Source organism: Candidatus Chloroploca mongolica (genome assembly GCF_004762035.2).
GTDB classification, from domain to species: domain Bacteria; phylum Chloroflexota; class Chloroflexia; order Chloroflexales; family Chloroflexaceae; genus Chloroploca; species Chloroploca mongolica.
Window position 1 is genome coordinate 1 of sequence record NZ_SIJK02000005.1, and the last position, 115343, is coordinate 115343.

The window sequence follows — 115343 nt, forward strand, 5'->3', positions numbered from 1 at the left end:
TGCTCGTTGCCGTCGGTACGATGGTGCTGGTATTGGTGGGAAGAGCGGTAGTGGTTGGCGCGGCGGTGCTCGTCGCCGTTGGCACAGCGGTGCTGGTACTCGTGGGCACGGTGGTGGTGGTGCCGGTGCTGGTTGGGGCGGCGGTGTTCGTCGCCGTCGGTACGATGGTGCTGGTATTGGTGGGCAGGGCGGTGGTGGTGCCGGTGCTGGTTGGCGTGGTGGTACTCGTCGCCGTTGGTACGATGGTGCTGGTATTCGTCGGTACGGCGGTGCTGGTACTCGTGGGCACGGTGGTGGTGGTGCCGGTGCTGGTTGGGGCGGCGGTATTCGTCGCCGTTGGTACGGCGGTGTTGGTTGGCGCGGCGGTGCTGGTATTCGTCGGTACGATGGTGCTGGTATTGGTGGGAAGAGCGGTAGTGGTTGGCGCGGCGGTGCTGGTTGGGTCGGCGGTGCTCGTTGCCGTCGGTACGATGGTGGTGGTGCCGGTGCTGGTAGGCGTGGCGGTGCTGGTATTGGTCGGGGCGGCGGTACTCGTCGCCGTTGGTACGGCGGTGGTGGTAGGCGCGGCGGTGTTCGTCGCCGTCGGTACGATGGTGCTGGTATTGGTGGGCAGGGCGGTGGTGGTGCCGGTGCTGGTTGGCGTGGTGGTACTCGTCGCCGTTGGTACAGCGGTGGTGGTGGGCACGGCGGTGTTCGTGGTAGTTGGCGCGGCGGTGGTGGTTGGGGCGGCGGTGCTCGTTGCCGTCGGTACGATGGTGCTGGTATTGGTGGGAAGAGCGGTAGTGGTGGGCACGGCGGTGCTCGTCGCCGTTGGTACAGTGGTGCTGGTGTTGGTCGGCACAGCGGTGTTGGTGCTGGTTGGGACCGGTGTGTTTGTGGTGGTTGGGGCGGCGGTATTCGTCGCCGTTGGTACAGTGGTGCTGGTGTTGGTCGGCACAGCGGTGTTGGTGCTGGTTGGGACCGGTGTGTTTGTGGTGGTTGGGGCGGCGGTATTCGTCGCCGTTGGTACAGTGGTGCTGGTGTTGGTGTTGGTCGGCACAGCGGTGTTGGTGCTGGTGGCTGTGGGTGGTGCGGTGGGAAGGGCGGTGCTCGTTGCCGTCGGTACGACGGTGCTGGTATGCGTGGGAAGGGCGGTACTCGTCGCCGTCGGTAGGGCGGTGCTGGTGCTGGTGGCTGTGGGTGGTGCGGTGGGAAGGGCGGTGCTCGTTGCCGTCGGTACGACGGTGCTGGTGTTGGTTGGTAGGGCGGTACTCGTCGCCGTCGGTAGGGCGGTGCTGGTGCTGGTGGGCACAGTCGTATTAGTGGCTGGAGGTACCGGTGTGTGCGATGGTTCCGGGATCGTCACGAAAGGCGTGTCGCTTGACCAGTGCTGGGCTGCACCCCCGCTGCGAGGGCGCAAGATGCCAGGGCTGGCATTACCTGTCGCGGTATCGTTGATCGTCGTGCCAGCGCCTTCATCGAAGCGGTAGAGGGCCACCGTCTGCGTATCGACCGGGTGTGGTTCAATCGGACGAATGAACGTTGCGGTGTAGCGCACGCTGTTCGAGATGCGCACATCGTCAAGCAACCCGTTGTAGTGGAGGCTCCCAGGGTAGTCGTGTTTTTCGGCCCCAAAGACCAAGTAGGGGTCGCTGTTGGGCCAGGCTGTTGCGCGGTTCAGAGGGTAGGCAAGTGATCCAGTTGGTCCATCCATCGTGGCATCAAGTTGCCCATCAACAAAGATCGCCATGCTCCCCGTGGCTGCGTTGCGCGTCACGGCGAGATGCCGCCATTCATTGGTGGCGACAAGGGTGTTCCCCACGAGCAAGCGATCATTGTTGCCGGTATTCACGCCAAAAACAAGCCGCCCGGCACAGAGCGCAAGGCCGTAATCAGGCAGATCCGCCCCAAAAACATCCCGGTCAATGATGATGTTGCCATAGTACCAGCCCTGACCAGTACAGTCTGCGGCGGTATTATTGCTTGCTTCTGCTTTGACCCAAAATTCAATGGTAAAATCGTTATCGAGATTCACTGGAAATGATGTCGTCATGCGTCCCTCGTTGTCAAGCAGACCAAGAGGGATCTTGACGCGATCAAGATCAGTGGTGCTGCTGCCGTAGAGGCGTAACGCAGAGTTGCTTTGTGCATAGGTTGACGCCGAAGTGAGTCGCCAATAGCTCGCCATGGTCAGGCCTATCAAGAGCACGGCACCAGTCACGATCAGTCGGTGCAGACGGGTTGCGAACCACCTCGGAGCTGTCATGTACTCTCCTGCATAGTCTCGCTACCAGGTTTGCGCAGGAATAGTTGTAGGTTGACCTTAGCAGACCTGTGTAACATCGGGCTAAATGCCCTAGCGGTCTGGATGTCATGTCGTTTAGGATCACGCTGAGGTGTGGTCAAACCAGGCGAACCCAGTCCGCCTGGTTTGACCGCACCAGCGTTTTCTGGAGGTTACGCCGCCAAACATGCTTACCGCGCAGCAAAGGGAAGCCATACGATGTTGCGTTGGCGGGTTGGGGTTGGCGTCACCGTGGGTTGTGTCGTTCGGGTGGCGGTCGGCGTTGGTGAACTGGTGCTGGTGGGCGTGATTGTGCCGGTACTGGTGGGGGCGCTGGTGGTGGTGGCCGTCGGTGTGGGTGGGACGCTGGTGTTGGTGGGGGTAGGCGGGACGCTGGTATTGCTGGCGGTTGGTGTGGGTGAGACAGTGCCGGTACTGGTGGGGGCACTGGTGTTGGTGGTTGTTGGGGTTGGTGAGTTGGTGCTGGTGGCTGTGGGTGTCCTGGTGTTGGTGGCTGTGGGTGTGGGTGAGACAGTGCCGGTACTGGTGGGGGCGCTGGTGTTGGTGGCTGTGGGTGTGGGTGTCCTGGTGCTGGTGGCTGTGGGTGGCGCGGTGGTGTTGGTGGGCAGGGCGGTGCTCGTTGCCGTCGGTACGGCGGTACTCGTCGCCGTTGGGAGGACGGTGCTGGTGCTGGTGGGCACAGTCGTATTAGTGGCTGGAGGTACCGGTGTTTGCGATGGTTCCGGGATCGTCACGAAAGGCGTGTCGCTTGACCAGTGCTGGGCTACACCCCCACTGCGGGGGCGCAAGACGCCAGGGCTGGCATTACCTGTCGCGGTATCGTTGATCGTCGTGCCAGCGCCTTCATCGAAGCGGTAGAGGGCCACCGTCTGCGTATCGACCGGGTGTGGTTCAATCGGACGAATGAACGTTGCGGTGTAGCGCACGCTGTTCGAGATGCGCACATCGTCAAGCAACCCGTTGTAGTGGAGGCTCCCAGGGTAGTCGTGTTTTTCGGCCCCAAAGACCAAGTAGGGGTCGCTGTTGGGCCAGGCTGTTGCGCGGTTCAGAGGGTAGGCAAGTGATCCAGTTGGTCCATCCATCGTGGCATCAAGTTGCCCATCAACAAAGATCGCCATGCTCCCCGTGGCTGCGTTGCGCGTCACGGCGAGATGCCGCCATTCATTGGTGGCGACAAGGGTGTTCCCCACGAGCAAGCGATCATTGTTGCCGGTATTCACGCCAAAAACAAGCCGCCCGGCACAGAGCGCAAGGCCGTAATCAGGCAGATCCGCCCCAAAAACATCCCGGTCAATGATGATGTTGCCATAGTACCAGCCCTGACCAGTACAGTCTGCGGCGGTATTATTGCTTGCTTCTGCTTTGACCCAAAATTCAATGGTAAAATCGTTATCGAGATTCACTGGAAATGATGTCGTCATGCGTCCCTCGTTGTCAAGCAGACCAAGAGGGATCTTGACGCGATCAAGATCAGTGGTGCTGCTGCCGTAGAGGCGTAACGCAGAGTTGCTTTGTGCATAGGTTGACGCCGAAGTGAGTCGCCAATAGCTCGCCATGGTCAGGCCTATCAAGAGCACGGCACCAGTCACGATCAGTCGGTGCAGACGGGTTGCGAACCACCTCGGAGCTGTCATGTACTCTCCTGCAGAGTCTCGCTACCAGGTTTGCGAAACATAGAGTTGCAGGTTGATCCGTGGTGAGCGCTGTTGCTGTCCCCACCATCACACAACATCAGGATTGAGGTGGCATCTGGATACTGGTGTTGTCCGTGACGATACCACCAGTGGCGCAGAATATCACAGGCGAATTTACTGGTGTCGTGATTAGAACCCAAATTGATACACGTCGTGTTTACCTCCACATCATAGATGAAATAAAGAACGACTTTCTTTGTGTAAAAGATGTTGAATTCTTCATCAAAAATCTCAATCGCTTCCTTGGCAGAGAGAAAGCCAGCCTGGGAGAAGTCACCGATGACCACTTTTTCTTGGTGTTGATGATCAGGATCAGATTATCCTAATCGCTTAAAGGAAGGGCATATTAAGGATCAGCCTTGTAGCTCTTTATCACATATAGATTGCTTATGGGCTGCGCTATTATTGGGTGTAAAGCTAGTTAATTGTTGCAAGCGATCCTTTAGCTTCAGGCAGGGAAGTTCTACTATGTGCCAACTTAGAAAAGCAAGTGCCAGAGTTGGTGGAAGGGCCAGCAAGCTGATTGACAAAGGTGAAAGACTGGTTCCTAGGAACAACACTATCAATTGTTGAATTGGAAATGCGTAGAGATAGATACCGTATGAAAAATCACCTTTTGAAGCAAAGCGGCTTAAGCGCTTTGTTGGAAAGAAACCTAGATAAAAGACAACATAGGCTCCAAATGTCATAAGACCGAATATAAGACCTATTCCTAAGGCAGAGAGAGCAATAAGAACTAAAATTGATAGTATAAACAGCTTTGCTGAAAACAGAATTTTATCTCGGTATAAAAAAAACATTGATCCAGCTAGAAAGAAGCCAATAAATTCAATGTGGTGATTTAGTTCGCCAAATATCATCTTAGCATAATTATTTTCAAATAGTTCAATACTAACTCCGCCAGTCGCTGACCAACCCGCCAGCATAAAAAGCCAAAACACGAACAAACCCAGCATCAAGAGTCGCTGTTTTAAGAGCCCGATAATACCTAGTGCTGCAAGAAATATGTAGCACCAGAATTCATAGCGAATTGTCCAGGCAGATCCATTTATGGCACCTGGAATCGGATTTGTGGCAAACACATACTGATTCCCGGGAAAATATAGAAGAGCTTGGTGGACAATAAATTGAAATGGATTGATCTCAGCGAGCCATTGATTGCGATCTCCTGTTGCTATTGGGGATACAATCACTAAGCAGAAAATAGACATAGCAATGAAGCCAGGATAGATTCGTAAAAATCGTCGTATAATATAATTATCTAATCGCTTATTTTTAAGCCAGCTTTGTGTAATTAAAAATCCACTAATAATAAAAAAATATGCAACAGCAATTTTTCCTCCTGTAATTTGACCATTTGTTAATACTGAGAACGGTTCAATTGCATTGCCTATTTCTTCACCATACCGTAATGGATAACTATGTGAAAAAATTACGAGTGTGGCAAAAATAAAACGTAAAAAATCTAAATTGTTTTCTCGATTAAGATCATTGATCGAAAATTTAGTATATTTTGAATTCATTTTACACCAATAAATTTAAGATTAAATTACATCCAGATAAATCTATCCACAACCTCAAAAATCAGCTCTAGGCAGTTTTTTGAGGTTCGATATGTGAAATAAGTCTATCTCGGTGCTATAAAAGTACAATAAAGATCGCCGTGTGACTGAGTGAAGGACTTGTTAATTCTTGAATCTATTCTCGTGTTCGTTACCAGATGGAACTCAAGAAATTACAGAACACAAGGATTTGTGATCCTGTCACTAACTTGACCAAAAAACTGCACAATAGTAGAGCCTGCGCATCATTCGCTTCTGAATAGATCGCTGCTCTACAGGATCTTCCGGACTAAAATATTTGTGCTATGACGCGCATGGATCCCTAATGCGATAAAGGAGCAGGTATTTCACACGGTTTCGTGTTAGAGCCGTGTGAAATACCGGTAGATCCTAGCTAGAGATCCTAGATCGCTTCTGGATCCTTGGCTTCTGGATGGACTGTCATGGCTGTGCTCCTCCTGAATCACACTTGGCAGTTTACTTGCGTGGCATTACATCCTTTGCCCAGATACCGCAAATCCGCTGAACTCCACCACTATCTCAATAAGTTATTTGATCGCCATTCCTTAGCGCATAGCGAAGGGGATCCATACGATGTTGCGATTGTTGGTTGGGGTAGGCGTCACCGTGGGTTGTGTCGTTCGGGTTGCGGTGGGCGTTGGTGAACTGGTGCTGGTGGGCGTGATCGTGCCGGTACTGGTGGGGGCGCTGGTGTTGGTGGCCGTCGGTGTAGGTGGGACGCTGGTGGGGGTAGGCGGGACGCTGGTATTGCTGGCGGTCGGTGTGGGTGAGACAGTGCCGGTACTGGTGGGGGCGCTAGTGTTGGTGTTGGTTGGTGTTGGTGAGTTGGTACTGGTGGCTGTGGGTGGCGCGGTGGTGTTGGTTGGGGTGGGTGAGCCGGTTGGGGTGGGTGTCGCCGGCTCGGTTCCTACGGGTGCCAGCGCGATAATGGCACCATCGACGCTCTTCCAATAGAGCACGCCGTTGTCAAAAGCGGGTCCCCGTGCCGAAGGGGCGAAATACTGATCGTAGACTTTTTGACTGCTGTAATAGAGGTAGAAGCCACGATCAAGTTGATACCCTTCGCCATCACCTGGTGTGTGCTCCTCGGGACAAAAGCGTCGTGCCGAGTCACGTGAGGCACATTGTCCCGCTCCGATCGTATTGCTCACCGAAAGATACTCGACACTCGGGATTGGATCGCCGAAACTGCCGCCGCCAGTGGTGCGATTGGTGATCCGGATCGCCCCCATCGACATCCAGTGCGAGTGAAAGAGCACATCGCCGACCATTGAGAGTGAACCTTGTTCGTCCGTGGGAACCCTGATGGTTCCCTGGTTTTTGTGGTCATTGACAAAGCGTATCGTGCCGGTAGCAAGATCCATCTCGCCAATCGTTGTATCTTCACGCCCATCACAGAACGAGACCCGGCATGCATTGCGGTTGCGCCAGAAGAGATAGGCGACGTCGGTACCGTCACCCAGGCGTTTGACCACTGCCTGTGGTGGTGAAGAGTAATAGTAATTGCCGTTGCCAATGGCACCCCCAAAGACTGGAGCGGGCAGATCAAAGCGACTCGTGCCATCGCTGAGGTTGAGCACAAACAACGATTGATGGCTCGGGTTGTTCTGGAGATACTGGCGCGTTTCGTTTTGGTTGACTGGTGCGCCGGCACTCAAGGCCCAGGTGTTATTCCAGTCATAGTACGAGCGGATGATGACGACATTGGCTGCTTCGGCAACGACCGGGTAGGTGTCGGGAAAGTAGCGTGCTGGCCGTGGATGACTAGAGGTCAGGTTGCGCGGCGGGCGGGCGAAGGCCGTGACGGGTGTGCGCCATGCCCGTGCCCCTGTAGCGACGCGGATGGCATGGACGGCCTGGTCTTCGGCAGGCACAATAATTAACCCATTGCCATTGGCACTGTAGGCTGGCGAGGCGGCAATGCCTGCCCCCGCGTTGTAGACCCACGTCTGTTGCATCGTTGCCGTGTTGATCCGGTAGAGATTGCCGCCCATTGTGCCAACATAGACGCTGTCGTTGACCAGCAACACTGCCCCTTCAATCGCGGCACCGGCGTTAAATTCGCCCAGGATGGTACCGTCGGTGGCGCGCAGCTTGTAGAGGTTGCCGTTGGTTGAGCCAAAGAAGACTGCCCCGGTTAGCGCGTCATACGCGCCCGTGTTGAAGATGCTGCCCCCCAGGTTGCGTGTCCACGCGACGCTGCCATTGGCTGTATTGATCGCCCGCACGGCCCCGTCGTTGTGCCCAATATAGAGCCGTCCGTCACCGAGAATGGGCGCGGCGCTATCAGGGAGATGCAGGTGCCCTGCCGCCGGGCCGCTATCGCCATTTGCGCCGTTCCAGACCCAGAGCACGCGCCAGCTTGTGTTGAGCTGGCTGCCGCTGGTATTGGTTGGTAGCGCTGCGTCAACATAGTGGGTGCGTTGCGCGTTGCCGCCGAGTTGATGCCACCCGGCGCTGTTAGCTAGGGACGCGTCAGGGAGCGTTGCTACCTGTTCATCACTTTCAGCAGGACGGGCCTGGGCAGGTGCCGGTGTTTGAACGCTGGTCTGATTCGCTTCGGTGGTGCTACGGAAGAGGCCCGCGAGCATGAACGCGAGCAGGATAACGCTCAGGATAATCAAAGGCCATGAGATCAGGTGTCCCTTACGACTCATCACTACTGCTCCTTTCCATGCCAGCTTGGCATGCTATAGCAGTCCTAGACGATGTGTGTCTGAGGAGTGCCGGCTTTAGCCGACTAAAGCCGGCACTCCTGTGTATAACCCAGATAGGACTGCTATATGGATGATCGGTTACAGACTATGCTCGGAGGGGGACGCGTTGCTGATCAAGCCAAGCAAGCAGGCTTGCCATGGCACCACGATGGTACCGCTCGGCCCATCCCGGATCTTCCCAATCAAGCGGGCCAGTTGTGATGTCGAACAGCGTGTGTTCAGCACCTTCCGCAACATAGAGGCTGGCACCGTAGGGCAAGGCTGCCTGGTGGGCGGCAACGGCTTCGGGGCCGATCCGGTTCAATTCGGCTTCGCTATCGGCAACAATAACATGGATCGGAGCCTCGATGGCAACGATCATGGCTTGATCAAGGAGATTGGAGAGCAGAGCAACGCCACGTGGGGGAGCGATAGTATGGTACGCGGCGAATTGCTCAGCTACATTGTACGTGCCAATGCTCTGGGCGGCAATGAATATATAGTCCTGGTTTATTTCGGATGCACTGGTAGCCGCTTGATAGGCCGCCAGGGCATCGTCGCTCTCGCAGCAGCCATAGGTTCCTGCGCTTGCGCCGGTGCCGCGTTTGTCAAAGCGGAAGACGGCATAGCCCCTGGCAAGCAAGAGTGGTTCCATATAGGCATAGGCTGTGCGGTCTACTGGACCTGAGTGGTGAATAATAACCACCAGTGGATACGGCGGCAATCCTGCCGGCATAGCGAGTTCGCCCGCCAGCAGGGTGCCGTCGGCAGCCGGGAAGCTGATCTCGCGCCGTGCCTGGGCGCTTGCGGTCGGCAGAGGGGTCGGCAGAAGCGTTGGTGCAGGGGCCTGCTCGCTCTGTTGTGCTGGTGCTGTGCAGCCGACCAGCATAACAACCAGGAGAAGTAGACCGAGCCATCTTGGTACCTGTTCATAGGTGACGTGGCAGGCAGCCCTGGGAGCGAGGGCGTCCCGCCCTCGAAGGCACCCCGAGGGCGGGACGCCCTCGCTCCCAGGAAAAGGACAACTCCTCATGGTTGCCGTTCCAGCACCACACGGTAGACGCTCACCTCGTTTTGGGCAAAGACCAGTTCGAGCTCGGGGGCGGCGTCAAGCAAGGCCTCGCGGGGCACATCCTGCTCACGCGCAATGACATAGCTTACCGCAAACTGGTTCAGGATCGCCTCGCGCTCGGCAGGTTGCGCCGTCGGATCGAGCACCACCTCGGCCATGCGCACTTTTTCAAAGTAGTCGAGGGTGCCGGCCCAATGCGCCAGAAACGCTCGCGCATCAGTCCAGACGGGTACGTGCTGGTTGATCATCAACGTGCCGAGCACGACATCATCACGCGTAGTGGCGGCTTCGAGCCAGCGCAAAGCTGCGACTTCGCTCTGTGCGAGATAGTATGGTTCGCTGTAGCGCGTCAGATCATAGAGCCGCCAGGTCCAGATATAGACATTGGTCGCCACACTCAACCCCAGGATCGCTGCAAGCAAGAAGGGGGCCGTGCGCGGGGTGCGCTGCTGTAACCAGGGCCAGACATGCGTATAGATCGCCGTAGCCGCCAGAATCGCGATCGGCATCTGCCAGCCAAGCAATAGATGGATCTGAAATTTGAGTGGCAAATAGATCAAAACAAAATGCACCAGGAACCAGATCGCGACGAGGAGCTCGGTATCGTTGCGGCTCTGCAGCATCCGTGGGCGAAAGGCGATCAGTGCGAGCAGCAGCGGCACGCCCATCAGGATCGGCAGATGCAAGAGATTCGGCGTCCAGGCACCGGCGTTATCAAACTGGGCAAGTTTGCCGCCCCAGGTCGCATCATTCAGCACCAGGTACGCCAGGTAGCCTGCCGGAGGAATCGTACAGACCGCAATAATCGCGGCACTCTTGCCGAGAAAAACGGGAAAACGGCGATCGCGCCACCAGATCAAGATCCCCCACAGGCCAAGCACGCTGTAGATGGTCAGCAGATCATAGGCATGTTGCAGCCCGATCAGCGTGCCAACCAGCCCGGCGGCAACGGCATAACGCAACTGTTGCCGCTGCTGCGCATAGAGCGTCAACCCGATCATGCCGATGAGTAGGGCAAGGGCAATGGCAAAGTGGGGAAAGGCCATGATCTGAAAGAAGCTATTCGCCTCTGACGTATAAATATCAAACGGAAAAGGCGCATCGGGGAGATCCTGGGCATACTTGACGATGATCCAGACAAACCCGACGCCACCTGAAAAACAGAAGAAGAGGAACGCGAGCCAGCGTTGTTTCACGTCGGGTACGGCAATGCGCAAGAAGGCATATGCGACGCTTACCAGCAAGACCGTTGCAACGACGCGCAAGAGCGTGAAGATGACATAATATTCAACCCCAAAAAAATCCCCGATCCGTCCCGCGCTCCACCAGAGCAGGTGAAACAACGCCGGATCATTTGGCTCGGCGGTCAACCGATTAGGGGCCAGATGCTCGTGCCGCAGATCGCGCATCCAGGCGAAGTACTGATTATGATCGGGAATATTAAAGATAACCCCGGTAAAAAACCGATCTTCTGGCGCAGTCACATTCGCATAAATTGTCGGAATAAGGCTGAGTATCACCATCAAGAGGGTGATCAGCGCAACAAGACGCCATTCCCAGCCATAGCGCTTGGCTTGCACCTTTGCCGGGTTGGTGCTTGATATCGTCAAAGGGCGCTCATTGATTGACATCTGTGCCTCCGTTATCTTCTGCGCCGCAGCATCCACACCCGCATCGCAATCACCGAGCCAAAGACCAACACCACCGGGAGCAGCGCCAGGCCAATCGCCTCGTAGCCTGTTGTCTCCCAACGTGGCCGTTCGCCCAGGGGTGGTGTTTGCTGGATGCCTGCCGGCAAGGGCGTCGGGGTCGGGGTTGTCTCGCTCACGGCTGCTTCGACGACGGGTATCGCCGTTGGCACCGGTGTAAAGAACGGCAAGGGCGTCGTTGCCGGTGCGCCAAGGGGCCGACTGCTATGCCACACCCGATAGCGTGCCCGTTCGCTATCAAAAAGATCGTCCCGATTGCGCGTAAACCAGACCGCGTGCAATTCGTTGCCATTGAGCACGGCCAGCTTTGGATATTCGGGATAGAGGTCGTTGCGCACGATTTCGGTTGGCTGCCCCCAGCGCCCGTTGCTATAGGTCAGATGCCAGAGCCCGGGTGGGGTAAAGACATCCGTGAGATCATCAAAGGGGCGAAAGGCGACGAGCAACAGATGGACATTGCCTGCCCCGTCGGTTGCCATATGGTAAATATCAAGATCGGAAGGCCGCGCACGCAGGTTGGGCAATTCGACCGCCTGCGTCCACGTATTGCCGCCATCAGGCGAAGATTGGGCATAGATGCGGTTGACAGCGACGCCACGAAAGACGATCACCGGATTGCCACTGCCATCGAGCCCGAGCGTGGTCTGTTGCACGGCATCAAGCGGGGCCGCTGAGGCTGTGGCCGGTTCCGGCGTGAGTGAACGCTCGGCTGGTTGGCGGGCGGCCTGCTCATACGCGGCCAGGGCGACGCCACTGTCCGGCAAGCGAACATAGGTTGGCGTGGTCCAGTTCTTCCCCCCATCATCCGACCGCCGATAGACCCCTGCGCGTGCCAACCCTGCCCCTGCGAACCAGTCAATGCCCTCATCCCACACCACGTGAATGCGATCAAATTGGTCAATCTGAACATGCGGCCGATTCTCGCCGTCGTTGGGCGTGTCCGACAAATTCATCGGACTGCTCCAGGTGACTCCGCCATCGTGCGAATTGCGATAGAAGAGGTCGGCACAATTAGGACAGACCAGATTGGGCGGTTGACCTGGTTCATCGCTGATCGCTTCTGACCAGAAGGCGTGCAGGACACCGTGGCTATCGCTGGCTATTTCGACATAATAGGCTGCGCCAAAACCACTGATGCGTACCGGATCACTCCATACTAGTGCATTACGTGCTTCTGCGATGGGGGCACTGGTATGCAAAATACTTGTTGTACTTCGATAGATTGCATGCAAGCGTCCATCACGGGCCACCGTCAGCCGGTTACGTACCGTAAAACCACCTGTCCCGGGGGCCAGTACTTCGCTGATTGACGACCAGACGCCATCACGTCGTTCGCGGTACATCAGCAGATCGAGGCTGCCGCCGTCGCGCTCACTCAGGCCAATGCCGCTGTACCAGGTAACATGCACGGTTTCCGGTGGGCTCACCGCGATATCAGGGAACCACGACGAGCCATAGCGGCGTGCGTTGGGATCATCCTCGGCTGGACGTGGCGGCGACAGTTCGAACGGCGTTGACCAGGCACTCCGCTGGGCCGCGACCGGACTCAGCATGACCGCAACAAGACTCAGGGCTATAAGTGCAACAAAGAATGTTTTCATCCTTGTCTGACTATTTCGCTATGTTGCTGTGCAACGGGCTTGGCGTGCTGACTCACGCGATCAACACTAATGATCAAACCAAGGAAGATCCAGTTATAAACGATATAACTGAAGCCTGTAATGCCCTGATTATAGGCAAACGGTAACATCCAATCACCAAAGATCATTGAAAACTGCGCAGCGATCCATCCACTAAGTGAAGTCATCGCCGTGATACGCAGTAGCCCTTCTGGGGCATTGCTCATCACTCGCCACCCATAGCGCACACTTGCCACGGTAAACCAGATCCAGACAGCCATCCCGACAAAGCCAAACTGCGCCAGGATATCCATATGATTATTGTGGGTTGAGCGGGCATCCCATGGAAAATAGGTCATATTGTAGGGCGAGTAGCCAGCTGGTCCAGTGCCGAGGAACCAGTGATCAAAAATTACACCAAAGTTTCGTTCCCAAATCGCGAACCGTTCTAGCCCACCCTCATCAATTTCTTCAGCGATCATTTGTTCAATCTGAGGGCGAATTGATCCAAAAAAGGTAAAGCTAATAGTCACTGCGATCAGAATAGTAAATATTAAGCGTGAACGCATCCAGAGAATGATCGCTATGGCTAGAATAGTTGGAACCCAACCCGAGAGCCAGCTTGAGTTGAGGATCATCATAACGTAGAGATGCCATACGATTAGTGTGATAATCAGCAAGCGCCAGTACCAACGCAGTTGTTGTGTCGTAAGTATGACAAAAAGTGAGACTACAGACCATAGACCGCAACTACCACGGTCATTGAGGATGTTCTGGCGTATGCTGAAAAATTGTGTAACCGTCATTAATATGCCACAAACAATGAAACAGACTAGATAGAATTTAATCTTCCAAGCTTGATCAATAAACCGTCCGACCAAAAAGGGAATACACATCAGGCTGATCATCGTCACGAGTGACCCGATCTGGGTGAAGATGAAGTTCCCTCCCATCACGCGCATATTGAGGATCGGATCGCGCCAGAGGATGCCCCAGGGCAATGAGATGATGCAGATCAGCATAAAGATCAGCAACGGCCAGGTAAAGGGCGACGCTGGCACTTGCCATTCACGCCGGACGATCATTGTTAGCCCCCAGATGGCAACGAGTCCGAGGGTCAGCACAAGACTGGCTGGCAGCGTGCTCTCGGTTCCGGTTGGCAATTCGATGAACCGGAGCAGCAGCGCGGTCAGGGGCAAGACCAAGACCAGGGTATCAAAGTAGCGCACCGAGGCACCAAAGCTTACGGCCATGAACGGCAAAGCTACCAGCGCCAGCATCGGGAGGATGCGCCCCGAGCCGCCAAGCAGTCCTATGAGCACGGTGAGGCCGAGCAACCCGAGCAGCACGCCCCCGATCTTTACCGTTCGGGGAAGCTGATGCAGCAGGTAGCCCAGGTAGCCAATGGTATCGCCACGGATCAGTTGCATTGTTTATGCGATCTCTTCGGTGACAGGACGACGCCAGGTGTGACGTTTCACTGCCATCAATAGAAGTGCGCCATCGCGGGCGAAGGCGTGCCCGGTTGGATGTTTTGCTGCGGTTGCCAGGAGGATGACCCCCCCAAGCGTCGCTTTGCCCAGAAAAATGGTCTGCAAGCCGACCCCAAGCGTTGTGCGGGCCAGGTCGCCATAGTGCTTGCCAAAAAAGCGTAGTTTGCTCAGGTAGAGTTCCGCTTTCATCCGGGTCGCCGAGCGCTTGCTGCTCTGCCCGCCAAAATGGATCACTTCAGACGCGGGGAGGTAGCAGACCTTCCAGCCAGCCTGACGGGTGCGGTAACACCAGTCAACCTCTTCCGTATACATAAAGTAGCGCTCGTCCATCAGCCCGACCTGGCCGAGGATGCTGCGCCGGATCATCAAGACCGCCCCGTCAATCCAATCAGTGCTATACACGATCGTACCATTTTTGGTCGGGTAGCGCCAGCGCAAGCGTACTTTTTTGCCGACCAGTTCGGTTAGCAGATTGGGAAAGAGCGCCCATGAACGCTGCAATGTTCCGTCGGCATTGAGCAGGCGCGACCCGACGATGCCAACATCCGGGTGGGCATCAAGAAAGTGGACGAGGCGAGTGATCGAGGCGGGTTGGGCAATGGTGTCGCTGTTGAGCAGCAAGACATGGCGCCCGTCACTCGCCCGGATGGCCTGGTTGTTGGCGGTGGCAAAGCCCCGATTGTCGCGGTTGGCGATGATCTGGACTTCGGGGAACGCCGCCCGCACGTCGGCGACGCTGCCATCAACCGAGCCATTGTCGACTACCCAGGTCTCGGCTTTGATGCCCTCGGTTGCCGCCGGTAGTGCCGCAAGACAGTCGAGCAGCAGTTGGCGGGTGTTCCAGTTGACAATAACAATCGTGACATCAGCCTGTGGTGATGGCATGGCGGTAGCTCCCCCTGGTTGCAATCGTCTGTAACAGATCTTCGAGTCGTTGCGCAAGAACCTGCCAATCATAGTGTGTGGCGACAGCCCGTCGCCCGGCCTGGCTGAGGCGTACGCGTGCCGATGCATCTTCGAGCAGCTGCAAGGTCGCTCGCGCAAAAGCGTCGGTACTATCGGCGATGAGCAGGTGCTCGCCGTCAACGAGGGCTAGCCCTTCACTGCCCTTGCTGGTGCTCACCACCGGTGTCCCCACGGCGAGCGCCTCAAGGATCTTGAGGCGTGTCCCGCCTCCTTCCCGTAACGGCACAACCTCGATACTGCTCTGGGCAATGAGGGCGCGAATATCTTCGACATATCCGGTCAGCACTACGCCGTCGAGGTTGGGCAACGCGGCTCGCTGTTCGGGGGTCGTGCGCCCGGTGATGCGCAGGAGCGTCTGCGGGCGTTCCTGGCGGATCTTTGGGAAGATCGCCTCGAGAAAATAGCGCATTGCATCGAGGTTGGCACTGTACGAGAGCGCCCCCGGATAGATGAGCGTATCGGGATCGGGGTGGTAGGTATAGTCACGGCAGCCTGTCACATCGGCCCCATTGGGAATAACCGCAAGCTCGAGTGGATGTTTGCCGGCAAGCTGGCGTACGGTCTTGGCTTCGCCCTCTGAGACGACGGTGACTGCCGCAAGTTGGCGCAGCAAACCCGCCACATAGCGGCGGTGTTTGATGGCGGTCAGCACATAGCGTAGCCGCCGTTGTACATCCTGGTAGCTGCGAAACTGTTCCAGCATATAGCCGAGTTCGAGTTGTTCGAGCACCACTGGCAGGCCGCGTACCTGCAGGGCATAGGGTGCGACATCAATCTCGAAGGCGAGCACGATGTCAGGTCGGATGCGGTCTGCCGTGGTATGCACCGCCCTGGCAAACGCTTGACTCCATGTTGCCCGTACCGAGGCTGGCTCGGTGACGACCAGGCTCTGCACACGATCGGTCAGGGTCAGCGGGCGTCCGGGTCGCGGCATTGCCTGAAACGACGCGCAGATGGCCGCAATCTCGTCGGCACACACCTCGGTCGTGTCGCCCTGGGTAAAGGCGAGCAGATGCACCTCGTGCGTGCGGGCAAGGTGGCGCAGCAGGTGCATAATGCGCATCCGCGAGCCATTATCCGCAGGTTCGGGCCACCAGGTTGAGAGTGCTAGTATACGCATGATTCAGCCTGTTCGCTCCCCTTCAATAGTCTGGAACATAAGTGTTCTGCCCCACCTCTGGCACAGCCACCCATCGTACGCCTGGCGTCCAGATACGTTCCTCAACACCCTTTGCGCCTTTGCGCCTTTGCGTCAAATCGTCGGAAAACTTAATTCACAAACTAATCAATCACGGTGTGGCACCGCAAGGTCTGCCGCTGCACCCGGACGGTGCTGTCCAGTTGCGGCAACAAAACGCTGATAACTCACCAGCGTCTGTTCGGCGGTCTTCGCCCACGAGAAGGCTTGCATGCGCTGGTAGCCGCGCTCGCGCAACCGGTCGGCTTCGGCTGGTTCAGTGAGCACAGCCTCGATATGGCGGGCAAACGCATGCTCATCTTCGGCGTCGGCGATCAAGGCGGCGTCGCCGGCGACTTCGGGGATCGAGCCGCGATCCGAGGCGATCACTGGTGCGCCGCAGGTCATTGCTTCGAGCAGCGGAATGCCGAAGCCTTCGATCCACGAGGGAAAGAGAAAGGCCGAGGCGCCGCTAAAGAGGGCGATCAGGTCTTCACGGGATGGGCGTAGCAAGAGCCGCGCAAACCCGGCCTCAACCGCTTCCTGCACGACCGGCAGGGGTTGTTGGCGTGCAAAAAAGACGATTTCGTAGCGCTCACGCAGTGCGGCAGGCAGCAAACGCCACGCGCGTACCAGCACCGCCGGATTCTTCAGGCCATCAGCAAGCAGATAGGGCCGCGTGATGCCGTGACGCGCCTGCACCTCGGCGAGCACGGCCTGGTCAGTGATGCGCCGGAGATCGGGCGTTGGGGCGTGGTGGATGGCAACCACCCGGGCAGGCGCAAGCCTCGTATAGTGCAGAATCGCACGCCGCGCATGCTCCGAGACGGTCAGGATGCCGTGTGCGCCCCGTACCGCCTGGCTGCTCATCAGGTGCAGGTAGGTCATCATGGCGATCGTACGCGGGTTCTTGGCGTGACCGGCGATGATCTCGCGCAGGGGCATCACATTGATCGCATCGTGCAACGTGATGACGCTTGCCACACCGGCTGGCCCAAACCCATAGTTCGTCGGGAAATGCGCCACGTCCAGGGCATCCTGGGCCATCGCTCGCCGCAGCTTGACGAGATCGTTGACGAGACTCGAGTGCGGCCCGCGATACGGCAGATAGCGCACCGTCACATGGTCGGGCAAATGCTGCAACTCAAACGGAGCCTTGGTATCCGCATAGAGCACAAAATGATGCGTACGCCCTGCTTCGATCAGCGCAGGAACCAGGTGTTTGAGATAGGTATGCACGCCGCCCACAAGCCTATGGGAAAGATAGCGTACATCAAGGCCAATCCGCATAACCAGTCTCCTCAGAGTGCATGCTCAAGCCGCCCAAAACGCCCCCGCCAGAAGTCCAGCCAACCCAGGCCCATGCCGATCCGTCCGCGGCGCGTGCGCCACTTCGGGCGCAGCCAAAGGCTGGCGTAGGTACGCAGATCCTGCAGCACCAGCGCGTGCAGCCAGGTGTCTGGTCTTGCCCCAATGGCCTGGAGAAAGAGCAGCCGATTGCGCGTCATATAGTAGGCCAGGTACTCCTGGTCAAAGCGGGCATCGAGCGGGATTTTGTGCCAGACCTGCGCCGCTGGTACGTGCAGGATGCCATAGCCCGCCCGGGCCACCCGCACGGACCATTCAGTCTCCTCGTAGTACATAAAGAAGCGTTCGTCCAATAGCCCGGCCTGCTCAAGCACCCTGCGCTTGACCAGCAACGCACAGCCAGTGACGAAGTCCACCGGGCGCAATCCGGGATACTGGCCTGTGTCGCGCTGTCCGGTACCGTCCATCAGGCCGATCCCACGCTGCCAGTCAATCCATCCACCCGCCGACCAGATCAGGTCTGGGTCGACGTGGTAATAGATGGTCGGCCCCACCACCCCGGCCCGTGGACTTGCCTCAGCCGCCGCAACCAGAATACTCAGGAAGTCAGGGGCGACCTCTGTATCGTTGTTGAGCAGCAGCGCATAGTCATAGCCATGATCCAGGGCATAGCGCAGACCGACATTATTGCCTGCGGCAAAGCCCAGATTCGCCCCGTTCTCGATCACGGTGACGTCAGGAAACGCCGCCTGCACGCGCTCGGGCGTACCATCCTGCGACGCATTGTCGAGCACCACGATCGTATAGCGCTCACAGGGATACGTAAGCTGTTGCAACGACTCCAGGCACGCCAGCGTATCTTCGATGCCGTTATAGCAGAGCACAAGAAGCGCAACCCTTGGTTTCATCATGCAGCCTCCGGGAACAAATTTGGCTGGTGCTGAGCGATGATGCGTGTGTAGGTTGCCAGCAGACAATCCAGTTCTTCATCAATGCTTGTGGGCGTGCGCACCCCCGCCACGAGCCGGGCGAGCAGCCCTGGCTCATCACGGAGCCGCTTGATCTGGCGAGCCAGATCTTTCGCCTCACCGGGGCGGAAGTGCAAGCCGTCGACCTCATCCTGGACAAGTTCGGCCATGCCGCCAAAAGCCGAGGCGAGCACAGGCCGTCCGGCACTCTGGGCTTCCAGGATGGTCAGCGGGCTATTTTCGTACCAGATCGAGGGCACAATGAGGGCATCAACCGTCGCCAGTACCTCGGCGATCCGTCCGTTCGCAAAACGCCCGGCAAGGGTGATCCGAGGATCTTTGGCCATCAGATTGCGCAGGCGCTGCGTATAGGTTGGATGCTGGTCAAGATCGCCATACACCTGCAACTGAACCGTGCGCTCACCTTGAGGCAGCAGGCGCAACGCCTCGATGATCAGATGTACGCCTTTGTGTTGCGCAATCTGTCCGATATAGGCGAGTTGCAAAGGATTGCCCTGTGGTGGTGGTGGGGAGTCCAGGTCTTTGGTATTGATCCCAAGGCGTACAACCTGAAGCCGCGAGGGCTCAACCAGGTCACGAAACATCCCGGCGAGAAATTGTGAAGGAGCGATCACCAGGTTCGCCAGACCGAGGGCCTTGCGTAGATAGGCGCGTCGTGCCGCCTGTTCGTGGCGGCCCGCCTCGCCATTCAAGGCAATCCAGGTACGTCCGGCGGCACCACCACTCAGTTGTTCCGTCAGGCGATAGCGCCGTTGATCCTGTTGCAAGCACCACGCACACTCAGCCGGGTCGGTTGGTGGCGTCGTGCAGACCTTGCCATCGCTGCGCAGCAGCGTAATGCGTGGACAGAGGAACCAGTAGTCATGCAGCGTCACAATGCTCGGCACCCCGAGTTGATGGGCCACCTCAAGCACACCTGCACCAATCAAATAGCCGCTCTGCAGGTGCAGTAGATCAGGCCGTGCGGCGCGCATATAGTCTGCAACCCACGCTGCCACCATCGGGTTTGCGTAGCTCCAGTTGCTCGGTGCATTGCGCAGCCCGAGGTGCAAACGCCAGACCGAAACACCTTCATAGGTATCCTGAATTGCCTCCACCCCGACGGGCCGCTCTTCATCAAGCGTCTCGATACAGACAACCTCGGCCTCGTGGCCCTGCTCAAGCAGCCAGCGGGCCAGCCGAAAGGTGTAGAGCTCGGCCCCGGCACTGTAGCGCGGCGGAAAGTGGTGAACCGCAAGCAAGACCTTCATAGTGCCCCCTGCTGTGGTTCCGCCGCTGCACGACGTGCGGCGAGCAAGCCACGCACAAAGATCGCTTCTTCACGCCCTACGACCCGCAATGCAAGGAGCAGCCCACTATAGACGAGGGCGCCCAACGAAATCGTTACGACGACCGGCCACTCACGTCCAACATAGACGAGCAATCCCATCACACCGACAGCGGCAACCGTACGCACCAGTTCACGCCACTGCATCTGCCCAAGCATATCGCGCAACAGCCAGAGATACTGGCTCACCAGGACAACCTCGGTGACAACGGTAATGATCGCCGCAGCGGCGACACCATAGAACGGGATCAGGGCCAGGTTTGCGACAATATTGATGCTGCTACTGATCATAATTGCCCGCGCCACCTTGACTTCGCGCCCGGCAATAACGACCACATACCCCAGAAACTCGGATAAAAACATCAGCGGCACCGCCCAGATCAGCACCGCCAGCAACGGGGCCGCCGGTGCATACGCCGGCCCAAAGAGCAGCGCCACAATGGGATCTGCCAACAGATAACCACCAACCGCAATTGGCAAGGCCACCAGCATCAAATAGCGCAACATCCGCTCGTAGATCTGCGGCAACGTCTCGGGGGCCGTCGTCGCCTGCCGCGAGAGCGACGGATAGAGCGCGGTATTGAGTACATTCGAGAGCGTGACGAGGGCAAAGATCAGATTGTAGGCGGCATTGTAATGGCCGGTAGGCGTATCGCCGCTAAAGATATTGAGCAACACCGTATCAAAACGGTACGAAATGCCGAGTGTCAGGCCAATCACGCCAAAAGGGAATGCCGCCCGCAACAACGAAAGCCAGCGCGCGCGACTGATCCGCCCGAGCCTGATCCCAAGCGGCTTCAAGGCCCGGACAACCAAGAGCGTCATCACGAAGACCCCGGCCATCGTTGCGAAAATCAGGCCATAGTAGCCGAAACCAAGCCAGAGGGCAAAGCCCCCAAGCACCACAAAAATCAACTGATTGACCACCTGCACGCCAGCGGTCAGATCAAGCCGCTCGTAGCCGGCAAGAATGGCGCTGCTACTGCCATGCACCGCATAGATAAGCACCGTGACCGAATTGAGCGCAATAGCGCCAATCATCAGGCCAGGGCGCCCGGTCAACACGGCCGCAGTCACCACACAGATCCCGGCCACAACCGCCAGCATCAGGCGCAGCACAAGCACATCGGCATAGAGATCCCTGATGCGCTCGGGACCATCGGGAGCATCGCGCAGCCGGGCCACCTCGCGCACTGTATACGGAGCCAGCCCGAGATCGGCGATGAAGAGAAAGACCGTGCCAAAACCGATCACCGCAGCATACTGACCAAAATCGGTCGCCCCCAAATTGCGAATGATCAGCACCGTGAAGGCAAACGACAAAAACTTGATCGCAAGTTGTGCGATCAAGCCCACGGCGGAATTACGCAAAATAGTTCGCGAAAGTTGCTGCATCAGTTCCCGTACGTCGACGAACGACGCCTTCTTCTTGGTAGTCTATAAGGTACGTTTCCCGCGGTATTGTCACCCTGAGCGCAAGCGAAGGGTCTCAGGCGTCCCAATGGCAGAGATGCTTCGCTACTCCGTTCGGGGTGACAAGGGCGGGCCTGGGCAACACCCTGGTTGCTCACGGCATCACTGGCCCGCGGGCCACTTGGTGCTCAACATGACACGTTCCTTCGCAAGGCCTTGTGCCTGTTCCCTGGGGACGACTACAGCATACGCGAGTGAGGTAACTTCCCGCTAAATTCAGGCGAAACAGAAGTGACAGTTTTGTATAGTTGCGGCTGGGAGCGCGGGCCACTGGCCCGTGCTCCCAGCCGCAGGGTGACACGTATGCATCTCAGGCTTCCTGTCTACCGGGGCGTATGACACGGTGTGGCAGTATCGCCCCAGTTTCGTTCGTGGGCGCTGGTTCGTTCGTTGTTGCTGGCGGGTGTTTGTTGCCGGGTAAGCTGTTGATAGAGTCCTTCAAGCCGATCCATAGCTGCTTGGTGCGAGAAGAAGGGCATTGCGTTGGCCCGCAGGTGCGGCAGCAGCTCTGGCTCATCCAGCAAGCGTTGTAGATTCTGCGCCAATTCGTTGGGGTCATCCACAGCAAAAAGAAGACCGTTGCGGTTGTGCTCAACGAGTTCGGCAATGCCGCCAAGCTTTGTGCCCACAATTGGTACACCTACAGCCTGGGCCTCGAGAATGCTGTTGGGGCTGTTCTCAACCCAGCGCGACGGTACCACGACAACATCAAGCTGTGCCAGCACTTCCCACACCCCACTGCCCTGATAGGTGCCGTGCCAGGTAGCATCGGGGAGTTGCGCGAGCTCCTGACGAAGCTGCTGCTCGTAGTCTGGTTCACCTGCTGCCGAGCCATAGATCTCAAGACGGCGCGGTTGCGTTCCACGCAGCTTCTTCCACGCTTCAATCAGGAGATCCACGCCTTTGTGGGGCTTGACCTGGCCGAGATAGCCAACGCGCAAGGTGGCTTCGTTGGTACGCAGAGGGCATTGTGTCAACTCGACCCCCTGCCGCCAGACGCACATTCGTTTCTCATTTGTCCCGTGGCGCTGATAAAAATTAGCCAGGAATTGCGACGGAGCCAGCAAGACATCGGCTTTGGCGAGCGCCGCTTGCAGCCGTGCTGCGCGCGACGCCTGGGCCGGCAAGCCGAGCATGGGGCCGAGCAGATTGTCGGGTTGCACGAGTGACCAGGCCATATCAGCATTATTGGGTGATAGCTGCGCCGGCAGGCGAAAACGACGATGCTGTTCGGCATGGCAACGCGCACAGCCAACCTGACTCGGCTCGTCACACCGTTTGCCCAGCGGGGTCAGCAGATTGATGCGATGACAGTGCCACCAGTAGTCGGTGAGATCAATCACCACGCGTACCCGGCGCGCGACTGCCGCATCAACGGTAGACGCCCCAAGCAGATACCCGCTGAAGAGATGCAGCAACTCGGGATGCCAGTCGTCAATCACCCGACCAACGGCGGCCCCAAGCTCGGGATGGTCATAACTCCAACGAAAGGGATCGGGGTTCGCACCACCACTGAAGGCCATGCGCCATACATCAATCCCATCCTGCGCACGATGCGTCATCCGCAGATCCGTGTGTTCGGCGTTATCGGTGTGAATACAGACGACGGCCACGTCATGACCGCGTTCAGCCATCGCACGGGCGGTACGCTCGGCTCGTCGTTCGGCACCTCCATTATGTTCGGGTGGATACCCATGCACTGCGATGAGAATACGCATCCATATGTCTTTCTTTTTTCATCGTTGATTTTGCCACATATGCAATTCGCGTTTCACATCACGTTCCCAGTGAATGCCCCGGTCGGCCACCTGGCGCTCGATAATTTCATAGCTGCCAAAGTGTTGCTCAATAACCTCTTCGGCTAAGATTGGATCAAATGGCTTGCACGAAAACACATCTAAAAAAGCTTGGCCGAGGTGTGGGTAGGTGTGGATCGCAGCGTGTGATTCGTACAGGATCACCACACCTGAACATCCCGCATGATCGGGTGGGCCATCTTCACGCCCGGCGAGCGGCCCCGCCAGGATGCGCATATCGAGCCGCCTGACCAGATCGATCAGAAACCCGTTCACTGCCGCTTCATTATCCAAGGCTTCCTGATTGGCAATGGCCCCGAGCCGCATGGTAAGGTGTACGCCGTAGATATCACGTGACATAGTCTTCCTCCTTGTTAGTAATGAGCTCTCTTCCGTCTGGTGATGCGACATCAAACAGCCGCCGCATCACCATCTCCAGGGTCAGCAGTGGTGCGATTTTGCCAATCGTCCAGAGTTGCTCGCCGGCAAGATGCTGCTGCCACAGCGAACGTACCGCTGCTTGGTCAAACAGGCCGCGCTCGAGGGTGCGCTGATCAAAGAGGACGCTCTCGGCCCAGTTCCGTAGATCAGTGCGGAGATACGCTTCGTAATCAGCATAGAGACGCGGTCGTTGGGGAAAGAGCCCCCCAACACGTCGGTTGATCCAGGCCTTGCCTCGGCGCAAGAACCCGTCACCGTTGCGGAACAACTGGCTGCTATGGGGCAACCGGTCGTCTTTTTCGTAGGGCACTAGGGCGAGTTCCGGTTTGCGTTTGGTGAGAATAGCCCGCCGGAACTCCGGTTGCGTGCGGATCGTGTCGGGCAAACAATACATAAAGTCAACAAAGCTGTAGTCGAAATAGGGACAACGTACCTCAAGCATTGAGCGTTGCGTGACGATCTGATTTTGTAGGCTGCGCCGAATCAGATTCTGGATAATAAAGTAGTCGGTGCGATGCGCGGGGCGGTAGTGACGTGTACGGGCGAGTTCTTGTCGCATCGATTCAAAGGCTCGATCCCGCAGATGAGTGCGGCCTGCTCCACTCAGCAGACTCGCCGCCTCACCTTCGCTCATGCCAGGCCAGGTGACATCTTGGCAAAAGGCGCGAAACATGCGTTCATAAAAGGCTGTCTCGTCGGGTGGATGCCGATAATAGCGGTCAGCCTGATGCTCTTCGAGCACGGCAAACCCGCCCATCGTCGTGCCACCATCCCAGCCGCTCAGGTTCACATCCATATGCTGGCGTGCCGTGGCGAGCATGCTAATCCCGTGGGCGTGCATCCAGCTATGCATGCCTTCGGTCAGGGCTAGGTGCAGGTCGTGATAGGTCAGCACCCACCGTCCATCTTCCAGGGGTACCCAATGATGTTCAGCCCCGGCGCGGCGGGCGAGCCGTGCGGCATAGACGACATCACGACTGCCCGGTGCACCAAAGGTGAAGGTCGGCGGTGGCGTGGGCTGATCGGCAAAGGCGAGAATGATACGCCCATCCAGCCCACCACTCAAGAAAATCCCCGGGCGTAACGGCGGCGCCGTCATCGCCTGAATTGCCCGTTGAAAGAGGCGACTCGCTTCCTCAACCGCTTCGTCAAAGGTCAGACCGGTGATTTCGCCTATCTGATCCCAGTCCCAATACTGCTCAAGGCTTAGTTGATTATGCTCCAGGTCGTAGCGCAGCAGCGAGGCGGGTGGCAAAAGCTGCACATCCGCAAACCAGGTTTTGTTGCCGAGCAGTTGCTGAAAACGTAGATACTCGGCCAGCGCCGTTTCGTTGAGCCGCTGCGGTACCTCGGGCGCACTGATCACCCCTTTGAGCTCGGGCGCAAAGGCGAAGGCACCCCGGGCATAGGCATAGTAGTGTGGGTAGAGCCCGTAGCGATCGTTGATGAGCCAGAGGATCTGTGTCCGGCCATCCCAGATGCTGCAGGTGAAGGCCCCATCAAGCTTGGTCAGCCCACTGGCCCCGTCGCGCAGAAAGAGGGCCAGCGCAAACTCGGCCGCACTTGCCTTGCTGTCTAGCCATCCTTCCCGTTCAAGCTGGTGGCGCTGCGCCTCCTGGAAGTAAAACTCACCGGCTAGGCAGAGCGCCACCTTGCCATCAGCGCTTTGCGCCGGTTGGGGTTGCTGATTGAGCAAACCAATATGCCGTCGCCCGAGGGCTACCTGCGGGCTGATCACCGTCTGTTCAAGCTGCTGGGTGAAGACATGGCGCATTCGTGCGCCCATCGTCTGGATCACCTGGGCAACGGGTTGGGCTGTTGTGCGGCCAAGATAACCAAAAACTCCACTCACGGCGCTTGCTCCATTCTTCTTCTAGGGTGTCGTTGTCCGCAATCGTCGTAGTCGTTCGAGGCCCTGATTGATCAAGGCTTGATCAACGAGCCGCAGCCCGAGGGCCATGACTCCATAACTTGTTATGCCAATGATCACCGCCACAGGCAGGGGCAAATCTCGTCCCAACGCAACAGCCACGCCCATCACGACCGAGGCAAGCACAATGCGAAACATACGCGAACCGAGGGCCTCAAGCCGCATGCGTTTGCCGAGCAGGCCAAGAAAGAGCAGGGCACAGATGCCGTCGGTGATCACGGTGATCGCAGCTGCCGCGATGATGCCATAGGCGGGAATGAAGATGAGGTTCAACCCGATATTCAAGATGGTGCCGAGCAGGTAGATGCGTGCCGCCGGCCATTCCAGGCCCATCGCGACCGCTGCACTCCCGCAAAAGGCGGTGAAGAGCAATAAGGGGATATCCCAGGCGAGGATGGCGAGGGCCGGCCCGCCGGGGGCAAAGGCCGTGCCAAAGAGGGTCGTCGTGACTGGTGTGGCGAGCAGGCTTAGCCCAACTGCCGCCGGCAGACCAAAAAACGCGAGCCAGCCTACGGTCGTACTTGTCCAGGCCTGTACCTGTTCGGGGTCATTGACGTGTTCGCGCGCCAGCGAGGGCGTCATTGTCAATAACAATCCATCGGCAACGGCCACGAGCTTGAAGACGAGGCCATAGACCGCGCTGTACCATCCCACTTCGCTATCGCTGCGCAGACTACTCAAGATAACGGCATCGGCATTGAAGTTGAAGGTGAGCGCGAGCGACGTCAGGCCAAAGGGAATGCCTGCAACGAGCAGGGTCGGCCAGCGGGTCAGATGGATGATCGGACGCAATGATCCGAGGCCGAGCCGTCGAATAAGCCGAATTGCCATCAGGATCTGGACCGGCAAAATCAGGTAGCCAATGCTCAGCAAGCCCAGCACCCCGCCACCGAGCCACAGAACAACCAGACTGATCCCGATGCTCATCAATTGTGTGCGCACCTGGATCGCCGCGACTGCATCGAAACGCTCGGCCGCATTGAGCACCGAGAGCAACGGCATAAAGAGCGCCGCCAGCACAAAGGTGCCCGCATAGAGTACCACGCCCATCACGAGATCCGGGTGATACCCAAAGCTCCAGGCAATGATCGGCAGCACCACAATCGCCGCAACTGCGAGGATGATGCGGAGCGCCATCAGATCGCCGAGCACCTCTTGAATCTTGCCGCCGTCGCGAGCCAGATTGCGCTCGACATACTGGGTCATGCCGAGTTCAAAGAAGACCCCGAACATCCCGACGAACGCGATCACCGCTGCATACTGACCATACCCACTCGCGCCGAGCAGGCGCACAACTGCAATCAGATAGAAAAAGTTTGCAGCTTTAAGGCCCCAACTCGCCACCGTGATGACAAGCGTATTCCGCAAAATAATCTGAGCAAGATCACGTTGTTCTGAAGACTGATTGTTTTGTTGCTTTTGTTGCTCTGTCATTATCCATACATAGAACGTTTCCAGATCGTTTGACGTAATGCAGTTACTCTGGAAATGCCCGTAGAATGGGACACTACTCTGGTTTCATGTTTAGCTGGTACTACCCAGCATACCGTAGCCTGGTAACACTGTCCTAAATCTTGTGCTCTATGAGGTGACAGTTTTGTTTGGGCCGCACATTGCGCCCTTGCGCCTTTGCGTCAAAACAAATAAGCTCACGCGAAGGCGCGAAGGCGCGAAGGGGTAACGCACCTAGGCTAAAACCTTTGTGCCCTTGCGCCTTTGCGTCAAAACAAATAAGCTCACGCGAAGGCGCGAAGGGTTCTACAGATAGTTCAGCACCTTGGGATACCGCTTGCGCAAATCCCGATATGCGCCGCTGAGCGGCACCAGGATCAACAGCCCTGCGCTGAACGCAAGGCACCCCCAGATGACGGCTGGCCCCGGGGTGGGTAGCACCGCGAAGATCCGGGCAATGAAGTGATAGACCACAATGTGCGCGACGTAGAAGAAGAGGGCGACCTGTCCAATGGTCACCAGTGGTTGGAGTGGGCCGCGGGCAAGCAAGTTGGGTACGGTGAAGAGGCCCGCCAGGATGAGCGCTGCCAAGCCCAGGTTGAACGCAAAATAGGTGAGACTCGGCGGGGCTTTGCTCATAATCAAGAAGTGCGCCGGGGTTCCGCCAACCTGACCGACTGATCCGAGATCGCCATAGCCGCCGAGCAAGCGCAGCCCAAGCCAGAGCCCGAGCAGAGCGATGCCCGCAAGCAGCCATGTGCGCGGCTGGCGCATTGCTTCACGCCCTTGCAGCGCCCCAAGCGCATACCCTAGCCACATCAATGGCCCCCAGCCCAGGATTGGAAAGCCGACCGCCGGTACCGTGTCGTAGCTATAGGTGAGCCAGAACGCCTGCCAGAAACCCTGCGGGGTGTCGGCAGCGAGGGCAGGCGCCATGGCCCCGATGACCCACTGGTAGCCGAGCAAGACTGCCCCTGCAACAATGGCGAGCAGGTGCTTTGGCAGGAGACGGAGCAAACTTAACATAACCATGGCAACCGCAATCGCGGTGAGCACATGCACATAGGGTGCGTCGCCCATCCAGAAGAACCAGCAGATCGTCAGATCGAGCACCAGAATCACTGCCGCCCGGATCAGCATGTACCGACTCACCGCCCAGTTGCTCCAGCCTTTGCGCTGCCGACCTGCACTAAAGAGCGCCAGGCTGTAGCCACTCAAGAGCCAGAAGATTGGTGAGGCAAGATTCGTGACCAGCCCCAGCCCCCAGTACGCAATGCTCTGGAGGGTGACGAACTGGCCGCCATACGACTCGGCCTGTAACCCGGCCCCCACAAAGAAACTGGCGTGGTCGAGCGCCATAAAGAGCATCGCCAGCCCGCGCAAGGCATCGATGGCGAGAATGCGCGTGGTGCTGACCGCCTCTTCACGCGTCAGGACATCTGCTTTTTGAACGGTGCGTGCCTGGATCGCCATACGTCACCCTTTTCGATGAGTGGCCGAAGCATTGCCTTGGCTATGCCAAGGCAATGCTTCGGCCTTACTTAGTCAGCCGCCAGCCCTGGTATGGAGCCAGACTCGGCTGGCACGCGTCGTTCCATCGTCACTCGCCAGAGGGCCGGGGCAACGATGGCGGCGGCACCATAGCAGATCGCTCCACAGATCATCGCGACGGTAAACGAGCTTGCCATGCTGATGATGATTACCATCACTGACCCGAGTACCGAGAAGACCCCGTTGACCCCCCACGCCCACGGGGTCAACGCTGGGGCCTGAGCCCCCAGTTGGCGCAGTCCCGTCGGGAAGGGCATGCCCATCACCAGCGACAGCGGTGCAATGAGGATGACGCTCACGATGGCCCGCGTCAGGTCAGGCAGATAGAGCAGGGCGGCAAAGATCGTGGGTAGGGCGAGAATGTAGAGCCCAATCAGGCCGACAATCACGGCGAGCGCGATGCGTAGCTGCGCCGCTGTTTGCAAGATCTGTCGCCCGATCAGGCTGCCTAGGCCTGAAAAGACGAGCATGCTCGCAATCGTAATCGTGGTCGCATGAATAGGGTAGCCAATAAAGAGCGTAAAACGTTGAATGAGAATGATCTGGACAAAGATATAGCCCGCCCCCAACAGGCTAAAGTAGGTCAGCACTGGCATCGCGCCGGGCGTTCGTAGTCCGTCACGCTTGTACCGGATCAAGGGCAGCACAATAAAGAGTGCTGCCGTGATCAGGGCCATGCTAAACATCGTCAGGAGGATGAGATTGCCAATAGGGAAGCGGTTCAACCGGCCTTCATATGCGCTATTGAAGTGCAGGTTGCTCCATTTGAAATAGTTGTAGAAGAAGGGATTGTCGTCGGTGACCGGGTAGATATGGAACGTATAGGCTGCCTCATACGCGCGTGGATCGGGCGCGTAGAGGTAATCGGCAAAGGCCGTTGTCTGCCGCACAAACGGGTCGTGCAGCATGCCAAAGTTGTTGGCCTCGGCCCAGGTACGCAGTTCGGTGATGGCCTCTTGGGTAAAGGGCGACGGCGAGACGAGCAGCGTTGCATTGCCGCCCGCTTCGTTGGCGACAATGGCAATATGCGCGGCTGGCTCGGCCACGCCATTGCGCCGCAACGCTTCGGCGGCCAGCCCCGTCAAGCGTAGCATCTCGCGGGGTGGGCTATTGACATCACGGGTCCACGAAAAGACCCCGTTGGGCGTGAGTTGACCGAGGGCTTGCTCGACGGCATCCACGGTGTAGAGGTATGACTCGGCTAGTACGTAGGCACCACCCGAAAGTGCTGCCAGGTTATCAAGGCCAATGCCCTGAATGATGTCATACTTTTCGGTATTGCGCGTCAGGTAGCTCCGCCCTTCGGCAACAATCAATTCGGTACTCGGATGTTCGGCAATGCGCCCGGTGTAGTCGGCATATGGGCCTTTGAGCAACGATACGATCGTCGGGTTCAGTTCGATCGCGGTGATCTTCCGCGCATCATAGAGCCGCGCAAGCAGAATATCGAGACCGCCACCGACCCCGATCAGCAAGGCAGCTGGCTCTTCCAGGCCGATATAGTAGGGCGCACTGATGACGGCGTGATCGAGAAAGCGGAAGCGCTCGAGATCGGCATCGCTGCCGTCAAAGGCGTACATCCCTGTCATCGAAGTCCCGTCAATCGTCAGCAGTTTCAGCGGCAGATCCGGCTTGCGCTCGAGATCTTGCAGATAGACCGAGCCGACCGCGCCGACGATCATCGGTTCGCGAACGACAATTTCCGGCATGACATCAACGCGCCCTACAGGATCCCAGCGCGTGTATTCTGGCCCGGTCTCCTGCGCCTGCATTGCCCAGCCCAGTTCCTTCGAGCCGGGTACCGGCAACCGCAAGGGCGCGACGGTCGCAATGAGGGTTGTGATCACTAGGGCAACGACTAGTGCCGCCGGGGCAAGCCGTCGCCAGCGCGGGGCCGTTTCGCTCCCTAGGAATAACCCCGCCAGGGCGACAACGGCTGCCACCAGCGCAATGGTGCCAGGCCCGCTGAAGGTCTGGATCAGCACCAAAACGCCGATGGTGCTGATCCCTGCGCCAACCATATCGGCAAAGTAGAGCCGGTGCGCTTGCCCGACCCAGCGACTGAAAATTGCAGCAATCGTAAGTCCACCACTGAAAAAAGTTGCAAAAAGACAACTAAAATAAATACCGAGACCGACAATTGTCCAGGGCAACTGTCTTGCCCGCAGCGGATCAATGCCAACCAGGCTGATCGCAACAAGATTGACCAGGGTACACAGGCTAAAGATCACCGCAAGCAGACCAATGCGTCGTCCGATTGTGGCGTGATCCCACTGGCGCACGGCGAGAAACGTTCCGGCTGCGCCACCGCCAAGCATGGCGACACCAATGACTAGATAGGTGAAGTGGTGCCAGATCATCAATGAGAAGATGCGCGTAAACGTGATTTGCAAGGCCAGAACCGCGCCTGAAATAAGGGCCAGTCCGACGTAGCGCTGCCAGGCTGTAGATGAAGTACTCAACAGTGGTTCCCCCTCGGTATTTCACAGAGCTGATAGACTGTACCCTGCTTCAATGGTTGTGCGTCCATGGGGCACATAAAAACTGACATATTCGTGTCCGGCAAGGCGGCGACGATGCCACGGATGGGTCTCGCCATTGAGACGGATGCTGCTCAACTCGGCCCCGTTGTGTTGCTGGGGGAGCATCAGTTCAAGTGGGCCGGCTGGCTGGGGGGGAAGATCGAGGATCGCCTGCCAGCGGCCTGTTGCGGCTTGCCATTGCACCTGCTCGACCCTGGCCGCCATGCGTGCCTCGACAAAAGCCAGCCAGCGTTCTGCCGAAAGGGTTGCCACGCCAAGGTCGGTGGCAAAGTCAAGCGTCTCTTCAAACCATTGGCCCACATTCGCCGCCTTCTCACCACCAAGCAGGAAGGGGTCAATATGGCACTGTACCCCCAGGGCCGACGGGTACCGCCCGACACTCTCGGCGATCTGGTGCCGACTGAGGCTTGCGGCCATTGACCCATCAAGGCCCTGGTCGTAGCCAGTATCGAAGACATTCATCATGTGCTCGTCAACCAGGTGGGTGGCCTGTTGAAAGACATTGAGCAGCGTGCCATCCTGGTCAATAAAACGCATCGGCAGCCCGGTGCCGCCGAGGTAGCCTGAACGCCACGCGCCATCAGCGGTGCGGACGGTGCTCCCAATGTGGTAATGGTCGAGGTTCATGCGCAGCCCATACTGCGCCTGAACACGGGCATTCTCGACCCACCCGTGCCAGAGGATGCGATGGGTACGTACCGTCGGCGGGACTGGTCCATAGCCAAATTTCAGAAACTCATTCCAATAGGCGTTGTAGCCGTAGGCAAGGCCTTCTTCGACATACGGATGCATGCCAAATTCATGGCCCCGTTCGCGCCACGCCGCCAGGTGCCCTGGTGTGGGCAGAGGCTGATCGCGCTCGAGCAGCACCCCCATCACCGGCACATCGGCAGCCCACCACCGGGCCTTGCGGGTCATCCGTCCGAGCGTACTCGCCGGCGGGGGGGTGTAATAGACCGACATCGTGCCGCCCCGTTGCTCAACGCGGGCGAGCACTTCCTCGACATAATTGGCCGTACTGCCGTGGGCATCGCCTGTCGTCACCAGCACGCTCGGCGTTCCACCAGGAAAATACCAGAGCCTCGGCAGCGGCACGGTCGCACGGCTGAGTTCCAGCAGCATATTCGCGAGCAACCGCTGTTGTTCGTCAGCCTGCGGCACATGGATGCGCTCAACATCAATCCAATCCACAAACATATCAACGGCACGCACCCCTGGAATGTTATCCCGGTCGGTATCGGCCTCTTCGGGATTGCCCTGCCGTTGCAAGGCAATGCTGTGCGCCAGATCAAAGGCCCAGAGTGCCGCCCGGCCAGATCCAACATAATGCAGTGTGATCAGCGGTGCGCCTGTCTGACTACGGGCCAACTCTTGTGCCCCGGCCAGTTCGAGGCGATCGCTCGGGCTGTGGTACTGCAAGCGCCCAGTTTCAATCCCGGCGACGGCTGGTGCCCCGGGCACAACTTGGAGCGAGCCACGTGCTTCGACTGCGCCAAGGTGACGCACGCCAAAGACCTCGTCAAGCCGTGGATCAGGGCGCAAGGCCAGGAGCATGCCACCCTCAACGACATAGCGTCGCAGCAGCGCCGCTTCGTCAGTCGTGACCGGCCCGGCGCTCAAGACGACGAGCGCATATTGTTGCAATGCTGTGAGCGTAAGCTTTGTCACCTCAGCCTCTTGAAACGCAAACAATCCCTCGGCTCGTAGGATCTCGGCCAGATACCCAGCAAACGACGGCACGGCACGCGCGTTGCTAACCACCAACAGCGGGGCCGTCGCAGGCGCAGGCAGGGTGGTGGCCCCTGCGACAACGCCGTGTTCAGGCCCAAAGGGTGGCGGGGCCTGACGCGCCTCAAGCCCATAACCAATCCCGGCAGTACTCAGCCCAACGGCACCAGCGGCAAGCGTGCCAAGAAACTGGCGGCGTGTCAGAAGGGTGCGTTGCTTCACCTTAGCGGGCCTCAACATCGCCTGGTGGAGGCGTGACAATGACCCGATCATCATTGGCACGGGGTGGCTCAGCTTGAGTCTGCTCAATCTGGGCGTCAACCTGCCCGTCTTCCAACATTGGCGCGTTCTTGACCAAGGGCAGCCACGGGTACTGGGTCTGGGCCGGGTGGGCCAGCACCTCTTCGGTGAGCATCACGGCCCCGAGCAGCGTGGTCTGCCGCTTGCGCGTCAGGCGTGCTTTGCTCTCGGTAATGGCGCCACGATTGTCATAAGCAGGATTGAGGGTGAGTACCACCCCATCAACCAGCGGGGCAAGCAGGGCGGCATCAACGCTCGGCAAGGTTGATGGCCCATCAAAGATGACAATATCAGCGACTCGCTTCAAATGCTCGACCAGTTCGCTCCACGGCAGTGATGGTGTCAGGGCGACCCCATCTGGCCCCACATTGTGTGCCAGCAAGAGCACATTCTTGAGCATGGTTGGGTACATCCGCGACCAGATTTCGGGTTTGCCGTTGGTGTAGAGCGTGCCATTCGCTTCGGGATGATCACCAACGAGCATCCGGGTCAGGATGGGTTGTTCCATATCGGCATCAACGAGCAGGACACTATAGCCCGAGCGGGTAAAGAGTTGGGCCAGATCGATACTGAAGGCGCTTCGTGCGTCCGACGGAGTCGGGCTGGTGATCATCAAGCTACTGCTGCCCTGTTCCATCGCCGCGAGCACGATGTTGGTATGCGCTTCACGCATCGCGAGTTCACGTTGCCCGGCGCTGCCAGGCTTGAGCGTGATCAATGGGCGACGCCCTGGCACCAGACCAAGCGACGGCATCCCAAAGCGTGAACGTAGGTCACTCTTGCTGCGCCAGCGATCATCGAGCATATCGAGCAGCAAGGCCGCCAGAGCAGCCAGGATGAAACCACCCATACCAGCCATCGCGACTGTAAGCATGCGTTTATCGGGCAGCGGCTGGGTCGGTACACGCGCTTCTTCAAGCACCCTAAGCGTATTGGCGATACTCCCTTTTTCGATGAGGATCAGTTGATTGTAGGTATCCTGGGTACTCTCGCGGGTACGCTCCAACTCGTCGATACGATTACGCAACTCACGCAGATCAGCGGCCCCCGACGTGCGTGCCTGCATTGCCCGGGTCTCGTCGAGGGTCTCATCAATGCGTCCGAGATTCGCCTGCACCTGGGTGAGTTGTTCCTGGATCAACAGGCGCTGTGACGCCACTTTTTCGGGCGAGTTGGGACTGTACGCAATCAACTCATTTGCAACAGCCGTCGCCAGCGCTGCCGCCCGTTCCGGGCTGGTGTCGGTAATTGTAATGTTGAGCAAGCTTGCCCGATTATTCACCGAGGTCGTGAGCATATAGTTTGCGATGACCTGCCATTCAAAGGCGAGCCCCAGCTTTTCAGTGACCGGGCCGAGGATCGGTTCACGGCGGGCCATTTCGCTATAAAACATGGCCAGCGCGTTGCTCAACCCGATCAACTGGGCATCAGGCGTTGCCGAGGTCAGCGAGTCACCAATCATCAAGGTGGTCTGGGCGACATAATATTTCGGCTGGCGCGAGGCCATGACAAAGGCTACGCCCGCGGCAAGGACGGTCCCCAGCACGAGAACCCACCACCAGCGCAAAAGAACGCGTAGATATGTCCATAGATCATCGAACGTCAGCATTAAAATACGCCTTTTCTTTTTAAGAGGAGCCTGCTCCTAACCCCCAATGCGCTACCGTGATGAGGGGCGCAGCCCCTCATCACGGTAGCGCAACGGCCTCACCTTCACGTAGACCAGCACGTATTTCGATTCGTTCGTCGCTCACCGCACCGACCACAACATCAATGCGTTCTTCTGTCCCCGCGCCTACGCGGAGCACATAATCAGTTGCATCGCGGCGCAGCGCCTCGGGTGGCAACCAGAGCACATCCTGCTGCTCGCCGAAATCAAAAGTCACACTGGCGAGATCATCATTGCCAAGGTTGAGCTCGGGCGCGTTGTAGCTCACCGCTACCATTGAACCACCGCCAGCCATCGTCCCGGCTGAGGTCATCCGTACGGTGCCAGCAACCTGGCGTTCGGGATAGCGAGTAAACCTGATTTGCACGGGCATCCCCGAGGTGATCCGGTTCAGCGTGGCTTGATCAAGACTGCTGAGCGTCACTTCAAAGCCCGAGTTATCCATCAACCGGATGACCGGAATTTCAGCTTGTACCGGGAAACTTGCCATCGCTTCAACGGCCGTAATCGTGCCATCGAAAGGTGCATAGATGCGGCGGGTCTCAATGGCATTCTCAATCTCTTTCACCGCGAGTTGCGACGACGATAGCGCGACCACCAGGCGCGGGTCGGGGCGGGCATTCTGGCGTGCCGCATCAAGCTGAACGCCTGCCAGCCGGACGGCGCGCTCGGCCTCGGCTACTTGAAATGGATCAGGCCCGGCCACCAGTTGGTTCAGGGTGGCACGGGCGAGATCGACATCAGCCTGGGCCGACTGGAGCGCCGCAATTTCGTTGCCAAAGGCCGTGTCATAGTTGATTTGCGCCACCGCAACGGCACTCTCGGCGGCCCGCACACTTGCTTCGAGCTCACGCAGATCGGCCCCCGCAACGGTCGCGGGATTTTGTTCACTCTGGGCTACCAGTTCGGCATAGCGAACTTGCAGGCGCTCAAGCTCGGCCTTCGCATCGCTGAGTTCCCGCTCGGCGCGCGTCTTCTCGGCTGAGGCATCGTTGCGCGTGCGGGCGAGCGCCGCTTCGGCGCGTTCGACGCGCGCCCGGGCTTCACTTACCGCCTGGGCACTGGGTGGGGTTTGCAGTTCGCTCAGCGCAGCGCGGGCTTCTTCAAGCGCAAGTTCGGCCCGGCGCACTTCGATGCTCCCACCTTCATTGGCCCGGCTAATCGCCACGGCATCCTGCTCGGCCACGATCTGCGCCTGCCGCAACTGCTCTTGCAACGTGCCAAGGTCAAGCTCGGCGAGCAAAGTTCCTGCCGTGATACTCATCCCAGGATCGACATAAAGCCGACGAATCACCCCGCTTTGCCGAAACGCCAGTTCACGTTCCAGCACAGGGCTCACTTGCCCATTCAGTACGCGGATATCGCGGACGTTGCCGCGTTGCACGGCAACGGTACGTCCTTCATCCGTTGTCGTGACCACCGCTGTCGGTACAGGCGTGGTTGCCGTGATGTCAGTTGGCACAACGGTCGGCATGGTAAAAGGTTCCGGGGTAGGTGCGCCTACGATCTGTCCAATGCTACAGCCAGCCAGCGCTAGCCCCAGCAAGGGGATGCTCAACCCGCGGATCAGTTTCTGGCAAAACTCGTTCATCGCTCCACTCCGTCGAAGGTGTCAGGCCCTCGTTTTCAGGCACTTGACTATGTTTAGAGGCTTGGCTCGGTCTGGTTACGCCCAACCAGTGTAGGTACGTGCGCGTCGGTAGGACTCTGGAGCTGCGCTTGCTCGGCAATGATCCACCGGGCGGCAGCGAGGAGGTCGTCAACAACAAGATCCGGAAGGCAACGAGTATCCGGCTTCTCTGCAAGATCGACTGCCCCTCGTCCCGTTCGTACCATGATTGTTCGACATCCACAGGCTCGTGCCGCCGCGATATCGGTCAGCGCATCACCAATCATGATGGTCGTCTGCGGATCGATCTGATGGGCCTGAATCAGGCTCATGAGCATGCCAGGGGCCGGTTTGCGACAGGCGCACTCTTCGTCGGGACGGTGGGGGCAATAGCGAAGATCTTCTACTATGATGCCACATTTTTGCATGATCTGCCGCATACGTTGGTGAATCATCTCGACGGTTGCTGCGGTCACGATGCCACGATTGATGATGGCCTGGTTGGTCACCACAAAGAGCGTATACCCTGCGCGATTGAGCAAGTGCATCGCTTCAAGTGAACCTGGGAGAAACTGAAACTCGTCCCATGTCTTCACATGATCCGAACGGTTTTCGTTGATTACTCCATCCCGATCAAGGAAAATGGCACGCATCGCACTCCTCGCTAGGCTCATCGGCCTACTCAGGATAGTCGCCGCCTATAAAATGTGGCTAAATATCGTCTAAACACGGCTGACAATCTTGTCACAAGCGTGGGCAGAAGCTGTGCGCCCGCGTTTATCCTGATACAGTAGACTTGTATAGTGCGACGTTCGTTGTGGCCGGTGGCGTAAGCATGACAAAAGGAGCCGAATGATTATCTCGCGAACACCCTTGCGGATCAGTTTTGCCGGTGGTGGCAGTGACCTGGCGGCTTTTTATCGCCACGAGCCCGGGGCGGTGGTGAGCGTCAGTATCGACAAGTATATCTATATCAATGCGAATGCCAAGTTTGATCACCAGATCCGTGCTAGTTATTCCGTCACCGAAATTGTCAATTCGGTCGAAGAACTCCAACATGAGTTGATCCGTGAGGCTCTTAAGTTGACCGGTCGCGATCAGAGCATCGAGATAACCTCCATTTCCGATATCCCCTCGCAGGGCACGGGACTTGGCTCTTCCAGCACTTATACCGTTGGTCTGTTGAATGCCTTGCACGCCTTCTGCGGTCGTTTTGCGAGCGCCGAGCGTCTGGCGCGTGAAGCGTGTTATATTGAGATCGAACGTTGCGGTGCGCCTATCGGCAAGCAAGATCAGTATATTGCAGCCTATGGCGGTTTGCAATTTATTCAGTTCAATCCCGACGAGACGGTTTTTGTTGACCCTGTCATTTGTTCTGCAACAACCCGTGCGACGTTGCAAAACCGTCTGCTCATGCTCTATACTGGTCAGACCCGCCAGACGGCGACGGTGTTGACCGAGCAGCGCTCGAAGACCGAGCAGGATGCCCGCCAGCGCGAGAACCTTCGTCGCCTCGTCCGCCTGGCCCACGATCTGCGGGCGGTGCTGGTCGCAAATGATGTTGATGCCTTCGGTGAGATTCTGCACGAGGGCTGGATGCTGAAACGCCAACTGGCTTCGGGTATCTCGAATGACCGTATTGATGCCTGGTATGAACGTGGACGCGCTGCCGGGGCAATGGGAGGCAAGATCCTTGGCGCTGGCGGCGGTGGCTTTTTGCTCCTCTATGCCCCCGTTGAACGCCACGCGGCGATCCTTGCCGCCTTGCCCGAGTTACGGTGCGTGCCCATCCGTTTTGAACCACAGGGAAGCAAGATTATTTATGTGGAGGAGGAGTTGTAGCCGCAATGCATGCTGGTTGTGACGAAGCATGCCAGTTACGCTGGCATGCTTCGTCACAACCAGCATGTGGAGGAGGGAGCTTATGTTTCGTTCCCGGATCAGGGTGCTGTTGCTCATAGGCTGTTGTCTGAGTTTTAGTGCTGTGCTCGTCTTCGCGCAAGTCATTCCTTCCCACTTCCTCTTTTTACCCATTGTTGCTCAACCCGGCCCTTCACCCACAACCGTTGTCCCATCAAGAACCGCAACGTCAACGCCCGCTGCTACTGCGACGCCAACGCCTACCCGTGACCCGACAATGACGGTCACGGCGACTGGTACAGCAACGTCGACCGCAACGCCGACTACAACGAGCACGGCAACGTCGACGGCAACAAGCACGGCCACAAGTACCGCGACGGCCACAGCTACAAGCACGGCCACGCCCACCGCAACGAGCACAACGGTGCCGACCCCGCAACCTCGCTCGGCCTATCGCGTTCACGCGCCCTACCACGCCGTTCAGGATCTCAGTACCAAGTTTGGCGAAATGGCGCTCTTCTGGTTTGGGCAGGTGACGCCGTCGCAGAACTATACTGATGTGCGCATTAGCTCGAATGACCAGGAACTCTATGTCTATCTGGCGATCTTTGACCGCCGCCTTTGGTATAATCTCAATCCTTCCGTCGCCACATTGACTGATTGGGACGCGGCGACGCTCTATCTCGATCCTGGTACCGGCACTGGCTTGAGTGCCAATAGCTATCGGTTTACCGCGCAACTAAGCAATGGCGGCGGGGCGGCTTTTCAAGCCTCGGCCCGTGGCACTACAGGAGCCTGGGCTGCCGCTCCGGTCGCCTTCACGACCCTCCCTGGCTGGCGTGGTCAGGCGCTCAATGACAATAGCGATGACCGCGGCTGGGCGATGACCTTCCGCATTCCCTTTAGCAGCCTTGGTCTTGCCGGGCCACCTGCGCCTGGTACGGCCTGGCGGATGGCCGTTGAAGTGCATGATCGTGATGATCAAGCCGGTACGCCCATCCCTGTGCAGGTGTGGCCTCCGGCAGGCGTGACGACCAACCCGACCAGCTGGGGCGACCTTGTTTTTGGTGCACCAGGCTACACGTCCCCGCCGACAACGAACCAGACGACCTATACCCTTCGTCAGGGGCCGGGCCTGGTGGTGCAGGATGCCAGTGTTGGTGGCGGCACGACCTGTGGCGACGGCCTCGATTTCTGGACCGAGTGGGGCCAGGCGACTGATCCGCCCGAAAGCAGCCAGTTCAATGTTCAGAACCAGTCCGATATTGCCGACTGGCCCTGTTTTGCGAAATACTATGCGATCTTCCCGCTTGCCTCATTGCCGCCAGGCCAGGTTGTCGTTTCAGCCCAGTTGATCCTGCATCAATTTGGCAATTCGCAGCCCGAGGATGCCGAACCCTCGTTGATCCAGGCCTTTGTTGTCGGCGAAAATTGGCAAGCAGGGGCGTTGACCTGGAACAATGCGCCCCTGGCGCGTGAAAACATCGGCTCTGGCTGGGTTGATCCATTGCCCACTTTCCCAGGGTGGCCTGGCGTGTCACGCACGCTCGATGTGAGCGCAGGGGTGGCGCGGGCCTATGCGGAAGGTAGCCCCCTGCGCCTGGCGCTCTATTCGGCTGACAGCGCCTATCACAGCGGCAAATATTTTGTCTCAAGCAAAACCGGCGACTGGAATGCCGTCGCACGTCCGACGCTCATCATTACTCTGGGCACGCCAGTTGCTCCGTAAGCAACGCCGAAGGCAGCGCGAAGATAAAGCTTCCGGGAAGCTTGCGTGGTGGTGGCAGCATGCTCATCGGTGGTTCGGCACGTCGGTGCGCCATGACATCTTCGCGCAGAGCTTCCCGGAAGCTGTCGAAGATAGGATCGTAATTGCGTGGTAATGCAAACGATTTATACTGGGGAGGAGTTACAGTCGAAACATTTGTACGTACGACAGTAGTATTATCCACCATCACTTATGCGCTCGCTGCTGAACAATTACAACCCATACCTCTTCCTGGCGCTGGCGATTGCGTTTGCTTATCATGGTGCGCTGCTGCTCAGCGGCACGTACACCCATACGTACGACGCATTTGTCCATATCTTCTTTGCCGATCACTACGCTCGCGCCTGGTTTGACCATTGGGAACCGCGCTGGTATACGGGCTTCCCGATGACCAGCTACCCGCCCGGCTCGCAACAGTCGATTGCTCTGCTCTCGTCCTTTGTGGGCCTCAAGACCGGCTTTGTGATCGTGGCCCTCTTCGCGGTGCTGAATGTCACCCTTGGCATCTACCGCTTCTCGAGGATCTGGGTGAGCGAGGAGGCAGCCGGCTATGCCGCGCTAATCCTCGTCTTCGCCTCTTGCATTGCCGAGACGGTTCATGTCTTCGGTCAATTGCCAACGATGTTCTCGCTTGGCTTTCTGCTGAACGCCTTGCCGTTTGTGCAGCGCTGGCTCGACGAGGGCAAGATCCGCTGGCTGCTCACCGCCTGGCTGCTCAACGCAGCCACGACGGCGGGGCACCATGTGACCACGCTTTTTGGTGCCGTCTTTTTTGTGGCCCCGGTGATCGGGCTCTCGCTCGTGACAGCCTTTCGGACGCCGCTGCCCGACGAACCGCTAGCGCACCCAGGGCGGGTCACGTGGGCCAACCTGCGCCCCCTGGTTGTGCGTCGCGTGCGCCGCGTGCTGCCTGCCACCATGCGCGCTGCGGTCTATGGCCCGGGTCTGATCATCGCGCTTGTGTTCGTGGTGTTGCCCTATTGGCTCTGGAGCAGGGCCGACCCGATTACGCAGGTCTCGATTCCGCACGCCTCGCGTGACTCGTTCATCGTCAACACGAGTGCCGGCTTGGTCTTCTGGCTCATCCCGTATGGTCTCTCGCTTATAGCCTTGCCCTACGTCTTCTATAAGGGCATGACCACCCGCGCCTGGCCGATGACGCTCTCGCTCGCAGCTCTGGTCTTCCTTGGCACGGGTGGCACGACGCCTTTCCCGCGGATGTTGCTGGGCGGCGCGTTTGACGTGCTGACCCTCGACCGCTTCACCTTCTGGGCGACGATTACGATGATGCCCCTGCTCGGTGAGTTTGTGGTTAGCCTGCGCCACCGGGGGTTGGCAAGGTATCTGCGTGAGCAGTTCGGCACGATTACATGGCGCTTGCTCCAGGTGAGCCTGATCATCACCTATCTCAGCCTTTCGGCCTTTGTCGCCAACCTGACCCAGTTCCGGCGCTTCCAGCCCGATCCGATCGACTTTCAGCCTATTGTGACCTTCCTGGAAAAAGATGAGCACTGGCGCTGGCGCTATCTGACGCTGGGCTTCGGCGACCAGATGGCGTGGCTCTCGGCTCAAACGACGGCCAGTACGGTTGACGGCAACTATCACTCGGCCCGTCGCCTCCCCGAGTTGACCACCACCCCGGTCGAGCGACTGGAGGGCTCCAAGTACAGCGGGGTTCCCGGGATTGGCTCGCTCCAGCAGTTCCTGGCCGTGCCCGACAAGTACAACCTGAAGTTTGTCTTCTCGAATGACCAGTTTTACGACCCCCTGCTCTTTTTCTCAGGGTGGCATCGGCTCCAGCGCCTCGAGAATGGGATCATGGTCTGGGAGCGTGAGGATATCCCGCCGCTGCCCGAGGTGCTGCCCCGCAAGGAGATTCCGCTCTACCAGCGGGCAATGTGGGGGATCATCCCGCTGACTGCGATCATTGCGGCGCTCATTGCGTTCTCCTCGCCTATCTGGCTCCCTTATTTGCGCTGGCTGCTCAACCTGAACGAGGAAGGGGGCCTGCACACGCCCCTCCATCTACGCAGCAGGCTCTGGGGCACCATCACCTGGCCGTTCCGCCGTCTTCTGCTGCCTCTGCTGGGTGCGGTCTGGTCGCGGGTCGATCTCATCGGGCGGGCGCAGCGCATCTGGGCGTGGCTCGACGGGTACCTGCGCAGCTGGTCGGCGCTCCCCGCCACCGACGACTCGCCGGCGGTACCGTGGCAGGTGTGGCTTGACTGGGGCCAGCGCTTGCCGCACTTGCGGCCAGCCACGCCAACCGCGCATCATGTGCGCCTCGCCCTGCTGATGCTTATCGCCGTCACGAGTGTCGCCACCGCTGGGACGATCTACGTGCGCCAGGCCCGCACCCCGGTCGCCGTGGTTGAGCACTACTACGACGACCTGGACTTTCGCCGCTTTAGCAGCGCCTACGCACGCCTTGACCCGTTGACGCGGCCCGCCTACGATCAGTACCTGCTTGATCTCTCGGTTACAGGCGGCATGGTCGCCTCGTACGGCAAGCTCAACAGCGTCTATGTGCAGGTCGTCGCCGCTGATCCCGAGCGGGTGAGTGTGATCGCCGAGACCGACTGGGTCACCTCGCTCACAACCTACCCGACCCGTCAGCACCTCACCCTGGTTCTCCGTGACGGTCGCTGGTATATTCTGCTGGATCCCGTGGATACGACGGTGCCGCCAGAACCCTTCTTCCGGCGCGGCGAGATAGGCTGGGTTGCCACCAGTCGCCGCCGGATCGTGGATAAGCCGACGGCTTTCGCTGACATCCTCGACCGCCCCGAGATCCAGATCCTCTCGGCTCGCCTCGTCCGCTACGAGGGGCGCTATATGGTTGTCGGTGAGTTGATTAACAGCGACTCGGATCCCGCCGACGTGACGGTGACTGCGCTGCTACGTGACCCCGATGGCGTTGAGTTGACGCGCTACAACGCCCAGCAAGTGATGATGCACAAGCTCTTCCCCAAGGAGATGACGCCCTTCCGCGTTGACTTCGAGGGCGTCGCTGGGGCCGTGCTTAGCGATACCGTGGATTTGCAAACGTTCAAGCCTGACGCCTTCACGCCTCCCTTGCTCACCAGACCGCTCGGGTCGTTCGCCGTCTTCGCCAAGGCCGTTGTTACTCGCCACGACCTGAGCCGCAACCTGAGCGTGCAGAACCTGGCGATCGTGCAGACGGACGATGGGAGCTACCACCTCCGCGGGCAACTCTTCAACACCGGGACGGTCGAGGCGACGATTCCTCATGTGTTGCTGACCTATTACGATGACCAGAACCAGGTAGCCTGGGTTGATCACGTCTATATCCGTGACACGGTGCGCCCTCAGCGCGCCCAGCCGATCGATATTGTGCTGGCGGGTTATGGTGACGTCGAGGTCATAAGCGAGCAGAGCGGCCTCTTTGGGACAAACCTTGTGCCCGAGGTCAGCCTTGACACGCCCTGGCGCGAACGCCTCCCGCTCCCTGAGGCGACAGGCTTCGCCTCGTTGCGGGTGAGCGTCCATGCGTTCGAAGGGGGCGGTCTGTGAGCAGGCAAAAGGCAAACGATACAAGGCAAACCAGGGTGCCTACGATGGTGCGCGGCCTTGTGAGGACGATCCTCCTCTTCGTCATGCTGGTGTTGCTAACAGGTTGCACCGGGCGGGCGTCCGACGCTGAGCCACAACTGGCAGGTGCCCTGACGGTTCGCACTCCCGCTATCTTGCCGGCTGGCAAGCCTCTGACCGTTGTGGCCGAGCGGCTCGATGCGCCTGATGGTCTAGAGGCCCTGTTGCTGGCCCAGGGCAGCTATGGTCCGGTGCTCTACCGCGCTCGCTTTCAGGGCGGGCGGGCCGAGTTCCACCTGCCTGGTGAAGACACGCGGGTGGCTGGTCTGGTTGCACTCACGGCGCGTGCTGGTGCCGCCGAGGGCCACGCCGATCTGACGATCACCCCAGGTGAGGTCGTCGCCCCCCTGACCGCCCTGGTAGGCCCACGCACGATCATCGCCGACGGGGCGCACTGGGGTACCGCCGCCGTCATCCCCTTTGACAGTCATGGCAACCCTGTGGCCGCCGGTACACCGGTCGAGTTTTACCTTGTGCGGCCCAACGCCCGTACCGAGACTATCAGCACAACCGTCCAGCACCTCGTGGGGTGGGAACGGGTCTGGAGTGCCACCGTTGCGGGACGCACTACCGTCATCGTGCGTGTCGGCCAGGCGCACGGTCATGAGGCAAGCCTGACGGAGACGCCTGGGTGGCCGGTGCGGTTCGCGTTGAGCGCACCCCCCAGGGGCTTGCCCGCCGACGGTCGCCAACTCGTGGCGCTGCGTACCTCACCCATTGTCGATCGCTATGGCAACCAGATGCTTGATGGAACCCTGGTGACCTTTGTCGTCGAGGCACCCGATAGCACCCTCCGGCTCATTCCGGCCTATACGATCAACGGAGTAGCCGAGGCCTACCTCCAGTCGCCGGCCACGCCCGGAAGACTCACGGCCTACGCGACCCTCTACGGCGTCAAGAGCCTGCCGTTGCGGCTTGACTTCAAACCGGGCCTTGCCGTCGGCACCATCGCTGTGCGCGCCAGCGTCGATCAGAAGACCGGCATCGTCACGCTGGAAGCCGGACCACTCCTGGGTAATCTCGGCCAACTGGTTCCCGAAGGAACGGAGGTACGCTTCACTCTGGCGGGACCTGAGGGATGGACGCAGACCTTCACCGCAGCGACTGAGGACGGATGGGCTCGCCTCGAGTTGTGGCTGGCCGACCTTGTGCCCGGTTCATATCAGGTTGAGGTTACTGTCGGCGCGAACGTGGGGGAAACGCAGTTTACAGCACCGTAGGTAGGCTATGCGCAAGACTCATCTCAAGTTGATCATCTGGATCCTGCTCGCTATCCTGGCGACGGCAGGTTTCTGGGCTTCGGTGAGCGGCATCGCCAATCTGCTGGCCTATTTCCAGCGCGGGGCCGAGCCGGCCAGCGCACTCAACATCGTACCGAATGTGCCGCCCGACCTTCACGTCGCCCTGAGTTGGGACGCCGATGGTGACGACATTGGCCGCCCGATCGAGGCCTTCACGCGCAGCCAGGTCGAGGCGACCTACCTCCGGGCCTGGCTCCAGTGGAACCTCTCCTATATGAAAGGTGAGCCTCACGGGCTCACGACCTACTTCACGGGACCAGCGCGAAGCGAGATCAGCGCCGCAGTGCGTCGCGCCACCGCCGATGGGCTACGCATCGCGCAGACCAACACGGCCCACCGCCTCCAGTTGCACTTCTACAGCGCCGACGGCACGGTCGTCGCCTTCACTGACCACGATGTCCCAATTGCCCAGGTGATCCGCGCGCAATCCGGCACCATCCTGAGTGTTGGCGCGACTCGGGCCGACTACGACGTTGTCATGTTGCTCGAGGATGGTGAGTGGCGTATTCGCCATCTGGTGCGCCGCGCCGCCACTCCGCCGCCTGCGCTTCAGGTACCGCCGTGCCCCACCTGTGTCACCGCCAGCGGAACGGGTCTGGAGCTCGAGGGCGTGCCATTCCATGTCATGGGGATCAACTACTATCCTCAGGCCACTCCGTGGGATACGTTCTGGCCGCAATACAGCCCCGCCGTGATTGACCGCGACCTGAGCCGGATCAAGGGGTTGGGCCTGAACACGATCCGCATCTTCATCCCATACGAACAGTTCGGTGGCCCGCGGGTGGATCTCGTGATGCTCGACCGGCTCGGCGATCTGCTCGACCGTGCGCAGGCTCAGGATCTGAAGGTGATTGTCACCCTCTTCGACTTCCGCGCCGACTATGGCTTGCTCCAATGGGCCTCTGCTGACCGGCACCTTGAGGCGATCCTGCCTCGCTTTGCTACCCACCCTGCCATCTTGATGTGGGATCTCAAGAACGAGCCTGACCTGGACGACAAGGTTTCGGGTGCCCCCATTGTGGATGCGTGGCTGGCCCACACCGTCACGCTCGTACGGCGTCTGGCCCCGCATCACCTCGTGACAATCGGCTGGTCGAGTCCGATGGCCGCACGGCGCCTGGCCGACCAAGTCGACATCGTGCAGTTCCACTACTATGCGCCGGTCGTAGAATTTGCCCCCGCCTATGCCGCATTGCGCACCGAGGTTCCTGACCGGCCTGTGCTCCTCGGCGAGTTCGGCTTGCCGACCTGGAACAGCGTTTTCCCGCACGGCCACACCGAGGCCGAGCAGGCCGTCTACTACGCCGACCTGCTCACGGCAATGCGTGAGGTAGATGCCGTCGGCACTCTGGCCTGGACGCTGTACGATTTTACCCACGTACCCGCCACTGTCGCCGGGAGGTGGCCCTGGCAGACTGGCCCGCAGGCCCATATGGGCGTCATCAGGGCCGATGGGCGCGAGAAGCCTGCCGCAGCGCTGCTCGCACCGGGGGCCGTGCTTGATGTCCCGCCTGTGCCGGGATGGGCCCGCTGGCTGAAGCCCTTCTGGTTGCTGGTGGCAGGCGGCATTATCGCCGTCACAGCGGGGGGAGTGTGGTTGACCCGTCTTCACGCAAAGGCGCAAAGGCGCTAAGGTTTGATCCATACGCAGCTTTGCGTCATTTGTAAAAGTGGTTGTGTGCTTGCTCGCGGCTACGCCGCGAGCAAGCACACAACCACTTTTACGAACCCGTGTTGGCCCTGCTCAGGGTTGTCTGATCAGTGGCAAGTAGATCGATTCGGGGCCGCCCCACAAGCGTAACACCCCACCCATATCAGCGCTCACGACCTCCAAGGCAGGATCGGCATCAACGTTTGCGAGCGCCGGCGCACCCTTCACCGCAAACGTCATTGCTCGCGGCCAACCCGCCACGGCCTGACCATCTCGATGCCAGGCGTAGACGTGCGCGTCGTCACTTCCGACGAGTACCTCGGCAATGCCATCGCCGTCAATGTCGCCAACCGCAGGCGTACCGAAAATATCAGCGCCTGTCGCCTGCGGCCAACCTGCCAGCCGCGATCCATCGTGATGCCAGATCCAGAGCTTATCATCATCGCTGCCAACGACAAGTTCGAGATCACCATCACCATCCACATCGGCTGCAACTACCGAAGAGCGCACCGTCCAGCCCGTCGAGCGCCGCCAGAGTCGTGTCCCATCGGCACCGAGCAGATAGACGTAGCCGTCGCCAGAGCCGATCGCCACCTCGTACCCTGACCGCGTCGGATTGAAATCGGCCACCATCGGCGTCGCCAGGATCATATCATCGGTGGCAAACGTCCAGTTGAGGCTTCCATCAGCGTGAAAGGCGTACACTGTACCATTGGTCGAACCAACAACGATCTCGGGGCTACCGTCGCCATCAAGATCGTGGATGCGCGGCGAACTATTGAGGATCTGGCTTGCGTAGGCGTCGCGAACCTCGCCAATGCTCACGGGCCAGCCGGGTCGCGGGCTACCGTCGGCATTGAAGGCATAGAGCCGCCCATCCGAGAGTGGTACCACAACCTCGGGTTGTCCATCGCCATCGAGGTCGCCAACCGCTGGGGTTGCCAGGATCCGATAGGTTCGGTCAAGCTCGACCCCGACGCTGATCGGCCAGCCCGCGAGGGGCGTGCCGTCACGATGCCAGGCATAGAGGCGGCCATCCTCGGCACCAACAAGAACCTCGAGATTCCCATCGCCGTCCAGATCGGCCACCGCCGCTGCTGCACGCACACCGCCGCCGAGCGCCTGGGGCCAACCGGCGAGCGGTCGCAGCCTCGCATCGTATACCTCAATTCGGTTCGCCAGCAGGTTCCCAATGATGATCTCTGGCCTGCCATCACCAGTCAGGTCGGCGGTAATGGGCGCGGCAAAGTAACGCGAGTCAGGCTCAATCTCAGCGGCGTTGATTGCCGCCAGATTTGGGCGGGGGATCGCGCCAGGCCAGAGCCATGCCATATCGGCGCGGGCCAGCGCGAACCAGTCCAAGCCTGTTGTACCACCGCTCGCGATGTGTTGCACGAAGCCAGGATAGCCACGCCAGATGCCGGCAAACTCCTGCGGCCAGCGCCATTGCTCGGGGAAGCTACGCGCCAGCGGCAGATCGTAGCCGATCAGCGGTGCCGTGCGATCAAAGCGATTACTCACCGTCTGCGTATTGTCGAGCCGTCCCGGTTGCACCAGGTGAACCGTTTGGGAGGTTTCGAGGACGTGCAGGTATGGATCCCACGGCAACGGTCGCAAGCCATCGAGGGGATTCGCGGTAGGATCGCTCAGCACGACCGTCAGCGTTGCCGCGTGTCCCGCAACGACACCTTGCTGGTCGATCCGGGTATTGGTCTGTTCCATTGTCGGGGTTGGTTGCGGCAGGGCCACACGCGTGTTGGCAAAGATGATAACCATCGGGTCATCACGGTTGAAGCCCGCACGTTCGGCGCGCACTTCGGCACCTTCCGGGTCGTGTACGCGCAGGGTATACCAACCGCCGCCGGCCAGCGGCAACTGGTGGTGGAAGGCATGGTTGAGGAAGCCGGCCCCGCGTGCTAAGGCTTCGTAGTGCAATTCCACCACTGCCAGGTCGTTCGAGGGAAGCGTACCGCGCCGAATCGTTATGCGCACCAAAAAGTCATTGTAGTCCCAATCAGACCAATTAAACTTCTTGAGGTCCTCAAACGCGACGATGCTGCGTTCGGTCGTCCAGGCAAGCGGGCCGTAGACGGCTGCCGTTGCTCGATCGTCATCATCGTTGTCGGACGCAACGCGGGCACTGTTGTCAGCCGGGATAGGCTGGCCGCGAAGATCGCGCCCTGTGGCCTGGAAGCTGGCAGGGTAGCCCACGCCCGCTTCAGCGCTCTCGATAGCGGCGTCAAACGTGAGCGTGAGAATGGTGCCACCCTGAAGATCAGGCAGACTCCAGGCCAAGGGCGTACCGGAGGGATCAGCCAGCGGTGCGCCGTTGAGCCGTGCCGAGCCGGCGACAAAGCGTATGTTCGCCGGCAGACTTGGGGCCAGTGTCAACGCTTCGGCCCGCCCGCTGCCGACATTGGCAACGGTGACCAGATAACTCACCTGATCGTCGGTCTGGACTTCAGCCCGATCAGCGGCTGCGCTCACGACTAATGCCGGCACCCGCACAGTGCTCGCCACCGGGTTGCTCGTGCGCAGTCCACTGTGCGCGGTGGTGTAGCTCGCCTGGTTCGGCACGGCGTCGCCGTCACGGGCCAGGCTGGCTTCGGGCAAGCGCGCATTGATCGTCACTGTTCGCTGTTCGCCCGGTGGGATTGTGCCGAGAGCACCACTCACCACAGTACCGCTGATGGTGCCGGCACTGACGCCAGTGATCGTCAGGCCCAGATTGACCGGGTCTGTCACGACGGCTGTGTAGAGCGTCGCGTTGATCGGCGTGGCGGGAAGGGTGAGTGTATAAACCAGCGTACCACCGTAGGTCAATTCGCCATCGTCGAGCGTGACGGTTTTGCCGAGCGTTGAGCCTGGCGTCGCGAGCATCACGGTCGCTACGTTGCCTCGATAGACCCGTTCGTCCGGGATCGTATCCCCATCAATATCGCCGGGCACACCGGGTTGCGAGCTGTAGACCGGCAAGTTCGCCTGCGCAGTCAGCGTCAGATCGGCAGCAATGCCTGCGTCTGCCTGCGCCACAAGCAGGGTCGTCCAGGTGGCACCGTTCGGCAGCAGATCGAGCTCGTAGCTCAGCGCCGTTGCCCCAAGGGTATTGAGATCCGTGATCACTGGTGTCGCACCGCTCCAATTGGCCGGCAGGCTCACAACGCTCGACTGGGTGCTGACAAAGGTCAGGCCGGCGGGGAGAAGCTGTTCGAGCCTGAGATCGTAGCCGGGGCTGAAGCCCTGATTGCGTACCTGAAGTCGCAACGTTACATTCTCGTTGGCCCCGATCACCGTTCGGTCGGTTCCTGCGCTAAGCACCAGCGCGGGCTGCACCAGGGTTGCCGTTGCCTGCGCCCGCGGGCTCCGGCGGGTTGTTCTCGTCGTATCGAAGCCGTGGTAGCCGCCACCCGTGCCCTGATAGCCAGCCGCAGTGTCGTACCATCCGGCGTAGGCGCTGGTCGTGCCATTGCTGCGAATGGCGTTGTTGGTGTAGTACTGCGTGGTGGGGCTGCCGGGCCTATAGCCGTTGAACAGCGTCTGGAAGCTGATCGTGAAGGTTGCAGCACTGCTCCCCATCGTATTGTCGATCGTATTCAAGAACCAGCGTACCTCGCGCTGACCATCGGCGAGCGGATTTTGCGGGTGACGGCTCGGTTCATTGTCGAGGGTCGCGCCCTGGATCGCGGTGGTGCGCAGGTAGGTGAAGCCCTGGGGCAGGCTATTGGCCTGGATGCTCGGCCAGTAGGCTACGACGCCCGCCGGTACGTTGCCAGTGATCGTCCAGGTAGCCGTATCGCCCGGACGCAGCGGGTTGGGTGTGACGCCCATGCTCAGCGTAACGCCGCGCAGGTACACCGTCTCGTCGTCGGTATTGAGATCCTCGGGATTCGTCGTCGCCTCCCATTGGTGTCCAGCGCCATCGGCGCGACTGTTATAGCTAATACTGGCCTGGTTCGTCATCTGGGCCCCGGCAGCCAGGCCGCCGGGAACCGTCGCAGCATAACGGAACGTCTGCGTCGCGCCGGGTGCTAGACTCGCCACCGTCGCCCAGGTGAGCACGCCGCCCTGCCCGGCGGCAGGGTTGCCACTCGTCGTGACGTAACTGCTTGGGCTCGGACTGGCGCTTCCGCCACTGGCGGCAACCAGCAGATCCGCCGGCACCTGGTCGGTAACGACAAGGTTGTAGGCATTGACCGGGCCGTTGTTGATGACCGTGATTGTATAGTTCACCTCGCTGCCGCCGCTAAGACCGGTGGATGGGCTGGCGCTTTTGGTGAGCATCAGTTCGGGTGCGAGGTACGCGATGGCGGTGCTGTCACGCAAGCTGTAGGCCGGGGTGCGCGTGCCCTGGCCGGTGAGTTTGCCAAAGTTGGCGACCAACCAGTCGGGCTGAAGATCGGGCATCGCCCCGAGGCGCGCCTCGATGGTTGCCTCCCAGGTGGCCCCGTGCGCTGCATTGCAGAGCCGCCATTCCAGATACTCCAGGCCACCGAGTGTGCCGATCGTCGGTGTGGATGGGGCGCTCGTACAATCTGGGCTGCTGTTGAAGCTTCCCGCGACGCTGTGACTGGCACTTCCTGGTACATAGCGCATCCCACGCGGCAAGAAATCACGGATGATGATCGCACGCGCATCAACATTGGACGCACTGGCGTAGCTCAGGCGAAAGCGCAGCGTATCACCGGTAAAGCCGCTCGCCTCGCTGCTCCAGGCCTCCAGATCCACGCGCCAGACGCTCTTGTCAAGCGAGGGCATCTGGGTTGTCACGGTTGCCCTGGCCTCGTCGGGCGAGGCGGCTCCCACCCGCGTTGGCTCACTCATATCGATCCAACTCCCGGTGAGAATGACCGCGTTGGTCAGCCGATCAGCCGAGACCACGGGCTGACCGGTGTAGGGTGCTGCCTCGTAGATGGGATCAACCTCGGCTACAAAGCTGAGCACAACCGTGGCCCCAGGACTGGTCAAGGCCGGATCGATCGCCCAGATCAGGGTTGTCTGGCCGGGGCCGGGTCTGTTCGGTTGCACTGCAAACGGCGCTTGTGAGGCACTGCTTTCCACATAGCTCATGCCATCGGGGAGCACATCGGTGAGCAGCACATCGGTGGCCTGGTAATACTCGGCAATATAGATGGTCAGATCGAAGTTGACCCGGGTGCCGATGCCGACCGTCCTGGGTGTAACCGTTTTGTTGACAGTCAGATAGTCGGCGGTGATCGTTACGGGTGCATCATCCGTCGGCGTCGTCTGGGTTCCGTCAGCATTGGTGAGGTCGCCATACACGCCCTGGGCCTCGTAGGTGAGGGCCAGCACCGTATCTTCGGGAATCGGTGCGCCCTGCATTGGGCCAGCGAAGGGGCCAGTTGCGGCAGCGCCGTCGGCACCCGTTCGGTAGGCGTAGGGCACCGCCGCGTCAAAGCTGATGCTGATCGGTGCATCATACTGAGCCGTGGTCAGCGTGCCAATGGGCCAGCGCAAGATGAGTGAACCATCCTCCTGCAGCGTGAGCATGGGTGTGACTGTGGCACCAGTCGGATTCGGGTTGATGGTGGGGTTGCCAAGATACGCTACTCCCGCTGGCAAAATCGCGGTGACACTCACCGCCGTTGTCGTACCGACCTGATTGTTGCGCAGGGTCAGGTGGTAGCGATAGGGCCAGTCGGCCCCGGCGCGTGCCCCCGGTGCAGTGACCAGTTCACCGGCCCCGCTCACCTGATGCCCGCTGCTCGACTGAGCAACCCTCGCTTCGAGATCAAGCGCCTGAGGCTGCGCCGTCAGGGAGGAGGTGGCGTTGATCCAGGCACCACTGTTATCGGGCATACTATTGAGCCTGGCGGTAACCGTATTCGTAAACGCCATGCCAATGGTCAGGCTCGCGTCGAGCCTGGCACTCACGCTCAACGCGAGCGCCTCGCCCGCCTCGAGGTCGGCCAGGTTATCCCAGATCAGCAAGGTCGTGCCGTCGGCCTGCGTTGTCACCTGGGACGGGGCCGGGTCGGCGGCGATAAAGCTGAGGCCAAGTGGGAGCGTATCAGTGATAGAGAGGTTGTAGCCACGGTCGGTCACGGGCGTTGGCGCAGGGTTGCGCAGCGTAATGGTGTAGCTCACCTGACCGCCCAGCAGCGGCTCGTCACTGATCGTCTGGGTGATCGTCAAATCTGGGGCGGAACCAATGGCCTCGAGCGTGGCGGCACGAATGGAATTGGACGGTAGCAATGCCAGCAGTGCCAGCGCCACCAGGGCAAGACGGAAGATGCGAGTGGGAGACATTGCTTTGCTCCATTTCATCACCCCTCACCTACGGCAGGTTCGGGAACGACCAGCGCCAACGACGGGCGTCTCCGCCGCAGCCAGGCGAGCCGGGGCACCTCAGCTACGGCCATTGCCAGGAGGATGCCGCTGGCGAGGGACAATCCGACGAGCGAGATCGCTCCACCGAGACGCGCACTCATCGGCTCGTAGACAAAGGTGACTTCGTGCGGCCGTCCCTCCAGGGCTGGGGCCAGGATGACCGCACGGAGTAAGCCTTCGGCGCGCAAGGTAGGCGTCGGTAGGCCGTCGACATAGGCTTGCCAGCCTGGGAAGACGGTCTCGTTGATCATCAGCAGGCCCCGCGTGTCGTTTTGCACGAGCATGCTGATGCGGTCGGGTTGGTAGGTCAGCATGCGCGTCGTCACGCTGGCCTCGGGTTGGGGTTCCAGCGCCCCTACGCCCACATCGAGGGTGAGCGGCTCCTGGCTAAGTTGCTCAAGCGCTGTGCCGGCCATGCTGCCTTTGACACCCACTAACCCATACGCCGCACCGATCTGGCCCTCTAGATTTACCGTTGCGCCGAAGTCGGCGATCGCCGCTCGCCCTGCTGCATTCAGGCTAGTGATGCCCTCGTCGTAGGTGGCGAGGGCGATGATAGTGCCGACGGGTGCTGTGTTCAGGATGGCGGCCAGCAGGTCGCTCTCTTCACTTGATTGATACGTATCGAAACCGCCCGCGTCCAGTACCGTGCCGCTCACAGGGTCGATCAGGGCGTAGACAATGCCCCGCTGTTCCGGCGTGACCGTCACGCCGTCCACGATGACGGCACTGTACTTGATCGGCCCGCCCGCCAGGACGGTGATATCCACCGGGCTGCGTATGTCTGTTGTCCCGATCACGTAGAGTTGCTCGTCGAGCGCCTCGGGCCAGAATTGGCGCAAGGTTTCGTGGAGTGCTCCACCCTCAATCGTTACGGCGGGTTCTTGGCCGACGCCTATGCCCGGACGGTTGAGCAGACCGTTCAGCGTGATCAGCGTCTCAGCAGGGCGCAGGCTGGTGCTGAAACGGGCGTAGCTCGGCTGAGTGGCGCGTTGCCACAGCGTGCCCTGGCTATTTTCCAGTACGACTGTTGCTCCCTCCTCGGGCGGTTCTGTGGTGTCGGGTAGGGTCAGGATGTAACCGACATTCAGCAGATCGCGGCGCACGGCATCGCTCAGGTATGGCCACTCGGTCTGCAGCACAAATCGCTCTTGCATATCAAGGACGTTGTAGCCAGTGGCAAACGCGGTGCGGTAGACCTGGCTGTAGTTGTCGGGGAGCACTTCGGCAGTGTTGTCGATGCGCACTCCATCGGGGAGGCCTGCGACCGCTGCGATCAACTCTTCCTGGTCGGTAATCTCCCAGGGTTCATTGAGCATCGTCGCAGCGTACTCACGCACGGTGAAGCGCGCCGTGTCGGGGTCCGCCTTGATCGTGTCGTGATATGGCGCGAAGGTCGCCACGTCGAGAAACATCGCCGTGGCAAGGGCGACCGCTAGGCTTCGTCCGCCGAGGCGCCCGGCGCTGCATGCCCACAGCACGCCTATGGTGAGCGCCAGGAGCACCAGGAAGAGCACGTAAGCGTTGGCGGTCTGCGTCAGCAGCGTGTAGGTGTCTGCCGAGGGCTCGCGGTTAAAGAGACTCTCGGCAAAGTAAAACTCCTCGCCGACCGGGCGATAATTTCCGATCAACAGGGCGTAGCCGATCGCCGCAAGCACCAGCGCCCCTGCCAGCATGAAACCCATGCTGCGTACGAGAATCCGAAGGCGCGCTCGTTCCCCCTCACGTAGTTCTTGCAGTAGACTCTCGGCCCCAAAAGCGGCCAGCACACAGAGGCTCAGGTTGGCAATGTAGAAAGCGCGGGCGGCGACTCGCACCGAGGAGAGCCCCGGTACAAAGCGGTAGGCCAGCCCTTCGACCGTTGTGAACCCACCGAGCGCCACGACCAGTGCCGCGACCGCCGCGACCGTAAAGAAACGTCGCTCAGGACGACCATGATCAGGCACAAGCCAGGCTGTCACCGCTAGCGCGAGGGTGAGGATGCCAGCGTAGATCCGGTACTCGGTAGCGCTCCAGTTGAGGAATTCGGGGACGAGCAGGGTGATCAGGTTGCGCGGCATAAGCGAGTGCTGAACCGCAAAGCTAAAGGACGGCTCGCCGCGTCGTGAGCGACTCAGGACTTCGGCGGCAGGCAGTAGGGTGATGCCAGCGATTGCTGCGGCCAATACGCCGGTGAGGATAAAGAGCGCAGGCACACGCAGCCGCTGCCAGTTCCCGGTTGCTGGCCGTCGCAGATCGCCTACCCAGCGGAAGCCAGCGTACGCCACGATGGTGATGGCGCAGTAGAGCGTCGCTTGCGGGTGGCCGGCCATCACCAGTTGGCTCAGGGGCAAGCCCGCGAGAACCGCCCAGGCGATGGCTCTGGTGGGGCGCAATGCATGCCAACTGCGGTCAAGCAAGAAGAGTACAGCAGGCAGCCAGACCACGACCGCCAGCATGCTGTAGTGGCCCCGGTGCCCGATGAAGAAGCCATTAAACTCGAAGCCAATCGCGCCAATTAGGGCTGCCGCCGGGATCACCCCGAGGCCACGCAGGTAGGCGTAGAAGAACAACCCGCCCATGGCATAGTGTGCGATCACCAGCACTTCGAAGCCGAGAAAGCTCACCTCGCTCCCGCGGAAGGCCCAGTCGAGCACCAGGTTTGGCAGATAGTAGGCTGCCACCTGCACATCGCCGAGCAGCGGCATCCCACCGAGTTGGTACGGGTTCCAGAGCGGTACCATGCCCGCCTCGAATAAGCGATGGACGAAGACCCGCGTCGGATAGCCGCCCATCAGAATGTCGCCGCCAAAGAGTACACGGTCGGCGGGGTTGGGAGCCCAGACTTGCCAGAAGACCAGCAGGGGCAGGACGATGAGCAGTAGTGTGGCCAGCAGGTCTGGCAACAGCCGTCGGAGAAGTTTGAGCTTCACGTTGTTACTCCTCCTTGGCCACAAACGCTACATCGTCAAAGGCGACACTGCTATTGCTTGCCAATAAGCCCACGTACCCACTGGTGTAGGTGAGCTCGGCATTTCTCACTATAATTTCATTATCGAGAATAATAGTTAATTTGTCATCGTCAACGCTGATCGAGAGAATGTGCCACGCATCATCGCCCCCATCAGGTACCTCGGCGCTGCCCTCGAAGACGAAGTTCCCACCCTCGTCAAAGTGACCCCACTGCAGAACCTTGCCATCCTGGGTATAGTTGACGATCTGGCTGTTCGTCTTGCTGTCGCGGCGGGCCATGTTGAAGATCAACCCGCCACCCATCGACCCGTCGAGGTGCTTCAGCCGCACCGTGGCGGTATACCTGTCACCCTGGAACAGCGAGACACTGCTCAGATCTGCGCCACTTGTGCTCGTCTGCCGGTAGGTGCCCTCAAGGTTCTGCCATGTGCCATTCAGTACCTGCCAGCCTTTCGCGTCGCCGTCGTCGAAGTCGTCAATCAGGCTGGCCATGGATGGAGAAACCTGGCTAGTCGTTGCGCGTGAGGGCAGAGTGACCCCTTCGGGCAGCGCAAGTACTGCCACATCATCAAACGAGACCTGCGCCTGCGAGGTCGAGAGCCCGACATGCCCCGCTACACTGAGGTTGCTGATCTGGGCGATTTCACGCTCATCAAACCAGATCGTGCTAGTTGCCCCATGGGTGACGACGCGTAGCGTGTGCCATTGCCCATCGTCGATGCCCGGGTCAAGGGCGATGCCTCCGTCGTAGCGGTAGGTGCCGTCAGCGTCATAGTGCCCCCACCGCAGGAAAGCCCCGCTCTCGTCAAAATCAATGAGTTGCCCACCATTGCGGCTGGTCAGGTTCGGCACGTTATAAATAATGCCGCCACCCATCGTGCCACTATCCAGGCGTAGCTGGGTCTCGAAGCTGTAGTGGGCCTGTGGCGGCAGGTCGACCAGGCTAAGAAAGTCGTAGCCGTCAGCGTTACGTTGGGTGTAGACCCCGTTGGTCATCACCCAGTCGCCAGCGAGTGACCGCCACAGCGTCTCAGTCTGACCTTCGCTCTCGAAGGTGCTTGTAAGCAGGGGCGTGACTCGCCCGGGGGCGAGCACTGTCGTGATCGCCGGATTCACCGCCGGCATGACCGGTGCTACCTCAGGTGCCGTGGCGACAGGGGCTGCGGTTGGCACCGGCGCGGGCGGGTTGATCGGCGGGGCCGGGGCAGCCGTCGATGCAGCCGTCGGCGCAGCCAGCAGTGCGGGCGACGCACTGATGTATGTGTACGCGGCGGGGCTTTCGGCACGGTGCAGGGGTACGATCAATACCTCCTGCTCGGCAGGGGTTGGCCCATACTCGATCACCCAGGTCAGCGTCTCGTGCGACGGCATAGTGGCCAACCGCTTGGTGAAGGGTTCCAGTTGAACGATCGCCCAGGTGCGCACACGCGTTACCTCGGCCTCGTCGAGGCGCGTAAAGAGGATGAGCCGATCACCGGGCACATAAGCACCCGTTGCTGTCTGTACGCCTGTACCGCGGGCAACTGCCGCCGCGATGTCGTTGGCAAGGGTTTGCCCGGGGAGGATTTCGGCCGGCGCTGTCGAACGGAGGACACGTAGCGCGAGCAGTCCGCCGATCCCAAGAACCCCGCAGAGAACCACAGCCATGATCAGCCAGGAGAGACGGATCTTTTGCCGCGAACGAAATGTGCGTAGGGTCGTAAGCAGATGAGCCATCACGTACCTTCAATCTGCGGTTGGGCCGCTGGCAAGGGTTGGACGCACATGGTGTTGTCGTAGCAGCAGCCAGATATCCCAGGCGACAAGGGCGAAGAACAGGCCTCCCTTGACATAGATCTGCACCAGCACGACCTCGTTCAAATCCCGGTGGAAGAGCAAGAGCGCTAGCACCTGCGCCATCCCACCGGCCAGGCCGAGCATGCTGCCTCCTCCGTTATCGAGCGAGAGCCGATAGCTGATGACGACATTCGACAGGGCATAGAAAGTTGTCGCCAGCGCGTAGCCGCCGAGCAGCGGCGCAACGGCGAGATACTCTGCACCAAATAGCAGGCCCACGATCAACTCGGGAAAGAAGATCGTCGCCGCCACGATCGGCGCCGAGATCACCAGCACCATCCCCAACCCGGCGTAGAGCAGGTAGCGGTGCGCCTCGCCGCGGTGGTGGCGCTGCGCCACGATCGGGAAGAGCACCGTGACGACCGACCATGTCGCGAAGAAGACAATGCGCCCGATCAGCGCCACGGCCGCGTAGAGCCCCGCCTCGTTGGCATCGAAAAAGCGCTTGACGATCAGCACGTCGCTGTTGTTGATCAGAATCTGCCCGATCAGCGCCGCAACGACCGGCACTGCAAAGCGGATAATCGTTGTGCGCTCGCTGGCCGTCAGCGGTTCGCCACTCGGTGTTGACGGCACGCTCTTGCGTGCGATCAGCCAGGCGACGACCAGCGACAGCGTCAGGCCACCAGTCGCCCCCAGCACCGACCAACCGAGCGCGACCAGCGCGATGCCGATCACCAGGCGCGACCACATCTCGGCCTGGTAGCTCAGTGACAGCACGCCAAAGCGCGTCTCGCCTTGCAGCATGCCCCGCTCGACCCCGAGCATAAAATAGAACGGCACGCCCAAGGCGAACATGACGAACGGCCAGGCCGATTCCGTGTGGAAGAAAGCCTGCCAGAATGGTGCGCCAACGGCGAAGATCAACAAACCCACCATCCCACTCAGCCACGCCCCTCGCTCGAGCCAGCGCCGTAGCTCGGCACTTGCTGCTGGTCGCTCAGACGCGCTGTACATCGCCGCAAACTTTGCCGTCGTTGTCTGGAGCGCCACCGTCACAAAGGTGATCACCAGGAACAGCGTCACGATCAGATTGGCATCGGCGAACGCCGCCGGTCCCAGCCACCGCCCCAGGATCAGGTTGTAGATGTAGTTGCCGAGATTGACGACCGTGGCGCTCACCAGGAGCATAGCACCCCCAGTCAGACTCTGCGGCACGCGCTCACGGAGACGATGGAGAAGCGATGGGAGCGACATAAGACCTCCAGTTCTTTCCGCCCCCTCCCTACCTCCCCCGCTGGGGGGGCGTCCGGCTCCCTCCCCCAGCGGGGGAGGGCTGGGGAGGGGGTAAACAGGGAGTGCCGACTTCAGGCGGCTGAGGCCGCCTAAGGACGCCTAAAGTCGGCACTCCGTACTCGAAAGAGCACTGCGGTTCGCGTGGAGCAATCGATCGACTGCCGCGACCAGATCCCGTGAACTGGCGGGTTTGGTTAGGAACCCGTTGGCCCCGGCAGCCTGCGCGTCCTCGCGATCCTGCTCATTACCGCTTGCGGTGAGCATAAGCAACGGAATCTCGCACGTTCGCTCGCCGTTCCGGATGTGTTTGAGCAAGGTGATGCCGTCCATGCTGGGCATCTCCAGATCCGCGATGACCACATCGACAGCCTCGGTCTCTAGCAAGCCCAGGGCCTCGTCTCCACAGGCGAGGGTGATCACATGGTGGCCGTTGTGCGTGAGCGTGTGGCTGAGCAGATGGCGGATGACGGACGAGTCGTCGATGACAAGAATTGTTGCCATGGCTTCCTGGATCCCCTTCGAATGTTAGAAGTCGGCCAGCGCCGCCTCGGCCGTGTCGGACATCGAGAAGACCCGATCGAACTTCGTGAGCTTGATGATGCGACGGGCTGCCTCCTCGGTTGGCCAGACCAGGCGCACATCACCGCCACGTTCGCGTGCCCGCTTCATCAAGCTCACCAGCACGGCCATGCCCGCACTGTCGAGGAACGGGACGTTCGAGAGGTCGAGAACGAAGCGCTTGGCCCCGTTGGTGAGTTGCTGGTCAAGCGCGGTGCGCAAGCCAGGTGCACTAAAGGCGTCGATCCGTTCGGTGGGGGCCACGACGACGGTCCGGACAATGTGCTCGCTCAGGTTGAGGTTCATAGCCATTTGCTCCTACAGATACTTGGTGAGGCTCCACTCGTTGCAATCCTGCCGTCGTATGTAGGAGACGGCATCCATCAGGCTGCGCGCCAGGAACAGGCCGTAGCCGTGGATCTGGATCTCATCCAGATCTGGCTCGGCCACGGTGTCAGGGTCAAAGGCGATGCCGGTATCGCTCAACTCGATCAAGAGTCGGCGCGGCTCAGGTTCCTGAATCAGGCGGAGCACGATACTGACGCGCCCCCCAGGGCACTCGGCATAGGCGTGCCTAATGATGTTGGCGACGATCTCGTTGACCGCAAGCTCGACGTTGTATGACGTAATGCGGGCGTCTTCGACCTCCTCGATGCGTGCAATGAAGGCGTCAAGGCAAGCCCCCAGTACGTTGAGATATTTGTTCGTCGCTGGGAGATCGAGCTTCAGGTCGTCAGCTTGCAAGTTCACGATGCGCCACCCTTCCCGAGTCCTTTAATGATAATGAGTGTCTGGTCGTCTTCCTGGGGTTGTCCGTTGGTGAAACTATCGATGGTGTTGTACAGACCATAGGCGATCACCTGGGCTGGCTGGTCGGCAAATTCATCCACGAGCTCGAGCAGTTGCTCGTACCCGAACATAACTCCGTTCGCGTCGTGGGCCTCACTGAAGCCGTCAGTCGTTACGACGAGCAGCGCTCCCGCACCGAACTCGAAGGTGTGGTCTTCGCTCAACGTGATCGGCAGCACGCCAAGCGGAATCCCATCGCTTTCGACAAGCCGCGCTGGCCCCTCTGGAGGCCGGTAGATGACCGGTGCATGCCCGGCATTCGCGTAGCGCATCAACTCCTGCTCGGGTATGTACTGAGCGATGAAGGCGGTGATGAAGGAGTCGAGCTGGGTCAGGTCGTCGTACAGGTCGTTGTTGGTGCGGCTCAGTACCTTGGCCGGGGTCGGGTTTGGCATAAAGCGCGCTGCGCTGCGTGTTGCGGTGTGGACGAGGCCCATGATCATTGCCGCCGAGATGCCCTTACCGGCCACGTCGCCTAGCAGCAGCAGGAGTGGCCGATCTGGTTCGCTTACGAAGTCGTAGAAGTCGCCGCCTACCTGCAGCGCCGGTCGTGAATCAGCGTAGATATCGAGCGTTGGCACGTTGGGCCGAGCCTGGGGCAACAGATGGAGTTGCACTCGCCGTGCGACGTCCATCTCGGCCTGGAGTCTTGTCTGGGCCAGCGTCTCTTGGTAGAGCAGGGCGTGCTCGATGTGGGCACCCGCCTGCTCGGCAATGGCCCGTCCGAGCTTCAGATCTGGTGCGGTGAAGTTTCCCTCACGATTGATGAGCACAAGCGTTGCGTTCAGCCTCCCTTGAAGGTTGATTGGCAGAAAGCAGATATTCGTGATGCCAGTGGGTAGCGTAGCCTGGAGAGGGTTGAGGATCAGGTCGGTGCCGCGTTGTTCCACGATCTCCAGGTGGTTGAACAGGCTGAGGTCGTCAATGAGCGCCGTAGGGTGATGCACAATCGTCGGGCCTACGCACAGAATTGCACCCTCGACACACACCAACCGTGTCGCCTCATTGGCCAGGTGGCGCAATGTTTCGCCGAGGCCCAGGTGACTGCGCGTCGCCTGCGAAAGGTCGTACATTGCCAGCAGAAGATCCTGGGTTTCAACCAGTTGACCCGCCAGTTCCTCGATCTCACGCTTTTGCTGGCGCAGTTGGTCACGCAAGCTCGCCTCTCGGTTGGCCTGAGCATTGGGGCCTGCTGTCGCTTCGTCGCGAGCTTGCGCTGTGTCCATGTGTATGTATGACCTGAATGCTTTCAAGAAGAAGGTGCCGTCGGGACGGTCTCAGGGTAGATGTTCGGCCTTGCATGCACCCCTTCAATGGGTAAAGGATGCGATCGCCTCGGTCTCGCTGGGAAAGATTTCAAACGCCCGGTTCATGCGGGTCAGTTCAAAAATGACCTGGACGGGTTGCTGCAGTGCGCAAAGCTTCAGGTCTCCTTTCTGCTGGCGGCAGCGTTTCATGCCCCCGGTCAGCGCCGCGAGCGCACTCGAGTCGATGAAATTCACCCCCGCGAGATTGACTACAACTTGAGCTGTCCGTAGCTTCCCATACCATTCCAGAAGGGCAGGCGCCATGTGTGCGTCGAAGCGTCCGGTAAGCTCTAGTACAGTCACGTTGCCGACGGTGCGCGTGGTGAGAGCCATAACGTATCTCTTTCTTCGGAATTAGCGGTGACCAAACGTAGGGAGCCTACCAGAGGTTTGACCACGTGCGGCGCGGATCGCAAGAATGTTTGCGGCGTGGATGAGGTACCACTCAACCACCTCGGCCATCGGCAGGCCGCAGGCGGCGAGATAGTTCTGTGTCCCCATGGCACGCCGACGCTCTGGGTCGTCGAGCAGCCTGGTCATGGCGTCGGCCAGGCTCTGCGGGTCGTCTGGTGTAAAGAACTCGCCGGTGTAGCCCTCTTCAGCGATCAGTTCGGCCAGATCTCCTAGCTGTGGCAGTACGACCGCACGCCCGTAATTGCCAGCCTGGTGCAGCACCCCCGAACTCCCTGTGGTGCTGGTGTATGGGAAGACCACCACGCTTGCGTCTTGGAAGATCCGCGGCACGTCTTCCTCGGCGACATACCCGGTAAAGCGCAGCCCTTGCAGGTCGGCATTCGCCTGACGTACACCCTCGAGATAGCCGGGGGCGTTTGGGCTGTCGGTGCCAGCGATAACGAGCTCAAGATCCTGCCGAACCTTTTGCAGCAAGCGGAACGCTGCGACCAGCGGCTCGATCTTTTTGTAGGTGCCGAATTTGCCAAAGGTCATGATTTGCAACGGACCCGGAGGCGCGTCGAATGTCGGCGGCGGTGCTTCGTCAAATGCACCATGGGGCGCAAGCAGCACATTGCTTACCCCGTACTTCTTTTCGAGGATTTCGACATAACGCGGGATCGTCACGGCGAGCAGGTCGGCACGCAACAGGATCCGTGTGCTCACCGTGCCGAAGGCTCTGATTACACCCTCGACCAGTGGGTTGCCCCCAAACCCTGCGCTCTTCAGATCCACCGTCTCCATAATATTGTGCAACAGGACAATGGTGGCAAGGCCAGCGGCGCGCACCATCATCGGCGCGAGCAAGCCTAGGGCGGCGGACGGTTTGGATCGGCCGAACGAGGCGAACTGGATGTTGAAGAGTACAATATCTGGCGCAAGCGAGCGGGCTGTGCGTGCGATACGCAGGGCGTTGTCAAGCGCCCCAAACCGCCAACAGGGCACGATGCGCAGCGTAGCCGTGCCGGGCTGCCAGTCGGTGTCGGCGGGGTACGCCTGGTCGCCGGGCAGTTCGTCGGTCAGCACGAAGATCTCTTTGACCTCGGGCTTCTGGCGCAAGAAGCGGATGAAGTGGAAGGCATACTCGTTGAGCGAGCCGGCACTGGGCGGGTAGGGTGTGACGATGGCGATGCGCATGGCGTTCCTGTGTTGCTACGGCTGACACGGTGAGCACCCGTCGTGTGGCTTAGGCTTGCGCGTAGACGCCGCGCAGATCGTTCCACTTGATGCGTACAAGGTCGCGCAGGAAGCGCTGAACCTCGCGGGAGGTGTCCACCTTGGAGCCGGGGGCGTCGATCCATGTGACTGGTACCTCGGCAATTTTGTAGCCGATGCGGTCAGCCAGGTAAAGAATTTCTAGGTCGAATGAGAAGCCGTCGATCGTCTGCGCTGCGTAGAGTCGATGTGCCGCCTCACGCGTGAAGAGCTTGAAGCCACACTGGGTGTCGCGCACCCCGATGCGGAAGAAGTGACGAACAATCCAGCGTAGCCCTCCGCTGAGGGTACGCCGCAGCAGATTCTTGTGGGCCTCTTCGGTACCGCCGACCGCTCGCGACCCAACCGCGACGTCGTAGCCCTCCTGGTCGAGTTTCCTCAGCAGCTTGGGGAGTTCCTCGATTGGCGTTGAGTTATCGGCGTCGTCAAAGAGGATGTACCGTCCCCGTGCCTCCAGAACCCCCCGGCGCACTGCGCTGCCTTTCCCGCCGTTACGCTCGGCACGGAGCAGGCGCAGGTTGGCCATCTCTAGGCTCTCGACCAGGGCAGCGGTCTGATCCCGTGAGCCATCATCGGCAATGATTAACTCCCAGGGCAACCCCAGACCAGTCACGTACGAAGCGATTGCCCCAATCGTCGGAATGATCCGCTCCTCTTCGTTGTAGGCCGGAATCACGATGGAGAGGTAGGGTTCCTCGCTGATTGGCGTGGTTTTCCAGGTGGCATAGTCGGCATAGGTCATAGTGTCGTGCTCCAGTGTTTTCAGATAACAAAGATCACACTGCGTCAATCACTTCCTTTTCATTGCAGTATAGCAAAAACCCGTGTTTTGTATAGAAGCCATAGGGCATATTGTTCGATACTTCTAGGTACTATGTGTATCTGAGAATAATAGTACTATGGCAAAGCATATGCTGGTAGCTCGTATCTTATCTTTATTTTAAAAGTGTCGTGTGATAGTTCGTGAAATATAGCAGTCCTAAATCATGTGTGAAGGCGTTGCATCATTGTTCGCGGCGTAGCCGCGAACAATGATGCAACGCCTTCAGTTGTGATCCTCAACGAATTTCGAGGAATTGCCCAGCGCACCAGCCTTCGTTGCCCACCACGCGCACTTGCCACCAGGTGTAGCCATCAAGCTCGACCGGGCCGGCAATAATCTCGGCTGCCGTCCCTGGCATAAGGATCGTCTGAACCTCATTATCGCCACTGGTGCCGGGCCTCAACCGCAGGTTGAGCGCTCCGGCATCAGCACGCACATAGACGGTGCGCCCAAGCGCCAGTCCATCAACCGAGGTTGCGGGTGGTTCCATAGGCGGGTCATTCGCTGGCTCCGCCTCGGTTGCATTGGTTGCCGCCGACTCAAGTGTGGCAGTCGCTACCAGGACATTCGCTGTCGTCGGTAACACAGGTTGGCTGGAGCGAATTTGCTGGAGACTGATCGAGATTACAAAACCAACCAGCAAAATACTGAGAATAATGATGATTGGCAACATCCAACCCTGCCAGCGCGCCCAGAAATCGGCCAATTGCTCGGCCCGCTCAAGGTTCGCATAGCTCGGCCCGCGCTGCGCACGTAGCTCGCGGGCGATGGGCAGTTCGCTCGTTGCACTACTCGGTTGGCCGGGACGAAGCGAGCGCCGTGGCGGTTCCCCGGCAGTTTGTTGGGGCGAACGTCCGGATGCGTCTGATGAAGGTGGCCTGGGTTGGGGTGGGCGTGCTGCTTTTGCCCCAGGTGCGGCGTGCAGCGGGATGGTTGCGCGCGTCTCTTCGCCTGCGAGCGCTTCAAGTGCGAGCGCTTGCGTGGCGCTCACCTCATCACCAGGCGCCACAACGACAATGCCATAGCGTTGCAACAACCGGGCCACTAGGCGATGATAGGTCGCAATCGTTTCCCCCGTCAGCGCAAGTGCCTCACCCTGCGCAACGCGGGCGCGCAGGCGGTGCATGCGTCTGATGCCCTCGGCTTCAGCCGGGCTCAACGCTGCCTGTGGCAGCGCCTTCATCGCCTCAAGCAATTGCCCAAAGGGGGCACGCGCCTCGGGTAACGGCAACCGTAGCGCATACGCCCGCAGCGCATCTTCAAGGCTCCCATGCAAACTGAGCAAGGCCAATTCGGGTGGGCTGTGGCGTACACGCGCCATCGCCAGGGTGTATTTATCACGGGCCGACGCTAGCAATTCCAACGGCCCGGAAGGTTTCTCGTCTACAGACATATTTATGCTTGCCTTTAGGTGCGGAACCCCACACCTTTACACGCAAAGCCTCGCAACATTGTTGTTAAATCGCCAGTCTTGGCCCTGAACCTCTGTACATATAAGTACAGCCGCGTTATAATGGCGCAAGATTGTGTCAAGTCATTGTGAGGAGGCCCCTGTGAGCCAAGGAGCTAATCAGGGCGCAATTGCCCTTGTTCCGTCTGACCGTCCAATACTCCGCCCGTCCGAAGCTTTGCGCCCACTGCGGATTTTGCTCATCACCCCCAAAGGCCACAAAGAAGAAGCAAGCAGCCAGAAGGCGCTCTTTTCAATGGCGATCGGGGTGCTGGTAAGTATCACGCCGCCTCAACATACGCTCGAACTCGTTGATGAGTTATTTGGCGATCCCATTGATTTCAACCAACCGTATGATCTGGTTGGCATTACCACCCGTACGATGAATGTGAATCGGGCCTATGCCATCGCGGATCAGTTCCGTCAGCGTGGCATTCCCGTCGTGCTCGGTGGGGTGCATGTCTCGTTCAATTATGCCGAGGCAAAGCCCCATGCCGATGCCATTGTCTGTGGTGAAGCCGAGCACCTGTGGTCGCAAGTCTTGCAGGATGTCGCCGACGGTTGTTTGCGGCCCCGGTATGATGCGAGCGACTTTCCGCCGGTGAATGAAGTTCCTCCTCTTCATTATGCACGAATTTTTGCTGCAAGCAAACGGGAACAGGTTGACGCCCGCAAATCAATCCCGATTTATATGACCCGCGGGTGCCCCTATACCTGCGCGTTCTGTGTGACGCCCAATTTTACCGGGCGCCTCTACCGGATCCAATCGCCCGAGACGATCCGAGCCCAGATCGAAGAGGCCAAACGGGTCTTCTTCAAGCCAAGCAGGTATGGCAAGACGCCCTGGTTTATGTTTACCGACGAAAACCTGGGGGTCAATAAACAGCGCACCTGGGAGATCCTCGAGATCCTGGCTGAGTGCGATATCAAGTTTAGTAGTTTTATCAGCATTAACTTTCTCGAAGATCCCAAAACCGTCGATTTGCTCGTGCGGGCCGGTTGTCTGATGGCCCTGGTGGGTTTCGAGTCGGTGAATCAGGCGACGCTCAAGGCCTACAACAAGGGCCGCACCAATTCGGCCCAACGGTATGCCGAGATTATTACCACGTGTCGCAAAGCTGGCCTGAATATTCAGGGCAACTTTATGACCAATCCGGCCATTGATACCTACGAAGATATGCAGGCGACCGAGGATTTTGTGCGGGCCAATCGGCTCATGATGCCGATCTACTCGATCATCACGCCCTACCCTGGAACCCAGCTCTACCGTGAGTATAAAGAGAAGGGGCTGATTGTTGATGAGGATTGGGACAAGTATACGGCGCACAATCTGGTGGTGCGGTGTGATAACTATGATCCGCTGGAATACCAGTTGCGTTATCTCAATCACTTCCTCGGCATGTATGCCTGGCCTGCCATCGTCACGCGGGTGGCCTTCAACCGCAACAAACTCGTCAACCTCGTCACCAGCATTCTCTTCCGGCGCAACCTGCAAGATCAGATCGTCAGCGTCAAGAGCGGCCTGCGTCGCCCGTTGCAACAAACACGCTATATCGCCGAGCCGGTCGCGAGCGAGCGCGAAGTGACCGCCGATTGAGGTTCATCACCGTCGCTGTGATGCGTAGTTGGTAATGTACGGTTCCCGTGCAGTCCGCCATGCCCGCGCACGCGGGCACCCAGGGGCAAGCCACGGGTGCCCGCCATGCCCGCGCACGTAGGCACCCAGAGGCAAGACACGGGTGCCCGCCATGCCCGCGCACGCGGGCACCCAGAGGCGAGCCACGGGTGCCCGTCATGCCCGCGCACGCGGGCACCCAGAGGCGAGTCACGGGTGCCCGCCATGCCCGCGCACGCGGGCACCCAGGGGCGGCCGGTGGGCACCGCAGCGATACCGTAGTGCCGACGTTAGTCGGCTTCCCGCTCAGCCGACTAACGTCGGCATTACGAGTCGTGTATTCTTATTTGCAGTCTTGTTCAAGATCTTGTTATGATGTGATTCTGATATTACTATTGTAATAACTTCTTGTTATAATTGATGAAGTGCATTATTTGCAGCAGTTAATTCAAGAGTTTTTCTGTTTTAGGAATGATCATCCGAAGTTGCATCACCATCTACGCTCTCTTCAGTTATGTTGCTACCCATCCTGTTCCCAATTCCATCATCCTTGACCTGTAACAGGGGCTACTATGATCAATTCCGTGCATCTCACCCGCCTTGTCGTTTGTGCACATTGCGGTCAAGCGATGCGTGCTGAGGCTCACGTTTGTAAGAAATGTGGACATCGCCTGCATCCGCTCGCTCGGTTTGTTCCGGGCCAGGTGCTCAATCAGCGATACCGCATTCAGCGCACCCTTGCGCACGGCGGTATGGGTAAGCTGTATCTTGCTACCGATGATAACCTTTTTGATCGACCCGTCATTGTAAAGATGATCTGCAACTATAGTGACTCGGGCGATCCGCGCAACCGCCGTCAAGCTAGGGCGATGTTTCAGGATGAGGCGTGTACGCTCGCAAGCCTTGATTATCCGGCTTTTCCCAGAATCTATGATTATTTCGAAGATGATAGCGATGCGTATATTATCCTGGAATATATCGTTGGCAAGGATCTAGAGGATCAGTTGACGCACAATGATGCTTACGGTCATTTCATGCCTGGTGCGCCCTATGCACAGGCGAAGGTGCTTCAGTGGGCCATCGATCTCTGTCGGGCTCTCGAATATCTTGCGTTGGTGCAGCCCTATCCCGTTGTGCATCACGACATTAAGCCGGCAAATCTCTTGATCGATCAGCATGGCTTGATCCGGTTAGTCGATTTTGGCACGGCCCACCCTTCTGGTGTGGGCTATGAACCAATGGTGCGCAATGGGCAGACGGGGCATTATGGTACGCGTGGCTATGCTCCGTGCGAACAGTATCGTGGTGAAACTGAACCGCGGAGTGATATTTTTGCCCTTGGCGCGACGTTATATCACCTGGTGACCGATGATGATCCGCGGATGCACCCCGGATCTTTTCCTAAGCTCAAGCAACTGGGGGCCTTTGGGGATCTGCTCCAGGCGATGCTTGACCCTGAGGTGACACGGCGCCCATGTGCTGGTCACGTGCGTGCGTACCTTGAAACGCTGGTTTAGACATGTTTCAGCATGGGGTATGCTTGCTTGCCCGTTTGTAGTGCCGACTTCAGTCGGCTTTTTACTCAGCCGACTGAAGTCGGCACTACGATCACCACAAACGGTCAAGCTCGTTTGAACCATGCCTTAGCATCAGTATTTGCAAGCGTGGGTTGAGCATGCTTGTTGGCGCTGGGTTGGCGCTGCCGGGGTTGCCTATGGGGCAATTGATGAAAACGAGACGGGATCGGTGTGAGTGCGCCAACCGGGTGTGCTACAATGACCTGCGCAAAGATGGGCTGGGTGGTGGTTGAATTGGCCCGTTGCGGCAGGACGTTGCATGGAACAGGATACAATCGTGGCTATCGCGACCCCTCCCGGCGAGGGGGGCCTCGGGGTGGTGCGCATGAGTGGCCCCGAGGCAATTGCGTTTGCGTCCCGTCTTTTTCGCCCGGTGCGCCCCGGGCCGCTCCGAAGCTATCGGTTGCGCTATGGGCATGTGGTCGATCCGACAAGCGGCCTGGTTATTGATGAGGCGCTGCTGGCGGTGATGCGGGCCCCACAGAGTTTTACCCGCGAAGATGTGGTTGAGTTTTCGTGCCACGGGGGGCCGTTGCCGGTGCAACAGACGTTGCAGGCTTGCCTCGATGCCGGGGCGCGCCTCGCTCGTCCCGGTGAGTTTACACTGCGGGCGTTTCTCAACGGGCGCATCGATCTTTCGCAGGCCGAGGCGACGCTGGATGTTATTCGGGCGCAGACTGACGCTGGTCTAGCCCTGGCGCAGGCGCAGCTTGGTGGCTGGCTGGCCCGCGAGGTGCGGGCGGTACGCGCGGTGTTGCTTGAACTGCTCGCCTATGTGACCGTGATCGTTGATTTTCCCGAAGATGAGGTTGAACCACAAGATATTGGGCCGCGCCTTCGTACGAGTCTTCAGACGGTCACCTCGTTGCTGGAAGGGGCACCCCAGGGCCTGGTCTATCGCCACGGGGCGCGGGTGGCGATTGTTGGGCAACCCAATGTCGGCAAGTCGAGCCTGCTCAATGCGTTGCTGCGGAGCGACCGGGCGATTGTGACGCCGGTACCTGGTACGACCCGCGATACGCTCGAAGAGACGGCTAATCTCAACGGCATTCCTGTGGTCTTGATTGATACCGCAGGCATTCACGCGAGTAATGATCTCGTTGAGCGGCTGGGCATCGAGCGTTCACGGGCGGCACTCGCCCAGGCCGATCTCGCCCTGCTTGTCTTTGATGCCTCGCGCCCCGTCGAAGATGAGGATCTGATGATCGCCCGGCTAACCGCTGACAAGCCGACGCTGCTTGTCTGGAATAAGCTTGACCAGCAACACCCTGCGGCGCCGTCGCTTGCTAGCATTGCCGCGCACCTTGAGCATCCCCGCCTCGCCGCCACCGTCGCTACGTCGGTGGCGACCGGCGAAGGCCTTGAGACCCTGGTTCAAAGCCTTGTCCAGGTACTCCTTGGGGGCCATGCGCCCCTTGCCGCCGGCGAAGCCCGCCTGGTGAGCAATCCCAGGCATCACGATGCCCTGCGCCGCGCCTATGAATACCTGGCCGCTGCCCTGGCAGGCTGGGACGCCAATGATCCCACTGACCTGCTCGGTGGCGATCTGCTGGCGGCGCTCAATGCGCTTGGTGAAATCACGGGCGAGAGCGTTGGTGATGATTTGCTCGATCTGATCTTCTCGCAATTTTGCATTGGCAAATAGTAGTACCTGTATGATCGCCTTTTTGCGCTGGCTCGCTCGTCATCTTATCGGTCTTGATTTTGTTGCGGTGGCGGCAGTGGCCGCGCTCAGTGTCGCGACCGAGCAGGTCTTTCCGCTGGCGCTCGGTGTCGCCCTCGCAGGCCTCGCGTTGCGCTGGTTTGCCCTGGGGGTGCCGAGTGTGCGCACGCCCGCCGATCTCACGATCCTTGCCCTCGCCTCGATGGCCCTCTTTAGCCTGACGATCTCGGAACAGCCTGCGATCACCGAGGTGCAGGTGATGCGCCTGCTGCTTGGCATGGCTCTCTTTTATGCGCTGGTCAACTGGGCCGTGCGCCATTTTCACTTTGGTCTACTGACCTTTGGCATCATGCTCGCGGGGGTGGTGTTGACCCTTGGCGCTACCATCAGTGTGACCTGGTCGTCAACCAAGTTGCCCTTCATCCCTCCCGAGGTCTATGGCCAACCTTCTGATACGCCGTACGAGATTGATTTGACCGGGGTGGCCGACTATCTGAATGCGCGCATTCCACCTGAGGTCGCGCCGTTGCTCGAAGATAGTGTCAATCCCAATGTGATGGCAGGGTATCTGGCGGTGCTCTTTCCTGTGATTGCAGCTCCGCTCTTCTTTAATCTGCGCGGGCTCTGGTGGCTGAGTTTGCCCTGGTTGGCCATCCTGGTGCCCATTGGCGCGATGCTCTTGTTCACTCAGTCACGCGGGGCCTTGCTTGGGCTTGGCGCGGCGCTGGTCGTCTTACTGATGCTCTATCTCTATGCGCGCCGCCTCGTCTTTGCCGGGATGATCATCCTCTTCTTTGTGGTGATGGTCGGCCAGGGCCGCCTGATTGAGGTCTATGGGGCACCCGATCAGATCCCCTATCGGGAACTGATCGAGGCGCAGATTCCTGACGTTGATCGCGTGACCGATAAGGATCTCCCCGCCCGGATAGAGATCTGGGATCGAGCGATCCGCTTGATACGTGATTTCCCGGTCACCGGCGTGGGCATGGGGCTCTATTACCCTGCCGTGGAGCAGTATTATCCGTTTGAGACGGTGACGGCGCAGGATCATGCGCATAATTTGGTACTGCAGGTGGGCGTAGATCTTGGCATCCCGGGGTTGCTCGCCTGGTTAGCGACGCTCTTTGTGGTGATCGGCGCGGCGTTGCATGCCTTTCAGCGCGCCATTGACGCCGATGATCGCTTTGCCACCGGTTTTGCCGCCGGCCTCGTTGCTGCCCAGGCTGCGCTGCTTGTCCACGGGATCTTTGATGCCGTCACCTGGGGGATGGTGCGCCCCGCCATTCTGATCTGGGTGCTCTGGGGGGCCGCCATTGCCGTGCTGCGCTTAACCTTCGCGTACCAGCCGCAGGCTGCGACGGCTCTCCTTCGGCGGGGCCGAAGCGAGGGCTAGCCGCCTAGCAAGATTGCTACCAGAACCATCGCCAGGCAAGCAGAGGCAAGGAGCAAGCCCATTTTCCACGGATTCATATCGGTGTGAAGCCCCCAATTGTAGCCCGTAGCAAAGATGACGATAAATGACACAACGTTAGAGATGCGAATCGCTAGTGCGGTGTTATCAGGCAGCAGCAACAGCGGCAGCAGCGAGGGAAGCACGGCAGCGACGTATAGGAACACGGTTGCCACTGCACCAACGATATCCTCGCGCTGTATGCCAACCGCCTGAGGTTCAGCCTGGCTCAGATAGGCACGAATGTCGTGATAAAGAGCGTGTCGCTGCTCGTCGCTGGTTATCGGCTCAAGGATGAAATCGAGCTCATACGCAATGGCGGTCGTGGCCTCTTCCTCACTGTTGCTGGTCTGAACATACTGAAGCAACCGATAGCGCTCACGCCGTGCGAGACTCTCGCCCAGAACATAGAGAACGCCGTCGATGATCCCCCAGGCGGTGACCGCCCCTATGATGGTAAGAAATAACTCTTGTCCATATCCACGTGCAAAAGAAGATGAGATGACCCCGTGATGGATCAAAATGCCATAGGAAAGCGTGAAGAGCAGAGCAAAGAGAATGCTGAAAAAGATAGTAAAAAGTGCATCGATGGGGTCGAGAAATTCACCTAGAACATTGCTCAAGATGGTTTCTTTGGGTGCAAGACTTGGTCTGCGCCGTTGCCGATGTCTTTCCCTGAACATGCGGTTCGCCTTTCCCCTATCGCCCATGTCCTGAACGAGTGCGGCACGCAGCAGCCGGGTAACTGTTCACACTCGTCCTGGGAGCGAGGGCGTCCCGCTCTCGGAGGCATTCCGAGGGCGGGACGCCCTCGCTCCCAGAGAAGCCTGCTACTCAAGCACGGCCACGATGCGCGGGGTCTGGGAGCAAGGGCGGGACGCCCTCGCTCCCAGACCCCAGGCGAAGCCCCTACGCTTGTTCGGTGACATCCTCTTCGGCGCGTTCGAGGGCGCTGCCGATGCTGAAGTATTTCGCTTCAGGATGGTGGATGACGATCGCGGCCGTCGATTGCTCGGGAACCAGTTGGAAGGCGTCGGTCAGCATCAACCCGATCTGGTCGGCGGGTAGGATCTGGAAGAGCTTGGTGTGCTCGGCGAGATCGGGGCAGGCGGGATAGCCCCACGAGTAGCGTTTGCCCCGGTCTTCGCCTAGTCCGAGACTCTGCCGGATGAGGCGATTCGTATGCTCGGCCAGCGCTTCGGCGAGCGAGACGGCGAGCCCGTGAATGTAGTAGCTGCGGCTGTAATCGCCCTGATGCTGCAACGCCTCGGTCAGGTCGTCCACTTTGCGGCCCATCGTCACGAGTTGGAACGCGGCGACATCATAGTCACCGCTGGCGACGCTCTTGAAATAATCGCTGAGGCAGAGCCGTTCGCGGGCGGGTTGGCGCGGGAAGATAAAGCGCGTCAGTTCGCGGGAGCGGTCGCTTGGGTCATAGACGATCAGGTCGTGCCCGGCGGATTGCACCGGGAAGTAGCCGTAGGCGACCTGTGGTTCAAGCCAGCCATCGCGGGTTGCCTCGCGCATGAGATCGCGAACCTTCTGGTCAAATTCGACCTTGAGTTGCTCCCACTCGGCACCTTTGGCATTCTTGGCCCCCCACTGCAGCCGATAGAGTGCGTTGCGATCGAGGCAGGCAACAACATCATCGAGGCGAATGCGGTTGGTCGCCCTGGCCCCCCAGAAGGGCGGCACCGGCACCGGGACATCGGTACGCACCGCGGAGCGTACGTCGGCACTAGTCATGCTCGCCTTGCCGAGCCCGTCGAGCGCAACTCGTCCGGTCTGGCGCTGGTTGAGCACCCCGGCGGCGGCGGCGAGCGTCGCCTGCACAAACTGATCGCGTTGGGCCGGATCGCTCAGCCGATCCATCGTCTCAAGCCCCTCGAAGGCGTCTTTGCAATAGAAAACCCCGGCATCATACGGCTCTTCTTGACCAACAAAAGAGATCCGTTGCCCATACTGTTTATTGATCGCCGCGCCACCAACAAGCACCGGAAAACTGAGCCCGCGCTTGTGCAGTTCCTGCACACAGAGCGGCATCTGCTTGCTGGTACTGACGAGCAGCGCCGACAGCCCAATCGCATCGGCCCCGACTTCAAGCGCCTTCTCGATAATCGTATTGATTGGCACCTGCTTGCCCAGATCATAGACCGTATAGCCATTATTTGACAGAATCGTATTGACGAGATTCTTGCCGATATCATGGACATCGCCGTAGACGGTTGCGAGCACCACCTTGCCCTTGGTCGAGCCTTCGAGTTTATCGAGGTACTGCTCGAGGCGGGCGACCGACTTCTTCATCACTTCGGCGCTTTGCAACACAAACGGCAGGATCAACTGACCTGTGCCAAAGAGATCGCCGACCTCTTTCATCGCTGGAAGCAGCACATTATTGAGCACGGCCACGGCTTCGACGCCCTGGGGCGACGAACCCTCGGCATTCTTCAGGCTCACCTGCGGATCGCTGAGGCTCAGCCCGTGAACCTGCAGGCGCAACTCAACCGCCTCGTCAATATCGGCCTCGATGCCATCCTTTTTACGATTGAGGATCTTCCAGTGCAGGCGTTGATCGACATGCATGTCGGCAGTCGGATCGGCACGCTCTTGCTCATTGGACTTGCCATGCTGCTCGAAGTAGTTGATAAAGCGCGCCAGTGCATCTTCGCGCCGATTAAAGATCAGATCCTCGCATAGCAGGCGTTCTTGCTCGGGAATCTGGGCATATGCAGTTATGTGAGCCGGATTAATAATTGCCGTATCGAGACCAGCCGCGACAGCGTGATAAAGAAAGACCGAATTGAGCGCAGCGCGGGCATGAACAGCCACGCCAAAACTCAGATTGCTGACGCCAAGCGTCGTAAAGCAGCCAGGAATGTGGGTCTTGACGAGCCGAATGCCCTCAAGCGTCTCGACCGCGGCATTGCGCAGCTCCTCCTGGCCGGTTGTAATGGGGAACGTCAGCACATCAAAGATCAGGGCTTCGGCGGGAACCCCGTAGTCATCCTGGGCGAGTTGGGCAAGGCGCTGTGCCACGGCGAGCTTGCGTTCGCGGGAATGGGTCATGCCCTCTTCGTCAATCGTCATCGCAACCGTGGCGGCCCCGAAACGGGCGACGAGCGGCATCACCTGATCAAACTTCTGGCTGCGTCCACCCTCGAGTGACACCGAATTGACGATAGCGCGACCGGGGTACATCGCCAGCGCGGCCTCGAGCACATCGGGCTCGGTGGTGTCAATGACCAGCGGCAATTCCACATTCATCGTCAGCTTTTTGAGCAACTTCACCATCTGTTCGCGCTCATCGGCGCGTTCGGTCATCGCGACACAGACATCGAGCATATGTGAGCCGCTATCAACCTGTTCGCGGGCGACTTCGAGCACGCCATCATAATTGTCATTGATGAGCAGGCGCTTGACCTTGCGCGAGCCGAGCGTATTGACCCGCTCGCCAATCATCGTCAGCGTCAGATCCTGCTTGAGCGCAGCGGCACGAATACCCGACGAAACACTCGGGATATACTCGATCTCACGCGGCGTTGGCGCACGATCGTGCCCGATTGCCGCACGAAGAGCGGCGATATGAGCAGGTGTCGAGCCACAGCAGCCACCGATGACCGCCACGCCATACTCATCAACAAACTCACCGAGAATGCGTGCAAACGGTTCCGGCGTCATCGGATAGACCGTCTGCCCATCAACCTCCATCGGCAACCCGGCATTGGGAATGCACGAGATCGGCTTGCGCGAGTGAGCGGTCATATACTGAATGGCGGCACGCATATGCTCGGGGCCGGTCGAGCAATTGAGCCCGATCACATCGGTTGGCATTGCCTCAAGCGTGGCAATCAGGGCCGGCACATCAGTGCCGAGCAACATGCGCCCGGAGAGATCGAGGAAGACCTGGGACTGGACGGCGACATCGGGGCGTTGCAACTCGGCCTTGGCGCGGCGAATGCCATCGAGCGCGGCCTTGAGCTCCAGAATATCCACACTCGTCTCGACCAGCAAGAGATCGACGCCACCCTGGATCAACCCGACGGCCTGCTCGTAGAAGATCGCGCTCAGTTCATCAAACGTAATATCCGAGAGCGCCGGATCATCGGAAGAGGGCAGTTTGCCGGTTGGCCCCATTGAGCCAGCGACATAACGCGGGCGCCCATCGGCGGCCTCGAAGCGGTCGGCCACCGAACGGGCGAGGGCAGCGGCGGCACGGTTGAGCTCGATGGTCTGTTCACCAAGCCCCCACTCCTCAAGGCGCAGACGGGTTGACTGAAAGGTACAGGTTTCGAGCACATCGGCCCCGGCCTCAAGGAACGACGCATGGATCGCGCCGATCACATCGGGGCGGGTCATCACCAGATAATCCCGATTGCCAAAGGTTTGTTCGCCACCATAATCTTCAACGGTCAAATCGTAGGTATCAATACTGGTGCCCATCGCACCATCAAAAATCAACACACGCTGCGTCAGGGCTTCCAGATAGGTCGGCTTCTTCTGGCTCACAGGAATAGCTCCATTATGTTACGTTAGTTTGTTCACAGTATACCCGATCTAGGCCCAATACGTAACTGTTCACCCTTGCCGGGGGAGGGGCACCCGCAAGGGGTGCCCGTACCGGGGCGGGGGCCGCATCCGGGGGAGGGGCACCCCTTGCGGGTGCCCTTGCGGGGTGCATACACGGAAGATGCAATCGCCCTAGGCGTGTACGTAGGGCGGGTGCAACGTCCCAGTAGGGTTAAATAGCGCCCGCAGATGACGCAGATGAGAGCTTCCGCATCTGCGTCATCTGCGGACAATCAGGAGGACGTTGCAGCAGCCCTGCTCGAAGTGGTGGTTTACTGAAAAATGATACAATGGACACTACTCGCCTGCATGAGCCCAAGGACATCTATGCGCTGGTTTAACGTGGCTGGCCCTTGCCGCCCCAATATTCACTACATGCTGCCGCCGCTGGCGCGGCTGCCTGAGCTTGAGCGCCTGGTTGCCCAGCAGTCGTACTTCGTGCTGCACGCCCCGCGACAGACCGGCAAGACCACCGCGATGCTGGCGTTGGCCCAGGTGCTGACGGCGAGCGGAGACTGGACGGCGATCATGCTCTCGGTCGAGGTGGGGGCACCCTTTTCGGCGACGCCAGAACAGGCCGAGGTGTCGATCTTGCGTTCGTGGCGCGAGGATGCGCTGCTGCGCTTGCCGCCGGAACTGCAACCGCCGCCTTGGCCCACCGCTGAATCTGGGACAGCGATCCGCGCCGCGTTGCGCGCCTGGGCCCAGGCCTCGCCCCGCCCGCTGGTGATCCTGATTGATGAGATTGATGCCTTGCAGGACGCGGCCCTGATTGCGGTCTTGCGCCAGTTGCGGACGGGCTACCCGGATCGCCCCGACGGCTTTCCCCATGCCCTGGCCCTGATCGGCATGCGCGATGTGCGCGACTACAAGGTCGCCTCCGGCGGCAGCACCCGCCTCGGCACGGCCAGCCCCTTCAACATCAAGACGCGTTCGCTAACGCTGGACAACTTCAATGCAGATGATGTTGCGGCCCTCTACGCGCAGCACACCACCGACACCGGCCAACTCTTTGCACCTGAGGCGAGCGCGTTGGCCTTCACGCTCACCCAGGGCCAACCGTGGCTGGTCAATGCGCTGGCCAAAGTCGCGGTCGAAGAACTGGCGCCCGACCCGGCAACGCCAATTACGCCAGAGTTGATCAGCACCGCGAGGGATGTGCTAATCGAACGGCAGGATACCCACCTCGATAGTCTGGCCGAGCGCCTGCGCGAACCGCGGGTGCGTGCGGTGATCGAGCCACTGTTGGCGGGGCTGTTGCCCAGCAGCATGCCGAATGATGATATTCAGTTCGTGTTGGATCTTGGCCTGGTACGCCTCGATGCACATCAGGGTCTGGTGCTGGCCAACCCGATCTATGCGGCGGTCATTCCGCGCACGCTGACCTTCACGACGCGCTCGTTCTTTCCGCCGGTGGTGCCGACATGGATCGGGCCAGATGGGCAGCTTGAGCCAACCCGGTTGCTGGAGGCCTTTCTCTCCTTCTGGCGGCAGCACGGGCAGCCCCTGCTGGGCACGACCAGTTACCACGAGATCGCGCCCCACCTCGTATTGATGGCCTTGCTCGATCGGGTCGCCAATGGCGGCGGGCGTGTCGAGCGCGAGGCCGCCGTGGGGCGCGGACGGCTCGATCTGCGCCTGGAGTTTGGCCACGTCATCCTGCCGATTGAGGTGAAGGTTTGGCGGGAAGGAAATCCCGACCCGCAGACCGAAGGGTTGGCCCAACTCGATGGCTACCTGGCCGGGCTGGGCCTGGACACTGGCTGGCTGGTGATCTTTGACCAGCGCCCAGGGCAGCCACCCATTGCCGAACGCACCAGCGCGAGCAGTGCCACCACGACGAGCGGGCGCGTGGTGACGCTGGTGCGGGGGTGATGCCATCCTCCCGCTTTCGGAAGCGAAGAATGACCTCTCGAAATATCTGCGGATGGCTGAGATGGACACAATTACCGATTGCCACAGCATTGACGTGAGCATGAGTAAGGAGGCACATAATGGCGCAACTTCCCGCCGAGATTTTGGCTTACCGCGACGAGATTCTCCAGATTGCGGCTCGTCATGGCATCCACAGCGTCAGCGTATTCGGGTCGTTTGTGCATGGCACAGCAGATGCTCACAGCGATCTTGATCTTCTCATTGAGGCCGGAACAGAGACCAGTCCCTTCTTTCCTGGCGGTCTTGTTGCTGACCTTGAGCAACTGCTCGGGCGTCGGGTTGACGTGGTTGAACCAGATGGGCTGTATGCTCCACTTCGTGTGCGTATTCTAAGTGAAGCAATACCACTATGAAGGATGATCGCATCTACATAGAACACATTTCAGAGACTCTCCAACGCATTGCACAATATACCGCTGATGGCGAAGCACGTTTTCTTACCGACACACTGATTCAAGATGCGGTGCTACGCAATCTGCAGACAATGGCGGAGTCAACACAGCGCCTATCTGATTCGTGCAAAGCACGCTATCCAGAGCTTGATTGGCGCGCCATTGCTGGCTTTCGCAACGTGGTGGTTCACAACTACCTTGGCATTAGCCTCGCGCGTATCTGGCAAATCATCCAACGCGATCTTCCACCATTGCAGCAAGCCATCACCAAGATGCTCGCCGATGTAGGTTATGAATAGCAGCACAAGCTAACCCTACTGGGACTTTGTATCAGCACGCGATGCGCCTGCTGGCGCACCACCACGAATGAAAACGGGGGCGTGGGGGAACGTGGTTCCCTCATTTTCAGCGTAGCCCTGGGTGTGTACGCAGGGCGTAACGTTTTGTATGCAAGCTAGAAAGACGTCAACCCGTGGGGGGCAACAGGCGGGCAATCAGGGCGGCAAGTTGCCTCATGTTGACGGGCTTGCTGAGATAGTCAGTGGCGCCAGCGGCGAGACAACGCTCGCGGTCGCCGGTCATTGCTAGGGCTGTGAGCGCAATGATTGGCACGGTGGCGAAGCGTGGATCCGCCCGCAGGCGGCGGGTGGCCTGCAGACCATCCATCACCGGCATGTGAATGTCCATCAGAATGAGGTCGGGCGTATGCGCTGCGGCGCGTTCGATCGCTTCCTGCCCATTGGTCGCTGTGATGATGCTATAGCCAAGGTTGCTCAAATAATCGCTTAGAGCGATGAAGTTCATGGCTTTGTCTTCCACCACCAGGATCGTTCCTGAGCATGGCGGCGGCGGTTGGTCTGATGTTTGCCTGGAGGGTGCTGCTTCCGATTGGTGTGGCTCTGTTTTTACTCCGCCTCCTGCGAGGTCATCGCCCCAGGGCAGGCACACGGTAAAGGTACTGCCCTGGCCAACTTTGCTTGCGACCTTGATACTGCCGCCATGCAGTTCGACCAGATCCATGACCAGCGCTAACCCCAGACCTGAGCCTTCATGCGCCCGTGCCAGGCTGCTATCAACCTGGGTAAAGGGCTTGAACAAACGATTCATATCGGCGGCGGCAATGCCGATGCCTGTATCGATTACGGCAAAATCAATTGTCTGACGTTCCGCATCGCCCCTGACTTGCAGTGTAACCTTGCCCCCAGAGGGCGTAAACTTGACCGCATTGCTGAGCAGGTTGATCAAGATCTGTTTCAAGCGTCGCCCGTCGGCCGTCATCGTCACAACCTGCGGGTCGAACTCGTATGCGAGGTTAAGGTTTTTCTTTAATGCCGGTTCCTTCATAAAGATCAGGCTAGTCTCACAGATCTCCCCAACGAGAATCGACTCGAGGTGCAACTCCAGCTTTCCGGCTTCGACCTTGGAAAGGTCGAGGATATCATTGATCAAACTGAGCAGATGCCCGCCGCTCGACTCGATGATCGCGACAGCACGACGTTGGCGTTCGGTCAGCGGACCACGGATCTCTTCCAGCAAGATCTCAGCCATGCCGAGGATGCCATTCAGGGGCGTGCGCAATTCGTGGCTCATATTGGCCAGAAACTCATTCTTGGCTTGCGAGGCTTTGTGCAACGCGGCGTTCGCCACGCTCAACTGGTCACGGCTGAGGCGTAGAGCCACTTCAGCCTTCTTGCGCTCGGTATTGTCAAAGACAATCGAGCGGCTCATCAGGAATTGTCCGGTAGCGTCTTTGATCGCGGTGGCATTGATCAGCGTGGGAAAAGTGGAGCCATCTTTGCGGATGAGGGTTACCTCTGCGTTTTGCATCCAGCCGCGCTGTTTGAAGACGGGGAACTCATGCGTGAATACTTCCAGCGTTTCTGGTGTAAAGAGGTCGGTCATCGAGCGGCCCAGCAGTTCCTCACGGCTATAGCCCAGCCAATCCAGTTCGGTCTGGTTTATCATAACAATGCGCCCTTCGGCATCCAGCGAATGGTAGCCGACCGGCGCATAATCGTACAAGTCTTGCACCTCTGCGGTGCGCTGCTGAACGCGTTGTTCCAGTTCTTCGGCAAGGTGCCGGTAGCGTTCTTCGCTCGCACGCAGGGCCGCTTCCGCAGTTTTGCGCTCGGTAATCACTTCAGAGAAGAAGATCAGACCGCCAATCTCATCGTTCAATTCATACCAGGGACGAAGCTCATAGCGCACCCAGTCGATCGTTCCATCAGCACGCAGCAAGCGATCATTCGCCTGAATTTCGACGTCACCTGCGAGGCAACGCTGATGAATCGCCCGGTGTTCGTCGGTCATTTCTGGAAAAACATCGTAATGCGAGCGCCCTGTCACATCTAGTTCGCCGAGGCGATAATCGATCAGATAACGCTGGCTGGCGATAATGTAACGCATATCGCGGTCGAACATCGCGATCGCTGCGGGGCTGTGGACGACGAACAGGCGCAGCAGTTGCTCATTGCGTTGCAGTTTTTGTTCGGCCTGTTTCCGTTCGGTAATATCCTGGATCAGTCCTGAAAGCGCGAGCGGGTTGCCAGCTTGATCGTATTCCAGCTTGCCGTAATTCGTAATCCAGCGCAACTCGCCTGAAGCCGTGAAGATACGATATTCGCGGCTCGGGACACTCTTCTGCGCTAAGGCCTCTTGCAACACATTGAGGGCCAGTTCCCGATCCTCGGGATGAAAATACTCTATGAACCTGCTTAAGGTTTCTTCAACCTGATTTGTCCCAATAATCTGCGCGGCTTCGGGCGACCAGAAGATACGCTGGGTTGGAAGATGATACCGCAAGGTACCCATACGCGCCGCAACCAGGGTAGCGCTCAATTGGGCATGGCTCTGCTTCAAGGCCGCCTCGCTCTGCTGATGAATCAGCACACTGCCAATCTCGACGGCGATGATCGCCAGCGCCTGATATGCGTGTTCGGGAATAGCACAATGGAGATGCGAGGCAACATTCAAACAGCCCAGGATCTGCCCGCGGTGTTGAAGAGGAATAGCTGCCATGGCTCGCACCCCCTCGGCGTGCTGATCGTTCTGGGCGTCCAGTTCGGCTGCGGTGAAACAGATTCCTGTCCCACGCAGTATACGCTGGGCATGGGGGTTTTCTTCGGCAACATACGCCATTGCCTGCACAAAATCCGCGCCCAGGCCTTGATGCGCGACAAGTTCAAAGGCTCGATTGTCGGCATTGAACAGGTAGAGCCCGCCGCAATCCAAGCCCGAGACAAGAATGGCAGCCTGCAGGCACGTCGTCCAGACCTCTGCTTCTGGGGCATCCTGGGCGATCAAGCGCGCCAGGTCGCGCTGAGCGGTCATCAGCACTGCGGCCTGCTCGTGTTCGGTCGTAGCTGGGGCAGCTGTGGGCAAAGGGTTATGTTGCGACGCACCTTCAGGGCGCAGGGTGGTGATCGGCTGACGTTCGGTTGCGATCAGCGCTTCAAGTTCAGCAATCCGTGCGTGCGCCTGTTCCAATGCAGTATAAAGCTCTGCGGGTGAGATGTGAGTAGCCATGTACGAATCCGATCTCTGTTGGACACAGGATAGGGGGATATTGGAAACATGCAACTCACCTTCTATTATAAGCTTCGCGTCAATGATGGTCGAGGGTGGTGCAACTGGGGCTTTCAGGCACAGAGTTTTTTGGGCGTCTCGATCCCGGTGTCAAGGGTGTCCCGATCGGTTTGGGTGCGTGTGTATTCGTCACTTACCCTGCGCAGAGCAACTTAGGGTGAGGGTTCCAGCAAGCGGGTAAGCTTGGTACAATAGCATCAGCATCGTCCCTGCGTTGTTGAGGATACGCTATGCGTGAGATTGAGGTCATTCGTGAAACCCGTCGGTTGCTCCAGGCGCACGGGTTGCTTGGGCAACCGATCCTGGATCTCTATACTGATGCGCATCCGTCGTTGATCGGCGACCCGTCCTTAGAGCCATTTCAGCGCTTCACCCTTCAATTTGATGCGTTTGCCACGCATCCAGATCTGGTTGGTCGTCTCGCTGATGGGTCAACCATGTTTGCGGTTGAAGCTAAAGGCGAAGTGGATTGGCTCAAAGGCCTCGCCCAAGCCGAGACCTATCGCTACGGCTTTCACGCCGTGCTCATGGCGGTCGCGGGCACCCCTTCACCGGATCTGCTCACGTTTGCCCGGCAACGAGGGGTGGGCATCCTCGCGCTGCCAACCGCTACGCGGCAACTCCTGGAGCCTCCGGTGCTTCATTTGCCCCTGCTGAAGCATGCCGAGCATATTCGGCGTCAGTTTTCAACCGGAAGCGCGCTGCGCACCCAGTTTAGCTACAATCTCCCGACCCACTATCTCGCCTGTGCCGCCTGCCTGTATGCCTGGGAACGCGAGGCGGGGCTTGCGCCGGTTGAGCTTGCGCAGCTCGAAGCCATGGTGCGCCAGCACTATCCCGTGATGCCCCGCCTGTTCAAGCCAGCCTTGCATGGAGCCGAAAAACTGGGCTTGCTCGTCATCCAGGGGCGAGCGATCAGCCTCAGTCCGCTGGGGCGTACCTGTGCCAGCTTATTGCCGCCCGCGGCGCAACTCGCCACCTTGCATCGTGCCGCGATCAAGCGGCAGCCGCTCGTTGACCTTGATCCGCGTACGGCAGCGGTCTTGCGCATCCTGTTGCTCCGCGATCCCATTGCCGGGTTCTTGAACGAGATCCTCACGCAGATCGGCCCGCATCAGCCGGTACCAATGCCCGTCCTCGTGGAAACGGCGGCCCGGTTCGACAAACTTCTCACCCCGCTGGTCTTCTTCTTTCCGGGTGATGTCGCAACGTTGCTTGACGACCAGGGTTTTCTGGTCTGGCGCAAGATCCAGCCCCAGCACTATCGTACCTCCATTTATATGCAGTACAAGCAGATCATGACCCACGCTGGCATGCTGCACTACCACGGTGTCGGGGGAACATCCTCGCAGCACTATCAGCCCGAGCGAGATCTCTGGGAAGTGCGGATCTAAACCGTCGCCCCCCCAACGGGTTTCACCTGTTGCACCTATGCGGGTATGAGCATTCCCGTGGGCAGCACCGTCACACAGGGCATACCAACTTATGCCATGCGGGTGGAAGATCGGTCAGCACCAATGTGATAATCCTGGAATCGTTTTTAGAGAGAGGCGTTATGATGGAGTTTTCACTCTATGAGGATGTCTTGTTGTTGATTGATATGCCGGAAGAGGGGATGTTTGCCGGCGCTGTCGGTACCGTCGTTGATCGTCATGAACTCCTGGGTAATGAGATGGGATATAGTGTGGAGTTTTTTGACGCAGACGGTACGACGCCCTGATGTTACAACTGAGCCACTGCGAACAACTAGAAAGTGCAGACGATGGGCTTCCTCGCTGAATATTTGCAGACTATGTTTAAGCAGCAATGTCCAATCGGCTGGACGTGTCACACCGAACAACGCCTTCTTTCAGAAACATTTGAGCGGCGTATGGGCTATTCATCGCGGGTTGATGTGCTGTTTCGCCATAACGATGGACGACACGCGGTGTGGGTTGAATTTGAAGTCAGTCGTGCGGATCCGGTCGCAAACCATGCAAAGTTTCTGGTTGCTCATGCGCGGAATTCGCAGCTGCATCACGACACCTTTATCTCTATGGTCAGCCCACATGTCGCCTATGGGCGCTCTCATCTCGCAGCCAATATGATTTTTTTGATGCGGAAGATGGGGGTGCAATCGTTTCAGACAACCTTGCTTCCGCAGTTTACAGCTGCTCAAATTAAACAATTAAATGCTTTATCAATAGATCTTATACAAGCGTATCCTGATCTTTATCCAGATCGGGAAGTAGAGCGGGTGTTCACTCTGATTGCTCCAGTTGTTGCAATGGATCAGCGGCGCTTGCATTTTGTGGGGAATATGCTGGAAGTAATGCTGAATATACAAACCTGGAACGAGCAGATTCACCATGTAGATGCTCAAGCTGTTTGGGGGAAACGTACGGTTTTGTATTTTGTTTATGATCCGCTTACCCGCACATTTGCACCATCAAAATTTTGTGGTTATCTGGTTTTAGCGGCTGATACAGAAAGTATTCACTCGGGTATGACGATTCCTGTCTATGTTGATCTTGATCGCAATGCACCCTCATTTGACGGCTTTCGTGCCCGTACGCATTTGCAAAAGCATCTCGGCATGCTCCTGATTTCCAACGATGATCATCCGACGATCATCCGCGATTTTGAACAATGGCATCAGGGTTGTCACGAGCAAATAACCGTACATCCTCGCGGGCCAAACATCTTAGTTCCTCCCGTCTGGTTTCGTCAAACGCGTCACTAGGATCGCCGGCGGGAGCCACCAAACCAAATCCAACCGGCACGATGCCAATCATCGTAATCGCCAGATTCGCCGCAAACACGGTTGCCACAAACGCGGCAAGCGTAATCCACCCAATGGTACGTGTGGACACGTAAAACCCCTTGTTCAAATGAACATGCAAAACGTGTGGATTATAACAGATCTAATGATCACGAACTGTGCCTCAGTGAGGGTTGCGACTGGCACGCCAGGAGCGGAAAGGTAGCGTCGTGCGCGGTCGTTGCCGTGCAACGATCTTTCCGCCGAGGTGAAACTGGACGCACCGGTGCAGTGCTATCTGCCATGGTTCCGCGTCGCCGATCCGCAGGTAACGGCGCAGTTGAGCATGCTCGACCGTCTGCTTGCTCGCGCACCTTCTGGTGCGGGCTGGCAAGCAGAAATCGGCTCTCCTTAACCTGTTCTTAAGGAGGATTCGCTATACTCAGCGTACGTTTCTCAAATCGCTCTACTGAGAGGAGTTTTCGTTATGGGTACCGAGCAGCAGTCGTCCATGGACACCACATCTGCTGAGACCGCCGGAGACCTTGTCGCGTTGTCGGATCAGGAGCATCCCGAGGAGGCGCTCCCCGAAGAGCCCGGCACAAGCGCCGACGATGAGGCTGAGGCTGAGGCTGAGGCTGATGACGACGACGACGACGACGATGAGGCTGAGGCTGAGGATGAGGACGACGACGACGACGACGACGACGACGACGACGAGGAGGAGGATGAGGACGACGACGAGGACGACGACGAGGACGACGAGGACGACGACGAGGCTGAGGCTGAGGACGACGACGAGGACGAGGCTGAGGCTGAGGCTGAGGCTGAGAACGACGAGGACGAGGACGACGACGACGACGACGTCAATGATTAGCAGGATAGCGGCGGCTTGCGCGCCTGAACGCCAGCAGCTACGCGCTCCTGAGTATGCACCGCGAGCATACGCGGGAACCCGCTGCAAGCCGCCGCCCGCACGTAGCTATGGAGGATCACGATGACTGACGCCGAGCGTTGGCCGCTTGTCGGTGCCGACCTGCAGTACCTCCGCGACGCCGTGGGTGCGCTCCGCGCCGACGTGCTGGTCGAGGGCGGGATGCTGCTCGACGAGTGGCAGCCCGCCATTACCCGCCCAAGTTTTTTGCCGGCCGCGCACAACCTGGCCTGCTACCTTGCCCTGCGCCGCCGCGATCTGCGGCCCCTCCAGGAGCGCCTTGCTGTGCGCGGGCTCTCGTCGCTGGGCCGCAGCGAGGCCCACGTGCTTGTCACCCTCGACGCCCTTCTGGCGCTGCTCGTCAGGGCAACGGATCCGGGTGCCTCTGACGCCCTTGCCTTTCCCAGCCGCGTCACCTTCGCGGCGGGCAGAGAGGCGATCGCACGGGAGGCCGCGACCCTCTTCGGCCCCGGACTCAATGGACGCAATACGCGCATCATGGTCACGGTGCCGAGCGAGGCGGCCGAGAGCCCGGCATTTGCCGAGGCCATCCTGCAGGCCGGGGCCGAGTGCGTGCGCATCAACTGCGCCCACGACTCGCCGGAGGTGTGGGAGGCGATGATCGCCAATCTGCGCCGGGCAGAGCAGGCAGTCGGTGGTGAGCGGCGGTTGCGCGTGCTGATGGATGTAGCCGGGCCCAAGGTGCGCACCATTCGGCCCGCGAAAGAAGCCCGAGAGCGCCTCTTCACCGGCGACCGGCTCCTGCTGGTACACGACCTCGAGTCGTCCGCGCCGACGGATCTCCCCAGGGTTGCGTGTACCATCCCCGAGGTTGTGGGCCAACTCGCGCTCGACGCAGAGGTCTGGTTCGACGATGGGAAGCTTGGGGCCCGGGTCGTGGAACTGCGGGAAGAAGGCGCACTGCTCGCTATCACCCACGCTCCCCTGAAGGGCAAGAAGCTCCGCTCGGATAAGGGCCTCAACCTGACAGGAACCGACCTCGCGATCGTTCCGCTCACCGCGAAAGACCGGGCGGATCTCGCCGTGATTGCGCGGCACGCCGACATGGTCGGCTACTCGTTTGTGCAGTCGGCTGAGGACGTGGCCCTGCTCCAGGACGCGCTCGCTGAGCATGTGGTCGACGGGAAGCCGCCAGCGCTGGTGCTGAAGATTGAGACCCGCCGGGCGGTGCAACAGCTACCCGCGTTGATCGTTCAGGCCGCGGGGCGTCAGCCGAGCGCGGTGATGATCGCCCGTGGCGACCTGGCGGTGGAACTGGGCTACGAGCGTTTGGCGGAGATGCAGGAGGAGATCCTGTGGCTGTGCGAGGCGGCACACACGCCGGTGATCTGGGCGACCCAGGTGCTGGAGAATCTGTCGAAGGAGGGGCTACCGTCACGCGCCGAGGTCAGCGATGCGGCGCTCGCCGTCCGGGCCGAGTGTGTGATGCTCAACAAGGGGCCGTACATCGCCGAGGCCGTGCGGCTGCTGGACGGGGTGCTGCTACGGATGCAGAGCCATCAAGAAAAGAAGACCGCCCACCTGCGGGCACTCCACTCGTGGGAGGCTCTGTTCACCGAGAGCGCCGGTAGCGGGCGTGAGGCGGGCTGAGCGAGCGTCAAATATTGGCGCATAAATATTGTATATTTGTTTAATAATATCGATCTGTTTATAAGCTTTTAGGTTTTACAGGCTAGCTTGGTACGGAGGCACCAATGGATCAGGCCTTTGAAATTATCACGGTAGATGCCGACAATGTCGATCAGCAGGGCTTTTTCTGCTACATGAGCAAGCGCAAGGCTCCTGGGTATACGCAGAAGCATGCGTGGTTGGCGGCGCGCTTTGCCGAGGGGTTGACGTTGCGCATGGTTCACGAGGTTGGCGGGCGAACCGTGGGCTTCATCGAGTATATCCCCGGCGAGTTTGCCTGGCGAGCCGTGTACGCGCCAGGCTATCTGGTCATTCATTGCGTATGGGTGGTGGGCAAAGGCAAAGGCAAGGGGTATGGAGCGCAGTTGCTTGACATGTGCCTTGACGACGCACGCGCCCAGCACAAACACGGCGTGGTGATGGTCGCCAGCGACGGCGTCTGGCTGGCAAAGAAGGAGATCTTTCTCAAGCACGGCTTCGAGCAGGTCGGGCAGGCCCCGCCCTCCTTTCGTTTGCTGGTGCAGCGTATTGACGACGGGCCACTTCCCACGTTCCCCAATGATTGGCAAGCGCGCCAGGCGCGCTTCGGCGCTGGCTTGACGGTGGTTCGCACGCCACAATGCCCCTACATTGAGGATGCCACCAACATCGTCCTGGAACTCGCAGCCGAGAAAGGCCTTCATGCGCAGGTGGTGACCTTCCAAACAGCCCAGGAGCTCCAGCAAAACTCCCCCAGTCCCTATGGCGTCTTTGGCATCGTGCTTGATGGCAAGTTGCTTAGTTATCACTACCTCCAGCGCAAGGATTTCGACAAACTCGTCGTCTGAGGGGGTGTTGCTCTCGTTTGCCCTGTTTGCCGCGCACCGCACGGTCAACCCCGGCTGGGCGGGGTTGGCGCTGGTCATCGCTGCGATTGGCGGAGCGGTCTTCTTTGCCACCAACCGCAGTTTTGCAATGTTGGCACTCAGCAACCGGTACGCCACGGCCACCGACGACGCCCAACGTGCCGCCCTGGTGGCCGCAGGCGAAGCCATGCTGGCGGTCGGGGAGAGCCATACACCCGGCACCTTCCTGGCTTTTGCGTTGAGCCTGCTTGCCAGTTTGCTGATGGCCTGGGTGCTGCTGCGCGGCGGCATCTTCAGCCGGGCCAGCGCCTATGTTGGCATGCTGGGCTTTGGGTTCCTACTGGTCTTTGAAATCCTCTCCGTTTTTGTCCCGGCCCTGTTTGACGTCGCCATGATCTTCGCCATGCTTGGCGGGATTGCCAGCATCGTCTGGTACTTTATGGTCGCCCGGCGGCTGTTCCAATTGGCATAGATAAGGTGCAGTTCGATGGGTGACCGCTATGGAGGGAGGACGCTCATGCTTGCTCGTATCAGCACAACATTTGATGCTACGGCCGACCAACTCTGGGAGGCCATCAGCCGCCCGGACTCGCTGCGCTTTGTATCCGCGCCGCTCCTGCATTTCGAGCCGCTGGTTCCCGGCGAGCTTGATGACGAGTGGGCCGTGGGCAAAACGTATGCCTTGCGGCTCTTCCTGTTTGGCGTTTTGCCCGCTGGCGAACACCGGATCACGCTGGTCACGATCGACCGGGAGGCCAACCTGATCGAGAGCAAGGAGAGCGGCGCCCTTGCGCCAGTCTGGAATCACACTATTCGGTTTCACGCCGTCGGGGATGGCAGATTGCAGTACACCGATGCGATCGAAATCCAGGCCGGGCTGCGAACCGGGATCATCTGGGCATTTGCCCACCTGTTCTACCGCCATCGCCAACGGCGCTGGAAAAGGCTCTTGCGGAGCAAGACGGAGGCGTAAAAACCTGTTGCAAGGGGAAGATTATGTCAGCCCACACAATGGATATGCCAACCTTCGATCCGCGCTACCAAAGCCTCTACCGCCTTGGCGGCAGCGCCAGCATCCTGACTGCTGTGTTCATCGTCCTTGCCATCGGCGCGTACTTTATTTGGCCTTACAGCGCCCATGAGACAACAATTCAAGCCATCTTCGACCTCCTGCAAACCGACCGCCTGAGTACGCTCATCGCGCTCGATGTGTCGATGCTGGTCATTGGGCCAATCAGTCTGCTGTTGTTTCTGGCGTTGTATGCAGCCTTGCGACGGGTAGACGAAGCGGTCGCGCTGCTTGCCCTGGCGCTGAACCTGCTTGCGGTGGGTTTGATCATCGTCTGCCGCCCGCTGGTTGAACTGGTGATGCTCAGCGACCACTATGCCGCCGCGGCTGACGCATCCGAACAAATGCGCCTGCTGGCTGCCGGGGAAGTGCTGCGCGCTCAGTTGGATGGTACCGCCTGGGTTATGCAAACCGCTTTCTTGATGCTCGCCGGGCTGTTGAATAGCTCGCTTATGCTGCGAACCCCTTTCTTCAGCCAAGCGACCGCTTGGCTTGGCATCGTCATCAGTGCCCTTGGGTTGGGCTTTTTCCTGCCCACGATTGGTCCGCTCTTCCTTTTCATCAATACCATTGGTAGTATTCCCTGGTGTCTGCTGATAGCGCGTTATTTGTTCGACATCGCCCAGGTGGCCGCCGAACCTGCGTAAAGCGCCCTCCTTTGGGCTGGGCTCTGGAGTATCTTGCTGGGACGCGCGTTATTCCGCCTGTCGAAAGCATAATGATGTGATCAGAAGAGCATCGAAAGCCCTAACAACAGGAGGGGCAGAGCAAAAAAGACACCGCCAAGATAGGCAAACGCCACCCATGGGCGCTCGCTGGCGGCTGCGCCCAGGCGTTCCGAGCCCACGACCGGCAAGTCGCGTAAGAAGGGAATGCCAAAGATGATGAGCGTTCCGAAGAGGTTGAAGAAGAGATGCACCAGGGCGATGGTCATCGCAGGAACTGCTTGCGGCCCCGACACCGCCGTGGCGGCCAAGAGCCCCGTGACCGTTGTGCCGATGTTTGCCCCTACCGTGAAGGGGTAGATCACGCTTAACCCGAACGCGCCTGACCCGGCGAGCGGAACCATCAAACTCGTGGTGGCGGTGGAGGATTGCACCAGAATGGTGACAATTGTACCGGCCACAATGCTCGCAACCGCACCTCTCCCCAACGCCGTATGCAAAATCTCCTTGGCGCGACCGACCAACAACTGTTTTAACAAGATGCTCATAAAATGCACCGCGACAAGAATCAGCGCGACGCCAATGATGATTTGCAGAATCCCGTTGAAGGGTTCGGGCAAAAATGATGTCGCGTCCCGAATGAGATTACGCAGTGGTCTGGTGATCATGCCGACAAAGTCGAACTCGTCGATGCTCAGGTCGGCACCACCTACCATCAGTTGCGCAACCGCAGCGCCCAGGCGTTCCAGGGGTTGAAACAGCACTTCCAGGGGGAAGAAGATGAGCACTGCCAGCAGGTTGAAGAGATCCTTGACGGTCGAGGCGGAAAACGCCCGGTTAAACTCTTCCTTATTCCTCATATAGCTCAGGCTCACGATCCCGCTGGTCAAAGCGGTGCCAATATTGGCACCCATGACCATAGGAACGGCTACCGCCACGGGTAACCCGCCGCCGACCAGGCCGACAATAATGGCGGTCGCTGTGCTTGACGATTGAATCAGGGCCGTCGCTACAATTCCGACGATGAGCCCCACCACGGGGTTGTTGGCGAAGGCAAACAGTTCAGCTGCTTGATCGCCCACTGCCGCTCGGAAACCTGAACTGATGACGCCGACCGCAACAATCAACAGGTAAACGAGCGCAACGACCAACAGCCAGTGAAGCACCTTATTCCCCGTTGTGACGACCGTTTCTTCCGCAACACTATCAGCTGAAGTTGCCATGCCTTTCCCCCCTGAGATCTTTGACCGATTGCCCAGGATTGTTCGCCCCTGCTGCGCTGCATAGGGTCAGTGTAGTGCCTCCGAATTAAGCGAAGTTCAAGGCGATGTTAAATATCAACTGGATTTACCGCCTGCATTGCCTCACGCTCGATGGGCTCTTCCGCAACAAGGCGTGCTCAGGCAAAGAGCTGACGCATTGGCACCGAGAGAAACGTTAGGGCTACGCTGAAAATGGGGGAACCACGTTCCCCCATTTTCAGCGTAGCCCTGAGGGAAACGTCAGGGCTGATGCAAAGTCCCAGGAGGGTTTGATAGTGTCCGCAGATTACGCAGATTACGCAGATGCGGAAGCCCTCATCTGCGTAATCTGCGTAATCTGTGGATGATCAGACGGACTTTGCATCAGCCCTGAGGGAAACGTGAATTCGGTGTAAGATGATCAAGCAGATCGTGTATGATGAGGAGATATGACGGTTCCTATTCTCGCGACCAAGCTCTATATCCCGCCACCGCGACCGCAGACGATTCCGCGCCTGCGGCTGCTCGAGCGCCTGAATGCTGGGCTACGTCACGATCAGGGTACTGCTCGCAAGCTGACGCTCATCTCGGCTGCCGCTGGTTGCGGCAAGACCACGCTGCTCAGCGCGTGGGTCGCCGAGTGCCAACTGCCGGTCGCCTGGCTTTCGTTAGACGCCGGCGACAGCGATCCCGTTCGTTTTCTGGCCTACCTCATTGCCGCGCTGCAAACGCTTATGCCCGGCGTCGGCGCGGGTGTGGTAACAGCGCTGCAGGCGCCCCAGCCCCCGGCGCAGGAGGCGCTGCTTACCGCGCTGCTCAACGACGTCGCGACGATCCCCCACGCATGTCTCCTCGTTCTCGATGACTACCACGTCCTTGACGCCCCGCCCGTTGATCAGGCGCTCACCTTTTTCCTCACACACATGCCGCCCCAGATGCACCTGGTCATCGCCACCCGTGAAGACCCGCCGCTGCCCCTGGCTCGCCTGCGCGCCCGCGACCAACTCACCGAACTGCGCGCCGCCGACCTGCGCTTCACGCCGACCGAGGCTGCGGCGTTTCTCAACCAGGCGATGGGCCTGGGGTTGGCAGCCGATGAGCTTGCCACCCTGGAGGCACGGACCGAAGGTTGGATCGCCGGGCTGCATCTGGCGGCTCTGGCGCTGCAAGGACGCACAGACACGGCTGGCTTCGTGAGGGATTTCAGCGGCAGTCACCGCTTTGTGCTCGATTACCTGGTCGAGGAGGTGTTGCACCGGCAGCCTGCCAGCGTGCAGAATTTCCTGCTGCGCACCGCCATCCTCAACCGGCTCTGCGGCCCCCTGTGTGACGCGGTCATGAAGGATGCAGATCACGGCTCGGAATGCATCCCTCATTCTTCATCCCTCATCCTTTACGAGCTCGAGCGCGCCAACTTGTTCCTCGTGCCCCTGGACAATGAGCGGCGCTGGTATCGCTACCACCACCTCTTTGGTGATCTGCTGCGCCAGCGCTTGTACCAGCAGCAGCCGAATGTCGTGATCGCGTTGCACCTCCGCGCTAGCGCCTGGTATGAGGCAAACGACCTAGAGCTGGAAGCATTTCACCATGCGGCGGCAGCCAATGATGTAGCGCGGGCCGCCAGGCTGTTGGAGGGACGGGGCATGCCGCTGCTCTTTCGTGGCGCGGCGCAGCCAGTGCTGCGCTGGCTGGCGACCCTGCCCACCGCCGTTCTGGATGCCCATCCCGCCCTGTGGGTTACCTATGCCTCTGCGCTGCTGTTCGTCCAACAGGTGGTTGGCGTAGAAGCGAAGCTCACCGCAGCGGAAGCGGTGCTGCCGGACGCCCCATCCGACCCTGACCTGCGCGACCTGATCGGTCACATCGCTGTCATCCGAGCGACGCTGGCTGTAACCCGGCACGACGCCGCGATGATCATGGCCCAGGCGCAGCGCGCCCTGGCCTACCTGCATCCCCAGAACCTGCCAGTCCGCACCGCCGTCACCTGGGCGCTGGGCTATGCCCGGTATCTCCAGGGCGACCGAGGCGCGGCGGCGCAAGCCTACGGCGAGGCCCTCGCTGCCAGCGAGGCTCTCGGCCACTTCATCATTACCCTGATGGCCACGCTGGGCCTGGGCGAGATCGAGGAAAGGGCGAACCGGCTCCATTTGGCGGCGGAGCGCTACCGGCGTGCGTTGGCGCTGGCCGGCGATCCGCCGCTGCCAGTGGTTTCCACGGCACACCTGGGCCTGGCGCGCCTCCACTACGCCTGGAATGACCTGGCAACGGCCGAACAGCACGCCGAGCAAAGCCGCCACCTGGCGCGGCAGATTGAACACACCGACCGCTTGGTCGCCGCCGAGTTGTTTCTGGCGCGTCTGAAGCTGGCGCAAGGCGACCTCGACGGCGCAGCGGATCTGCTGACGCAGATCGAGCCGCAGATCGCGCAGCCGCACGTTGCGCTGCAATGGCCAGAGTATGCGTCTGTTCAACTGCTGCTCGCCCTGCACCAGGGCAAGCTGGCTGCCGCCGCTGCGTTGGCGCAGACCCACAACCTGCCCCTTCGCCGCGCCAGGGTGGCGTTGGCACAGGGCGATCCAGCGGCGGCCCTGACCACGCTGACCACCTATCGGCAGCAGGCCGAATCGAGGGGTTGGGCCGATGAACAGCTCAAGGCACTGGTATTGCAGGCGCTCGCGCACCAGGCGTTAGGGGAGGAGGAACCGTCCGTCACCGTGTTGGCGGAAGCGCTAAGCCTGGCCGCCCCGGACGGCCTCATCCGCCCTTTCGTAGACGCGGGGCCGTCATTGGCGCGGTTGCTGGCCGCAGCCGCCGCCCGCGGCATCAGGCCAGCGTACGTGCGTACCTTGCTGGCCGCCATCGCAGCAGAGATGCCGCCGGGCGAAAGCAGCACGCCACAGCTCTTGCATGAGCCTTTGAGCGCACGAGAACAGGAAATTTTGCGCCTCATCGCCCAGGGTTGCTCCAATCGTGAGATCGGCGAGCGGCTCTATCTGGCGCTGGACACGGTAAAAGGGCACAATCGCCGGATCTTTGCGAAGCTTCAGGTGCAGCGCCGCACCGAAGCGGTGGCGCGCGCCCGCGAACTGGATTTGCTGTAGTCTCCTGGCCCTCGCCACTGCTCCTCAAAAAACAACACCGCCAGACAACACCAACGTGTCTAGGCCTTCTCACGGGTTGTTGCTACACTGGCGAGACAAGCGTTACCAGCGCGCCACGCCCGCCGCTGTCAGGAGGAGCGCGAGATGACCAGTTATGGCAACCGGGACGTCGGCCCGGATCAACCGACGCTCTACCAGATCCGACTCCGGGGGCATCTCGGCAGCCAGTGGGCCGCCTGGTTTGACGGGATAACGGTGGATCTGACCGACGCTGGTGATACCCTGCTGACCGGCCCGATAGCTGACCAGGCCGCGCTGCACGGTTTGCTGCGCAAAGTGCGCGATCTCGGGCTGACCTTGCTGGCCGTTCAATGTATCCCTGGCGAGGCAACGTCCGTTGTGCCAGACGAAGGTGCAGCAACCCAACCCCCAGAAGGAGCGTGAAAATGCAGACCGAAACCAAAACGACAAGGCTATTGGGGATCGCCTTTCTCTTTCAGTTTATTACGTCCTTTAGCAGCGGCGTATTTTTCAAATCAGCCTGGTTTGTGCCAGAAGACATGAGTGCAACCATGCTCAAAATTGCGACGAATCCGGGGTTGGTGCGGGCCAACATTCTGGTAGATATGCTCACCGCCCTGGGCGTCACCTTTTTGGGCGTTATGCTCTATCTCACCCTGGGCAAACAGAACGAAAAGATCGCCCTGACTGCTTTGGGCTTTTACTTTCTGGAAGTTTCCTTGCTGGCCGTAAGCCGGATGGAAACCTTCGCGCTCCTGCGTTTCAGCCAGGCATATGTCGCCGCCGGACAGCCCGCTGAATTGCTGCTCCTGGGGCAGGTGGCCTACGAAGCGATGGATTTCACAGGCAATACGCTGCACATGCTAGCGTTTTGTCTGGGCGCAATCCTGTTCTATTCCTTGCTCGACCAGGCTCGGATTGTGCCCCGGTGGCTAGCGCTCTGGGGCCTCGTCACCGTGTTTCCGCTGCTGGTCGGCACCGTGAGCCAGATGTTTGGTTACACCATCCCGTTTCTTTTCTACCTGCCCTACGTTCCCTTTGAATTGGTGCTTGGGGTCTGGATTCTGGTCAAAGGCATACCAGAGCTACGCACGGTGCAAAGCCTCAATGTCATGACTCCAGTGGCACCCTCGTAAACTCGTTAACCCCGAACGGCATCCTGCTTTTTGCCAGCTTCAAGGGCCGGGCGCTGCTCGACATGCTCCGAACCCGCCTCTTTAGCCGTAAAAAGGTCATCTGCGCCCTGGCCGATGAGAACGTTGACAGCTTACTGCTGGTGAAGGAACTGGTCGAGGAGGGAAAGATCAAGGCACTGGTGGAAAAACGTTTTCCCCTGGAACAGACAGCCGCAGCACACCGCTACGTCGAAGCCGGCCACAGACAGGGCAATGTTGTTATCACGCTCGGAGCTTCCGGGAAGCTGTAAGCTTCCCGGAAGCTCCTTCGCGATCTGTAGCCATCCGAACGGGCACATGGCTACAGCCGCAGGCACACGGGAGCAGACTCTTGAACGTTGGCTACAAACTTGGCTACATGGACGCCAAAACCCGCCGAGTTTCTCGGCGGGTTCCGCATTAGCAAGCCTTAAAAGTGGAGCGGGCGACGCGACTCGAACGCGCGACCATCTGCTTGGAAGGCAGATGCTCTACCACTGAGCTACGCCCGCGTTGAGCCTATTCTACTATAGCCTGGCCCTTGTTGCAAGGGGGGCGTAGCTTCCGGGAAGCTTTCAGCTTCCCGGAAGCTACCTATCGCGCTTGCATTCTGATGGCCCCGTCAAGCCGGATGACTTCGCCGTTGAGCATCTGGTTTTCGATGATGTGCCGGGCGAGCCGGGCGTATTCGTCGGGTCGCCCGAGCCGTACGGGAAAGGGGACTTGCTGCGCGAGCGAGGTGCGTGTCTCTTCGGGCAGTCCCGCGAGCAGCGGGGTGTCAAAGGTGCCCGGCGCGATCGTCATCACCCGGATGCCAAAACGAGCTAGTTCGCGGGCGATCGGCAGTGCCATCGCGACAATGCCGCCTTTCGTGGCTGCATAGGCCGCCTGACCGATCTGTCCGTCAAAGGCGGCGATCGAGGAGGTGTTGATGATGATGCCGCGCTCGCCACTCTCGCCTGGCTCGTTCTGCACCATCACTTCCGCAGCGAGCCGGAGCACGTTGAAGGTGCCAACTAGGTTGATGTTCACGACCCGGCTAAAATGCTCCAGGCTCATTGGGCCGTCTTTGCCCAGTACCCGTGCGCCCCCGGCAATGCCGGCACAGTTGATGACGCCATCCAGTCGGCCAGTATGGGTGGTTGCCGCAGCAAGCGCCCGTTTGACCTCGGCTTCACTGGTGACGTCGGTTGCGACAAAATGGGCCTGTTCGCCGAGGGTCGCTGCCGTCGCTTCACCCGCAGCCGCATTGATGTCGGCAATGATTACCTGCGCCCCGGCCCCGACAAGTTCACGTGCGACCGCAGCGCCTAAACCTGAGCCGCCCCCGGCAATGAGAAAGGTGTGATTGTTGATGTCCATCTGGATTTCTCTTTTTCTAGCGCAAATAGCCCCAAGAATCGTTGCTTTGCTGGCAAAAAGGCTAGCGAAGCTGGCCTTTTTGCCAGCAAAGCAATGGGTTGTAAGGGCGGCAGCCCTTACATTTTTACCTGCGAAGCAACAGCCACTGAATCGCTTTGCCAAACCGGCGCCCCCAGGCTGCTTCGTTGTGTTCGCCGCCATGCTCTTCGATATACCGCAGCTTGCGGCCAAAGGTGTAGCCTTTGTCCATCAGCAACTGGCCCATGTTTCGTACGTCTTGTTTGAGTTGCACCTCTTCAGCCGTGCCGACATCAAGGTAGACCCGTCCCGGGACACCTTTGTACTGGCGTACGTAGTCAAATATGGCCCGTTCGCCAAACCAGAAGGCTCCACTCATCATCCCGGCGTTGCCAAAACTCTCAGGCCGCTGCAGCATGGCGTAGAGGCTGATCAGACCACCCATTGATGCGCCCATAAGCGTTGTAAACTCGGGGCCTGGCTTCGTCCGAAACGCACGGTCAATGTGTGGTTTGAGGGTGTTGCTCAGGAAGTCAACATAGGCGTCGCCGCGGCCCCCGCCCCCACTCGCTTCATCGAGAAACGGGCTGTACTCGTCAATCCGCTGTTCACCAATGTTGGGAATGCCCACGACGATCGCCTCGAGGCCCTGTTGGGCGAGCGCTTCCATCGTTTCGTCAACCCCCCATTCGACCCCGATGTAACTCGTTGTGGCGTCAAACAGGTTTTGCCCGTCATGCATATAGACCACTGGGTAACGCTCAAGGCCTCCGTTGTCGTAACTCGGTGGCAGGTAGACGAGAATATCCCGGTAGTTGTTTAGTTCCGGGCTGAAGAATCCGGCAATAGTGACGAAGTTGCCGGTGATGGTGCGCTTGGCCAGGGGCGGCCCGCCGATAAGCGGGGCTAGTGCGGCATGGCGGAGGTTGCTTTCGTACCGTCCATATTGCGCGGCCCACGTTTCGCCATCCTGACTCAAAATGACCAACGAGCGCCCTTCAAGGTTGTAGACGCTCCCGACCGGCATTGGTTCGGCTTCGCTGTTGTCTGGGTGACTGGTAGCTAGTTCAAGTTGCCAGTCTGGGCCGCCTTCATTCCCTGGCAGGGTGAAGGGGATTGTTTCGTGGTGCGCGTTGAGCAAGATCAGCAAGACATCGTCACGGATAATCTCTCCCGATGGGGCCCGTTCGGCAATCAGCTGGCCGTTGAGCAACATACCGATGCAGCGCGCCATGCCGTCGTCCCATTCGCTGTCACCCATCAAGACGCCATCCGGTCGGTACCATTCGATGTCTTTGATGCCTTCGCCGTGAATTTCGCGCCCCTGGAAGAAGGTTCCACGATGCAAGACCGGGTGTGCCTGGCGAAAGGCAATCAGGCGGCGGGTCCAATCACGGAGCGCTTGTTGTTCGTCAGTTAGTTCCCAGTCCATCCAACTGAGCGGGTTGTCCTGACAATAGACGTTATTGTTGCCACCCTGGGTTCGCCCGTATTCGTCGCCGTGCAGCAGCATCGGCACCCCCTGCGAGAAGAGCAGCGTGGCGAGCAAGTTGCGTTGTTGCTGGGCACGCAAGGCGTTGATGTCCTCATCATCGGTCTCCCCCTCGACGCCACAGTTCCAGCTATTGTTGTGGCTCTCGCCATCGTTGTTGCCTTCACCATTGGCATCGTTGTGCTTTTCGTTGTAGCTCACCAGGTCACGTAACGTAAAGCCATCGTGCGCCGTGATAAAGTTGATCGAGGCTGCCGGTGCGCGTCCGTTGCGTTCGTACAGATCCGATGAACCAGCGAGGCGGTACGCAAGTTCGGCGACCTGCGCTTCGTCACCTTTCCAGAAACGGCGCACGGTATCGCGGTATTTGCCGTTCCATTCAGCCCAGAGCACCGGGAAGTTGCCGACCTGGTAGCCCCCGGGTCCGACATCCCACGGCTCGGCAATGAGTTTGACCTGCGAGAGCAGCGGGTCTTGATGGATGGTGTCGAGAAAAGACGAGAGTTGCCCGCCTTCGTAGAGGCCTCGCGCCAACGCGGCGGCGAGGTCAAACCGAAACCCATCCACCCGCATCTCGGTCACCCAGTAGCGCAGGCTGTCCATGACGAGTTGCAGCGACCGCTGGTGTACCATGTTGAGCGTATTGCCCGTGCCGGTGTAGTCCATGTAGTAACGGGCATTGTCGTTCACCAGGCGATAGTAGGCTGGATTGTCAATGCCGCGAAAGCTCAGGGTTGGCCCGAGGTGGTTCCCTTCAGCGGTGTGGTTATAGACAACATCGAGAATGACTTCGATCCCGGCAGCATGTAACGCTTTGACCATCTGTTTGAATTCGCGTACATGTCCACCCGGTTGTTGGCAGCGCGTATACTCTGTGGCTGGCGCAAAGAAGTTGAGCGTATTGTAGCCCCAGTAGTTGCTCAAGCCCTGCTCTTCAAGATGGCGATCATTGGCAAATTGGTGTACCGGCAGCAACTCCAGCGCCGTAATGCCCAGATCGTGCAGGTACGCGATCATCGCCGGGTGCGCAATCCCCAGATAGGTGCCCCGCAGTTCGGCGGGAATAGCGGGGTGCTGCATCGTCAAGCCCTTGACGTGGGCTTCGTAGATCACACTATCATGCAGTGGGATATTCGGATGTTGATCTTCTCCCCAATCGAAACGTGGATCAATGACGACACAGCGCGGCAGATAGGGGGCACTATCGCGCTCGTCATACGAAAGATCTTCGTCAGGATGGAGAATCGTGTAGCCGTGGGTCGCATCGTGCCAGCGGATCGATCCGTGCAACGCCTTGGCATAGGGATCAAGCACAAATTTGTGTGGGTTAAAGCGTAGGCCATGCTCGGGTTGATAAGGGCCATAAACCCGGTAGCCATAGAGTTGCCCTGGGCGCAGGTTGCGCACATACAGATGCCAGACATGGTCAGTCTGCATCGTGAGTGGAATCCGCACCGCCTCACGTGGCGCCTCAGCATTTTCAAAGAGACAGAGTTCGACCCCGGTGGCCCGATCGGCAAAGAGCGCAAAATTGACGCCACTGCCATCCCAGGTTGCCCCGAGGGGGTAGGGTGACCCCGGAAGTAACGTGTCCATATTCCTCCTGACTCTAGCCTGATCCTGCCCGTTGCTCAGCACACCAGGTTTCAATCGCCCGATGCCATGCGCGTTCGGCCTCTTCCAGATTCAGCCCCGCAAGCTGCGACCAGTCACGCAGGTGATAGCGCTGCTCGCGATAGGCGGTATAGAGGCGCTGCAACGCCTCGGGTTGTTCGGTCACAAGATAGTAGGTAAAGGCCCAGGCCGCATCATAGTCGAAGGTACCAAAACGATCGTAGCCTTCGCGCTGGGCGAGCAAGACCTTCAGCCGTGGCCGTGGGGTGCGCTCACAGAGGCGGCGCAACTGGGCGGGACGAGGCGCTGGCCCTGAGGCGGTGAGCCCGGCCATCACTTCGGCAAGGCCCTCATCAGCCCATCCTTTTGGCTCGCGATGATAGCCCGGTGTGCGCCACTGCCCCGGAAAGAGGTGGGTTGCCGCATAGTGATGCGCTACTTCGTGACGTAAACTCTCGACCAGGCTATTCGCGCTCTGCTCACTGGTGCGCTGATGGGTGTAGATGATCATATTGGCATCGTCATAGAGCCCATCTACATCAACGGTAAAGTGGGTAAAGGCCCGCACATAATCGCGATAGATACCCTGACGTGCAAAGATCTTAATTTGTAGTGTCCGTGTCCCTTTTTCATCCATTGGCTCTGCCAGGTCTGGCCCAAAGAGGTGTCGCAGGGCCTCACGCACGTGGGTCACTTCGCGTAGCAAGGCTGCCATCTCATCAGTGGCAAGCCCGGCACGAATGCTCACCCCATCGTGCTCGCTCCGCTCGGTCAGGGTCAAAAACTCATACTGTTGCCGCAGGCTTGCCAGGTGCGTGCTCCCGCCCTCCAGCCGGTCACGGGCACGGGCCAGGGATGCACGCGCCGTCAGGCTACTCGGACTGCTCTCATACGTTGCGAGCAACCCGCGATCACGTGGGTCGGGCGCATCGTCAATCAGTGTGAGTGGGGGCTCGCCCTTCCACGCTTCGGCCAGTTCGTGCGTCAGCGTCGCGATCAAGTCTAAGCCGAGTTGATCCGTGCGCAGGCGGGCAATCACATGGGCCGCAGCCGTCCGCACCCCTGGATCATCCGAGCGAAGGCCGTGGAGCATAAAAGCCTGATCGTCGGGGTGAAGAACCCCAGAACGGGCGAGCATCAGCCGCCCGCGCGCTGCCGCTGCCCGATAGCGCAAGGCGGGGGCAAGGGTTTGCGCGTTGGCAACACGCTCGAAGAGCGGCGCAGCACTGAAACTCGGGTAAAAATAGCTGTCGAGCACCCAGATCGCATCTTGCAACAAAAAATTGTCATCGGCGTGCGCCAGTAGTTCTTGCAACACGAGCTGAACCCTGGACGCCCGTACCCGCAAGACGAGATCGCTTGCCCGACTCGCCTGTGGGCTCGCCGCCAGTCGCCCGAGCACCCGCACGGCATTCCGACGCTCAAGTTCATGGGTTCCACGCTCAATCATCGTGAGCAGCACATCGATCTCATTGACGCCAACACGTGCTTGCAGTGCCTTTGCGAGTTCTTCCGTACAGGCATAATTTGCCCCTGACAAGGCCGCCAGAAGAGCCGTCGTATCAGGGTAACTGGCCTCGGGACACGATGGTGTATAGATTGGTGACTGATGCATAGGGGCCTCTGCTATGGGCAACACTGACCCGGCTAACACCATGCAGAGTGCCATGATGATTGTCAGGCGTAACAACGGACGGGTCAACTTCTTCACGACTACAGTCGGCACTCCCATTTTATGACGGTTGGCTAGATGACTCAAGCACACAGATCGCCCGCCGATAATCAAGGGTCATGCGTTGGAAACGGGCAAGCAAGCGATTGCCAAGATTCGCTCGTCCCCCGCGCCCAAAATCGCCGCGACCGCTCTCGGGGGCATCAAGCTCAATCGCTTTCAGTTCAAACGGTCCAATGCGGAGGGCCTCGGCCCTCCCGTGCAGCGTCGTCACCCGTTCGACAAATCCACGTCCTTCGTCCACCTCGGCCTCGCCGCGGCGCAGACCGGCCAGATCCGCCAGATCCGGGCTAAGCGTGAGCGCCCCATTTGAACCGGTATCAATTGTCAAGAGCGGTAGCGGAAGCGGCACCGGCTGCACCTGGCCTGGCTGGCTCAAACAGAGCAGCGCAGCCCCATCAAAAGCCGGAAAATGTTCAAAAAAGCGCAACGGCAGAACCGCCCCGCCCGGCCCCGGCGTTGGAGGTTCAAGATCGGGATGGCATAGGCGCAACCGGCCTGCTGCGTAATCTATAGTCAGCGTCAACTGGCTCAAGACATTATAGCCCAGGACAAGATCGACCTTAAATGGAGCCTGGCGGAGATCGAGTGCAACCCCATAGAGATCGCGCAACTCAAGCTCACCGAGGCGCAGCCAGGGCAAGACGCTTTCGGTGAAATGCACGGCATCACTGGCTGCATCGGAACCCAGCGCAAAATCACCGAGACGCAGATCGAGTCGCCGCGCCAGACTCAGATCAATCGCCGATGGATCAGTGCCTGTATCAAGGAGCACCGTCAGCGGATGCCCGCCTGGCCCTGCGGCCACACAGCGAATCACCTGAGGCGCAAAGAGCAACGGCAGTTCAGCGATGCCGCTCGGCGGAAAATGCAACGTGGTGTGATCATCCAGCATAGCTTCTATGATACCACAGGGTATGGCCGCGAAAACTTGTGCTTGGCCTGGTGCCTCCCCTGAAAAACTGCTTGTGGGCGGTTTTGGCGGCTTCCGCCAAAACCGCTCACATTCAACCTAGACCGGCCAGGAAACCGGCGAGTGCCCCTTGAAACAAGCGCGGGCTTTCGATCTGTGGAAAGTGTCCGCAGTGGGGCAAGATGACCAGGTGCGCCTTTGGGATTTCGCTGCGGGCAACGTAACCGCACGCTTCGACCGGAAAGACCTGGTCGCTCTCACCCCAGACAAGCAGGGTCGGCATCGTAAGCTCGCCGAGGCGGGTACGCAACCCGGTGAGCCCGAGATCAGTCGCGGCATACTGGCGACTCAGGGCGGTCAGGGCACGTCGATTATCTTTGCCCATCAAGGCCGCCCGCCCTCGTTCCAGGATCTCGGCGGTGAGATGGCGTTCAGGGTCGGCAAACGCCGCCGTGAGCAGCATCCGCACCACGCGAGGCTGCGCCGAGAGCCAGAGGATCGCCTGGCCGACGAGCGGCCATCCTCCCGCCATGGTCAAGCGTGATGCTTCAACAAAGCCATCTGAGGCAACGAGCACCAGCCCATTGACGCGCTCGGGGTGCAACACCGCTGTTGCCAGGGCGTATTTGCCCCCCATCGAATGACCAATCAGCGTCGCCTGGGTGACGCCGCACTGATCAAGTATGCCCGTATAGATCCGCGCCATCAACGCCAGCGAATAGGGCGCATCCCCCGGCTTGGCCGAGCGCCCAAACCCAAGCGCATCCACGGCCATCGCCCGGTAGCCCATGTTAGCCACCGCCGCCACCGTAGGCCGCCAATCTTCGGCTGAACCAGCAAACCCATGCAGCAACAGCACCAGCGGGCCTGTCCCTGCCTCCAAAACATGGATCTTATAACCAGCGATCGTCACAAAGCGACTATGCATAGGTGCCTTTCAAAACTTGACGCAATGTAGGTATAATATACCAAGTTTGCAAACACGTCTTGGCTATGTCTGCCGGGCGAGGGCTGATGCAACGTCCGTATTTTGTCACCCTGAGCGCAGCGAAGGGTCTCGTCCCGATGAGGCGGAAGATGCTTCGCTGCGCTCAGCATGACCCGTGGGCAGGGACTTTGCATCATCCCTGCGTCGACCTCTGAGTCGTCTGTCAACGAAGTTTTCTTCTACCAGCGGGGGCTTCGACAGGCTCAGCCTCCGTCCGTTCTCCAAGCCCATTGCCCGCAGTTGGCTGAGCTTGTCGAAGCCAATCCGTATGTCAGACCACTTCGTTGCGCCTTTGCGCCTTTGCGTCAAAACAACCGCCTTCTTTGCAAGGTAGCGAAAGGATCTGAGCATATGATCGGCACATCCCTCCCGCGTCCTGATGCAACTGGCAAGGTGACGGGGGCGACCCGTTATCCAGGGGATCTGATCGAGCCGGGGATGTTGCACCTGAAGGTTGTGTTTGCTCATCGGCCCCATGCGCGCATTGTGTGCCTGGATACAACGGCGGCGCTGACCTATCCTGGTGTGGTTGCGGTGCTGACGGCGGCTGATGTGCCCCATAATGCGTATGGCCTGGTTGAACCTGACCAGCCGGTGCTCTGTGGTGAGGTTGTGCGTTTTGTCGGCGACCGGGTGGCGCTGGTGGTTGCGACGAGCCGCGAGGCCGCCGAGGTTGCCGCGGGCCTGGTTGAGGTTGCGTATGAAGATCTGCCGGTGCTTGCAGATGCTGCGCTGGCGCTCACGCCCGATGCGCCTCTGATCCATCCCGAACGAGGCACTAATCTGATCTACCATTGCCCAATCCGTAAAGGCGACGCCGAGGCGGCTCTGGCAACCGCTGATCTCGTGCTCGAAGGCGAGTTCTCGACCGCCTGGCAGGAACACGCGTTTCTGCAACCCGAGGCGGGCATTGCCTATGTTGACGAAGACGACCGCGTCATCATCCACACCGCCGGCCAGTGGCTCCACGAAGATCGCCGCCAGATCGCCGAAGTGCTCGGCTTGCCCGAAGCGCAGGTGGTCATCCGGTATGCGGCGATTGGCGGCGCCTTCGGGGGGCGCGAGGATCTTTCGGTGCAGCATCTGCTGGCGCTTGCCGCCTGGAAGCTGCGTCAGCCTGTGGCAATCGTCTGGAGTCGTGGCGAGTCGGTGATGGCGCATCACAAGCGCCACCCGGTGACGATCCGCTGTCGCTGGGGCGCGATGCGCGATGGGCGCATTGTGGCCGTGTCGGCCACGGCGATCGGCGATGGCGGGGCCTATGCTTCAACCAGCCAGGAAGTTATTAAGTGTGTCGCGCTCTTTCTCACTGGCTGTTACGAGGTGCCCAACATCCATGTTGATGCCTACGCCGTCTATACCAACAACCTCCCTGCCGGTGCCTTTCGCGGCTTTGGCGCGCCGCAGGCGCAGTTTGCCAGCGAAGCGATGGTGACCCGACTTGCCCACGCGCTTGGACGTGATCCTGTGGCGATGCGCCGGATCAATCTCTATCGTGAGGGGAGTCTTGAGCCCACGCAGCAGCCCTTGCCTGCGGGGGTCAGTGTGCGCACCTGTCTCGACACCTGCCTCACGACGCTCGCGACGTTGCCCGCGCTGCCGCCACCCGCCGCACCGCACCTCAAGCGAGCCTGGGGCTTCGCCTGTGGCATCAAGAATCTCGGCTATTCCTTTGGCTTTCCCGAGCAAGCTACGGCGACCGTTGAACTGCACGGCAGCACCATCATCGAGCAGGCCATTGTACGGATTGGGGCCGCCGATGTTGGTCAAGGAACGCATCTCATCTTGCGCCAGATTGCCGCTGAAGCACTCAATGTTACCCTCGAGACCGTGCAACTGATCGCCGAAGATAGCGCCGAAGCCCCCAACGCCGGCTCGGCCTCAGCTTCGCGGCTCACCCTGATGGCGGGGCGCGCCGTGCATGACGCCGCACTCGGGGCATTACGCGAATGGCAGAACGAAGAGCGTCCGGCGTGCGTGACCGTACAATACCGTGCCCCCGCGACGACCTCGCTCGACGCGGTAACCACTGCGGGCAGGCCGAACTATGCCTATGGCTACGCCGCACAAGCCGTCGAAGTTGAAGTTGACATAATCACAGGATTGGTGCGCATCGTGCGCATCATCAGCGTTCACGATGTAGGACGAGCCATCAACCGTCAGCAAGTCGAAGGCCAGATTGAAGGCGCCCTCGCCCAGGCGCTCGGCTACACCTTGATGGAGCACTTTCAGATGCGCGAGGGGCACGTTGCCACGCCCGGCCTCAGCACCTATCTCATCCCGACGATCCTCGACACGCCCCCGGAGATTATCCCGGTCATCCTCGAACTCGCCGACCCCGAAGGCCCGTACGGTGCCCGCGGCATGGCCGAACTGCCCCTGATCCCCTTCGCTCCCGCCGTCGCCGACGCCATCCACAATGCCACCGGGGTCTGGCTCAGTGAGCTACCCTTCACCCCGGAACGGGTGCTGCGTGCGTTGCGCACACCAACGTCGGAGGGGCGCGGCACCCCTCCGAGGAGATGGTTCAGCGTAGCGTTGCCCCCCCACCATTTGAGGTAACAGGCAAGCCTGGGAGCGCGGGCGTCTCGCCCGCGGGGTGCGTGCGCGGGCGGGACGCCCGCGCTTCCCAGGAGAAGGGTGAACAGATACTGGGTCGGGTGGCAGAGTGGCTTCTTCAAGCGCACCAGGCGTCAGACTCATTGAGCAAGAGGGGCACCCCTCGTTATGGTGCATCGGCCCTGGCGGTCGCATCCAGGCCTCCGCCAGGAATTATAGAGGGCAGTTGTCCTGCCAAACGAGGGCGACCGGCGTCCGGGCAAGGCCATCAGTTGTAATACCTTTAGCGCATAATAGAGGGCAAATAGACCCGTGCGGCAGGCTCTTCACTCGACTCGACGCTAACGGGGAGCGGAATGGCATACGGCTCGCTACGATTGCCAACCGCATCAGTCAGCATAACCCAGACGACCTGGCGTGGATCAAAGACCCATGGAATGGCTTCGTCGGTGTAGCGCACCACGGCGACGCCTTCCACCATCGCGGGATCATTGCTCAGGTAGACCCAGGCCATACCTGCTCGATCGTCTTCGATCAGCAGGCTTAACTGAGGGATGGTGCTGCTCTGGTCAACGAGGCTGCCGAGCAGACGTGGTGCGGTGGTGTCGAGCACATACAGCTTTGCGTAGACCTCGGAAAGGTTGCCAGCCTCGTCACGGAACTGAACATAGATCGTTCCACTCGCAGGCAGAGGATTGGGTACATTCCAGACGACGCGCTCGCGATAGGGTTGCCACGCAGCATCGCCAAAGTCTGGATCGCCACTGACGCGGAGTGCCTCAACACCTGAGCCGTCGTCTTCAGCCTCAAGATAGATGAGGAAACTGGTTGTATCCCCGCTGATAATTGGGTTGTCAAGCATGATGCTACCATAAGGGGCTGTCGTATCGAGCACAAAGGGAATTGTACTTACTTCAGAGAGATTCCCGGCCCGGTCACGGCTGCGAACATAGAGCGTCCCGCTCCGATCATCTCCTTCAAATGTCCACGCCTGCTGGGGATCGTAGGCCATCCAGACAGCGTCGGCAAAGTCTGCTTGCTCGCTAAGCTGCAACTCACTCAGGCCACTCACGGTGTCCTGTCCAATGATCTGGAGGGTGATTGCCCCGGCGGTGACGATCGGATCAGAGGTGCTCGGTCTGCTCTGGTCATTGAAGGTGTTCTGGCGACTGCTCGCTGGACTCAGACTCTCCATACTTCCTTCAACCCAGGCGCTACTGACAGGCGCGACCGCATCGTAGATAATCGCTGCACTATAGCTTCCCAGGATCGTCCCATCAGCGTTACGGAACCAGACATAGACCATGCGCGGGGCCGCCGGGTCGCCCGTCGTTGTGAGGAGCCAGTTCCGTTGCTTGGCGTAGGGTTCCCAGTCACGATCAGCAAATGTAGGATCACTGCTGAGGCGCATTGCCTCGGCGAAGGGTGCGCATAGCGTGAGGTTGACCGCTGCCTGCTGGGTATAGTTTGCCCCACCGTTGATCTGAATCGTGGCAAAGGGGCAAGCCGGAGTCGGCATCGGCTCAGGTTCTGGGCCAACGGGCAGAAGGGCCACTGCGCTGATCGGGAAATCGGCCAGGAAGCCGGGCCGGTGCTGGAACTGCTGGCTGCTTAACGTTGCCTGGTTGTTGGGCAGTGCGGCCTGACCGATGCTATTCTGCATCTGGAAGCTACCCGAGCTCAGTGGTATTGCTCCGGTGCCCGCACTCATACTGCCGCCTGTGGCGGTGAAGCGCTCAGAGCCAGGCACGATGAGAGGAATGGCGCGCAGGGCCGTTTCGTAGCCTGAACTGATCACATAGGAGGTGCTCTGCATAGCGCTAGTGCTGTAGCCCTGGCCTAGCGTACCGCGCCCAAAGAAACTCGCCGAGCCAGCTTCGGCGTTGCCGCCATCAAATGATGAGGCGAAGAGCCGGAAGTTGGCCGAGCGTGGATAGCGCCGGTTGACGTTCAGCTTCACTGTACTCACTGCTACCTCAGAGCTCAATCCGACTTGATCACGTACCTGCGCATAGACTGTCCATGACTGGCGGCTGATGCCCGGAATTTGCCAGATCTTGGTGGATGCAAAGGCTTCCCATTCTGTCCAGGTAGATCCATCGCCCGAGAAGCGCATCGCTGCGACTCCAGACCCACGATCAGCAGCCTCCAGCTCCAGCGTCACGCGGGTCTGCGCCGTTTCAGTGATCCCGCCACTGAAGCGAATGGCAACCGTCGGCGGATCATTATCGTAACGCAGCGTGAAGGCTGTCGTGCGCTCGCTCAAGTTGCCGACAGCGTCGCGGGTGCGGATAAACAGCGTATTGGTGTAGACGCTCCCCTCATCACAGGGCGGGCTATCGCTCTGGAAGCGCTCGCTCGTGAGCGTAGCACTATTTTCAGTGACCCGCCGTCCATCGTCAATCCGCCAGTTCGCCTCGTAGCCAGCCACGCCGGAACCCTCATCATGCGGCCTGACCCAGCTAAAGTCAGCCTGACAAGCCGTGCGTTGCCAGCGCTCATTCTCCACTCCGGCGGCGTGACTCAGGGCAGCCGGATTCTCTGGTGGGGTGCGGTCATAGCGGAAGGTGAAGAGGCGGACTTCGGCGCTTGCGTTGCCAGCATGATCCACGCTGCGCCCCAGCAGGTTGTAACTCCCGGTGAGCAACCCCTCCGGGGCAGGCGACCAGTTGGGTGGCGCGGCACCAGTGTAACTGAGCGTATTGATAAGCCGTCCATCACTCGTCATCAGGCGCAACTCGGTACGTGCAAGGCCCGCCCCGGCATCGCTCCCGTTACTCCAACGAAAGACCGGTGTGCTCACATCACGCTGCCAGACACTATCGCTTGTCCCGCCCAGTTCACTTGCCTCAGCGGGTGGCGTTGGTGGGGTACGGTCAATACGCACCACCAATTGACGGGCCGCCTCAAGATTGCCCACATTGTCGAGCGCCTGATACTCGATCGTCCAAACCCCGTCGTGTTCGAGGCTCAGGAGCGCCTCACTACCCGGCCAGGTGCGTCGCTCGTCGATTCCTGGCCCACGCAGCCACGTCCGCACTTCGCGCACCTGGCTAATCGCCTGACCATTGCCACCATCCACCGCCCTGATGTGCAGTTGCTGAGGCGTGTTATACCAGGTACGCCAGCGACTCGGATTGGCCTCGCCATTGAGGGCAGGCGTACTAGTAGGCGCACTGAGATCGATACGGAGATCGAGCAGACGACTCCGCACGGTCGCGCCCTTCTCATCGGTCGCGACAAAAGCGATCAGATTTTGTCCCACCATATTGTGCCGCTCATGCTGCCAACTCGTACCACTCAAGTTCTCGCTGGCAAGGTTCCCGGCACCTTCGCAGTGCGCGCAGTGCAACTCAACCCGCGTAACACGCCCATCGGGGTCACTCGCAGCCCCAGCGAACAGCCAGTTGGCCTGATTTGCCCAGAGCGGGCTATTTTCGGCGGGCAAAGGCTGCCCATTTGCGCTGGCAAAGCTGATCGCTGGCGGGCGATTCGGATTGATCACAAAAGGACGCGCCGGCGACCATTGACCACCCGAGACCTCGGGAATGACCGACCAGTAGAGCGTCCGGCCATAGAAACGCGACGGGAAATGCTCGGGCTTGCCATAAAAGACCGTATCCTGAACCCCCGAGCGATTCAAAACCGTCTCACCGCCACCATGCATATCGGCAACCGTCTTGACGCGCAGCACATACGTATTGCCGGCACAACTGACCGGTTCCCAGCGGAAGAGCGGACTATCGCCGACCGTCGCCCCGGCATGTGGCTCGACCATGCCGACCGGCCCACAACCAGATGGAGGCGGATTACTCCCACCGCCAATCACGATCTGCCGTGAACTCCAGGCACTACGGGTATTGCCCTGCCACGATGCAACGTGCCAGGAATAGGTGCCATCCTCAGGGAAAGAAAAACTATAGTTTGAGGGTGTCACCCCGGTATCAAGAATGATCCCATCTTCAGGGCCGCTCCCCCTCGTCACGTGCAACGTATAACCACGTGTCCCAGCACAGGTCACATCGGCCCAATCGAGGTGCGCGGTACGGCCCTCAATGCGGGCAGAGAGATTTTGGGGAGAGCAGTTAGGGGCGGGGGGCGGTGGTGGTGGTGGCTGCCCCGGAGTAGGAGTTGGGATTGGCTGATTGGTATCTCCTCCTCTGGGGCCGTTAATCGTGATAATCGAATTAATTTCACTGATGCTACGATCTGGATTAGTGTTTTCTGGATCTCTAGTGATATACAATCCGTTGCTACGTTTGCCAATAATGACAACCCAGTGATAACTATTTTGTCCTGGAATTCCAAGACCAACTATTACAGGAAGGCGTTGCTGTAAATAACTGTCAATTTCGCTTGAATTAGCTGATTGCCAGCGTCTGCTAGCATCGACTGAAACACCCTCTGGTGCACATAGACCTCCCCAATTCAATAAACATCCTGAAAATCCTCCTCTTTCACTTATGCAATTATTTAGGGATGGTGGATTAGTATAATCTGGTTGATGGTAGTTATAGACCATTGCAAGTGAAGTGATTGTACAGCCGTGGCTTGCAATGGTGAGGCCACAACTCGTAGAACCCAAGCGATCCGCATAATCTCTTTGCTTAAAACTTGGCACAGGGATTTCCGCAATTGCCTGCGTCAACTGAGCTTGTTGTGGCATAGCAGCAGGTTCAGTTGATGCTATGAAAGCATAATTCCGTTGCGCCTCGACGACTGTAGATAGGTAGAGTAAGGCTACAATACAGGCAAACAAGACAAACCCTTGTACGATCAGGCGTTTGTATTTTGAGGTGGCTTGTAGCGGTGACATAGGCGTTTCCTGGATCTATCACTGTGGAGCAAAGTTATGGAGACATCTCAATAGTGATATGCGCCTATGCACATTCCACGAGCATTGATCCGTCTCCGTCCGGCTCCCTCTCCCACCGGTTCATGAGCGGACAAAACATTTGCTCCTGAAACCACGGATAGGGCATTGGGATTGACCTGAATAGTTCTCACCCTCTCCCGCTCGCGCACCTTGCGTGAGCGGGGCGAAGGCCCACCGTTTTTTGCGTTCCTTTGCGTTCTTTTGCGGCAACGAACATATTTTCTGTCGGCCCGTAAACCCTCAGGTGCGGCAGGGCAGGGGAGGCGGAAAACAGGTTGGTTTGTACCCTGGGTTTCCCGATGTTGTGTCACCCTGAGGATCACATGGCATGCGGGCCAGTCGTACCGAGAGAAATAGCGTCCGTCAGACTTCACAGGTCTTCAAGACCTGTGAAGTCTCAGGCCCACGCTCACTGGGCAAACAGAATGTACGCCAACGTGGAGTTTTCGGGATTGATTTGAGCACCCGATCCGGTCTGGCAAAACGCCAGCGCTTCAATCGTGTGGGTGCCCGGGGCCAAGGCGATCTGGAAGGAGGCTGAAATCGAGGCCCGTACATAGCTTCCAGCTCCCGACAGCACCAGGGGCTTGATCAGGTTGCCATTTAACGCCAGGTACGTGACCACCGCATCACAGGTGCCCTGCCGCGTGGCATCGACTGTGGCGCTGAGGTGCAGCACCTGATGCGTCGTCGGACTCACCGTGATGATCATGCCAGGGATGCGCTGGCGGGTCGTGTTGAGCATGAATGGACCGGCAGGGCTGCCATAGACTTGCCCGTAGGTCGGTCGCAGCTTTGAAGAAGTCACGGCACTATCGGCGATCTTCTCTGGCGTCACCGCGCCATTGGCCAGTTTGACGGTGCCAATGCTGCCGTCAGGGGGCACGAGGTTGATGTCAGGGCCGAGCTTGGCGCTCGTCACCGCGCCATTGGCCAGGTCAGCGGTCACAATCGTGCCATCGGCGATCGTGGCGCTCGTCACCGCGCCATCGGCCAGGTCAGCGGTCACAATCGTGCCATCGGCGATCGTGGCGCTCGTCACCGCGCCATCGGCCAGGTCAGCGGTCACAATCGTGCCATCGGCGATCGTGGCGCTCGTCACCGCATCATCGGCCAGCTTGGCAGTCGTGATTGCCGCATCGGGAACCGTCAGCGCCTGCACCGCAAAGGGCAGCGTGCCGATCTGAATCCGTGGCGTCATCTCATCGTCGGTGCCGACAGTCACCCCCAGCCACAGATTGGGGTTGGTCGTGATCACGCTCGGCGCAATCGGACTGAGGCTGCCCAGCATGACATTGAAGAGCCCGTCACTCACCTGCACGCCATTCGGCCCCGTCCACTGCTCCTCCCAGAGCGGCACACCCTCAGTTGAGGCCGCATAGAGGCGAAAGACCATCGTGTAGGTACCGGTGAGCGGCAACCCTCCAGCATCAGCGAGGCGGCCCTGATACGGGATAGTACTGATACTACTCGCCGCCTGCGGCAGCGGCAGCGCCCCCGCCGTCTGCGCCCAAAAGAGCCCGGCCAGCAGCAACAGCGTAAAGAGCGTACTGCCAGGGGAAGGCAGAAAGCGACGTGCGTTGACCGGCAGCGACATCCGTAACGAAGGGCGATAGTCACGCAGCAACTGCAAGAGCGCTTTGTGGAACGGTGGGTGGGGCTGAGTCTTCATAGAGAGCCTTTCACACAATGTTTGCAATGGTCGAGACAAGAGGAATGATCGCTTTGGGCGAAGCGTCGCCCATGGTTACAGACCAACTTAACGGCTATTGAGACGTAAAGCTTCTGTTGTACACCAACCTTCAGTTTCTAAATCACTTACTTCCCACCAAATGCGCTCCTCAGCCTGGACGGGGCCATCTGTGACATAGAGAAGTGTGCCGCTCTCAATGCTGTCAATTATCTCTGCCGCCACACTTGGTGCATAATGGACGTCGATTGACGATCCTTCGTCACTTACGGCCATCACGATAACGCCTTTCGTGATCCCGCTAGCATCTTGCTCAGAGGCAAGCACAAATTGTGGCCCTTCGGCTGGGCGATCTAAAATTGACGTCTCGGCACTCCCTTCCCCAGCAGGGCGCCAGAAGGGCGCATTGCCTGTTGTCGCAAGGTAGATGTCAGTAGGAACTGCCTGTAATTGTTCAAGTGTGACTTGCCCACGCTGTAATGTCTGGTGTAATACCTGCCTACCTGCGCTGTTCCACTCAGGCCAGGTGGTCGCACCTATCGTCCGCCCTCGGGCCACGGTCGAGCCGACAAAACTCGCCAGTAGGATTACCGCGAGCCAAAGGAGACCCAAATGCCAGATAACCAGTCCCAAATTACGGAGTATTTTGTACGCTGCAAATAAGACACCCACGAGAATCACAAGCCCAATCACCCGCACATTGCTCTCAATCGCTGCGACACTTAAGGCGTAGGGATAGAATAGCCAGATAACTACCCCCCAGACCAATAGCATAAGAACTGCACCGAGGCGTAGCCGTGGTCGTCCTCTTCCCAGTAATATGGTGCGTAGCAACGATAGGAATGCGTTTTGTTTCGATCCTGTGCGTTGCGCGTCGGGCTTTTGCTTAGAGCTCATTGCTCACCTCTGCCTTTGTCACCCGTTGTCGCTGCCGAAGCCGCCAGATGGCAGAGCTCCATCCAACAATGACAATGGCGGGAGTCACCCCACACAGTGCCCGGAAGAATTGCTCGATCAACTGCCGCTGCAACTCAGCAATCAGCCGCTCGACTTCCTCCTCGATGCGCTGCTGAGTATCAGAGACAAACTTATCAAAGATTACTCGCAGAATAGTGCCTGGGTCGTCAAAGATCTGATCTGGGTCAAGATCGCTAGTTGGCAAGACAATCACACCAAAGATAACCTCAGGGCCGAAATATGTTGTACCACGGGCCAGACGCCAACGGCTGGGGTGAGGACCGTGGGCTTCAGGTGCGTTAAATGTGAGGGTAAGGGTGATCGTTTCGTTCGGACGTACGATCTGGTTGATCGGTTGATTCCGATCAAGACCGAAAGCATTCCCACCAACGAGACGAAATTCCACCTGCCCGGGCTTCCACACGCCATTGCCAGTATTGCGGAGGACGACGTTGACTGTCGTTGCATCGCCGGGTCCTTTCAGTTGCGAACGCACATTCCGCTCCAGCCACGCTTCGAGCACGCTATTTCGTCTCGTCCACAAGGGTGGGTCGTGATGTAGGCGCTGGAGCGTCAGCAGTTGCACCTGCGGATGTGCTAAAGGCTCGGTATGGGCTGCTCCAACTTTTCCTAGATCAAGCTCCGTGTAAGGATTGGTCTGGCCGTATCGCCCTACCTTGTTGTCGCAAGCACCTCGGTAGCGGATTTCGTTTCGGCCTGTGAGCATACGAGTGAACCAGAGGTCGATCTCTGTAATTGCATAGAGCAGATCATCTTGACTCCAAGATCTGATGAGGGCTGCCTGTGGTGGGATCAGTGCGTCATAGATATTTGAAATACAGCGCATATCAACGGTATCCGGCGCACGTCGCATTGCTGCGATGAAACTTTCATCCTCTAGATCGATTGTCGCTTGACCACCGGCCTGTAAAAGACTCTCTGCACTTTTAAGAATGAACGGATGAAAGTCTATCAGGTTAGCCTTGATCCCATTGACCGGGCTGTCGATGGTGGTAATCGAGCGAACGTGTTGGCGGTCTTCGTCACTGGCGTAGGTTGAAACCCAGTAAGCCACAACAGCGCCACCCAGGCTGTGGGCGATGATATCGAAATGACAGTCGGGACATTCCTTGCGCCAAGCCTTGAATTGGAGGTCGAACCGCTCAGATGAGCCTTTTACCTCGTCTGTCGGTGCATAGGCTGGTGGAGGGTCGAATGGGGGTACCTGCGACCATCGTTGACGCTCCTCCTCAGGAAAGCTTGTGGTGAGCCGTGTGCGTGTATCTTCCCCCGCATAGGTGCTTGTGTTTG

General features: G+C 59.3%; 77 protein-coding genes and 1 tRNA gene (1 of these 78 running past the window's edge). 27 read left to right on the plus strand and 51 right to left on the minus strand.

Annotated elements, in window-relative coordinates:
* The 25 genes from EYB53_RS26010 to gmhB form a co-directional block, all read right to left on the minus strand.
* A partial coding sequence (locus EYB53_RS26010) for a LamG-like jellyroll fold domain-containing protein (RefSeq protein ID WP_135476949.1) occupies positions 1-2245 on the minus strand: 2245 nt, incomplete at its 3' end.
* A gap of 209 nt (positions 2246-2454) precedes the next feature.
* Entirely contained in the window at positions 2455-3918 is a 1464-nt protein-coding gene (locus EYB53_RS26015) for a LamG domain-containing protein (RefSeq protein ID WP_256439658.1), read from the minus strand.
* A complete protein-coding gene (locus EYB53_RS04065; RefSeq protein WP_135476950.1) occupies positions 3915-4265 on the minus strand; it encodes an ISAzo13-like element transposase-related protein in 351 nt (116 codons plus the stop codon). The genes EYB53_RS26015 and EYB53_RS04065 overlap by 4 nt, the downstream gene beginning before the upstream one ends.
* Before the next feature lie 66 nt (positions 4266-4331).
* Positions 4332-5501 (minus strand): acyltransferase family protein, encoded by a 1170-nt coding sequence (locus tag EYB53_RS04070; RefSeq protein WP_135476951.1) that lies wholly within the window; start codon positions 5499-5501, stop codon positions 4332-4334.
* A 605-nt stretch (positions 5502-6106) separates the two neighbouring features.
* Positions 6107-8218, minus strand: a complete 2112-nt coding sequence (locus tag EYB53_RS04075) for an outer membrane protein assembly factor BamB family protein (RefSeq protein WP_135476952.1) — start codon at positions 8216-8218, stop codon at positions 6107-6109.
* A gap of 145 nt (positions 8219-8363) precedes the next feature.
* The gene (locus tag EYB53_RS04080) at positions 8364-9146 is read right to left on the minus strand and encodes an alpha/beta hydrolase family protein (protein WP_135476953.1); all 783 of its coding nucleotides are present in this window, start codon (positions 9144-9146) and stop codon (positions 8364-8366) included.
* Positions 9147-9286: 140 nt separating this feature from the next.
* Entirely contained in the window at positions 9287-10960 is a 1674-nt protein-coding gene (locus tag EYB53_RS04085) for a hypothetical protein (RefSeq protein ID WP_135476954.1), read from the minus strand.
* An 11-nt stretch (positions 10961-10971) separates the two neighbouring features.
* Entirely contained in the window at positions 10972-12639 is a 1668-nt protein-coding gene (locus tag EYB53_RS04090) for a sialidase family protein (RefSeq protein ID WP_135476955.1), read from the minus strand.
* A complete protein-coding gene (locus EYB53_RS04095; protein ID WP_135476956.1) occupies positions 12636-14087 on the minus strand; it encodes an O-antigen ligase family protein in 1452 nt (483 codons plus the stop codon). Before EYB53_RS04095 ends, EYB53_RS04090 begins: the two co-directional genes overlap by 4 nt.
* Positions 14088-14090: 3 nt before the next feature.
* On the minus strand, positions 14091-15035 hold the full coding sequence (locus tag EYB53_RS04100) for a glycosyltransferase family 2 protein (RefSeq protein ID WP_135476957.1): 945 nt from the start codon (positions 15033-15035) through the stop codon (positions 14091-14093).
* On the minus strand, positions 15016-16236 hold the full coding sequence (locus tag EYB53_RS04105) for a glycosyltransferase family 4 protein (protein ID WP_135476958.1): 1221 nt from the start codon (positions 16234-16236) through the stop codon (positions 15016-15018). The genes EYB53_RS04100 and EYB53_RS04105 overlap by 20 nt, the downstream gene beginning before the upstream one ends.
* 165 nt (positions 16237-16401) lie before the next feature.
* Positions 16402-17583, minus strand: a complete 1182-nt coding sequence (locus EYB53_RS04110) for a glycosyltransferase family 4 protein (protein ID WP_135476959.1) — start codon at positions 17581-17583, stop codon at positions 16402-16404.
* 11 nt (positions 17584-17594) lie between these two features.
* Positions 17595-18512, minus strand: coding sequence for a glycosyltransferase family 2 protein (locus EYB53_RS04115; RefSeq protein WP_254150878.1), 918 nt, complete (start codon positions 18510-18512; stop codon positions 17595-17597).
* On the minus strand, positions 18509-19840 hold the full coding sequence (locus tag EYB53_RS04120) for a glycosyltransferase family 4 protein (protein ID WP_135476960.1): 1332 nt from the start codon (positions 19838-19840) through the stop codon (positions 18509-18511). Before EYB53_RS04120 ends, EYB53_RS04115 begins: the two co-directional genes overlap by 4 nt.
* A complete protein-coding gene (locus tag EYB53_RS04125) occupies positions 19837-21312 on the minus strand; it encodes a flippase (RefSeq protein WP_135476961.1) in 1476 nt (491 codons plus the stop codon). The genes EYB53_RS04120 and EYB53_RS04125 overlap by 4 nt, the downstream gene beginning before the upstream one ends.
* Positions 21313-21713: 401 nt before the next feature.
* Positions 21714-23108 (minus strand): glycosyltransferase, encoded by a 1395-nt coding sequence (locus EYB53_RS04130; protein WP_135476962.1) that lies wholly within the window; start codon positions 23106-23108, stop codon positions 21714-21716.
* A gap of 18 nt (positions 23109-23126) precedes the next feature.
* Positions 23127-23546, minus strand: a complete 420-nt coding sequence (locus EYB53_RS04135) for an S-adenosylmethionine decarboxylase family protein (protein WP_167857245.1) — start codon at positions 23544-23546, stop codon at positions 23127-23129.
* Complete coding sequence (locus tag EYB53_RS04140) at positions 23536-25479, minus strand: asparagine synthetase B family protein (protein ID WP_135476964.1); 1944 nt, start codon at positions 25477-25479, stop codon at positions 23536-23538. Before EYB53_RS04140 ends, EYB53_RS04135 begins: the two co-directional genes overlap by 11 nt.
* Before the next feature lie 21 nt (positions 25480-25500).
* Positions 25501-26991, minus strand: a complete 1491-nt coding sequence (locus EYB53_RS04145; RefSeq protein WP_135476965.1) for an oligosaccharide flippase family protein — start codon at positions 26989-26991, stop codon at positions 25501-25503.
* Between the two features lie 324 nt (positions 26992-27315).
* Entirely contained in the window at positions 27316-28482 is a 1167-nt protein-coding gene (locus EYB53_RS04150; RefSeq protein ID WP_135476966.1) for an acetyltransferase domain-containing protein, read from the minus strand.
* Between the two features lie 68 nt (positions 28483-28550).
* The gene (locus tag EYB53_RS04155) at positions 28551-31022 is read right to left on the minus strand and encodes a polyamine aminopropyltransferase (RefSeq protein ID WP_254150879.1); all 2472 of its coding nucleotides are present in this window, start codon (positions 31020-31022) and stop codon (positions 28551-28553) included.
* Positions 31023-31043: 21 nt separating this feature from the next.
* Positions 31044-33053, minus strand: coding sequence for a hypothetical protein (locus EYB53_RS04160; RefSeq protein ID WP_135476968.1), 2010 nt, complete (start codon positions 33051-33053; stop codon positions 31044-31046).
* Between the two features lies 1 nt (position 33054).
* Positions 33055-34740: a polysaccharide biosynthesis tyrosine autokinase gene (locus EYB53_RS04165; protein ID WP_135476969.1), complete on the minus strand. Its 1686-nt coding sequence runs from the start codon at positions 34738-34740 to the stop codon at positions 33055-33057.
* A gap of 79 nt (positions 34741-34819) precedes the next feature.
* On the minus strand, positions 34820-36391 hold the full coding sequence (locus tag EYB53_RS04170; protein WP_135476970.1) for an HlyD family efflux transporter periplasmic adaptor subunit: 1572 nt from the start codon (positions 36389-36391) through the stop codon (positions 34820-34822).
* A 53-nt stretch (positions 36392-36444) separates the two neighbouring features.
* A complete protein-coding gene (gene gmhB / locus EYB53_RS04175) occupies positions 36445-37062 on the minus strand; it encodes a D-glycero-beta-D-manno-heptose 1,7-bisphosphate 7-phosphatase (RefSeq protein WP_135476971.1) in 618 nt (205 codons plus the stop codon).
* Between the two features lie 199 nt (positions 37063-37261).
* Between gmhB and EYB53_RS04180 the strand changes: the two genes are divergently transcribed.
* The 5 genes from EYB53_RS04180 to EYB53_RS04200 all read left to right on the plus strand — a co-directional run bounded on the left by EYB53_RS04180 (position 37262) and on the right by EYB53_RS04200 (position 46583).
* Entirely contained in the window at positions 37262-38251 is a 990-nt protein-coding gene (locus tag EYB53_RS04180; protein ID WP_135476972.1) for a GHMP family kinase ATP-binding protein, read from the plus strand.
* An 82-nt stretch (positions 38252-38333) separates the two neighbouring features.
* Positions 38334-39998 (plus strand): DNRLRE domain-containing protein, encoded by a 1665-nt coding sequence (locus tag EYB53_RS04185; RefSeq protein ID WP_167857246.1) that lies wholly within the window; start codon positions 38334-38336, stop codon positions 39996-39998.
* 231 nt (positions 39999-40229) lie between these two features.
* Positions 40230-43571, plus strand: a complete 3342-nt coding sequence (locus tag EYB53_RS04190) for a putative glycosyltransferase family protein (RefSeq protein ID WP_135476975.1) — start codon at positions 40230-40232, stop codon at positions 43569-43571.
* A 44-nt stretch (positions 43572-43615) separates the two neighbouring features.
* A complete protein-coding gene (locus EYB53_RS04195) occupies positions 43616-44869 on the plus strand; it encodes a hypothetical protein (protein WP_209949580.1) in 1254 nt (417 codons plus the stop codon).
* 7 nt (positions 44870-44876) lie between these two features.
* Positions 44877-46583 (plus strand): cellulase family glycosylhydrolase, encoded by a 1707-nt coding sequence (locus EYB53_RS04200; protein ID WP_135476977.1) that lies wholly within the window; start codon positions 44877-44879, stop codon positions 46581-46583.
* Positions 46584-46694: 111 nt separating this feature from the next.
* Here EYB53_RS04200 and EYB53_RS04205 read toward each other — a convergent pair whose 3' ends face one another.
* The 12 genes from EYB53_RS04205 to EYB53_RS04260 form a co-directional block, all read right to left on the minus strand.
* A complete protein-coding gene (locus tag EYB53_RS04205; protein ID WP_167857247.1) occupies positions 46695-52868 on the minus strand; it encodes an FG-GAP-like repeat-containing protein in 6174 nt (2057 codons plus the stop codon).
* Positions 52869-52885: 17 nt separating this feature from the next.
* A complete protein-coding gene (locus EYB53_RS26365) occupies positions 52886-55861 on the minus strand; it encodes an interleukin-like EMT inducer domain-containing protein (protein WP_135476979.1) in 2976 nt (991 codons plus the stop codon).
* A gap of 4 nt (positions 55862-55865) precedes the next feature.
* Positions 55866-57617 carry a hypothetical protein gene (locus EYB53_RS04215; RefSeq protein ID WP_135476980.1) on the minus strand — a complete coding sequence of 584 codons (1752 nt, stop codon included), beginning with the start codon at positions 57615-57617 and terminating at the stop codon, positions 55866-55868.
* A gap of 9 nt (positions 57618-57626) precedes the next feature.
* Positions 57627-58934 carry an oligosaccharide flippase family protein gene (locus tag EYB53_RS04220; RefSeq protein ID WP_135476981.1) on the minus strand — a complete coding sequence of 436 codons (1308 nt, stop codon included), beginning with the start codon at positions 58932-58934 and terminating at the stop codon, positions 57627-57629.
* Positions 58935-59072: 138 nt separating this feature from the next.
* Positions 59073-59474, minus strand: a complete 402-nt coding sequence (locus EYB53_RS04225; protein WP_135476982.1) for a response regulator — start codon at positions 59472-59474, stop codon at positions 59073-59075.
* Positions 59475-59498: 24 nt separating this feature from the next.
* Positions 59499-59837: an STAS domain-containing protein gene (locus EYB53_RS04230; RefSeq protein ID WP_167857248.1), complete on the minus strand. Its 339-nt coding sequence runs from the start codon at positions 59835-59837 to the stop codon at positions 59499-59501.
* A gap of 12 nt (positions 59838-59849) precedes the next feature.
* Complete coding sequence (locus EYB53_RS04235; protein ID WP_167857249.1) at positions 59850-60281, minus strand: ATP-binding protein; 432 nt, start codon at positions 60279-60281, stop codon at positions 59850-59852.
* Entirely contained in the window at positions 60278-61606 is a 1329-nt protein-coding gene (locus tag EYB53_RS04240) for a PP2C family protein-serine/threonine phosphatase (protein WP_135476985.1), read from the minus strand. The genes EYB53_RS04235 and EYB53_RS04240 overlap by 4 nt, the downstream gene beginning before the upstream one ends.
* An 84-nt stretch (positions 61607-61690) precedes the next feature.
* Entirely contained in the window at positions 61691-62020 is a 330-nt protein-coding gene (locus tag EYB53_RS04245) for an STAS domain-containing protein (protein ID WP_097654788.1), read from the minus strand.
* A gap of 21 nt (positions 62021-62041) precedes the next feature.
* Positions 62042-63277, minus strand: a complete 1236-nt coding sequence (locus tag EYB53_RS04250) for a glycosyltransferase (protein ID WP_135476986.1) — start codon at positions 63275-63277, stop codon at positions 62042-62044.
* Positions 63278-63326: 49 nt separating this feature from the next.
* A complete protein-coding gene (locus tag EYB53_RS04255; protein ID WP_135476987.1) occupies positions 63327-64097 on the minus strand; it encodes a dolichyl-phosphate beta-glucosyltransferase in 771 nt (256 codons plus the stop codon).
* 316 nt (positions 64098-64413) lie between these two features.
* Positions 64414-65571 carry an SH3 domain-containing protein gene (locus EYB53_RS04260; protein ID WP_135476988.1) on the minus strand — a complete coding sequence of 386 codons (1158 nt, stop codon included), beginning with the start codon at positions 65569-65571 and terminating at the stop codon, positions 64414-64416.
* Positions 65572-65731: 160 nt separating this feature from the next.
* Here EYB53_RS04260 and EYB53_RS26565 point away from each other — a divergent pair, with 160 nt between their 5' ends.
* The 4 genes from EYB53_RS26565 to EYB53_RS04280 all read left to right on the plus strand — a co-directional run bounded on the left by EYB53_RS26565 (position 65732) and on the right by EYB53_RS04280 (position 71876).
* Positions 65732-67225, plus strand: a complete 1494-nt coding sequence (locus tag EYB53_RS26565) for a B12-binding domain-containing radical SAM protein (RefSeq protein ID WP_371879064.1) — start codon at positions 65732-65734, stop codon at positions 67223-67225.
* A gap of 647 nt (positions 67226-67872) precedes the next feature.
* Positions 67873-68760, plus strand: coding sequence for a serine/threonine protein kinase (locus EYB53_RS04270; protein WP_256439659.1), 888 nt, complete (start codon positions 67873-67875; stop codon positions 68758-68760).
* A 319-nt stretch (positions 68761-69079) separates the two neighbouring features.
* Positions 69080-70465: a tRNA uridine-5-carboxymethylaminomethyl(34) synthesis GTPase MnmE gene (gene mnmE, locus EYB53_RS04275; RefSeq protein ID WP_135476990.1), complete on the plus strand. Its 1386-nt coding sequence runs from the start codon at positions 69080-69082 to the stop codon at positions 70463-70465.
* A 10-nt stretch (positions 70466-70475) separates the two neighbouring features.
* Positions 70476-71876 carry an O-antigen ligase family protein gene (locus EYB53_RS04280; RefSeq protein ID WP_135476991.1) on the plus strand — a complete coding sequence of 467 codons (1401 nt, stop codon included), beginning with the start codon at positions 70476-70478 and terminating at the stop codon, positions 71874-71876.
* Here the strand turns inward: EYB53_RS04280 and EYB53_RS04285 are convergent.
* Positions 71873-72556, minus strand: a complete 684-nt coding sequence (locus EYB53_RS04285; protein WP_135476992.1) for a hypothetical protein — start codon at positions 72554-72556, stop codon at positions 71873-71875. The genes EYB53_RS04280 and EYB53_RS04285 overlap by 4 nt on opposite strands.
* Positions 72557-72842: 286 nt before the next feature.
* Positions 72843-76373 carry a methionine synthase gene (gene metH, locus EYB53_RS04290; protein WP_254150888.1) on the minus strand — a complete coding sequence of 1177 codons (3531 nt, stop codon included), beginning with the start codon at positions 76371-76373 and terminating at the stop codon, positions 72843-72845.
* A 453-nt stretch (positions 76374-76826) separates the two neighbouring features.
* On the opposite strand from metH, the gene EYB53_RS04295 reads away from it, so the two are divergent.
* The 3 genes from EYB53_RS04295 to EYB53_RS04305 all read left to right on the plus strand — a co-directional run bounded on the left by EYB53_RS04295 (position 76827) and on the right by EYB53_RS04305 (position 79125).
* Complete coding sequence (locus tag EYB53_RS04295; protein WP_135476994.1) at positions 76827-78374, plus strand: P-loop NTPase family protein; 1548 nt, start codon at positions 76827-76829, stop codon at positions 78372-78374.
* A 119-nt stretch (positions 78375-78493) separates the two neighbouring features.
* On the plus strand, positions 78494-78787 hold the full coding sequence (locus tag EYB53_RS04300; RefSeq protein WP_135476995.1) for a nucleotidyltransferase family protein: 294 nt from the start codon (positions 78494-78496) through the stop codon (positions 78785-78787).
* Positions 78784-79125 carry a HepT-like ribonuclease domain-containing protein gene (locus EYB53_RS04305; RefSeq protein ID WP_135476996.1) on the plus strand — a complete coding sequence of 114 codons (342 nt, stop codon included), beginning with the start codon at positions 78784-78786 and terminating at the stop codon, positions 79123-79125. The genes EYB53_RS04300 and EYB53_RS04305 overlap by 4 nt, the downstream gene beginning before the upstream one ends.
* Positions 79126-79291: 166 nt before the next feature.
* On the opposite strand, the gene EYB53_RS04310 is transcribed toward EYB53_RS04305, so the two are convergent.
* A complete protein-coding gene (locus tag EYB53_RS04310; protein WP_135476997.1) occupies positions 79292-82351 on the minus strand; it encodes a PAS domain S-box protein in 3060 nt (1019 codons plus the stop codon).
* A gap of 290 nt (positions 82352-82641) precedes the next feature.
* On the opposite strand from EYB53_RS04310, the gene EYB53_RS04315 reads away from it, so the two are divergent.
* From EYB53_RS04315 to EYB53_RS04360, 10 genes are all read left to right on the plus strand, one after another.
* The gene (locus EYB53_RS04315; RefSeq protein WP_135476998.1) at positions 82642-83805 is read left to right on the plus strand and encodes a hypothetical protein; all 1164 of its coding nucleotides are present in this window, start codon (positions 82642-82644) and stop codon (positions 83803-83805) included.
* Between the two features lie 161 nt (positions 83806-83966).
* Entirely contained in the window at positions 83967-84131 is a 165-nt protein-coding gene (locus EYB53_RS04320; protein ID WP_254150880.1) for a DUF4926 domain-containing protein, read from the plus strand.
* 42 nt (positions 84132-84173) lie between these two features.
* Positions 84174-85133 (plus strand): hypothetical protein, encoded by a 960-nt coding sequence (locus EYB53_RS04325; protein ID WP_135476999.1) that lies wholly within the window; start codon positions 84174-84176, stop codon positions 85131-85133.
* A 286-nt stretch (positions 85134-85419) separates the two neighbouring features.
* On the plus strand, positions 85420-85566 hold the full coding sequence (locus EYB53_RS04330) for a hypothetical protein (protein ID WP_167857251.1): 147 nt from the start codon (positions 85420-85422) through the stop codon (positions 85564-85566).
* Between the two features lie 72 nt (positions 85567-85638).
* Complete coding sequence (locus EYB53_RS04335) at positions 85639-86028, plus strand: hypothetical protein (RefSeq protein WP_205712575.1); 390 nt, start codon at positions 85639-85641, stop codon at positions 86026-86028.
* Between the two features lie 120 nt (positions 86029-86148).
* Positions 86149-87696: a pyruvate kinase gene (locus tag EYB53_RS04340; protein WP_135477000.1), complete on the plus strand. Its 1548-nt coding sequence runs from the start codon at positions 86149-86151 to the stop codon at positions 87694-87696.
* Between the two features lie 104 nt (positions 87697-87800).
* Positions 87801-88562 carry a GNAT family N-acetyltransferase gene (locus tag EYB53_RS04345; RefSeq protein WP_135477001.1) on the plus strand — a complete coding sequence of 254 codons (762 nt, stop codon included), beginning with the start codon at positions 87801-87803 and terminating at the stop codon, positions 88560-88562.
* 7 nt (positions 88563-88569) lie between these two features.
* Positions 88570-89052: a DUF4386 family protein gene (locus tag EYB53_RS04350; protein WP_167857252.1), complete on the plus strand. Its 483-nt coding sequence runs from the start codon at positions 88570-88572 to the stop codon at positions 89050-89052.
* A gap of 45 nt (positions 89053-89097) precedes the next feature.
* Positions 89098-89553 carry an Rv1443c family protein gene (locus EYB53_RS04355; protein WP_209949583.1) on the plus strand — a complete coding sequence of 152 codons (456 nt, stop codon included), beginning with the start codon at positions 89098-89100 and terminating at the stop codon, positions 89551-89553.
* Positions 89554-89576: 23 nt separating this feature from the next.
* Positions 89577-90296 carry a DUF4386 family protein gene (locus EYB53_RS04360; protein ID WP_135477004.1) on the plus strand — a complete coding sequence of 240 codons (720 nt, stop codon included), beginning with the start codon at positions 89577-89579 and terminating at the stop codon, positions 90294-90296.
* Positions 90297-90376: 80 nt separating this feature from the next.
* Here the strand turns inward: EYB53_RS04360 and EYB53_RS04365 are convergent, their stop codons facing one another.
* Positions 90377-91537: a Na/Pi symporter gene (locus EYB53_RS04365; protein WP_135477005.1), complete on the minus strand. Its 1161-nt coding sequence runs from the start codon at positions 91535-91537 to the stop codon at positions 90377-90379.
* A 467-nt stretch (positions 91538-92004) separates the two neighbouring features.
* On the opposite strand from EYB53_RS04365, the gene EYB53_RS04370 reads away from it, so the two are divergent.
* The 4 genes from EYB53_RS04370 to EYB53_RS25520 all read left to right on the plus strand — a co-directional run bounded on the left by EYB53_RS04370 (position 92005) and on the right by EYB53_RS25520 (position 96103).
* Complete coding sequence (locus EYB53_RS04370) at positions 92005-94656, plus strand: winged helix-turn-helix domain-containing protein (protein ID WP_135477006.1); 2652 nt, start codon at positions 92005-92007, stop codon at positions 94654-94656.
* Positions 94657-94800: 144 nt separating this feature from the next.
* The gene (locus EYB53_RS04375; RefSeq protein WP_135477007.1) at positions 94801-95100 is read left to right on the plus strand and encodes a DUF8691 family protein; all 300 of its coding nucleotides are present in this window, start codon (positions 94801-94803) and stop codon (positions 95098-95100) included.
* Between the two features lie 2 nt (positions 95101-95102).
* Entirely contained in the window at positions 95103-95813 is a 711-nt protein-coding gene (locus tag EYB53_RS04380; RefSeq protein ID WP_167857253.1) for a DUF4386 domain-containing protein, read from the plus strand.
* A gap of 23 nt (positions 95814-95836) precedes the next feature.
* The gene (locus tag EYB53_RS25520; protein ID WP_371879066.1) at positions 95837-96103 is read left to right on the plus strand and encodes a zinc-binding dehydrogenase; all 267 of its coding nucleotides are present in this window, start codon (positions 95837-95839) and stop codon (positions 96101-96103) included.
* A gap of 165 nt (positions 96104-96268) precedes the next feature.
* Here EYB53_RS25520 and EYB53_RS04390 read toward each other — a convergent pair.
* From EYB53_RS04390 to EYB53_RS04415, 6 genes are all read right to left on the minus strand, one after another.
* A tRNA-Gly gene (locus EYB53_RS04390) sits at positions 96269-96343 on the minus strand.
* Between the two features lie 82 nt (positions 96344-96425).
* On the minus strand, positions 96426-97193 hold the full coding sequence (locus EYB53_RS04395; protein WP_135477010.1) for an SDR family NAD(P)-dependent oxidoreductase: 768 nt from the start codon (positions 97191-97193) through the stop codon (positions 96426-96428).
* 124 nt (positions 97194-97317) lie between these two features.
* Complete coding sequence (glgX, locus tag EYB53_RS04400) at positions 97318-100299, minus strand: glycogen debranching protein GlgX (RefSeq protein WP_135477011.1); 2982 nt, start codon at positions 100297-100299, stop codon at positions 97318-97320.
* Between the two features lie 13 nt (positions 100300-100312).
* Positions 100313-101932, minus strand: coding sequence for a collagenase (locus EYB53_RS04405; protein ID WP_167857254.1), 1620 nt, complete (start codon positions 101930-101932; stop codon positions 100313-100315).
* Positions 101933-102050: 118 nt separating this feature from the next.
* Positions 102051-102944 carry a retropepsin-like aspartic protease gene (locus tag EYB53_RS04410; protein WP_135477013.1) on the minus strand — a complete coding sequence of 298 codons (894 nt, stop codon included), beginning with the start codon at positions 102942-102944 and terminating at the stop codon, positions 102051-102053.
* Positions 102945-103056: 112 nt separating this feature from the next.
* Complete coding sequence (locus tag EYB53_RS04415; RefSeq protein ID WP_135477014.1) at positions 103057-103890, minus strand: alpha/beta fold hydrolase; 834 nt, start codon at positions 103888-103890, stop codon at positions 103057-103059.
* Between the two features lie 411 nt (positions 103891-104301).
* On the opposite strand from EYB53_RS04415, the gene EYB53_RS04420 reads away from it, so the two are divergent.
* On the plus strand, positions 104302-106512 hold the full coding sequence (locus EYB53_RS04420) for a xanthine dehydrogenase family protein molybdopterin-binding subunit (RefSeq protein WP_135477015.1): 2211 nt from the start codon (positions 104302-104304) through the stop codon (positions 106510-106512).
* A gap of 280 nt (positions 106513-106792) precedes the next feature.
* Here the strand turns inward: EYB53_RS04420 and EYB53_RS04425 are convergent, their stop codons facing one another.
* The 4 genes from EYB53_RS04425 to EYB53_RS04440 form a co-directional block, all read right to left on the minus strand.
* Positions 106793-111325 carry a C39 family peptidase gene (locus EYB53_RS04425; protein WP_135477016.1) on the minus strand — a complete coding sequence of 1511 codons (4533 nt, stop codon included), beginning with the start codon at positions 111323-111325 and terminating at the stop codon, positions 106793-106795.
* Between the two features lie 469 nt (positions 111326-111794).
* Positions 111795-113057 carry a DUF8740 domain-containing protein gene (locus EYB53_RS04430; RefSeq protein WP_135477017.1) on the minus strand — a complete coding sequence of 421 codons (1263 nt, stop codon included), beginning with the start codon at positions 113055-113057 and terminating at the stop codon, positions 111795-111797.
* An 87-nt stretch (positions 113058-113144) separates the two neighbouring features.
* Positions 113145-113849, minus strand: a complete 705-nt coding sequence (locus EYB53_RS04435) for a hypothetical protein (protein ID WP_135477018.1) — start codon at positions 113847-113849, stop codon at positions 113145-113147.
* A gap of 112 nt (positions 113850-113961) precedes the next feature.
* On the minus strand, positions 113962-115343 hold the 3' portion of the coding sequence (locus EYB53_RS04440) for an NBR1-Ig-like domain-containing protein (RefSeq protein ID WP_167857255.1). 466 nt of this gene lie beyond the right edge of the window; only the last 1382 of its 1848 coding nucleotides appear in the window; its start codon lies beyond the right edge, outside the window; the stop codon is at positions 113962-113964.

Coding starts and splice junctions, on each gene's coding strand:
- EYB53_RS04110 (WP_135476959.1), bottom strand. CDS start 17,583: ATGCGGATTGGCCTTGATGTACGCTATCTTTCCCATAGGCTTGTGGGC.
- EYB53_RS04255 (WP_135476987.1), bottom strand. CDS start 64,097: ATGACCTATGCCGACTATGCCACCTGGAAAACCACGCCAATCAGCGAG.
- EYB53_RS04435 (WP_135477018.1), bottom strand. CDS start 113,849: ATGCTATTGGTCTGGGGGGTAGTTATCTGGCTATTCTATCCCTACGCC.
- metH (WP_254150888.1), bottom strand. CDS start 76,373: ATGGGCACCAGTATTGATACCTACGATTTGACCGTTGAAGATTATGGT.
- EYB53_RS04410 (WP_135477013.1), bottom strand. CDS start 102,944: ATGCTGGATGATCACACCACGTTGCATTTTCCGCCGAGCGGCATCGCT.
- EYB53_RS04375 (WP_135477007.1), top strand. CDS start 94,801: ATGACCAGTTATGGCAACCGGGACGTCGGCCCGGATCAACCGACGCTC.
- EYB53_RS04100 (WP_135476957.1), bottom strand. CDS start 15,035: ATGCCATCACCACAGGCTGATGTCACGATTGTTATTGTCAACTGGAAC.
- EYB53_RS04230 (WP_167857248.1), bottom strand. CDS start 59,837: ATGAACCTCAACCTGAGCGAGCACATTGTCCGGACCGTCGTCGTGGCC.
- EYB53_RS04425 (WP_135477016.1), bottom strand. CDS start 111,325: ATGTCACCGCTACAAGCCACCTCAAAATACAAACGCCTGATCGTACAA.
- EYB53_RS04105 (WP_135476958.1), bottom strand. CDS start 16,236: ATGCGTATACTAGCACTCTCAACCTGGTGGCCCGAACCTGCGGATAAT.
- EYB53_RS04305 (WP_135476996.1), top strand. CDS start 78,784: ATGAAGGATGATCGCATCTACATAGAACACATTTCAGAGACTCTCCAA.
- EYB53_RS04310 (WP_135476997.1), bottom strand. CDS start 82,351: ATGGCTACTCACATCTCACCCGCAGAGCTTTATACTGCATTGGAACAG.
- EYB53_RS04325 (WP_135476999.1), top strand. CDS start 84,174: ATGGGCTTCCTCGCTGAATATTTGCAGACTATGTTTAAGCAGCAATGT.
- EYB53_RS04145 (WP_135476965.1), bottom strand. CDS start 26,991: ATGACAGAGCAACAAAAGCAACAAAACAATCAGTCTTCAGAACAACGT.
- EYB53_RS04300 (WP_135476995.1), top strand. CDS start 78,494: ATGGCGCAACTTCCCGCCGAGATTTTGGCTTACCGCGACGAGATTCTC.
- gmhB (WP_135476971.1), bottom strand. CDS start 37,062: ATGCGTGCCATTTTCCTTGATCGGGATGGAGTAATCAACGAAAACCGT.
- EYB53_RS04125 (WP_135476961.1), bottom strand. CDS start 21,312: ATGCAGCAACTTTCGCGAACTATTTTGCGTAATTCCGCCGTGGGCTTG.
- EYB53_RS04115 (WP_254150878.1), bottom strand. CDS start 18,512: ATGATGAAACCAAGGGTTGCGCTTCTTGTGCTCTGCTATAACGGCATC.
- EYB53_RS04340 (WP_135477000.1), top strand. CDS start 86,149: ATGACTGACGCCGAGCGTTGGCCGCTTGTCGGTGCCGACCTGCAGTAC.
- EYB53_RS04335 (WP_205712575.1), top strand. CDS start 85,639: ATGGGTACCGAGCAGCAGTCGTCCATGGACACCACATCTGCTGAGACC.
- glgX (WP_135477011.1), bottom strand. CDS start 100,299: ATGGACACGTTACTTCCGGGGTCACCCTACCCCCTCGGGGCAACCTGG.
- EYB53_RS04365 (WP_135477005.1), bottom strand. CDS start 91,537: ATGGCAACTTCAGCTGATAGTGTTGCGGAAGAAACGGTCGTCACAACG.
- EYB53_RS04195 (WP_209949580.1), top strand. CDS start 43,616: ATGGTGCGCGGCCTTGTGAGGACGATCCTCCTCTTCGTCATGCTGGTG.
- EYB53_RS04095 (WP_135476956.1), bottom strand. CDS start 14,087: ATGCAACTGATCCGTGGCGATACCATTGGCTACCTGGGCTACCTGCTG.
- EYB53_RS04180 (WP_135476972.1), top strand. CDS start 37,262: ATGATTATCTCGCGAACACCCTTGCGGATCAGTTTTGCCGGTGGTGGC.
- EYB53_RS04085 (WP_135476954.1), bottom strand. CDS start 10,960: ATGTCAATCAATGAGCGCCCTTTGACGATATCAAGCACCAACCCGGCA.
- EYB53_RS04270 (WP_256439659.1), top strand. CDS start 67,873: ATGCGTGCTGAGGCTCACGTTTGTAAGAAATGTGGACATCGCCTGCAT.
- EYB53_RS04225 (WP_135476982.1), bottom strand. CDS start 59,474: ATGGCAACAATTCTTGTCATCGACGACTCGTCCGTCATCCGCCATCTG.
- EYB53_RS04430 (WP_135477017.1), bottom strand. CDS start 113,057: ATGAAGACTCAGCCCCACCCACCGTTCCACAAAGCGCTCTTGCAGTTG.
- EYB53_RS04245 (WP_097654788.1), bottom strand. CDS start 62,020: ATGGCTCTCACCACGCGCACCGTCGGCAACGTGACTGTACTAGAGCTT.
- EYB53_RS04215 (WP_135476980.1), bottom strand. CDS start 57,617: ATGGCTCATCTGCTTACGACCCTACGCACATTTCGTTCGCGGCAAAAG.
- EYB53_RS04130 (WP_135476962.1), bottom strand. CDS start 23,108: ATGCGTATTCTCATCGCAGTGCATGGGTATCCACCCGAACATAATGGA.
- EYB53_RS04315 (WP_135476998.1), top strand. CDS start 82,642: ATGCGTGAGATTGAGGTCATTCGTGAAACCCGTCGGTTGCTCCAGGCG.
- EYB53_RS04320 (WP_254150880.1), top strand. CDS start 83,967: ATGATGGAGTTTTCACTCTATGAGGATGTCTTGTTGTTGATTGATATG.
- EYB53_RS04240 (WP_135476985.1), bottom strand. CDS start 61,606: ATGGACACAGCGCAAGCTCGCGACGAAGCGACAGCAGGCCCCAATGCT.
- EYB53_RS04370 (WP_135477006.1), top strand. CDS start 92,005: ATGACGGTTCCTATTCTCGCGACCAAGCTCTATATCCCGCCACCGCGA.
- EYB53_RS04150 (WP_135476966.1), bottom strand. CDS start 28,482: ATGGCGATCCAGGCACGCACCGTTCAAAAAGCAGATGTCCTGACGCGT.
- EYB53_RS04355 (WP_209949583.1), top strand. CDS start 89,098: ATGCTTGCTCGTATCAGCACAACATTTGATGCTACGGCCGACCAACTC.
- EYB53_RS04090 (WP_135476955.1), bottom strand. CDS start 12,639: ATGAAAACATTCTTTGTTGCACTTATAGCCCTGAGTCTTGTTGCGGTC.
- EYB53_RS04190 (WP_135476975.1), top strand. CDS start 40,230: ATGCGCTCGCTGCTGAACAATTACAACCCATACCTCTTCCTGGCGCTG.
- EYB53_RS04080 (WP_135476953.1), bottom strand. CDS start 9,146: ATGCTGGTCGGCTGCACAGCACCAGCACAACAGAGCGAGCAGGCCCCT.
- EYB53_RS04420 (WP_135477015.1), top strand. CDS start 104,302: ATGATCGGCACATCCCTCCCGCGTCCTGATGCAACTGGCAAGGTGACG.
- EYB53_RS04170 (WP_135476970.1), bottom strand. CDS start 36,391: ATGAACGAGTTTTGCCAGAAACTGATCCGCGGGTTGAGCATCCCCTTG.
- EYB53_RS04120 (WP_135476960.1), bottom strand. CDS start 19,840: ATGAAGGTCTTGCTTGCGGTTCACCACTTTCCGCCGCGCTACAGTGCC.
- EYB53_RS04415 (WP_135477014.1), bottom strand. CDS start 103,890: ATGCATAGTCGCTTTGTGACGATCGCTGGTTATAAGATCCATGTTTTG.
- EYB53_RS04260 (WP_135476988.1), bottom strand. CDS start 65,571: ATGTCTGTAGACGAGAAACCTTCCGGGCCGTTGGAATTGCTAGCGTCG.
- EYB53_RS04220 (WP_135476981.1), bottom strand. CDS start 58,934: ATGTCGCTCCCATCGCTTCTCCATCGTCTCCGTGAGCGCGTGCCGCAG.
- EYB53_RS04185 (WP_167857246.1), top strand. CDS start 38,334: ATGTTTCGTTCCCGGATCAGGGTGCTGTTGCTCATAGGCTGTTGTCTG.
- EYB53_RS04070 (WP_135476951.1), bottom strand. CDS start 5,501: ATGAATTCAAAATATACTAAATTTTCGATCAATGATCTTAATCGAGAA.
- EYB53_RS04075 (WP_135476952.1), bottom strand. CDS start 8,218: ATGAGTCGTAAGGGACACCTGATCTCATGGCCTTTGATTATCCTGAGC.
- EYB53_RS04395 (WP_135477010.1), bottom strand. CDS start 97,193: ATGGACATCAACAATCACACCTTTCTCATTGCCGGGGGCGGCTCAGGT.
- EYB53_RS04345 (WP_135477001.1), top strand. CDS start 87,801: ATGGATCAGGCCTTTGAAATTATCACGGTAGATGCCGACAATGTCGAT.
- EYB53_RS04250 (WP_135476986.1), bottom strand. CDS start 63,277: ATGCGCATCGCCATCGTCACACCCTACCCGCCCAGTGCCGGCTCGCTC.
- EYB53_RS04295 (WP_135476994.1), top strand. CDS start 76,827: ATGCGCTGGTTTAACGTGGCTGGCCCTTGCCGCCCCAATATTCACTAC.
- EYB53_RS04405 (WP_167857254.1), bottom strand. CDS start 101,932: ATGCATCAGTCACCAATCTATACACCATCGTGTCCCGAGGCCAGTTAC.
- EYB53_RS04360 (WP_135477004.1), top strand. CDS start 89,577: ATGTCAGCCCACACAATGGATATGCCAACCTTCGATCCGCGCTACCAA.
- EYB53_RS04205 (WP_167857247.1), bottom strand. CDS start 52,868: ATGTCTCCCACTCGCATCTTCCGTCTTGCCCTGGTGGCGCTGGCACTG.
- EYB53_RS04135 (WP_167857245.1), bottom strand. CDS start 23,546: ATGTCACGTGATATCTACGGCGTACACCTTACCATGCGGCTCGGGGCC.
- EYB53_RS26015 (WP_256439658.1), bottom strand. CDS start 3,918: ATGACAGCTCCGAGGTGGTTCGCAACCCGTCTGCACCGACTGATCGTG.
- EYB53_RS04380 (WP_167857253.1), top strand. CDS start 95,103: ATGCAGACCGAAACCAAAACGACAAGGCTATTGGGGATCGCCTTTCTC.
- EYB53_RS04280 (WP_135476991.1), top strand. CDS start 70,476: ATGATCGCCTTTTTGCGCTGGCTCGCTCGTCATCTTATCGGTCTTGAT.
- mnmE (WP_135476990.1), top strand. CDS start 69,080: ATGGAACAGGATACAATCGTGGCTATCGCGACCCCTCCCGGCGAGGGG.
- EYB53_RS04200 (WP_135476977.1), top strand. CDS start 44,877: ATGCGCAAGACTCATCTCAAGTTGATCATCTGGATCCTGCTCGCTATC.
- EYB53_RS04165 (WP_135476969.1), bottom strand. CDS start 34,740: ATGCTGACGTTCGATGATCTATGGACATATCTACGCGTTCTTTTGCGC.